Source organism: Stenotrophomonas sp. YJH_SMC_110, from assembly GCF_059369255.1.
The window spans coordinates 278631-391014 of record NZ_JCAFSM010000004.1 but is presented as its reverse complement, the minus strand read 5'-3'; the positions used below and the strand labels follow the sequence as shown (position 1 = coordinate 391014).

General features: G+C 64.1%; 101 protein-coding genes (2 of these 101 only partly in view). 48 read left to right on the top strand and 53 right to left on the bottom strand.

Going from position 1 to position 112384, the window contains the following annotated elements:
* The 3 genes in view from cyoB to cyoD are tightly spaced (each overlapping or abutting the next) and all read left to right on the top strand, a layout consistent with a single transcriptional unit that may run on beyond the window.
* On the top strand, nt 1-1774 hold the 3' portion of the coding sequence (gene cyoB / locus AC5P6H_RS10880; RefSeq protein ID WP_032956371.1) for a cytochrome o ubiquinol oxidase subunit I. Its footprint begins 224 nt before the window's first position; only the last 1774 of its 1998 coding nucleotides appear in the window; the start codon falls outside the window, past its left edge; it ends in the stop codon at nt 1772-1774.
* Nucleotides 1771-2409: a cytochrome o ubiquinol oxidase subunit III gene (gene cyoC / locus AC5P6H_RS10875; protein ID WP_014646393.1), complete on the top strand. Its 639-nt coding sequence runs from the start codon at nt 1771-1773 to the stop codon at nt 2407-2409. The genes cyoB and cyoC overlap by 4 nt, the downstream gene beginning before the upstream one ends.
* On the top strand, nt 2409-2750 hold the full coding sequence (gene cyoD, locus AC5P6H_RS10870) for a cytochrome o ubiquinol oxidase subunit IV (protein WP_005415725.1): 342 nt from the start codon (nt 2409-2411) through the stop codon (nt 2748-2750). Before cyoC ends, cyoD begins: the two co-directional genes overlap by 1 nt.
* Before the next feature lie 357 nt (nt 2751-3107).
* Here the strand turns inward: cyoD and AC5P6H_RS10865 are convergent, their stop codons facing one another.
* Nucleotides 3108-5165, bottom strand: coding sequence for a bifunctional diguanylate cyclase/phosphodiesterase (locus tag AC5P6H_RS10865; protein ID WP_241886612.1), 2058 nt, complete (start codon nt 5163-5165; stop codon nt 3108-3110).
* 149 nt (nt 5166-5314) lie between these two features.
* Between AC5P6H_RS10865 and radA the strand changes: the two genes are divergently transcribed.
* The 4 genes from radA (at nt 5315) to AC5P6H_RS10845 (ending at nt 11613) form a co-directional block, all read left to right on the top strand.
* On the top strand, nt 5315-6691 hold the full coding sequence (radA, locus tag AC5P6H_RS10860; protein ID WP_014646395.1) for a DNA repair protein RadA: 1377 nt from the start codon (nt 5315-5317) through the stop codon (nt 6689-6691).
* Between the two features lie 135 nt (nt 6692-6826).
* Nucleotides 6827-8686, top strand: coding sequence for an ATP-binding protein (locus AC5P6H_RS10855; protein ID WP_014646396.1), 1860 nt, complete (start codon nt 6827-6829; stop codon nt 8684-8686).
* Between the two features lie 48 nt (nt 8687-8734).
* Complete coding sequence (locus AC5P6H_RS10850) at nt 8735-11041, top strand: tetratricopeptide repeat protein (RefSeq protein ID WP_495202594.1); 2307 nt, start codon at nt 8735-8737, stop codon at nt 11039-11041.
* A 107-nt stretch (nt 11042-11148) separates the two neighbouring features.
* Nucleotides 11149-11613, top strand: a complete 465-nt coding sequence (locus AC5P6H_RS10845; RefSeq protein ID WP_049441566.1) for a YqhG/Tai3 family protein — start codon at nt 11149-11151, stop codon at nt 11611-11613.
* Nucleotides 11614-11712: 99 nt separating this feature from the next.
* Here the strand turns inward: AC5P6H_RS10845 and AC5P6H_RS10840 are convergent, their stop codons facing one another.
* Nucleotides 11713-12507 carry a cytochrome C assembly family protein gene (locus AC5P6H_RS10840; RefSeq protein ID WP_049441480.1) on the bottom strand — a complete coding sequence of 265 codons (795 nt, stop codon included), beginning with the start codon at nt 12505-12507 and terminating at the stop codon, nt 11713-11715.
* Nucleotides 12508-12629: 122 nt separating this feature from the next.
* Here AC5P6H_RS10840 and ffh point away from each other — a divergent pair, with 122 nt between their 5' ends.
* The 10 genes from ffh (at nt 12630) to AC5P6H_RS10790 (ending at nt 19681) form a co-directional block, all read left to right on the top strand.
* Nucleotides 12630-14006: a signal recognition particle protein gene (gene ffh / locus AC5P6H_RS10835; RefSeq protein ID WP_014036403.1), complete on the top strand. Its 1377-nt coding sequence runs from the start codon at nt 12630-12632 to the stop codon at nt 14004-14006.
* A 127-nt stretch (nt 14007-14133) separates the two neighbouring features.
* The gene (locus tag AC5P6H_RS10830) at nt 14134-15210 is read left to right on the top strand and encodes an NAD(P)H-dependent flavin oxidoreductase (protein WP_046429548.1); all 1077 of its coding nucleotides are present in this window, start codon (nt 14134-14136) and stop codon (nt 15208-15210) included.
* Nucleotides 15207-16019 carry an aminotransferase class IV family protein gene (locus AC5P6H_RS10825; RefSeq protein WP_495202593.1) on the top strand — a complete coding sequence of 271 codons (813 nt, stop codon included), beginning with the start codon at nt 15207-15209 and terminating at the stop codon, nt 16017-16019. Before AC5P6H_RS10830 ends, AC5P6H_RS10825 begins: the two co-directional genes overlap by 4 nt.
* A 98-nt stretch (nt 16020-16117) precedes the next feature.
* Entirely contained in the window at nt 16118-16378 is a 261-nt protein-coding gene (gene rpsP / locus AC5P6H_RS10820) for a 30S ribosomal protein S16 (RefSeq protein WP_005415733.1), read from the top strand.
* A gap of 44 nt (nt 16379-16422) precedes the next feature.
* Nucleotides 16423-16935, top strand: coding sequence for a ribosome maturation factor RimM (rimM, locus tag AC5P6H_RS10815; RefSeq protein WP_010483256.1), 513 nt, complete (start codon nt 16423-16425; stop codon nt 16933-16935).
* Between the two features lie 8 nt (nt 16936-16943).
* Nucleotides 16944-17702 carry a tRNA (guanosine(37)-N1)-methyltransferase TrmD gene (gene trmD, locus AC5P6H_RS10810; RefSeq protein WP_046429552.1) on the top strand — a complete coding sequence of 253 codons (759 nt, stop codon included), beginning with the start codon at nt 16944-16946 and terminating at the stop codon, nt 17700-17702.
* 154 nt (nt 17703-17856) lie between these two features.
* Nucleotides 17857-18258 carry a 50S ribosomal protein L19 gene (rplS, locus tag AC5P6H_RS10805; protein ID WP_005415736.1) on the top strand — a complete coding sequence of 134 codons (402 nt, stop codon included), beginning with the start codon at nt 17857-17859 and terminating at the stop codon, nt 18256-18258.
* 82 nt (nt 18259-18340) lie between these two features.
* A complete protein-coding gene (locus AC5P6H_RS10800; RefSeq protein WP_032956354.1) occupies nt 18341-18721 on the top strand; it encodes a DUF6404 family protein in 381 nt (126 codons plus the stop codon).
* Nucleotides 18722-18800: 79 nt separating this feature from the next.
* Entirely contained in the window at nt 18801-19235 is a 435-nt protein-coding gene (locus AC5P6H_RS10795; protein ID WP_032956352.1) for a DUF1801 domain-containing protein, read from the top strand.
* Between the two features lie 38 nt (nt 19236-19273).
* The gene (locus AC5P6H_RS10790) at nt 19274-19681 is read left to right on the top strand and encodes a DUF1801 domain-containing protein (RefSeq protein ID WP_100449630.1); all 408 of its coding nucleotides are present in this window, start codon (nt 19274-19276) and stop codon (nt 19679-19681) included.
* Between the two features lie 117 nt (nt 19682-19798).
* Here AC5P6H_RS10790 and AC5P6H_RS10785 read toward each other — a convergent pair whose 3' ends face one another.
* On the bottom strand, nt 19799-21259 hold the full coding sequence (locus tag AC5P6H_RS10785) for an MATE family efflux transporter (RefSeq protein WP_134808642.1): 1461 nt from the start codon (nt 21257-21259) through the stop codon (nt 19799-19801).
* Nucleotides 21260-21321: 62 nt separating this feature from the next.
* Between AC5P6H_RS10785 and AC5P6H_RS10780 the strand changes: the two genes are divergently transcribed.
* A complete protein-coding gene (locus AC5P6H_RS10780; protein WP_495202592.1) occupies nt 21322-21561 on the top strand; it encodes a hypothetical protein in 240 nt (79 codons plus the stop codon).
* Nucleotides 21562-21570: 9 nt separating this feature from the next.
* Nucleotides 21571-21978, top strand: a complete 408-nt coding sequence (locus tag AC5P6H_RS10775) for an RNA-binding S4 domain-containing protein (RefSeq protein ID WP_014646408.1) — start codon at nt 21571-21573, stop codon at nt 21976-21978.
* Nucleotides 21979-22016: 38 nt separating this feature from the next.
* On the opposite strand, the gene AC5P6H_RS10770 is transcribed toward AC5P6H_RS10775, so the two are convergent.
* The 3 genes from AC5P6H_RS10770 to mutS form a co-directional block, all read right to left on the bottom strand.
* Nucleotides 22017-22619 carry a DUF937 domain-containing protein gene (locus AC5P6H_RS10770; RefSeq protein WP_014646409.1) on the bottom strand — a complete coding sequence of 201 codons (603 nt, stop codon included), beginning with the start codon at nt 22617-22619 and terminating at the stop codon, nt 22017-22019.
* Between the two features lie 108 nt (nt 22620-22727).
* A complete protein-coding gene (locus AC5P6H_RS10765; protein WP_126411849.1) occupies nt 22728-24371 on the bottom strand; it encodes a catalase in 1644 nt (547 codons plus the stop codon).
* Nucleotides 24372-24560: 189 nt separating this feature from the next.
* The gene (gene mutS, locus AC5P6H_RS10760) at nt 24561-27116 is read right to left on the bottom strand and encodes a DNA mismatch repair protein MutS (protein ID WP_235650275.1); all 2556 of its coding nucleotides are present in this window, start codon (nt 27114-27116) and stop codon (nt 24561-24563) included.
* A gap of 202 nt (nt 27117-27318) precedes the next feature.
* Here mutS and AC5P6H_RS10755 point away from each other — a divergent pair, with 202 nt between their 5' ends.
* The 4 genes from AC5P6H_RS10755 to AC5P6H_RS10740 all read left to right on the top strand — a co-directional run bounded on the left by AC5P6H_RS10755 (nt 27319) and on the right by AC5P6H_RS10740 (nt 32023).
* Nucleotides 27319-29214, top strand: a complete 1896-nt coding sequence (locus AC5P6H_RS10755; protein ID WP_053443799.1) for a site-specific integrase — start codon at nt 27319-27321, stop codon at nt 29212-29214.
* 11 nt (nt 29215-29225) lie between these two features.
* Nucleotides 29226-29999 carry a hypothetical protein gene (locus tag AC5P6H_RS10750; RefSeq protein WP_053442689.1) on the top strand — a complete coding sequence of 258 codons (774 nt, stop codon included), beginning with the start codon at nt 29226-29228 and terminating at the stop codon, nt 29997-29999.
* Complete coding sequence (locus AC5P6H_RS10745; RefSeq protein WP_146200789.1) at nt 29996-30604, top strand: hypothetical protein; 609 nt, start codon at nt 29996-29998, stop codon at nt 30602-30604. The genes AC5P6H_RS10750 and AC5P6H_RS10745 overlap by 4 nt, the downstream gene beginning before the upstream one ends.
* 1059 nt (nt 30605-31663) lie before the next feature.
* Nucleotides 31664-32023 carry an ankyrin repeat domain-containing protein gene (locus AC5P6H_RS10740; RefSeq protein ID WP_053442690.1) on the top strand — a complete coding sequence of 120 codons (360 nt, stop codon included), beginning with the start codon at nt 31664-31666 and terminating at the stop codon, nt 32021-32023.
* Here AC5P6H_RS10740 and AC5P6H_RS10735 read toward each other — a convergent pair.
* Nucleotides 32020-32835 (bottom strand): hypothetical protein, encoded by an 816-nt coding sequence (locus AC5P6H_RS10735; protein WP_053442691.1) that lies wholly within the window; start codon nt 32833-32835, stop codon nt 32020-32022. The genes AC5P6H_RS10740 and AC5P6H_RS10735 overlap by 4 nt on opposite strands.
* Before the next feature lie 80 nt (nt 32836-32915).
* A complete protein-coding gene (locus AC5P6H_RS10730; protein WP_265349071.1) occupies nt 32916-33257 on the bottom strand; it encodes a helix-turn-helix domain-containing protein in 342 nt (113 codons plus the stop codon).
* Between the two features lie 159 nt (nt 33258-33416).
* On the opposite strand from AC5P6H_RS10730, the gene AC5P6H_RS10725 reads away from it, so the two are divergent.
* The 3 genes from AC5P6H_RS10725 to AC5P6H_RS10715 are packed head-to-tail and all read left to right on the top strand — an operon-like array spanning nt 33417 to nt 35179.
* Nucleotides 33417-34280 (top strand): hypothetical protein, encoded by an 864-nt coding sequence (locus AC5P6H_RS10725; RefSeq protein WP_478412308.1) that lies wholly within the window; start codon nt 33417-33419, stop codon nt 34278-34280.
* A complete protein-coding gene (locus tag AC5P6H_RS10720) occupies nt 34277-34639 on the top strand; it encodes a hypothetical protein (RefSeq protein WP_053442693.1) in 363 nt (120 codons plus the stop codon). The genes AC5P6H_RS10725 and AC5P6H_RS10720 overlap by 4 nt, the downstream gene beginning before the upstream one ends.
* A gap of 45 nt (nt 34640-34684) precedes the next feature.
* Entirely contained in the window at nt 34685-35179 is a 495-nt protein-coding gene (locus AC5P6H_RS10715; RefSeq protein WP_234026130.1) for an ABC transporter permease, read from the top strand.
* A gap of 84 nt (nt 35180-35263) precedes the next feature.
* Here the strand turns inward: AC5P6H_RS10715 and AC5P6H_RS10710 are convergent, their stop codons facing one another.
* Complete coding sequence (locus tag AC5P6H_RS10710) at nt 35264-35467, bottom strand: hypothetical protein (protein WP_053442695.1); 204 nt, start codon at nt 35465-35467, stop codon at nt 35264-35266.
* Between the two features lie 173 nt (nt 35468-35640).
* Nucleotides 35641-36006 (bottom strand): hypothetical protein, encoded by a 366-nt coding sequence (locus AC5P6H_RS10705; RefSeq protein WP_053442696.1) that lies wholly within the window; start codon nt 36004-36006, stop codon nt 35641-35643.
* A gap of 218 nt (nt 36007-36224) precedes the next feature.
* Between AC5P6H_RS10705 and AC5P6H_RS10700 the strand changes: the two genes are divergently transcribed.
* A complete protein-coding gene (locus AC5P6H_RS10700; protein WP_005416069.1) occupies nt 36225-36659 on the top strand; it encodes a BLUF domain-containing protein in 435 nt (144 codons plus the stop codon).
* A gap of 439 nt (nt 36660-37098) precedes the next feature.
* On the opposite strand, the gene AC5P6H_RS10695 is transcribed toward AC5P6H_RS10700, so the two are convergent.
* Nucleotides 37099-37398 carry a hypothetical protein gene (locus tag AC5P6H_RS10695; RefSeq protein WP_053442697.1) on the bottom strand — a complete coding sequence of 100 codons (300 nt, stop codon included), beginning with the start codon at nt 37396-37398 and terminating at the stop codon, nt 37099-37101.
* 61 nt (nt 37399-37459) lie between these two features.
* On the opposite strand from AC5P6H_RS10695, the gene AC5P6H_RS10690 reads away from it, so the two are divergent.
* A complete protein-coding gene (locus AC5P6H_RS10690) occupies nt 37460-38074 on the top strand; it encodes a hypothetical protein (RefSeq protein ID WP_053442698.1) in 615 nt (204 codons plus the stop codon).
* 653 nt (nt 38075-38727) lie between these two features.
* On the opposite strand, the gene hxsA is transcribed toward AC5P6H_RS10690, so the two are convergent.
* The 5 genes from hxsA to AC5P6H_RS10665 form a co-directional block, all read right to left on the bottom strand.
* Entirely contained in the window at nt 38728-39390 is a 663-nt protein-coding gene (gene hxsA, locus AC5P6H_RS10685; protein WP_148563077.1) for a His-Xaa-Ser repeat protein HxsA, read from the bottom strand.
* Nucleotides 39391-39392: 2 nt separating this feature from the next.
* Nucleotides 39393-40562, bottom strand: a complete 1170-nt coding sequence (gene hxsC, locus AC5P6H_RS10680; RefSeq protein WP_053442699.1) for a His-Xaa-Ser system radical SAM maturase HxsC — start codon at nt 40560-40562, stop codon at nt 39393-39395.
* Nucleotides 40549-42045 (bottom strand): His-Xaa-Ser system radical SAM maturase HxsB, encoded by a 1497-nt coding sequence (gene hxsB / locus AC5P6H_RS10675; RefSeq protein WP_053442700.1) that lies wholly within the window; start codon nt 42043-42045, stop codon nt 40549-40551. Before hxsB ends, hxsC begins: the two co-directional genes overlap by 14 nt.
* Entirely contained in the window at nt 42032-42469 is a 438-nt protein-coding gene (locus AC5P6H_RS10670) for a hypothetical protein (RefSeq protein ID WP_238582453.1), read from the bottom strand. The genes hxsB and AC5P6H_RS10670 overlap by 14 nt, the downstream gene beginning before the upstream one ends.
* Before the next feature lie 469 nt (nt 42470-42938).
* On the bottom strand, nt 42939-43385 hold the full coding sequence (locus tag AC5P6H_RS10665; protein ID WP_080112492.1) for a winged helix-turn-helix transcriptional regulator: 447 nt from the start codon (nt 43383-43385) through the stop codon (nt 42939-42941).
* Nucleotides 43386-43446: 61 nt separating this feature from the next.
* On the opposite strand from AC5P6H_RS10665, the gene AC5P6H_RS10660 reads away from it, so the two are divergent.
* Nucleotides 43447-44394: an aromatic alcohol reductase gene (locus tag AC5P6H_RS10660; RefSeq protein ID WP_053442702.1), complete on the top strand. Its 948-nt coding sequence runs from the start codon at nt 43447-43449 to the stop codon at nt 44392-44394.
* 778 nt (nt 44395-45172) lie between these two features.
* Here the strand turns inward: AC5P6H_RS10660 and AC5P6H_RS10655 are convergent.
* On the bottom strand, nt 45173-45421 hold the full coding sequence (locus tag AC5P6H_RS10655) for a winged helix-turn-helix transcriptional regulator (protein WP_367141463.1): 249 nt from the start codon (nt 45419-45421) through the stop codon (nt 45173-45175).
* Nucleotides 45422-45703: 282 nt separating this feature from the next.
* Here AC5P6H_RS10655 and AC5P6H_RS10650 point away from each other — a divergent pair, with 282 nt between their 5' ends.
* The 4 genes from AC5P6H_RS10650 (at nt 45704) to AC5P6H_RS10635 (ending at nt 51476) form a co-directional block, all read left to right on the top strand.
* Nucleotides 45704-47842, top strand: coding sequence for a methyl-accepting chemotaxis protein (locus AC5P6H_RS10650; RefSeq protein ID WP_274600463.1), 2139 nt, complete (start codon nt 45704-45706; stop codon nt 47840-47842).
* Between the two features lie 55 nt (nt 47843-47897).
* Complete coding sequence (locus AC5P6H_RS10645; RefSeq protein ID WP_478412309.1) at nt 47898-49475, top strand: EAL domain-containing protein; 1578 nt, start codon at nt 47898-47900, stop codon at nt 49473-49475.
* 80 nt (nt 49476-49555) lie between these two features.
* Nucleotides 49556-50326, top strand: coding sequence for a GntR family transcriptional regulator (locus tag AC5P6H_RS10640; protein ID WP_019659231.1), 771 nt, complete (start codon nt 49556-49558; stop codon nt 50324-50326).
* 421 nt (nt 50327-50747) lie between these two features.
* Nucleotides 50748-51476, top strand: a complete 729-nt coding sequence (locus tag AC5P6H_RS10635) for a response regulator transcription factor (protein ID WP_019659230.1) — start codon at nt 50748-50750, stop codon at nt 51474-51476.
* Between the two features lie 297 nt (nt 51477-51773).
* On the opposite strand, the gene AC5P6H_RS10630 is transcribed toward AC5P6H_RS10635, so the two are convergent.
* Both AC5P6H_RS10630 and AC5P6H_RS10625 read right to left on the bottom strand, forming a co-directional pair.
* Nucleotides 51774-52142, bottom strand: coding sequence for an H-NS histone family protein (locus AC5P6H_RS10630; protein ID WP_019659229.1), 369 nt, complete (start codon nt 52140-52142; stop codon nt 51774-51776).
* A 119-nt stretch (nt 52143-52261) separates the two neighbouring features.
* The gene (locus tag AC5P6H_RS10625; protein ID WP_019659228.1) at nt 52262-53659 is read right to left on the bottom strand and encodes a site-specific integrase; all 1398 of its coding nucleotides are present in this window, start codon (nt 53657-53659) and stop codon (nt 52262-52264) included.
* 357 nt (nt 53660-54016) lie between these two features.
* Here AC5P6H_RS10625 and AC5P6H_RS10620 point away from each other — a divergent pair, with 357 nt between their 5' ends.
* From AC5P6H_RS10620 to AC5P6H_RS10600, 5 genes are all read left to right on the top strand, one after another.
* Nucleotides 54017-54382, top strand: a complete 366-nt coding sequence (locus AC5P6H_RS10620; RefSeq protein WP_019659227.1) for a DUF6624 domain-containing protein — start codon at nt 54017-54019, stop codon at nt 54380-54382.
* Between the two features lie 420 nt (nt 54383-54802).
* On the top strand, nt 54803-55123 hold the full coding sequence (locus tag AC5P6H_RS10615; RefSeq protein ID WP_143568718.1) for a type II toxin-antitoxin system RelE/ParE family toxin: 321 nt from the start codon (nt 54803-54805) through the stop codon (nt 55121-55123).
* Nucleotides 55124-55679: 556 nt separating this feature from the next.
* Complete coding sequence (locus tag AC5P6H_RS10610) at nt 55680-58562, top strand: M16 family metallopeptidase (protein WP_053442704.1); 2883 nt, start codon at nt 55680-55682, stop codon at nt 58560-58562.
* Nucleotides 58563-58732: 170 nt separating this feature from the next.
* On the top strand, nt 58733-60376 hold the full coding sequence (locus AC5P6H_RS10605; protein WP_053442705.1) for a DUF6119 family protein: 1644 nt from the start codon (nt 58733-58735) through the stop codon (nt 60374-60376).
* Nucleotides 60377-60441: 65 nt separating this feature from the next.
* Complete coding sequence (locus tag AC5P6H_RS10600; RefSeq protein WP_053442706.1) at nt 60442-61176, top strand: uracil-DNA glycosylase family protein; 735 nt, start codon at nt 60442-60444, stop codon at nt 61174-61176.
* A gap of 730 nt (nt 61177-61906) precedes the next feature.
* Here the strand turns inward: AC5P6H_RS10600 and AC5P6H_RS10595 are convergent.
* The 5 genes from AC5P6H_RS10595 to AC5P6H_RS10575 form a co-directional block, all read right to left on the bottom strand.
* Nucleotides 61907-62467, bottom strand: coding sequence for a hypothetical protein (locus AC5P6H_RS10595; RefSeq protein WP_049433920.1), 561 nt, complete (start codon nt 62465-62467; stop codon nt 61907-61909).
* A gap of 182 nt (nt 62468-62649) precedes the next feature.
* Nucleotides 62650-64830 (bottom strand): DEAD/DEAH box helicase, encoded by a 2181-nt coding sequence (locus AC5P6H_RS10590; RefSeq protein WP_019659222.1) that lies wholly within the window; start codon nt 64828-64830, stop codon nt 62650-62652.
* A gap of 2 nt (nt 64831-64832) precedes the next feature.
* On the bottom strand, nt 64833-66131 hold the full coding sequence (locus AC5P6H_RS10585; RefSeq protein WP_053442707.1) for an ATP-binding protein: 1299 nt from the start codon (nt 66129-66131) through the stop codon (nt 64833-64835).
* Nucleotides 66128-69088 carry a TerB N-terminal domain-containing protein gene (locus AC5P6H_RS10580; protein WP_279208551.1) on the bottom strand — a complete coding sequence of 987 codons (2961 nt, stop codon included), beginning with the start codon at nt 69086-69088 and terminating at the stop codon, nt 66128-66130. The genes AC5P6H_RS10585 and AC5P6H_RS10580 overlap by 4 nt, the downstream gene beginning before the upstream one ends.
* A gap of 190 nt (nt 69089-69278) precedes the next feature.
* A complete protein-coding gene (locus tag AC5P6H_RS10575) occupies nt 69279-69545 on the bottom strand; it encodes a hypothetical protein (protein ID WP_053442709.1) in 267 nt (88 codons plus the stop codon).
* A gap of 260 nt (nt 69546-69805) precedes the next feature.
* Here AC5P6H_RS10575 and mobQ point away from each other — a divergent pair, with 260 nt between their 5' ends.
* The gene (mobQ, locus tag AC5P6H_RS10570) at nt 69806-71329 is read left to right on the top strand and encodes a MobQ family relaxase (RefSeq protein WP_053442710.1); all 1524 of its coding nucleotides are present in this window, start codon (nt 69806-69808) and stop codon (nt 71327-71329) included.
* 743 nt (nt 71330-72072) lie between these two features.
* Here mobQ and AC5P6H_RS10565 read toward each other — a convergent pair.
* From AC5P6H_RS10565 to AC5P6H_RS10555, 3 genes are read right to left on the bottom strand one after another with little or no spacing between them, the layout of a single operon-like run.
* Entirely contained in the window at nt 72073-73014 is a 942-nt protein-coding gene (locus AC5P6H_RS10565; RefSeq protein ID WP_053442712.1) for a plasmid partitioning protein RepB C-terminal domain-containing protein, read from the bottom strand.
* Nucleotides 73011-73907 carry a plasmid partitioning protein RepB C-terminal domain-containing protein gene (locus AC5P6H_RS10560; protein ID WP_053442713.1) on the bottom strand — a complete coding sequence of 299 codons (897 nt, stop codon included), beginning with the start codon at nt 73905-73907 and terminating at the stop codon, nt 73011-73013. The genes AC5P6H_RS10565 and AC5P6H_RS10560 overlap by 4 nt, the downstream gene beginning before the upstream one ends.
* Nucleotides 73904-75403 carry a recombinase family protein gene (locus tag AC5P6H_RS10555; protein WP_265349072.1) on the bottom strand — a complete coding sequence of 500 codons (1500 nt, stop codon included), beginning with the start codon at nt 75401-75403 and terminating at the stop codon, nt 73904-73906. The genes AC5P6H_RS10560 and AC5P6H_RS10555 overlap by 4 nt, the downstream gene beginning before the upstream one ends.
* A 249-nt stretch (nt 75404-75652) precedes the next feature.
* Here AC5P6H_RS10555 and AC5P6H_RS10550 point away from each other — a divergent pair, with 249 nt between their 5' ends.
* On the top strand, nt 75653-76417 hold the full coding sequence (locus tag AC5P6H_RS10550; RefSeq protein ID WP_143025182.1) for a hypothetical protein: 765 nt from the start codon (nt 75653-75655) through the stop codon (nt 76415-76417).
* Between the two features lie 430 nt (nt 76418-76847).
* On the opposite strand, the gene AC5P6H_RS10545 is transcribed toward AC5P6H_RS10550, so the two are convergent.
* The gene (locus AC5P6H_RS10545) at nt 76848-77240 is read right to left on the bottom strand and encodes a barstar family protein (RefSeq protein ID WP_111205787.1); all 393 of its coding nucleotides are present in this window, start codon (nt 77238-77240) and stop codon (nt 76848-76850) included.
* 1169 nt (nt 77241-78409) lie between these two features.
* Here AC5P6H_RS10545 and AC5P6H_RS10540 point away from each other — a divergent pair.
* Nucleotides 78410-80632 carry a methyl-accepting chemotaxis protein gene (locus AC5P6H_RS10540; RefSeq protein ID WP_495202591.1) on the top strand — a complete coding sequence of 741 codons (2223 nt, stop codon included), beginning with the start codon at nt 78410-78412 and terminating at the stop codon, nt 80630-80632.
* 166 nt (nt 80633-80798) lie between these two features.
* On the top strand, nt 80799-81167 hold the full coding sequence (locus AC5P6H_RS10535; protein ID WP_014646414.1) for a glycine zipper 2TM domain-containing protein: 369 nt from the start codon (nt 80799-80801) through the stop codon (nt 81165-81167).
* 129 nt (nt 81168-81296) lie between these two features.
* Here AC5P6H_RS10535 and AC5P6H_RS10530 read toward each other — a convergent pair whose 3' ends face one another.
* The 5 genes from AC5P6H_RS10530 to AC5P6H_RS10510 all read right to left on the bottom strand — a co-directional run bounded on the left by AC5P6H_RS10530 (nt 81297) and on the right by AC5P6H_RS10510 (nt 86971).
* Entirely contained in the window at nt 81297-82424 is a 1128-nt protein-coding gene (locus tag AC5P6H_RS10530; RefSeq protein ID WP_014646415.1) for an ABC transporter permease, read from the bottom strand.
* On the bottom strand, nt 82421-83608 hold the full coding sequence (locus AC5P6H_RS10525; protein ID WP_495202590.1) for an ABC transporter permease: 1188 nt from the start codon (nt 83606-83608) through the stop codon (nt 82421-82423). The genes AC5P6H_RS10530 and AC5P6H_RS10525 overlap by 4 nt, the downstream gene beginning before the upstream one ends.
* Nucleotides 83593-84606, bottom strand: a complete 1014-nt coding sequence (locus AC5P6H_RS10520; RefSeq protein WP_197604509.1) for an HlyD family secretion protein — start codon at nt 84604-84606, stop codon at nt 83593-83595. Before AC5P6H_RS10520 ends, AC5P6H_RS10525 begins: the two co-directional genes overlap by 16 nt.
* Nucleotides 84599-85999, bottom strand: coding sequence for a TolC family protein (locus tag AC5P6H_RS10515; RefSeq protein WP_014646418.1), 1401 nt, complete (start codon nt 85997-85999; stop codon nt 84599-84601). The genes AC5P6H_RS10520 and AC5P6H_RS10515 overlap by 8 nt, the downstream gene beginning before the upstream one ends.
* Nucleotides 86000-86077: 78 nt before the next feature.
* The gene (locus AC5P6H_RS10510; RefSeq protein ID WP_046429615.1) at nt 86078-86971 is read right to left on the bottom strand and encodes a LysR family transcriptional regulator ArgP; all 894 of its coding nucleotides are present in this window, start codon (nt 86969-86971) and stop codon (nt 86078-86080) included.
* 106 nt (nt 86972-87077) lie between these two features.
* On the opposite strand from AC5P6H_RS10510, the gene AC5P6H_RS10505 reads away from it, so the two are divergent.
* Nucleotides 87078-87692 (top strand): LysE/ArgO family amino acid transporter, encoded by a 615-nt coding sequence (locus tag AC5P6H_RS10505; RefSeq protein ID WP_014646420.1) that lies wholly within the window; start codon nt 87078-87080, stop codon nt 87690-87692.
* Here the strand turns inward: AC5P6H_RS10505 and map are convergent.
* The 15 genes from map to AC5P6H_RS10430 form a co-directional block, all read right to left on the bottom strand.
* A complete protein-coding gene (map, locus tag AC5P6H_RS10500; RefSeq protein ID WP_014646421.1) occupies nt 87689-88471 on the bottom strand; it encodes a type I methionyl aminopeptidase in 783 nt (260 codons plus the stop codon). The genes AC5P6H_RS10505 and map overlap by 4 nt on opposite strands.
* Nucleotides 88472-88478: 7 nt before the next feature.
* Entirely contained in the window at nt 88479-88691 is a 213-nt protein-coding gene (locus AC5P6H_RS10495; protein WP_014646422.1) for a ParD-like family protein, read from the bottom strand.
* Nucleotides 88692-88759: 68 nt separating this feature from the next.
* Nucleotides 88760-89119 carry a bleomycin resistance protein gene (locus AC5P6H_RS10490; protein ID WP_481442117.1) on the bottom strand — a complete coding sequence of 120 codons (360 nt, stop codon included), beginning with the start codon at nt 89117-89119 and terminating at the stop codon, nt 88760-88762.
* Between the two features lie 139 nt (nt 89120-89258).
* Complete coding sequence (locus AC5P6H_RS10485; protein ID WP_046429619.1) at nt 89259-90143, bottom strand: arginase family protein; 885 nt, start codon at nt 90141-90143, stop codon at nt 89259-89261.
* Nucleotides 90144-90146: 3 nt separating this feature from the next.
* On the bottom strand, nt 90147-91211 hold the full coding sequence (locus AC5P6H_RS10480; protein WP_053494653.1) for a GNAT family N-acetyltransferase: 1065 nt from the start codon (nt 91209-91211) through the stop codon (nt 90147-90149).
* Nucleotides 91212-91239: 28 nt separating this feature from the next.
* Nucleotides 91240-92640, bottom strand: coding sequence for an aspartate aminotransferase family protein (locus tag AC5P6H_RS10475; protein WP_495202589.1), 1401 nt, complete (start codon nt 92638-92640; stop codon nt 91240-91242).
* Nucleotides 92641-92703: 63 nt separating this feature from the next.
* Nucleotides 92704-93420 (bottom strand): MtnX-like HAD-IB family phosphatase, encoded by a 717-nt coding sequence (locus AC5P6H_RS10470; protein WP_495202588.1) that lies wholly within the window; start codon nt 93418-93420, stop codon nt 92704-92706.
* Nucleotides 93421-93588: 168 nt separating this feature from the next.
* On the bottom strand, nt 93589-94797 hold the full coding sequence (locus AC5P6H_RS10465; protein WP_014646428.1) for a DegT/DnrJ/EryC1/StrS family aminotransferase: 1209 nt from the start codon (nt 94795-94797) through the stop codon (nt 93589-93591).
* A 10-nt stretch (nt 94798-94807) separates the two neighbouring features.
* Nucleotides 94808-95206: a DMT family transporter gene (locus AC5P6H_RS10460; protein WP_032958031.1), complete on the bottom strand. Its 399-nt coding sequence runs from the start codon at nt 95204-95206 to the stop codon at nt 94808-94810.
* Nucleotides 95203-95562: an EamA family transporter gene (locus AC5P6H_RS10455; RefSeq protein ID WP_014646430.1), complete on the bottom strand. Its 360-nt coding sequence runs from the start codon at nt 95560-95562 to the stop codon at nt 95203-95205. Before AC5P6H_RS10455 ends, AC5P6H_RS10460 begins: the two co-directional genes overlap by 4 nt.
* Nucleotide 95563: 1 nt before the next feature.
* The gene (locus AC5P6H_RS10450; RefSeq protein ID WP_014646431.1) at nt 95564-96400 is read right to left on the bottom strand and encodes an alpha/beta hydrolase; all 837 of its coding nucleotides are present in this window, start codon (nt 96398-96400) and stop codon (nt 95564-95566) included.
* Between the two features lie 80 nt (nt 96401-96480).
* Nucleotides 96481-97860: a sensor histidine kinase gene (locus tag AC5P6H_RS10445; protein ID WP_049441505.1), complete on the bottom strand. Its 1380-nt coding sequence runs from the start codon at nt 97858-97860 to the stop codon at nt 96481-96483.
* Nucleotides 97857-98540, bottom strand: coding sequence for a response regulator (locus AC5P6H_RS10440; RefSeq protein WP_014646433.1), 684 nt, complete (start codon nt 98538-98540; stop codon nt 97857-97859). Before AC5P6H_RS10440 ends, AC5P6H_RS10445 begins: the two co-directional genes overlap by 4 nt.
* Before the next feature lie 133 nt (nt 98541-98673).
* On the bottom strand, nt 98674-99801 hold the full coding sequence (locus AC5P6H_RS10435; RefSeq protein ID WP_495202587.1) for a metallophosphoesterase: 1128 nt from the start codon (nt 99799-99801) through the stop codon (nt 98674-98676).
* 73 nt (nt 99802-99874) lie between these two features.
* A complete protein-coding gene (locus tag AC5P6H_RS10430; protein ID WP_126411857.1) occupies nt 99875-100324 on the bottom strand; it encodes a winged helix-turn-helix transcriptional regulator in 450 nt (149 codons plus the stop codon).
* An 89-nt stretch (nt 100325-100413) separates the two neighbouring features.
* Here AC5P6H_RS10430 and AC5P6H_RS10425 point away from each other — a divergent pair, with 89 nt between their 5' ends.
* Nucleotides 100414-101616, top strand: a complete 1203-nt coding sequence (locus AC5P6H_RS10425; RefSeq protein ID WP_495202586.1) for an MFS transporter — start codon at nt 100414-100416, stop codon at nt 101614-101616.
* Between the two features lie 95 nt (nt 101617-101711).
* Here the strand turns inward: AC5P6H_RS10425 and AC5P6H_RS10420 are convergent, their stop codons facing one another.
* A complete protein-coding gene (locus tag AC5P6H_RS10420) occupies nt 101712-103127 on the bottom strand; it encodes a GGDEF domain-containing protein (RefSeq protein WP_495202585.1) in 1416 nt (471 codons plus the stop codon).
* Between the two features lie 286 nt (nt 103128-103413).
* Between AC5P6H_RS10420 and AC5P6H_RS10415 the strand changes: the two genes are divergently transcribed.
* Nucleotides 103414-105663, top strand: coding sequence for a TonB-dependent siderophore receptor (locus AC5P6H_RS10415; protein WP_481452678.1), 2250 nt, complete (start codon nt 103414-103416; stop codon nt 105661-105663).
* A gap of 180 nt (nt 105664-105843) precedes the next feature.
* Complete coding sequence (locus tag AC5P6H_RS10410) at nt 105844-106824, top strand: cation diffusion facilitator family transporter (protein ID WP_032958024.1); 981 nt, start codon at nt 105844-105846, stop codon at nt 106822-106824.
* A 38-nt stretch (nt 106825-106862) separates the two neighbouring features.
* Here the strand turns inward: AC5P6H_RS10410 and nfi are convergent, their stop codons facing one another.
* Nucleotides 106863-107537 (bottom strand): deoxyribonuclease V, encoded by a 675-nt coding sequence (nfi, locus tag AC5P6H_RS10405; protein ID WP_014646440.1) that lies wholly within the window; start codon nt 107535-107537, stop codon nt 106863-106865.
* A gap of 93 nt (nt 107538-107630) precedes the next feature.
* On the opposite strand from nfi, the gene gpmA reads away from it, so the two are divergent.
* Complete coding sequence (gpmA, locus tag AC5P6H_RS10400; RefSeq protein ID WP_495202584.1) at nt 107631-108380, top strand: 2,3-diphosphoglycerate-dependent phosphoglycerate mutase; 750 nt, start codon at nt 107631-107633, stop codon at nt 108378-108380.
* Nucleotides 108381-108490: 110 nt separating this feature from the next.
* Here the strand turns inward: gpmA and AC5P6H_RS10395 are convergent, their stop codons facing one another.
* A complete protein-coding gene (locus AC5P6H_RS10395; protein ID WP_288494675.1) occupies nt 108491-108952 on the bottom strand; it encodes a hypothetical protein in 462 nt (153 codons plus the stop codon).
* A gap of 137 nt (nt 108953-109089) precedes the next feature.
* On the opposite strand from AC5P6H_RS10395, the gene AC5P6H_RS10390 reads away from it, so the two are divergent.
* Nucleotides 109090-111183, top strand: coding sequence for a M13 family metallopeptidase (locus AC5P6H_RS10390; protein ID WP_126411861.1), 2094 nt, complete (start codon nt 109090-109092; stop codon nt 111181-111183).
* 200 nt (nt 111184-111383) lie between these two features.
* Here the strand turns inward: AC5P6H_RS10390 and AC5P6H_RS10385 are convergent, their stop codons facing one another.
* Together AC5P6H_RS10385 and mfd are read right to left on the bottom strand one after the other, a co-directional pair.
* Nucleotides 111384-112001, bottom strand: coding sequence for an HD-GYP domain-containing protein (locus tag AC5P6H_RS10385; protein ID WP_053494648.1), 618 nt, complete (start codon nt 111999-112001; stop codon nt 111384-111386).
* A 45-nt stretch (nt 112002-112046) separates the two neighbouring features.
* Nucleotides 112047-112384, bottom strand: the end of a protein-coding gene (gene mfd / locus AC5P6H_RS10380; RefSeq protein ID WP_049441517.1) for a transcription-repair coupling factor. 3127 nt of this gene lie beyond the right edge of the window; only the last 338 of its 3465 coding nucleotides appear in the window; its start codon lies off the right edge, out of view; its stop codon occupies nt 112047-112049.

Here is a 112384-nt window from a genome sequence, read left to right as displayed (position 1 = left end):
CATCATGATGCGTACCCAGCAGGCCATCGCCGTCGGTGGCTCCGAGGGCTACCTGCCGCCGCACCACTACGACCAGATCTTCACCGCCCACGGCGTGATCATGATCTTCTTCGTGGCGATGCCGCTGATCACCGGCCTGATGAACCTGGCCGTGCCGCTGCAGATCGGTGCGCGCGACGTCGCGTTCCCGTTCGTCAACTCGCTCAGCTTCTGGCTGTTCGTGTCCGGTGCGGTGCTGATCATGCTGTCGCTGTGGATCGGTGAGTTCGCTGCCACCGGCTGGCTGGCATTCCCGCCACTGTCGGGCATCGAATACAGTCCAAGCGTCGGCATGGACTACTACATCTGGGGTCTACAGGTCGCAGGCCTGGGTACCACGCTGAGCGGTATCAACTTCTTCATCACCATCCTGAAGATGCGTACCCCCAGCATGAAGCTGATGCAGATGCCGGTGTTCACCTGGACCGCCCTGGTGACCAACGTGCTGATCGTCGCTGCGTTCCCGGTGCTGACCATCACCCTGGTGCTGCTGACCCTGGACCGTTACCTGGGTACGCACTTCTTCACCAATGACGGTGGCGGCAACGCCATGCTGTACATCAACCTGATCTGGATCTGGGGTCACCCGGAGGTGTACATCCTGGTCCTGCCGGCGTTCGGTGTGTTCTCCGAAGTCATCGCGACCTTCTCGCGCAAGGCGCTGTTCGGCTACAAGGGCATGGTCTACGCCACCGCCTGCATCGGCGTGCTGTCGTTCATCGTGTGGCTGCACCACTTCTTCACCATGGGCTCCGGTGCCAACGTCAATGCCTTCTTCGGCATCACGACGATGATCATCTCGATCCCGACCGGCGTGAAGATCTTCAACTGGCTGTTCACCATGTTCCGCGGCCGCGTGCACTTCACCACCCCGGTGCTGTGGACCATCGGCTTCATGGTCACCTTCGTCATCGGCGGCATGACCGGCGTGATGCTGGCGATCCCGGCCATCGACTTCGTGCTGCACAACAGCCTGTTCCTGATCGCCCACTTCCACAACGTCATCATCGGCGGCGTGGTGTTCGGCATGTTCGCCGGCATCACCTACTGGTGGCCGAAGATGTTCGGCTTCCGCCTCAATGAGTTCTGGGGCAAGTGCGCGTTCTGGTGCTGGTTCATCGGCTTCTACGTGACCTTCATGCCGATGTACGTGCTGGGCTTCATGGGCATGACCCGTCGCCTGCAGAGCACGGTCAACCCGGCCTATGAGCCGCTGCTGCTGATCGCCGCCGCAGGTGCCTTCATCGTTGGCGCCGGCATCCTGTGCCAGATCATCCAGGTGGCCGTCTCGATCCGCGACCGCAAGAAGACCGTCGACCTGACCGGCGACCCGTGGGATGCCCGTACGCTGGAGTGGGAAACCTCTTCGCCGCCGGCCTTCTACAACTTCGGCACGCTGCCGGAAGTCACCGAGCTGGACGATTTCTGGGAGCGCAAGCAGCGCGGTGAAGCCTGGCCGAAGCCGGCCAAGTACACCGACATCCACATGCCGCGCAACACCGGCACGGGCGTTGTCATCGGTGCCTTCAGCCTGGTGTTCGGCTTCGCGATGATCTGGCACATCTGGTGGCTGGCCATCGTCGGCTTCGTCGGCATGATCGCCACGTTCATCTACCGCACCTTCGACCAGGACGTGGACTACTGGGTCCCGGCCGCCGAGGTGGAACGCATCGAGAACGAACACCGCAAGCACCTGGAAGCCCAGGGCCTGGTGAAGTCGGAGCTGAAGGCATGAGCACCAATACCTCGACCCTGAGCCACGGGCACGCCGCGCACGCGGCGGCCCATGGCCATGACGACCACGAGCACCACGACACCGGCGGCAACACCGTCTTCGGTTTCTGGGTGTACCTGATGAGCGACTGCCTCATCTTCGCCTCGCTGTTCGCCACCTACGTGGTGCTGGCAGGCGGTACCGATGGTGGCCCGACCGCGAAGGACCTGTTTGAACTGCCGTTCGTGGCGTGGGAAACCGCGCTGCTGCTGACCTCGTCGCTGACCTTCGGCCTGGGCATGATCGCCATGCACCGCAAGCAGGTTGGCCAGATGTTCCTGTGGCTGGCGGTTACCTGGCTGCTGGGCTTCGGCTTCATGTGCATGGAAGTCTATGAGTTCCAGCACCTGATCCATCAGGGCTACGGTCCGGACCGCAGTGCCTTCCTGTCGGCGTTCTTCGCCCTGGTCGGTACCCACGGCCTGCACGTCAGCGCCGGCCTGCTGTGGCTGCTGGTGATGTTCGTGCAGCTGAAGAAGTACGGCCTGACCCCGACCAACAAGACCCGCATGGCGTGCCTGAGCCTGTTCTGGCACTTCCTGGACCTGATCTGGATCGGCGTGTTCTCCGTCGTCTACCTCAATGGAGCGCTGTAATGGCACATGACAACCACGCACACGACCACGGCACCGGCGGCGAAAGCCACGGCAGCGTGAAGTCGTACCTGATCGGCTTCGTGCTGGCGGTGGTGCTGACCGTCATCCCGTTCTGGATGGTGATGTCGGGTGATTTCTCGCGCACCGTCAACGGTGTGGTGATCGCGGTCACCGCGGTGCTGCAGATGCTGGTCCACCTGGTGTTCTTCCTGCACCTGGACCGCTCTTCGGAAAGCCGCTGGAACGTCAACGCTGCGGCCTTCACCGTTGTGGTGATCGGCATCATCGTGATCGGCACCCTGTGGGTCATGCACAACATGAACGTGCACATGATGCACTGACGTCCTCGCGACGTTGCCACGCAGAAAGGCCGCCCTCGGGCGGCCTTTCTGTTTGCTGTGGTTGCGCGTTTCGTGCACCCACCAGGCTGGTAGTGCCGGCCGCTGGCCGGCAATTACGCGAAGCCGGCCAGCGGCCGGCTCTACCAGGAGATCCACGCCATGCGTGGATGGGGTCAGAGCCCTTGCCTGTGCAAGAGATCCCACCCGGCATGGCCGGCACAGGGTGGTAGTGCCGGCCGCTGGCCGGCAATTACGCGAAGCCGGCCAGCGGCCGGCTCTACCAGGAGATCCACGCCATGCGTGGATGGGGTCAGAGCCCTTGCCTGCGGCAAGGGATCCGACCCCGGACCTGGCGCCTCACCCCACCCGGCGCAGGAATTCCTCGGCGTCCATCGGTCGGCCCAGGTGGTAACCCTGCAACTGATCACACCCCAGTTCGCTCAGGTACTCGCGCTGCGCCTGCGTCTCCACGCCCTCGGCCACCACCTGCAGCTGCAGGGTGCGGCCCAGCGCGATGATCGACGAGACGATGGCGGCGTCCTCGTCATTGCGCTCCAGGTCGTGCACGAACGCACGGTCGATCTTCAGTTCGGTGGCCGGCATGCGCTTGAGGTACAGCAGGCTGGAATAGCCGGTGCCGAAATCATCGATGGCGATGTGCACGCCCATCGCGGTCAGGTCGTTGAGAATCGCGAGGCTGGCATCGACGTCCTTCATCGCCGTGGTCTCGGTGATCTCCAGGGTCAGCCGCGCCGGTTCGATCCGATGCCGGTGCAGCACCTCGCGCACGCTGTCCAGCAGTGCCGGCGAGGCGAACTGCAGCGGCGAGAGGTTCACCGCCATCGACCATTCCGTATGCCCGGCCTGGTGCCATGCCCGCAGCTGCGCACAGGCGCGGTCCAATACCCAGTCACCGATCGGCAGGATCAGGCCGCTGCGCTCGGCAATGGGGATGAACACGTCCGGCGCCAGCAGTCCCAGCTCCGGGTGCTGCCAGCGCAGCAGCGCTTCGGCCCCGGTGGCCGGTGCGCCGGCGGCAGGGAACTTGGGCTGGTAATGCAGGATCAGTTCGTCGCGGGCGATGGCCTTGCGCAGGTCCTGCAGCAGGCGCAGCTGGCGGTTGGCACTGAGCTGCATCGAGGGGGTGAAGAAGGTGTAGCCGTTCCGCCCGGTTTCCTTGGTGTGGTACATCGCCGCATCGGCGTGGGCCATCAGCTCGCGCTCGTTGCCGGCGTCATCCGGGTACAGGGCAATGCCCAGGCTGGCGCTGACCTGCAGTTCGGCCGCATCCAGCAGGAACGGTTCGCCGGCCGCGGCGATGATGCGCTCGGCCACCACCACCGCATCGTCGGGAATGTCGATGGCCAGCACGATCACGAACTCATCGCCGCCGAGGCGGGCCAACGTATCCTGCGGTCGCAGCTGGCCGCCGATGCGCTGTGCCACCGCCACCAGCAGGCGGTCGCCGAGCTGGTGGCCGTACGCATCATTGACCGCCTTGAAGCCGTCCAGGTCGCAGAACATCACCGCCACTGCATGGTTGCGGCGCCGCGCCTTCTCGATCGCCTGCTCGATGCGGTCCTGCAGCAGCATGCGGTTGGGCAGCTGGGTCAACGGGTCGTGCAGCGCGGCCTGGATCAGCTTGTCGTTGGCGTGCGCCAGCGAATCGGCCAGCAGACCGGTGCGCACGCGCATCTGCCGGTCGAACAGCGAGGCGACCAGGGCGATGCCCAGCGTGGCCACGGTGGTGACGATCACCAGCACCGCCAGCCAGCGCGTGTCGATGCCGCCACTGCCGACGGCGCCACAGATGCTGCCTTCGGGGAAGCGCGCCGCCGCCATGCCGGTGTAATGCATGCCGACGATGGCCAGGCCCATCACCAGCGAAGCAAGCGCGCGCAGCAGCAGGGTGTTGCGCCGCTCGGCGCGCAGGCGGAAGGCGATCCACAGTGCGGCGCCGGCGGCACCGATGGCCACCGCGATGGAGGCGGCAAACCAGCCCGGGTGGTAGTCGATGCCCGGCTGCATGCGCATCGCCGCCATGCCCAGGTAGTGCATGGTGGCGATGCCCAGGCCCATCAGCACGGCCCCGGCCAGCAGCCGGCGCCACGGCAGGCTGGGCCGCGACACCAGCCACAGCGCATAGGCCGAGGCGCCGATCGAGACCGCCAGCGAGTACAGGGTGATGCCAAGGTCGTAACCCACCGGAATCGGCAGGTCGAAGGCGAGCATGCCGATGAAGTGCATCGACCAGATGCCCAGGCCCATGGCCGCCGCGCCGCCGGCCAGCCACCAGCGGGCCACGCGACCCTCGGCCGTGGCCAGGCGCCCGGCCATGTCCAGCGCCGTGTACGAAGCAAGAATGGCCACCAGCACGGAGATGATGACCAGGCTCTGACTGTAGCTGCCAGTCATGATGAATCCAGTGGGGGAGGGAGGGGCGCCCGCAAGGCGCACGCCCGCGACCCCTATCGGCGCAGGTGGGCAGGACTTGAGTGGTCGCAGCACCTGCGACCCGGCTCGGCTATCCTGCCACGCCTGTTCCCGTAGCTGGAAATCATCCGATGGCAAAAGCCCGCACCGCCTACGTCTGCAATGAATGCGGCGCCGAATTCAGCAAGTGGCAGGGCCAATGCACCGAGTGCAACGCCTGGAACTCGCTGTCGGAGATCGTGCTGGAAAGCGCGGCGGCGGCCAAGGCGCCGGCTTCGCGCCGGGCCGGCTGGGCCGGCAAGATCGACCCGCCGAAGATCACCGCCCTGAAGGACGTGGAGCAGACCGAGCATCGCCGGGTCTCCACCGGCATCGGCGAGTTCGACCGGGTGCTGGGCGGTGGCCTGGTCGAGGGCGCGGTGGTGCTGGTCGGTGGCGATCCGGGCATCGGCAAGTCGACCCTGCTGCTGCAGGCGGTGGCGAAGATGGCGGCCGAACTGCCGGTGCTGTACGTCACCGGCGAGGAATCGCTGGCGCAGGTCGCCGGCCGCGCGCACCGCCTGGAGCTGCCGCTGGACGGGGTCAACGCACTGGCCGAGACCGGGGTCGAATCGATCCTGCAGCATGCGTCCAAGGCCGGCCCGCGGCTGATCGTGGCCGACTCCGTGCAGACCCTGTGGACCGAGAGCCTGACCGCCGCGCCCGGTTCGGTCAGCCAGGTGCGCGAGAGCGCGGCGCGGCTGGTCCGGTTTGCCAAGGAGACCGGCACGGCCGTGTTCCTGGTCGGCCATGTGACCAAGGAGGGCGGCATCGCCGGCCCGCGCGTGCTCGAGCACATGGTCGATGCAGTGCTGTATTTCGAGGGCGAGAGCGGCAGCCGCTTCCGCCTGCTGCGCGCGTTCAAGAACCGCTTCGGTGCGGTCAACGAACTGGGCGTGTTCGCGATGGGCGACAAGGGCCTGAAGGAGGTCTCCAATCCATCGGCGATCTTCCTGTCCGGCGGCAGCACCCATCAGCCGGGCAGCTGCGTGATGGTCACCCGCGAGGGCACCCGGCCGCTGCTGGTGGAGGTGCAGGCGCTGGTCGATGCGTCGCCGCTGTCGAATCCGCGCCGTGTCGCGGTCGGCCTGGAGCAGAACCGCCTGGCCATGCTGCTGGCGGTACTGCACCGCCACGGTGGCGTGCTGGTCGGCGACCAGGACGTGTTCGTCAACGTGGTCGGTGGCATCCGCGTGCAGGAAACCGCCGCCGACCTGCCGGTGCTGCTGGCCGTATTGTCCTCGCTGCAGGACCGGCCGCTGGCGGAAAAGACGATTGCGTTCGGCGAGGTGGGCCTGTCCGGTGAGATCCGGCCGGTGCCCAATGGCGAAGACCGCCTGCGCGAGGCCGCCACCCATGGCTTCAAGCGCGCCATCGTGCCCAAGGCCAATGCGCCCAAGGGCGGATCGGTGAAAGGCATGGAAGTGATCGCGGTGGAGCGCCTGTCCGAGGCCATCGACGCGGCGTGAGGCACTGGGGGGACTGCTGCGGGGCCTGCCTCCACATACGTCATATACGGCAACGGTCAGGCTGGCTGTGCTAGTTTTTCCCGCTCGACGAAGGCGCCCTCTGGCGCCTTTCCGTGCCCAGGAGTAAACGATTACATGCAGGACACCGCGCTCACCGCCCCCAACGCCGAGATCCGTCGTGCCGGGGTCGATCTCAATGGACTGATGACGGTGCTGGGCAAGCATCTGTATTCCACCCCGGTGGTGGCGCTGCGCGAACTGGTGCAGAACGCGCACGACTCGATCATCCGCCGCCGCATCGAGCAGCCCGGCGTCCAGGTGCCTTCGCGCATTTCGGTGCAGGTCGATGCCGGTGCCGGCGTGCTGCGCATCACCGATACCGGTGCCGGCCTGACCCGCCAGGAGATCCACGACTACCTGGCCACCGTCGGCGTCGGCTATACCCGTGGCCTGCGCCAGGGCGGCGAGGATGATGAAGGCCTGATCGGCATGTTCGGCCTCGGCTTCCTGTCGGCCTTCGTGCTGGCGCGCCGGGTCAGCGTGCGTACCACCTCGTACCAGACGCCGGAGCTGGGCCATCTGTACGTGTCCAGCAATGCCGAGCAGTACACCGTCAGCGAAGTGCCGGCACGTGCGGTCGGCACCGAGGTGGAACTGGAGCTGCATCCGGACTTCCTGCCGCTGGCCAACGAGGCGCGCCTGCACGAGGTGCTGGGCCGCTACTGCGCGCTGCTGTCCGAACCGATCTTCATCGGTGCTGCGACCGAAGCGCTCAACCCCGAGCCGCCGCCGTGGCGGGGGCAGGGTGACGTGGCCGTGCACCCGGTGCAGGCACGCCGCCAGGCACTGCAGTTCGCCGCGCGCTTCGAGCACGATTTCGAGCCGATCGTCACCGTGCCGCTGCGTGCCGACGGCAACAGCGATGCCACCGGCCTGCTGTGGGTGCAGGATGGTGCCACCTATGGCACCAGCGACAACCGCAACCTGTCGGTGTTCGTGCGCGGCATGCTGCTGGATGACGATGCCCGTGACCTGCTGCCGCCGTGGGCTGGCTTCATCGGCGGGGTGATCGAATCCTCGCGGCTGACTCCCACCGCCAGCCGCGAAGACCTGCAGCGCGATGACCAGTACCGCGCTGTGCAACATGCCTTGCTGGAGGCGCTGATCGATGGTCTGGCCGACGTTGCGCGGCAGCAGCCGGAGGCGTGGCGACGCGTATTGAGCCGCCACAACGAGGCGCTGCTGGGCGCGGCGCTGTGCGATGACCGCCTGTTCGACCTGCTGATGGAGCATGTGCGCGTGCCGACCTCGCAGGGCGACCTGCCGGCCAGTGCCCTGCCGGCGCGCGGTGCCGTGCATGTCATCCTCGACAATGGCGGTGGCTTCGAAGAGATGCTGTTCCGCGCGATGGGGGTGCCGGTCGCGCATGGCCATCGTTACGCGGTGGTGCCGTTCCTGCGGCGCTGGGCCCAGGCCAAGGGCCTGCGCCTGGTTGAACTCGGCACCGAGCAGGGCAATCGCGCACTGTTCCGCAGCGATGACAGCCTCGACGACGCGCAGCTGGCCTGGCTGCGCGAACAGCTGGGTGATGGCGAGCAGCTGCTGCCGGCGCGTTTCAGCCCGGAAGCACTGCCGGTGGTGGTGGTGCCCGACCGCGAGGCCGAACTGAAGCAGCGCCTGGAAGACGACGAGAACGACAAGCGCGTTTCGATGGCGGCGCTGCGCCTGGCGCGCCAGTTCACCGCACGCATCGAATCGCGTGCACCCTCGCGGCTGTACCTCAACCTCGACAACCCGGCGGTGCAGGCGCTGCTGCGCGCCCAGCGCGAGGGCCACCCGCAGGCCGAAGCGGCGGCACGCCTGCTGCGCTCGCTGAAGATCATCGTCGCTGCGCAGGGCCGTCCCTTGGCCCGGGCAACGACCGCCACGCAGGGCCCGGATCTCAACGGCGCCTTTACCGATATCGCCGGTGCCCTGCAGCAGATGCTGCGCTGAGCACCGCGCCCTCTCATCCAGCCTTCGCTAGACAGGAGTACTTACCCCATGGACATCTGGAACTGGGTCGAAAAACTGCAGGGCGACCTGCGCCAGGCCGGCCAGGCGCAGAACGCGCACCTGCTGAACCGCCTCGCCGACGAGGTCAGTGAACTGCAGATCGACCGTGTCGATGCACTGCTGCCCGAAGCACGCGCACTGGGCAAGGCGCTCGACAACCCCTGGGTCGACGTCTACGTCGGCCACTGGGCGCTGCGCAACCGCGTCGGCAACCGTGTTGAAGGCGAGAGCGCACTTGGCGAAGCCGTTGCGCTGTTCGAGCGGGCACACCGCGAAGACACCCTGGAATGCCCGCAGTCGATCTGCGTGACCCAGGACCTGGCCGCCTGCTACGGCAACATCGATGGCCCGGGCTGGGTGCCCGAGCGCATCGAGGTGTGCGACGAGACCCTCGGCCGCATCGATCCCAGCTGGGCCTGCTTCCAGTGCCTGAGCTGCGAGAAAGCCGATGCGCTGCTCGACGATGGCCGTGGCCAGGAGGCGCTGGATTACCTGCAGGCGCAGGCCGACGCCGTGGAGGCCTGTGGCAAGGAAGTGTTCGACAGCTTCCCGGAGATGCAGATCAAGATCCTGCTCGCTGTCGGCCGCGCCGACGAGGCACTGGCGCTGATCGAGAAGCGCGAAGCCGAAGTGGCCGCCTCCGGGGAGTATGAGCCGGCCAACTGCACGGTGCCGCGCCGCTTGTCCAAGGCATGGGCGTTGGCCCAGCTGGGCCGCGACGAAGAAGCGCTGCAGCAGTTGGTGCCGTGGAGCGAGCTGACCCCGAACTACTGGCGGCTGTGGGCGAACACCGCCGCAGCGCTGTGCCAGCGTGACCCTGCGCGCAATACGTGGGACCTGGGCACGCGCTTCAACACGATCATCGAGCACTTCGCCCGGGTCGGATCGCATCGCCTGCTGATCGAAGTGGCAGCGCTGAGCCTGGAGCTTGCCCTGCAGCGTGGTGCGCGCTGGGTGGCACTGCGCCAGCTGGAACTGGCGCGTACCCATCTGGCGCAGCTGCGCCAGGACCGGGGGGCGGCAGCGCTGGTGGCCGGCCTGGCGGCACGCATCGATGCATTGCCGGATGTCGCACCGCTGCCGGTGCCGGCCGGCGAGCTGCTGGCATGGCTGGACGCGCAGGGTGAACAGAACCAGGCGCGCGACCCCGAGCGCGAGGCGCAGTGGTTGCTGCAGGCGCAGGCGCAGCTGCCCGATGACGAGGCCTTGGCCGAGATGGCCGCCTCGGCGCTGAGCGCCTGCGGCGCGCAGGCCGAGGCGCGAGCGCTGTTGTGGCGGTTCGTACGCAGCCATGCGCAGAACGATGGTCCCGCAGCCTACACGCTGATGCGCAGGCTGGCCGAGCAGGGGGACGACGACGGCCTGCGCCAGCTGGCCGAGGTCTACCGCAGCAGCGTGCCGGTGTTCGCGCACTGGTGCGACGTGCAGCGCGCACGCCGGGTGTCCGACTGGCCGGCGCTGGAGCAGGCGGCCCGATCGCTTCTGGAGCTGTCTCCGGGCTCGCACGGCGCGCGCGGCACGCTGGCGCGCATGTACATGGAAACCGGCCGCTTCAGCGAGGCCCAGGCCTGCTATGCGCAGTTGGTGGAGCTGCTGGACGAGCCGAACGCCGCGCATTGGGACCACATGAGTGCGGCCAGCGCGGCGCGCGACTGGGACGCGGTGCGCCGCTCGGCCGCGGCGATTGGCATGGAGCTGTCCAGCCACGAGGGCGTGGTCGAGGAACCGTGGGGCTGGGTGATCATCCGCAGCGAAGAGAACGGCGAGCCGATGGAGTACTACGCCCGCCGCAGCGGACCGGTGACCGCGCGCATCGTCGAGAATGCGCCGTCCAACCGCGCCCAGCAGGTGGGCGACTGGGTGGTGTTCGATGCCGCACTGGTGCATCCGGCACCCGAGGAGGAGGAAGCGCGCGAGCATTTCATCCCGACCTATGCGCAGGTGCATGTGCTGGAGCGCGGCGGCTTCGCCCGCAGCTGGATGATCGATGGCGCGCACCCGGGCGAAGAGGCGTGGAATGCCTTCGTCGAGGCGGCCGAAGCGCAGGGTTGGAAGGTGTGGTCGCACAGCCGCCCGGACTACACCGTCACCGACCCCGATAGGGAGGAGGGCACGCTGCCCGGCCTGCTGTTCACCGTCGCCCAGCCGCAGGACCATGCGCCGCTGGCGCTGCACCGCTTCCTCCAGCAGCACACCGCGACGTGGCCGCATCCGCATTGCTGGCTGCGCCTGGCTGAAGCCTGTGACCAGGATCGCCAGCCGCATCTGGACGTGATCGAGCGTTATGGGCTGTAAGCTGCACGCTCCTGTAGAGCCGAGCCTGCGCTCGGCCCACGCGGAAAGCAGCCGAGCATGGGCTCGGCTCTACAACGGATCATCATCACCCCCAGGGAATGGAATACATGCGAAAGACAGGGATGTTCGTGATCGCCGGGCTGCTGCTGGCCCCCACCGTGCAGGCCGCACCGGCCTGCCAAGAGCCCATGGCCGTTGCCCGTGCCTTCTTCGAAGCCACGACCGACAATGGTGACCTGCTGGAGCCACCGCCCGCGCTGGTCAGCCCGGCGTTCGGCAAGGCACTGCGTGGCGAGCGTGCCTGCCAGCAGCGCGAAGAGGGCATCTGCACGATCGATTCCGACCCGTGGCTGGATGCGCAGGACGGCGACATTGAAACCCCGGTGCGTTACCGCTGGAAAGAGGCCTCGGCCACTGCCGGCCAGGTCGAGATGCGCTATGCGGTATGGAAGAAGGCCTACGTGACCCGTCTGCCGATGGTGCGCCAGGGCCAGGGCTGCTGGCAGGTCGATGACATCCTCACCAACAGCGGCCGTTCGGTGCGGAAGATCCTGGCGCAGCCGGTGCCCTGACCGGCGGCAGCATCCACGCAGGGTGCGGTCCAGTTGCCGGCCAGCGGCCGGCACTACCAGGTGATGTTGGGTGGGTGCCGACCGTTGGTCGGCATGCCTTTATCGCGAATGCCCGAACACCAGTTCGATCACGAACTGGCTGCCGAAGAACGCCAGCAGCAGCAACAGCATTGCCGCCAGCGTCCAGTGCACCGCCTTCATGCCGCGCCAGCCGTAACGACGGCGTCCGACCAGCAGCACGCCGAACACGATCCACGACAGCACGCTCAGCACGGTCTTGTGCACCAGCTTCTGCGCCAGCAGGTCGTCGACGAACAGCACGCCGGTGACCAGGGTCAGGGTCAGCAGCGCGAAGCCGACCGTGATCACCCGGAACAGCAGCGATTCCAGGTCGGCCAGCGGTGGCAGCGCGCGCAGCCACGGGCGGAACTCACGGCGGCGCAGCGCGCGTTCCTGCAGCCACAGCATGATCGCCAGCAGCGCGGCGATGCTCAGCGTGGCGTAGGCCAGCAGCGCCAGCCAGGCATGGCTGGCCAGGCGCCAGCCCAGCACCTTGCTCGGCTCGTGGCCGTAGCCGTGATAGGCCAGAAGCAGTACCGCGGCCAGTGGGAACACCACCACGCCCAGTGCCGACATGCGGCCGCGCGCGCCCACCAGCGAGGTCAGCCAGGCCATGCCCAGGCCGACCAGCGACAGCGCGGCGAAGAAGTGCATGTCCGGCCCGCCGTTGGTGCGCATCGCCACCATCACGTGGTAACCGCCATGCAGCAGCATCGCTGGCAGGGCCGGCCACAGCCAGGTGGGGGAGCCGGTGCTTTCATCGCGGCCGAGCGCGCGCACCAGCAGGGCACTGGCAGCCAGGTAGAGCAGGACGGCGATGAGAACGATTGTCATCGTTGCAGTTTCGCATACCCCTGTGATGCTGGCGACGGCCCGGTGGTCGCAGTCCGGGCGGACAGCCGGACCCGTTATACTGTCTGCCTTATTGTCCCCCGCTTTCAGACAGGTTGCGCCGCATGTTCGAGTCCCTGACCCAGCGCCTTTCCGGCACCATCGAGCGCCTGCGTGGCCGCGGCCGCCTGACCGAGGAGAACATCCGCGAGGCGACCCGCGAAGTACGCATCGCGCTGCTCGAAGCCGACGTCGCGCTGCCGGTGGTGCAGGCCCTGATCGAGCGCATCAAGGTGCGCGCGGTTGGCCAGGAAGTGCTGAAGTCGCTGACCCCGGGCCAGGCCCTGATCAAGGTCGTGCGCGACGAGCTGACCGCGGTGATGGGTGCCGAGGCCAGCGACCTGAACCTCAATGTGCCCGCTCCGGCGATCATCCTGATGGCGGGCCTGCAGGGCGCCGGCAAGACCACCACGGTGGGCAAGCTGGCCAAGCACCTGAAGGAAAAGCGCAAGAAGAAGGTGATGGTGGTCTCGGCCGACGTCTACCGTCCGGCCGCGATCGAGCAGCTGAAGACCCTGGCCGAGCAGGTGGGCGTGCTGTTCTTCCCGTCCAGCGCCGACCAGAAGCCGGAAGCCATCGTCCGCGCCGCCATCGACGATGCCCGCAAGTCGTTCGTCGACGTACTGCTGGTCGATACCGCCGGCCGCCTGGCCATCGACGAAGCGATGATGGCCGAGATCAAGGCCCTGCACGCTGCCGTGAACCCGGCCGAAACCCTGTTCGTGGTCGACGCCATGACCGGCCAGGACGCGGCCAACACCGCCAAGGCCTTCGGTGATGCGCTGCCGCTGACCGGCGTGGTGCTGACCAAGACCGACGGTGACGCCCGTGGCGGTGCCGCGCTGAGCGTGCGCTACATCACCGGCAAGCCGATCAAGTTCGTCGGTGTCAGCGAAAAGCCGGAAGGCCTGGACGTGTTCCATCCGGACCGCATCGCCAGCCGCATCCTCGACATGGGCGACGTGCTGTCGCTGGTCGAGCAGGTGGAGCAGCAGGTCGACAAGGACAAGGCCGCCAAGCTGGCCGAGAAGGTCGCGAAGGGAAAGAAGTTCGACCTGAACGACATGCGCGACCAGCTCGAGCAGATGCAGAACATGGGCGGCATCGGCGGCCTGATGGACAAGCTGCCGGGCCTGGGCAACATCCCCGACCACCTGAAGCAGCAGGTCAGCCAGGGCAAGGAAGTGCCGCGCATGATCGCCATCATCGGCTCGATGACCAAGAAGGAACGGCGCAACCCGAACCTGCTCAACGGCTCGCGCCGCGCGCGCATCGCCAAGGGTTCGGGCGTGACCCCGGCCGACGTCAACAAGCTGATGAAGCAGTACATGCAGATGGAAAAGATGATGAGCAAGATGGCCGGCGGTGGCATGAAGGGCATGTTGCGCAGCATGAAGGGCATGATGGGCGCCATGGGCGGCCGCGGCATGCCGTTCCGTTGATGACGGCCCCGTCCGCAGTGTGATGTAGCGCCCGAGCTCACGCTCGGGCGGCGGCGCGCAGCAGCAGGCTCGACTCTTCCCCTGTCCCGCGCGCACCATGGGGGCCTGTCCGAAACGATGGGCCGTCATGCAGAGTTCCGCTGTAACTTCCCGCGTCGAGGCGTTCTGCCGGCGCTTTGGCATTTCCGTTCCGATCCTGCTGGCACCGATGGCCGGTGCCTGCCCCGTACCGTTGTCCGCCGCGCTGGCCAATGCCGGCAGCATGGGGGCGATGGGCGCGGTGCTGTCGTCGTCGGCCGATATCGGTCGCTGGATGGAGGACTTCCGCGCGACCTCCACCGGCCCGGCGCAGGTGAACCTGTGGCTGCCGGACCCCGCACCGAGCCGTGATGTCGCTGCCGAGGCCGCCAGCCGCGCTTTCCTCGCGCAGTGGGGCCCGGACGTGCCGGCCAGCGCCGCCGACGCCACGCCTGCCGATTTCGAAGAACAGTTCGCTGCGTTGCTTGCGGCACGCCCGGCGGTGGCGTCGACCATCATGGGCGTGCTGCTGCCGCGCCACGTGCAGCAGCTGAAGGACGCCGGCATTGCCTGGATCGCCTGCGCGACCACCTTGTCCGAAGCGCGTGCCGCACAGGACGCCGGTGCCGACGCCGTGGTGGCGCAGGGCATGGAGGCCGGTGGCCATCGCGGTGCGTTTGATCCGGCAATGGCCGAACGCCAGCTGGTCGGGCTGTTCGCGCTGTTGCCGCGCCTGGCCGATCACCTGCAGATTCCGGTGATCGCTGCCGGTGGCATCGCCGATGGCCGTGGCATTGCTGCCGCACTCACCCTGGGGGCCAGCGCCGTCCAGATCGGCACCGCCTTCCTGCGCACGCCCGAGGCGGCGATCGCGTCGGCGTGGGCCGATGGGCTGGCCGCCAGCGAACCGGAAGATACCTGGCCGACGCGCGCGTTCAGCGGCCGCCTTGGCCGTGGCCTGGCGACCGCGTATGTGCGCGCCGCTGCTGCCGAAGGCGCCCCTGCGCCGCGCCCGTACCCGGTGCAGCGTGGCCTGACCGCGCCGATGCGCAAGCAGGCCGTGCAGGAAAATCGCCTGGCGGCGATGCAGGCCTGGGCCGGGCAGTCGGCGTGGATGGCGCCTGCACAGCCGGCCGCCGACGTGCTGCGCGGCATGTGGGAACAGGCGCAGGCGCTGCTGCGATGAGGGTCACCTGCAATGGCCAGCCGGCGCAGGTGGCGGACCTGCTGCCGGCGCTGGTGAACTACGGCCACTTCACCTCGCTGCAGGTGCGTGGTGGTGCAGTGCAGGGGCTGGACCTGCATCTGGCGCGGCTGTCGCAGGCCACGCGCGAACTGTTCGGCAGCGAACTGGACACGGTGCAGGTGCAGGCGTGGATGGCGCAGGCGCTGCGGCAGGCCGGCCTGGCCGATGCCTCGCTGCGGGTGACGGTGTACTCGCGCCGCTTCGATTTCCGCAATCCGCTGGCGGCCGTGCCGGTGGACGTGCTGGTGGCAGTTTCAGCGCCGGTGGCCCTGGCCGCGCCCAAGCGCGTGCACAGCGTGGCCTGGCAGCGCGAAATGCCGCAGATCAAGCATGTGGGCACATTTGGCCTGTTTGCCGAGCGGCGCGCGGCGATGGCGCAAGGATTCGACGATGTGCTGTTCGTGACCGCCGATGGCGACGTGAGTGAAGGGAGCACCTGGAACCTGGCCGTGCACGATGGTGAGCGGCTGCTCTGGCCACAGGCGCCGGCCCTGCGCGGGACGGCCGAAGCGCTGCTGAAGCGGCATTGGCCGGGGGCACAGGCGACGCAGCCGTTGCGGCTGGCGGACCTGGCCGGTGTGAAGAGCGCGTTTGCCTGCAACGCCAGCGGTCTTTGGGCGCTGGACGCCATCGATGGGCACGTGCTGTCTGGCTCGCAGGCCTTGGCTGAACGGGGCAGGGCAGTGCTGGCGGCGGTGCCTTGGGACAGATTGGGGTCAGATCCCTTTTGCGGCGCAAAAGGGTTCTGACCCCGGGCGGGTTCCCCGGGGTTGGCTCGGCCGGGCTCTGCCGCTATAATCGCCCGCTTACCTCGCCATCCTGGCGACTGGGCAATAGGAAAAACACCATGGTCAAGATTCGACTGACCCGCGGCGGCGCCAAGAAGCGTCCGTTCTACCACATCATCGTCACCGACGTGCGCAGCGCGCGCGACGGCCGCAACATCGAGCGCGTTGGCTTCTACAACCCGGTTGCCCAGGGCGCCGAGAAGCGCATCGAGCTGGACCTGGCCCGCGTTGACCATTGGGTCAAGAACGGCGCCCAGCCGACCGACAAGGTCCGCAACCTGATCAAGGAAGCGACCAAGTCCCAGGCCGCTGCGGCCTGATCCTGACGGGCCACGCTTCGGCGTGGCCCTCTTGGTTGAAGCAGATGAAAGATATCGAGCGCCGCATCCTGCTGGGCAGGGTTGTCGGCGCTTTTGGTGTGCGCGGCGAAATCAAGCTCGAGTCCTGGACCGAGCCACGTTCCGCCATTTTCCGTTACCAGCCGTGGATCGTGCGCAGCCCGTCCGGCGTGGAAACCACGATTGAAGGTGTGCGTGGCCGCGACAGCGGCAAGCACCTGGTCGCCCGTTTCCCCGGCGTCGAGGACCGCGATACCGTCGAAGCGATGCACGGCACCGAGATCTACGTGGCCCGCAGTGCATTGCCGCCACCGAAGCCCGATGAGTACTACTGGGTGGACCTGGAAGGCCTGGACGTGAAGACCACCGAGGGCGTTGCCCTGGGCCAGGTCTCGCACCTGTTCAGCACCGGAGCCAACGACGTGGTGGTGGTCCGCGGTGACCGCGAGCGGATGATTCCGTTCGTGCAGCCGGACTTCGTCAAGTCGGTCGACTTCGAGGCCAACCTGGTCGTGGTCGACTGGGATCCCGAGTTCTGAGCGTGAGCATGCGTTTCGACGTCATCACCCTGTTCCCCGAGTTCCTCGCCCAGTCCGCCGGACTGGGCGTGGTCGGGCGCGCGCAGGAGAAGGGGCTGTTCAGCCTGCACGGCTGGAACCCCCGTGATTACGCCGAAGGCAACTACCGCCGCGTGGACGACCGTCCGTTCGGTGGTGGCCCGGGCATGGTGATGCTGATCGAGCCGTTGCAGGCCTGCCTGCAGGCGATCCGTGAGGCCGATCCGACCCCGGCGCGGGTGATCTACCTCAGCCCGCAGGGGGCGCCGCTGACCCAGGCCAAGGTGCGGGAACTGGCGGCGCTGCCGCGCGTGGTCCTGCTCTGCGGCCGCTACGAGGGCATCGACGAGCGTTTCCTGGAGGCCAATGTCGACGAGGAGATCTCCCTCGGCGACTACGTGCTGTCCGGGGGGGAACTGGGCGCGGCGGTGATCATCGACGCCGTGGCCCGCCTGCAGGACGGTGCCCTGAACGACGCCGAATCGGCGGCGCAGGACAGCTTCGAGGGCGACCTCGGCCTGCTCGACTGCCCGCATTACAGCCAGCCGGCCCAGCACCCGCTGGGTGACGTGCCGGACGTGCTGCGCTCGGGCAACCACGCGGCCATCGCCGCCTGGCGCCGCCAGCAGTCGCTGCTCCGGACCGCCGAGCGGCGCCCGGACCTGCTGGATGAACAGGCACTGGGCAAGGCCGACCGCAAACTGCTGGAGCAGGGCCGTCAGGCCCGGAACCAGAAGGCCAGCCCCTAGCGCAGGGTCGGCTTTATCGGCTATCATGGCCAATTCCCGTCGACCCTGGTCGGCGCGCGCAGTACCCAAAACAAACGTGCAGCACAGTCCGGTGACTGCATGAGCCTACGTTGTCGATACGACACGCCCACCCGAACAAGAATCGGTGTAACCCATGAGCAAGCTGAACAAGTCCATCGTCGCGGAATTCGAATCCGCCCAGATCACCCGTGAACTGCCGAAGTTCAGCCAGGGCGACACCGTTGTCGTCAACGTGAAGGTGAAGGAAGGCAGCCGCGAGCGCGTGCAGGCCTACGAAGGCGTCGTCATCGCCACCAAGAACGCCGGCCTGAACTCCTCGTTCACCGTCCGCAAGATCTCGCACGGCTACGGCGTCGAGCGCGTTTTCCAGACCCACAGCGCCATCATCGACTCGGTCGAAGTGAAGCGTCGTGGTAAGGTCCGCGCCGGCAAGCTGTACTACCTGCGTGGCCTGGAAGGCAAGGCTGCCCGCATCAAGGAAGACCTGGCTGCCGCTGCTGCCGCCAAGGCTGCCCGTCTGGCCGACAAGGCCTGATAAACAACTTCGGTTGTTGCCGCGACGGCCACCTTCGGGTGGCCGTTTGCGTTTCCGGCATCGCATCGGCCACGATCAGGTGATGAACGACATCAACCTTCGCTATCCGGCCGTGATCCAGTCGGCGTTGCGCTTTCTCGACGGCAAGGGGCTGGCACGCGTGCAATCGGCGCCGTTGCTGCATCGCCTGTTGTGGCGCCTGGGCATCGCACTGCCGCCACCGATCCTGGCCGGCTTTGGCACCAACGCGTTGGTGCAGGGCCTGCTGTTCGGGCTGTTCTGGACCGCGCTGATGTGGCTGATGCTGTGGCAGGGCAGCGAACGTCCGCTGGTGCTGTTGCTGGTGGCCGGTCTGGTGGCCGGCGCGCTGTTCGGCCTTGTGATGGCGGCGCTGATGCGCTCGCTGCGCCGCCACCGCAAGCTGCCGGATTGGCGCCAGTTCCGGGCGCGGCAGGCGGACTGAGCCGATGGCGCACTGCGCCGTGACCGCTGGCTACGGGCCGCGCTAGGCTGCGGTTTCATCCCGATAGACGTGCCGTGCGATGCCTGCCAAGCGAACCGCACCTTCCACCGCGCCCACGCTGTTGTCCGGCGGCAACCCCCGGATCGCCAAGGGCGAGGGCGATGCTCCGGTGCAGGCATACATCGCCGCCATGCCGGACTGGAAACGCCCGGTCGGCGCACAGCTGGATGCGTTGATCGAACGGGCCGTACCCGGCGTGCACAAGGCGGTGAAGTGGAACTCGCCGATGTATGCGGTGGCGCCGGGCGAAGGCTGGTTTCTCAGCTTCCATTGCTTCACCCGCTACATCAAGGTGGCGTTCTTTCGTGGCGCGGTGCTGAAGCCGATGCCGCCCGAGCCGTCCAGGAGTGCCGATACGCGCTACCTGCATATCGCACAGGATGGCGCGCTGGATGAGGCACAGTTCCTCGACTGGGTGCGCCAGGCCGCCGCGTTGCCCGGCGAGCGCATGTAACCCCGACTTTCTCATTCCTTTCCCGACGAGAGCTCCTGATGGCTACGCATGCCCCCAACCCGGCCGATGCCGGAACACCGGCGGCCGAACTGATCGATGCACGCATCGCCGAGCTGGCAGACTGGCGCGGTGAAACACTGGCACGCGTGCGTGCATTGATCCATGAAGCGCTGCCGGACGTGCAGGAAGCCTGGAAGTGGCGCGGTACACCGGTGTGGGAGCACAACGGCATCCTGTGCACCGGCGAAACCTACAAGCAGGCGGTGAAACTGACCTTCGCCAACGGTGCGGCGCTGGCCGATCCCAAAGGCCTGTTCAACGCCAGCCTCGAGGGCAATACGCGGCGTGCGATCGACATCCATGAAGGCGCGATGCCGGATGCCGCTGCGTTCAAGGCGCTGCTGCGCGCAGCGGCGGCGTTCAATGCGGCGAAGAAGAAACGGTAGAGCCGGCCGCTGGCCGGCTGTTGCGCGATGCTGCTGGAGAGGTGTGAGGTTGCCGGCCAGCGGCCGGCACTACCTTGTCATTGGCCGGTCCATGAGGTTGCCGGCCGGCGGCCGGCACTACCGTGGCGGTGCGGCATCCGGGTCGGCCACCGGCGACGGCGGACAGGCCGGAATCTCCGACGGCGTCGCCAGTTCTTCGGCATGCGAGGGCCTGCCCATCATCTTCGCCTTGCGCCAGCCGCCCCAGCGGTAATACGCCAGCGACAGCAGCATCGACACCAGCGAGCTGACCGGGAAGCTCCACCAGATTGCATCGGCGCCCCAGTACGGCTGCAGCAGTTCGGCGAACGGCACGCGCACGCCCCACAGCGAGCCGGCCAGGATCAGCAGTGGCGGAATCACCGCGCCGGTGGAGCGCACCACGCCGGAGATCACGAAGCTGACGCCGAAGAACAGGAACGAGCCGATCACCACATGGTTGAGGTGGCGGGCGATGTCCAGCGCCTGGCTGGCCGGCGGCAGGAACAGCGCCAGCAGCTGGCGATCGAACACAACCAACGGCAGGATCAGCGCGCCGGTCAGCAGGAAGTTGAACAGCACGCCCTGGCGTGCGGTACCGCGCACGCGGTCCCAGCGCTGCGCACCGACGTTCTGTGCGGCCATCGAAGAACACGCCGCACCGATCGCCATCGCCGGCATCTGCAGGTAGTTCCACAGCTGCAGGGCAGCACCGTAGCCGGCGCCGGTGTCGGTGCCGTACTGGTTGACCATGGTCATCAGCAGGATCACCGACAGCGAAATCAGCACCATCTGCAGGCCCATCGGCACGCCCTTGACCACCAGCGCCTTGAGGATGGTCATGTCGAGCTTGAACAAGCGCAGGTCGGCGCGGCCCAGCCACAGGGTGTGGCGCTTGTGCCGCATGTACAGCAGCAGGCCGGCCAGCGACAACGTCTGCGCGACCAGCGTGGCCCAGGCCGAGCCGGCGATGCCCAGCGCGGGGAAGGGCCCCATCCCGAAGATCAGTACCGGGTTCAGCACGATGTCCAGTGCCACCGATACCATCAGGAAGCGGAACGGCGTGCGCGAATCACCGGCACCGCGCAGGGCGGCGGTGAGGAAGGCGAACGCGTACAGCGTCGGCATCGCCAGGAAGATGATCTGCAGGTAGGCCTCGGCCAATGGCAGCGAGGCGGCCGGCGTGCCCATCGCCGCCAGCAGCGGATGGGCCATGAACCAGCCGGCGATGGCGATGATCACCGACAGGCCGATGAAGAAGGTGGCACTGGTGCCGACCACGCGCCGCGCCTGCGCGATGTCGCGCGCGCCGATCGCCTGTCCGATCAGGATGGTCGAAGCCATGCCGAAGCCGAACACCGAGCCGATAAGGAAGAACATGATGTTGTTGGCGTTCGCGGTGGCGGTCAGTGCCGCCTCACCGAGGAAGCGCCCGACCCAGACCGCATTCACCGAACCGTTCAGCGACTGCGCGATGTTGCCTGCCAGGATCGGCAGGGAAAACAGCAGGAGATTGCGGCCGATCGGGCCGGAGGTCAGGTCAAGCGGCGCTTTGGCCATGGAGTGGTGATCGAATCCCGGGAGGCGCACACTAGCACCAAGCCGGTTTGCGGGATGTGGCAATGCATCAACGACTGCAGGTGAAGTGGAGCCTGGCGCTGGCCTTGATCAGCGTCGTACTGGCCGCATGTTCGACAGGTGACCGGCTGGGCGATACCCAGGTGCGGCCCACCGACCGGCCCGAGTGCCTGGTCGGCAGCCAGCGCCAGGATCTTTCTGCCGGCGTACCCTCCCTGATCGGGGGCAGCGGCTGCCGCACCGACCCCGACAACCCGCGTCCCCTGAACAAGCGAACGGAGTAGTCCCTGCCGATGACCGAGCTTTCCCCGCTGCCGCCCAGTGTCCGCCTGGACATCTGGCTGTGGGCGGCCCGTTTCTTCAAGACCCGCAGCCTGGCCAAGCAGGCCATCGAGACCGGCAAGGTCAGCGTGGCTGGGCAGCGCCCGAAATCCTCACGCGCGGTGCGCGTCGGCGAGCAGCTGCAGGTGGATCGCGGCGAGGAGCATTTCGAGATCCAGGTGCTGGGGCTGAGCGATCAGCGCGGGCCGGCGCCGGCGGCGCAGCAGCTGTATGCCGAGAGTGAGGCCTCCAGGGCCCGCCGCGCCGAGCAGCGGGCGCTGCGCATCGCCGCACGCGATGGTTTCCAGCCGCCGGAGCACAAGCCGGACAAACGCGCACGGCGGTTGATCCGCGCGCTCGGCGATATCGACGCGTTGTAAGTTGCAGGGCGCCAGACCGGGTCCGGCGCCGCCTTGGCTCAGCGCTTGCCGCCCAGCAGGCTGCCGCCGATCTTCAGCAGATCGCCCACGCCGAGCTGGCCGTCACCGTCCTGGTCCAGCACGCTGCCAAGCAGGCCGCCGGCAAGGCCGCCCTGTTGCTGCACCTGCTGCTTCTCCTGGCCGAGGGCCTGGCTGAGCGAGCCGGCATCGGCCTGGCCACCACCGAGGCGCTGGGCGAGGAAGGCCATCACGATCGGTGCGAGGATCTGCAGCAGCTGGCTGGTACGGCCGCTGTCGAGCTGGGTGGCCTGGGCCAGGCCGGTTTCCACCTTCTGCTGGCTGCCGCCGAAGATGTGGCCGAGGATGCCGGCACCGTCGCTGGCGGCGCCACCGCCACCGCCGCCCAGTACCGAGCCGAGCACGCTGCCCAGGTCCAGGCCGCTGTGGTTGTTCTGCAGTGCACCGAGCAGCGCCTGTGCGCCCTGCGGCTGCGAGGCGTTGTTGCCCAGCGCGCCCATCAGCACCGGCAGCGCGGCACTGATCGCACCGGAGGCCTGGGTATCGCTGATGCCGAGCTGCTGCGATACCTGCTGCAGCGGGGCGCCCTGCAATTTGGCGAGAAGTTCGTCGGTCAGGCTCATCTGCGGAATCCTTGATTGGGGTTGGGCGTGCAGAAGGTACGACGCAGACCGTTAAAACGGCGACGCCGCCTCACGGGGAGGCGGCGTGGCGTTCACGGGGCAGGGCGATCAGAGCTCGATGTCTTCGGCACCCGGGGTCGCGGTGGGGAAGTCCGCTTCCGGCTGGGCCGGCTTGAACGGATCCGACGGCTGGCTGGCCAGCGCCTTCAGCGCCGCGGCAACACCAGCGCCATAGGCCGGGTCGGCCTTGCTGCAGTTGTCGATGTGGCGCTGCTTGATGAAGTCCGGCGCATCGCCCAGAGCACGGGCGGTGTTGGCGAACAGTCGCTCCTTCTGTGCCTGGTTGTAGCTGCGGAACAGCGCACCGGGCTGGCTGAAGTAGTCGGCGTCGTCCTCACGGAAGTTCCAGAAGTCGGCGTCGCCCCGGATCTTCATCGGCGGTTCGCGGTACTGCGGCTGCTCCTGCCACTGGCCGTAGCTGTTGGGTTCGTAGTGCGGCAGGCCGCCGTAGTTGCCGTCCACGCGCATCGCACCGTCGCGGTGGTTGCTGTGCACCGGGCAGCGCGCCGCGTTCACCGGAATCTGATGGTGGTTCACGCCCAGGCGGTAGCGCTGCGCATCGGAGTAGGCGAACAGGCGCGCCTGCAGCATCTTGTCCGGCGACGGGCCGATACCCGGCACCAGGTTGCTCGGCGCGAACGCTGACTGCTCCACGTCCTGGTACCAGTTGACCGGATTGCGGTTCAGTTCGAACTGGCCCACTTCGATCAGCGGGTAGTCGCTCTTCGGCCACACCTTGGTCAGGTCGAACGGATGGATGCGGTAGGTTTCCGCCTCCAGTTCCGGCATGACCTGGATGAACAGTTTCCACTTCGGGAAGTCGCCCTTCTCGATCGCGGCGAACAGGTCGCGGCCGTGGCTTTCGCGGTCATGGCCGACCAGGATCTGCGCCTGCGCGTCGGTCAGCGATTCGATGCCCTGCTGGCTGACGAAGTGGAACTTCACCCAGAAGCGCTCGCTGTCGGCGTTGGTGAAGCTGTAGGTGTGCGAGCCGAAACCGTGCATGTGGCGGAAGCTGCGCGGAATGCCGCGGTCGCTCATCACCACGGTCACCTGCAGCAGGGCTTCGGGCAGCAGCGTCCAGAAATCCCAGTTGTTGCGTGCGCTGCGCAGGTTGGTATGCGGGTCGCGCTTGACGGCCTTGTTGAGGTCGGCGAACTTGCGCGGGTCGCGCAGGAAGAACACCGGCGTGTTGTTGCCGACCAGGTCCCAATTGCCTTCTTCGGTGTAGAACTTCAGGGCGAAGCCGCGGATGTCACGCTCGGCGTCGGCGGCGCCACGCTCGCCGGCCACCGTGGTGAAGCGGGCGAACATCTCGGTCTGCTTGCCGACCTTCTCGAACAGCTTGGCGCGGGTGTACTTGCTGATGTCGTGAGTGACGGTGAAGGTGCCGAATGCGCCCGAGCCCTTGGCGTGCATGCGGCGCTCGGGAATGATCTCGCGGTTGAGGTTGGCCAGCTTTTCCAGCAGCCACACGTCTTCCATCAGCAGCGGGCCACGCGGGCCGGCGGTCTTGCTGTTCTGGTTGTCCACCACCGGCGCGCCGAAGGCCGTGGTCATCGGCGTGACCGGTTCATCGCCGTGCTTCTGCTTCGGGGTAGTGCTCAGCTCGCGCTGCTGCTGGGCGCCTTCCGCAGGCGACGGCGCGGTGTGATACGGACATTTCGGGCTGTTGTTATCGGACTGGCTCATGGCTGGCTCCTGCGGGTGAAGACGGGATGGAACATCTTCACTCGACTTTAGCTAGGGCCAGATGAAATGAATAATCGAATGATCCGTTCAGTTTGATAGGTTCTGTCAATTGAAACGAAGAATAAGATTTGCCGGATCTTTCGACAGGCCTCCCGCGTGGCGGCGGGAAGCCATGGGTGCGTGCTGCGGTTACAGCAGTGCTTTCAGTCGGTACAGCGCTTCCAGTGCCTGCTTCGGCGTCAGTTCGTCCGGATCGATGGCGGCCAGTGCTTCCTGTGCCTTGTTCGACGGCGCCGCGAACAGGCCGAACTGCTGCGGTGCATCCAATGCCTGCGGCGCCAGCTCGGCGGCATGGCTCTCACCGCCGCGCTGTTCCAGCTCGGCCAGTCGACGGCGCGCCTGCGCCACGGTGGCGCGCGGCAGGCCGGCCAGTGCGGCCACCTGCAGGCCGAAGCTGCGGTTGGCCGGGCCGTCCTTAACGGCGTGCATGAACACCAGCGCTTCACCGTGCTCGACGGCATCCAGGTGCACGTTGGCGATGCCGCTGCGGCCGCCCTCGTGCTGCTCGTCGGCCAGCGCGGTCAGCTCGAAGTAGTGGGTGGCGAACAGCGTGTAGCAGCGGTTCTGGTAGGCCAGGTGGCGGGCCACCGCGTCGGCCAGCGCCAGGCCGTCGTAGGTGGACGTGCCACGGCCGATCTCGTCCATCAGCACCAGCGAATGCGCGGTGGCGTGGTGCAGGATGTAGCTGGTCTCGGCCATCTCGACCATGAAGGTCGACTGCCCGCGGGCGAGGTCGTCACCGGCGCCGATGCGGGTCAGGATGCGGTCGATCGGGCCGATCAGCGCCCGGCTGGCCGGCACGAAGCTGCCGATGTGGGCCAGCAGCACGATCAGCGCGTTCTGCCGCATGTAGGTCGATTTACCACCCATGTTCGGACCGGTGATGACCAGCATGCGGCGGTCCGGATGCAGATCCAGATCGTTGGGTTCGAACGGCTGCTCGCGCACCGCCTCGACCACCGGATGGCGGCCACGCTCGATCTTCAGGCACGGTGCCGTTTCAAGTTCCGGCCGCGACCAGTCCAGCGCCTGCGCGCGTTCGGCGAAGGCGGCCAGCACGTCCAGTTCGCTCAGCGCGGCGGCGCACTGCTTCAACGGTTCCAGCTGTTCGCCGAGGGTGTCCAGCAGCTGCTCGTACAGGTACTTCTCGCGCGACAGCGAACGGTCGCGCGCGGACAGCACCTTGTCCTCGAATGCCTTCAGTTCTTCGGTGATGTAACGCTCGGCATTGGTCAGCGTCTGGCGGCGGGTGTAGTGCACCGGCGCGCGATCGGACTGGCCCTTGCTGATTTCGATGTAGTAGCCGTGCACGCGGTTGTAGCCCACCTTCAGGGTGGGAATGCCGCTGCTCTCGCGCTCGCGCAGTTCCAGGTCAACCAGGAACTGGTCGGCATGGGTGGACAGGCGGCGCAGCTCGTCCAGCTCTTCATCGAAGCCATCGGCCAGCACGCCGCCGTCGCTCAGCTTCAGTGGCGGCATTTCGGCGATGGCGCTGGCCAGCAGTTGTGCGCACGCGTCGTGCTCGCCCAAGGCGGCATGCAGTGCCTGCAGGCGCGGTGAATCCAGCGGCGCCAGCACTTCGCGCACCGCCGGCAGCAGGCCCAGGCCATCGCGCAGGGTGGAGAAATCACGCGGGCGCGCCGAACGCAGTGCGACGCGGGTCAGGATGCGTTCCAGGTCGCCGAGGCGGCGGAACTGTTCGCGGATGTCGGCATCGCTGCCGCGATCGATCAGGGTTTCCACCGCATGGTGGCGCTGCACCAGCACCTCGCGCAGGCGCAGCGGGCGGTGCAGCCACCGGCGCAGCAGGCGCCCGCCCATTGGCGTCACCGTGCTGTCGAGCACGCCCAGCAGGGTATTGCGGGTATCGCCGTCGACGCGCGTATCCAGTTCCAGGTGGCGGCGGGTGGCGGCGTTCATCGCGATCGCCTCGGCGGCGGTTTCCATCGCGATCGAGGTCAGGTGCGGCAGGCGCTGCTTCTGGGTTTCCTCGACATAACCGAGCAGGGCGCCGGCGGCGGCGGTGGCACGTGGCTTGTCATCGATACCGAAGCCGCTCAGATCGTGCAGCTTGAAGAAGTTCAGCAGCTGGCGGCGGCCGCTGTCCGCGTCGAACAGCCACGGCGCACGGCGGCGCACGCCGGTGCGGTGGCGCAGGAAGTCGGGCCAGTTCTCCTCGTCGGGCACCAGCAGCTCGGCCGGCTCCAGCCGGGCCAGTTCGGCTTCCAGCGCGTCGTCGGTCTCGACTTCATTGACCAGGAAGCGGCCACCGGCCAGGTCGGCCCAGGCCAGGCCGTAGCCCTGCTTCGTGCGCGACAGCGCCATCAGCAGGGTGTCACGGCGTTCGTCCAGCAGCGCTTCGTCGGTCACGGTGCCGGGGGTGACGATGCGCACCACCTTGCGTTCGACCAGGCCCTTGGCCAGCGCCGGGTCGCCGATCTGCTCGCAGATCGCCACCGACTCGCCCAGCGCCACCAACCGCGCCAGGTAGCCTTCATAGGCATGTACCGGCACGCCGGCCATCGGAATCGGCGCGCCGCCGGAGCTGCCACGCTGGGTCAGGGTGATGTCGAGCAGGCGCGCGGCCTTGCGCGCATCGTCGTAGAACAGCTCGTAGAAGTCGCCCATGCGGAAGAACAGCAGCAGGTCCGGATACTCGGACTTGGCTGCGAAGAACTGCTTCATGAGGGGCGTGTGCTCTGCACTGGCCTTCGATGTAGACGGTTTCGCTTTTGAATCAGTGGTTTGCAAGAGAACTTCCTACGGTTTGTAGCGGTCGATCCCGGCAGCTGACGGCAAGTAACGGGGTTCTTCGTTGCGCCGCAGTTGCGGTGATCACTCAAAGAGGATCAAATCGATGTTGCGACGGACAGACGGCGGATCGACCATGGATACGGTTCTTGCGACGCAGGCAGAGGCCCCGCGTCGCCGAGGCACCAAGTTTAAGCTGACCTACCGCCAAATCTGCGAACTGAGCGTGGCCAAAGGCCCGGTCGAAGGCAAGCAGGGAAGGGTGGTCATCGCCCCTCGACTGCCCGGAGACGCCGGAAAGCCTTACCGCGTCCTGGACGGCAATCAGGGCGCGCCAACGGGCTTTGGCTTCTACGTGGGCACGACCCGCACCACTTACGAAGTCGTGGTCCGAGGCCCGGCCGGGGTTCGTCGGTTCTCCTTGGGCAGCGTCACCGACATTGGCCCCGAGCAAGCCTACGAGCTCGCTCGGCGGAAGTTGGCCGTGGTCCGAGAAACGGGCGAGCATCCTTCGAAGGAAGAGGCCCGAGCCGAGCAGCTGGTGGAGCTAAAGGGGCTCACGCTGGCGGACTGCTTTGCGGCCTACGTTGAGGACCTGCAGAAGCGCGTTCGCAACAAGAAAGCCAAGCCCGCCAGCATCCGGGCGATCCAGGACAGCTTGGCGCGGTTCGCTCGCCCGGAAGTCGGGCTGGCGGACAAGCCGATCCTTCAGCTGTTGGACAAGGACATCCACCGTGCGTTCGACAGCTTGCGGCGATCGTCCATGGTGCGCTCCAACCGGATCCCCACCCCGATGCGCCAAGCACTGGCAGATCAGCCGGATTGGGCCGAGCTTTCCACGCAACAGCTCGAAGCGTTGGGCGTGACCGGGAAGTACATCCAGCGAGTCAAAGCGGCCGGTTTGGCGTCGACCGAGCACGCGTTCACAGACGCGAAGAGGGCGGTCGACCTGGTGCTGAAGCGGGAACGCAAGGCGGCGGCCCAGCAGCAGCGGGACCCGGTGCTGCGTTACAACCCGTTCCAGGTCATCCACGACGACGACATGCTGCGGGACTCGCAAGCGCTGCGCCGGCACTACGAGCGTGCCGAGGTGCGCAACCCGCTGGGGAACGAAACGCTGCCCACGGTCTTGAAGGTGATCTTGGCCAGGCGGGACGAGCAGGGCGGCTTGAACGCCACCGGCGCGGATTACTTGCTGCTGACCTTGCTCTGGGGCACCCGCCGCGGCGAGGCCGCTCCCCTGCGCTGGTTTGACCGGTGCTCCCCAGGCGAGTTGCGCCAGTCGGAGGTGTCCTGGGTCTGGTTGGCCGGTCCGGAGGAGGTCAACCCTTACACGCGGCGGGCGGGCTCTCAGGTCTACTTGTTTGACACGAAGAATGGCGAGGAGCGCTACCTGCCGGTGGCCTACTTTGCTGAAAAGATTTTGCAGCGGCGTTTCGACGAGCGCGCGCACGAAGCCAGGCTCAAGCAAGACTTGGCGGACGCGGAAGAAGTGTTGGCCGCCGCCCGAGCCAGGCGTGCTCGCCGGGATCTGCTGGACCGGCTGGAAAAGGAGGTGGAGAGGGCGCGCCGCGCGCTGGCCAAAACCATGTTCGTGTTCCCCGCCCGATCGGACCGAAGCACCACGGGGCACTACTCGGACAGCAAGAGCATCGTGGCAAACGTGCGCCGGGACGCGGGGTTGCTCGATTTGCGGGCAGAGGTGGACATTGGGCTGACCCTCCACGATCTGCGCCGGACGCTCGGCCGTTACGCCGCCCTCCTGTTCGGCGAAAGTCGAATCGTGTCCCAACTGCTCCACCACAGAACGTTGGGGCGAGGCGAGGATCGCATGGCCGTTGTCTCCGAACGCTACACCGAGCAGGAATGGTCAAAGCTTCGCGAGGCTATGGGCCGCGTGGAGGAGCACATGGTCGCGACCAGTCCTCGTGTCTGGAATCGCTTGAAGGGGACGGATAAGCCTCGGCTGGACGAGTCCGGCGATGCCCCAGTCTCCATTTTCTCAGCAAGAAACCGACGCGACGCCCAGTAAGGAGCGACCCAATGGAATGCCAGCGTAAAGAAGAGGACTACCTGGAGCAGCGCTCTGCGGCACTGGATGCTGAGCTGACCAAAGCCGCCGCAGGCTTGCCGCCTCCGACGATCAGCACCAAAGCAGCGGCGCGTTACCTCGGGGTCCACTTCGACACGCTTGGCGAGTGGCGCCGCCGAACGCCTCCTGCAGGGCCGCCCTTCGTGAAAGGCGCCGGCCGCGCTGTTGGAGGGGCCAACGAGCACGTCCGTTACCCTTACACCGAACTCGTTGCTTGGCAGGCCTCACGCGTGGGCCGCAGCGTCAAAGAGCGTCGCTTGATCGACGAACTGGACGCAGCCCAGCAACGGGTCCGTGAGCTGGAAATCGAATTGGCCTTGCGGCAGGCGCGCGACGACGCAAGCCGGCTTCAGAAGAAGTTGGGGCGCATTGCCACGCTGGCCACGCTCGATGACATTGCCGTGGTTCCCCATGAGTGGGCGTTGGTGGATGGCCGGGTGGCCGGCCATGTCTTGGTGGTGAGCGACCAAGTGCTAAGCGATGCACTTGAACGGGGTGACGTGTGGGATGCCACGGTCGAAGTTGCCTTACAGGCGGCTTGGATCGACGGTGAGACGCGTGAGCCCTACCACTGTGCTTACGCAAACGTGCTTCAGACGGTGATACAAGAACTCCGCGAAGCCAAGGCTGCCCAGCAGGCAAGCGATTTGGAGGCGCGTTGGGCGCCGGGGACAGTGTCTGGCAATTCGGCGAGGCCTTTCGCCCGGCATACGGAGGCGTCATGACGGCTGGAACTGAACTGGATAAGGAGGTGATGGGCCTGCGCCCAGGACGGCGTCCAGCCCAGCCCAAGCCAATCGAACTGACCCAAGCAGAAGAGCTGGAGTTGGCTAAAGCGAAGGCCGGGCGAGTGGAGTGGGTCGGTCCTGGCGTCGCCGCGTACATCCTTGGGATTTCAAAGGAAGCTCTCAAGAAGCGTCGACTCCGTGGCGAAGGCGTTGTTCCCGAGCATCGGGCGGCAAGAAGTAACAAGCACGGAGTGCGTTACCGCTGGTCATCGGTTGTTCGCTGCGGTGGGGCGGAGCGCTTTCAGAGCGAAGTTCTTGCCGAGCGTTTGGAAGATGTCGTGAAGGTTTTGAAGAAGCTCGGGCTTGCCGGGTTGGAGCGCGACCTTCCATGGGCGTTCACTGAAGAGCAGCGCATCAGGGGGTTATCAGGCTTCTATCCCAAGCTTCCAGCGGCACCTCTTTCACTCAACGAGGCGCTACGCCGATCTTGGGTTAGCGTGGAAGATCGAGCGCCATTTCACGATTTGGTCGTTCAGTCGTTGTCCCAATGCCCTGCAACGGCTTTGCGGGCTGTTGATTGGAAAAGTTCAGTTGAGGGCTAATACGGCACCAACTTCGCCACTTGTCGCGTTTTGCGCTCGCGGAGTGGCCCCTGCCGAGAACTACGTCCTTTGCGAGCTGCATGAGGGACGTCACTGCTCTTGTCTGTCCAGACCAGCCATCACGCGTGGCTCGCGCTTGTCGATGAATAATTGGAGCTCGGGTCGCGAAGGGAGCTGCTCACTGTTTTACTTATGAGTTTTTAAATCCTGCCGGAGGTCTGAATGAATTTCCCAAGTCGTTCAACGGGCGTGCCGCCCGAGCGTAACAAGAAGTACGTGGTTGTCGACAGGCGGCGCTATCTCCCGGATGGCAGTATTAGCCCCTCGTCGCCAAGTAATCCATGGGCCGTGTATGAGGACACAATGCCACTCATAGAGCCCCCGCTGGCGGAGTTTGAATCGATGGCTGAGGCGCTTGCTCATGCCACGATGCTAGGGGCTACATCAGAGCCCAACTAAATTTGAGGGGACTGTAGCTTATTGGTCCGGTCCTTCGAGAGGTGAGCGTCGGCTGACAATTTGGCGGTATTCATCCCCCGACAACGGCACCCACGTAATGTCCTGATCTTTCCAAAGAGGAGCGCTAGTAGGGAGGCCTCTGCGCTCCATATTGGATTGCCAGAATTCGATGCAGCGGTTTGTTGCCTCGGTGGCCTGTTTCTCCGCATCCTCGGGCGGGACGCGTGCTAGGCACGCCAAATAGGCGTTGTTCCAGAAATCTTGAATTTTCATGATGTTGGCCTTCTTCTCTACTGGTGGGCCTTATTATCAGGTGGGGCAGGGTTGTCAATGGCTGCCGGGGTCTTCGTGAATCGCGCCTGCAATGTCCCTATGTCGACCGGGCGTTGTCGGGACAGATGTCCCGATAAAGCGCCACAGCGCCTAGTGAGCCCTACAGCTCCCCTTCGCCAACATTACGGTGTTCCAACCGGGAACGTCTTTGGTTGAGCGTCGATGAGCAAAGAGACGGACAATGATATGAGCGCTGAAGGGCATCGTAGCGCCAGAGATCCGCATTGGAGTCTGCCAATTCAGTGTGAAGAGGAAACCCGGGCTGTCATGGACGAGATGGACAATCTCATCAGCCGGCTGCCGTTGGAACTCAAAGTGCGCGCCCGAGCCTTGCCGTTCCCGCAGTTCCACCACGCGTGCGCCCATGGCGATATCGAGATGGTTGCCGCGATGTTGGAAGTCGGGGTAGATCCGGACGGCTACCCCTACACCTACGACGAGATGGACCAGCCTCCTCTGGTGTGGCTTGCATGGGCAAGCGATCTAGATAGCAAAACCAAGCAGGAAGTGGCCCTGATGCTTATCAAGGCCGGTGCGTGCATAGAGGAGGGCGAGCCTCGGCTCGAAGCACTGGCCTGTCAAGACGAGGAATTCGCCGATTTTCTGGAAACGTATTCCCCTGTCTAGAGGTTGGGGTGAGGGCCAAGGAGAGGCAGCTCAGGCGCCTCCGCTTCGGCCTGTAAGGGGCAACTGCGGCGAACATAGCGTGGACCGTCGGGTGTGATCCTCCCCAAGATCACGATGTCATCGTTGATGCGGTGAAACCGATCACTCGGATGTACGGCGCACGAAGCATCGCTATAAAGGTCGAGCGCAAATGCGGTGTGGCGGGCCACTGATCTCATCCAGGACGGCGCTACTGGTGAGTCTCCTATCGCGAACGCAGCTACGATGGACACCACTGCTGCGGCAAAAATGCGTGAGCAAAGCATCAAATAGTCAAAGTCGCTCCTCTTCGTTTTCCCCCAAGGGGAAGTTCCTGCAGCCCAAATGAGAATGCCTATGGCTGAAAGGCCGCTTGAAACCGTAATCACGAAGGCGATGATCGGCACGAAAGCGAAAGGCACAAGTAGGGCTACTGCAGTTGGAAAATGAGAAGGATCCTGTCCGGTGCCATCGTTGACTGCCAGGCGGCTGATCCCTGTTGCGGCGGCAAGCGCCATAACGCTCATTGCTGTGACAGCCAACTTGGCCAGTGGCAGCTGGAGCTTCGGATAGAGCCAGAGAAATGCTTCACGTAGGAACCCAACTGCAAAGAAGAAACTGGCCGCGTAAGTGATGACGTCGGTGGCCAAAGCCTTCGGAGCAAAGCGGAACAGAAGAAGGGCGATGCCCATGAGGGCCGCCCCACTGCAGTAAGCCCTAACGGTCAATGGTTGGATGAACCACCACAGTTTGAACCGTTGAAAGCGATCGCTGATCGTAGATGAAAACAACATCCCGTATCCCCCGTGTCCATACCGGGCGGATTATCACCTGTTGCCGTCGCAATCGCTGAGACCGGCTCGCTGGAAGGAGCCTATGAAGGTTCGAGGTCTGCCAAGAGGCGGTCAATGGCCTGCTTTCGCTTTCCAGGGGGGAGTGCGGTCAGCTCTTCCAGGGCTTGAGAAAGCTTGGCCTGCTGGGCCTCGCTTTGAACGCCCAGCGCCAAAATGGCGTCGGCCATCGCCGGCGTCGTCGCCAGCAGGTAGGCCGGCGGCACGTCCAGTGCCTGCGCAAGCTCAAATAGTGCTTCCAGGCTCACCGTCATCGACTCGCTTTCATAGCGACTGATGCGAGCCGATGCGGTGTCTTTGTCCAGGCCCATCCTGACCCCCACTTCGCGCTGGCTGAAGCCTCGAAGGATCCTGGCTTGGCGCAAGCGCGCGGCCACGATCGCTCGCGGAGTTGTCGGCGTAGTCACAGGCTGAACGGATGCAGTGCAAGCATGCACCGATCATGACGCAAGGCCTACGCCCCGGGTAGACTCTACGTGCCACGTAAGTATGTGGCAAGTCCATCCAAAGGAACGAGGGGCTGTATGAAGAACGGGGCAGTTCTGGCTGGCGCGCTCGCGCTGGCCGTATCGACGGGCGTCAGCGCCGAACCCACGACCGCATCGGGCCTGCTTCGGCAGGTCGGTGGGGCCATTTCTGGGAAATCCGCGTCACAGGCCAAGGTGTCCCATCCCCTGTACGCCGAGCCGCTCGGCATCTACTGGGACCTGGACGAGGACACCCTTGAGGGTGCTCAGCACCTGCGCGAAGGGCTGTCCTCCACCGGGGCACAAGGGATCGACATGTGCGACATGGGCCTGTTGGCCATGGCCCATTCCGCCTACCAGTTGCGGCCTGACAAACGGCAGTGGTGCTTGCGGCAGGCGTGGGTGGCCGCAAAGAGGACGACCGGCAGCAAAGAGGCAGAGCCGCCTGCGGCGGTGATCGAGCAGCGCTTCGGGCCTGCTTTCGACGCCCGGCTGGAGCGGTTCAAAGGGATTCGGCGGTATGCCGTTCGCCCGAACTTCAAAGCGCTGGGTGGGGTCAGCTACAACGCGAATCGGGGCGTCATGGAAGTGTTCGTGCCGATGCCGCAGATCTCGGTTGCCGGCTTGAGTGTCACGGGAAAGAACTTCGTCCCCTGGATCCGCAAGACGCCCACCGGCGTGTCCAGCCCTCCGAACGCGGGGCGCTACCGGTTGCTGATTCGGATGGACCCCGCCGAAGCGGCCAATCTCGCGCGGCAAGGCCGCTCGTTCCAAGACGACCGCGTGGTCTTCTCGGTCAATCGGGTTTGGGTCGACGGCACCGAACCCAAGATGGACGTGACCGTCGAGAAGGTGAGCCTGGGCTATCGGAACGAAACGATCGAAGTGGACATCACCAAGAGCCGAGGAGAAGGTGCATGAAGCGTGGAATGGTGGTCGCCGCGGTAGCAGCTGTTGCCTTGATTGCTTGCGGTAAGGCGGAACAGGGACCGTCGGTAGAGCAGGTTGCAAAGGGGTACGAGCAGTATTTGAACGCGAACCTGGTGGCCGAGCTAGGGCAGCGCGTGGAAGTGCGTGGCTGGGATGACTTGAACGTCGACTGCAACCAGAGCGGGCCCGAGCGAACGACGTGCGTCACCGGCGGCACCCTCGATGTGATTGGTTTCCAGGGTGGACGCCAGCTGAAGGAAGAGCCTGCGCCCGTGCCAGCCCAGGCAGACCTGGTGTTTGAAAAGCAGGCCGGGCAGTGGGTGCTCATCGACGCACAAAAGAAGCCCTGATCGGTCCTTGTAACCCGCCCTCGTTCTCGCCCATTTGGAGGTTCCATGAATGCCCATGTCCGCTCTCACTCGACCGCGTCCCATATGCAGTGGGGCCTGCTCGCACCCGCAACGGTCCTCTTGGGCGGCGCTGGCCTGCTCGCCTTCGCAGGCGGTGCAGAAATTTCTGGAGAGCTGGGGCTTGCTTGGCAGGCTGTGGCGGCGTTCTCGGCTGGTGTTAGCGTGCTGGCGCTCCTCCTGCTGCTTTACGTGCTGAACTGGCGGGCGGCGCGCGTTCGGGCAGCCAGGGCGGTCAATCCCTTCTTGGAACCAAGGCGCGGGGGCTTTTGGAAGGGGGCACTGATGGGCACGCTGGTCGTGGTGGTCGTCCAGCTGGCGAGCATCGGTGTAGGGATCTTCTACCCTGGCCTGATCGAGGCGGAACGCAACTTCTTCGTGTCGGTCCCGCCCTTGGCGTTGGCCGCCCTCTACACCGTCTTTCCTATCGCGCCACTGGTGGGCGGGTTGATCGGGCGCGTGTGGCGCGCCACCAGCCTATAGGGCGGGCAGGGGGCTTCTGACAACCATAAAAGGGGGCCCCCCCCCTTTCAGCGGTTCGCGAAAGATGCCGGCGACGATGGCCGCTTACGCCCTTCGATGCTCGATCAAAGCCGTCCGGTAGTTCTCGCAGGCGTTCCTGAGGCCCGTTTTGGCTGCAGCGATCAACGCGTCGGTGCCCATCACGGAAGCTTCGTTCCGTTCGACGATCAAGATTGGTATGGCCTCGGTGGCCTGGCGCCAATCGTTAGCTAAGCGTGGTTCTTTCTTATTGCTGCGAACGTTGCCCATCGTTCCTGCCTCCATTGAAGATGGAAGCATCTAACCATGCGTCTGAAGCTTGGCAAGGTATACGGAGGAGTGGATCTGAAAATGTGTCAAGCCGTTTGCGATCTGAGGCTTAACTGCTACCGAAGTCTCACTATCCCGTAAAATGATTCATCTCCCACTGCTAGTTTCCTGCTTCAAGCCGGTCTGTCATCCACGTTGAGTGTCGCCATGATCTCCCCGGCAACCTCAACAGTTGCGCAGAGGAAGAAGACCGCATCCCTTTCCGCCGCCTGGGACAGGAAATGGTGGACGGTGATCAATGCGGCAGTCGTGTTCCTGACGAACACCTCGTGGCACTGCGAGAGCCGAACGTGCGCAAGCTGGGCTGCGAGCGCCTGCTTGGTTGCGTGGACTTCGGCAAGGTGATCGCTGTCAATTCGCCCGGGAAGACCCACTCCGCATCCGGTGTAGACACATTTGTCCTTGAACCTGGTTTTCCAGACGAATTGAGGCGAGTTTGGTTCAAAGGGCGGGGCGTGTAGGGGCTTGCTCTTGATCATGCAGTGGCGATGACTCTGGGCTGATCGCTTCCTGCGAGTTGCGCAAGAAGAGTCCGATGCCGTTCTTGACCGCTCAGCATTGAGCGGCGTCGGCGAGAATAGTTGCGCGAGCGTGAAGGTCCCGCGACTGACTGACCTCTCGCTTTCGCCTTTCCTTCCTGCACGCCCAGAGCACAAAGCGCGGCGTAGGCTGACGCCTTAACTCGAGGTTGTTAGGCATGCTCAATTGCTCGGTTGTCTTTGTAAGCTCAGCAGTAGAGGAGCTGACTGAAGTGCGGATTGCCGAGCTGATGGCAGCCGGCGCTGAGTTCAATGAGGCATGTGGTTCGCGCGCAGTTGTGTGCTTCGATGGAAGCCGATTTTTCACCTACCTAGAAGGGACTGCCAGCGCAGTAGGTGCGACGCTGGTCTATGTGGAGTCGCTGGACATCCACTCAGAGCTTGTGCAGCTCGCTAGAGGTGCTGTCCAAAAGCTTCGCTTCTCCGATCAGCCTCTGCTGTTCATGCGGGTGTCCACTCCCTGTTTGAAGACCTTGGTTCGAGCGGACTGGACCAACTTCTCACAGCGTTTGAAGGGCAGGTTTGAGCCCGTGACGGGCATGGAGCAGCTCGCCGAGCTCGTTGCCCGACACCGCGAGCCAGCCGAGGCCTAGTGCGCGCCGTGGGCACGTAGGAGGGCGCAACTGGGGTTCGTTTCAGGATGAGGGCTTGCTTTCAATGCGGGAGCGCTTGATGGCACCTGCGGCGAAGATCCCCGCGATAACGAGGGTGCGGTGCGGGATCTTGAGACGCGAACAAGGACGACAACGCCGCGATTGGGCGCATAACAGGGGGCGGCTTGTCGAGCCGGGTGGCCCTAGAGCCGGTTGGTGCAGGTTATTCTGCACAACCCAGCTTCGAGCATAGAAATGCACGCCTTCCAGGATTGGACGTTCAACGCCAATGGCAGAATCATTACCGCCAGAGTGGAGGTGGACGGAAGCGGAGGTGGAACCATCACTCGGTTTGAGACTCGTCCTGGTCCCGCTCAAAGCGGCCTTTCGATCAAGGTCAACTCTCAGCAGGAGGCGGCCACCAAGCTGGAGCAGATCCTTACTGATCTATTGGGCGCTGGCTGGTAGGGCCTGGGTCCATCAGGGATATCTGTTCGGTGAGCATCCGAAGAGACTGCTGAAAGGCAGCGGTGAAGATCGGGCTATCGAGGCCGGCATGAGTGTCCGCCGCTTCCACCAACATCAGGTCCCAGATCCGGCGCAATGATGGCGGATCACTGTGGGTGGCGATGGTCGCGCCGAGTGCGTACTCCATCGCTTTGAGGTATCCCCGATGCGCTTCTAAGTCGACCTCGCATGCGTGCAGGCGTTCAGCAAGTTGCTCCAGGGTGTATGTCATAGCGGACTCGACTTGAGGATGAATACGAGAGATAGTCCATCTAGGTCATTAGGCAGACACAATGAGCATTCTCAACGTCTTGCTGAGCCCTAGCCAGCTCCTCGTTGCTGTTGACACCCTGGCAGAGGATGCCCGGACCGGCGCCCACTCCTCGGGCGCCAAAATGCTCCTGATTCCGCAGCACAATCTCGTGATGGCCGCACGCGGGTCTACGCAGTTTTTTCTTCGTGTCTACGAGCTGGCGCTTCAGGCGAGCTTCCGCGCAGATTTCACGATGGAACAGCTTTCTGCGGAGCTGGGCTTGGTGCTGGACCAACTTTGGCCGAACTACGTGAGGGCGGCTGCTGAAGCGCGCCTACCGATTGACCATCTCGGGACTGAGCTGGTTCTTGGGGGCTGGTCGCCCAGGAATGGTCGGATGATGGCCACTGCGTACGCCAAGAACGACAGCACCAGACCTACCATTGTTCAGTGCCTTGATGGCGGCTTGGCCTCGCCGGGAGAACCCTTGGCTGGCAGGCCTGAGAGCTTTGCCCCAGGCGATGTCCTTGCAGCCGGCAAAATCCAGGCCACTTGGCTTAACGCGCGGGTAGGGCGGCAGGTGGCTGGTGGTCGGCTTCTGGTGACGTTGCTGCGCGACGGGCAGGCGGTGACGCAAGATCTAGGTGCGATCTAGATCTTCGGGCACCAGCCCTGCTAGCGCCAGGATCCTATCCTTTCTCATCTGCTCTCCCCAGAGAGACCACGCTTGGTCTACGGTCAAAATCCCCGTAACCGCGCATGCGGGACAGGTGAGCTCCACCCCCCCCACAGCATCGGTAAGGCCTTGGCCATGCGACATACGCGATTCGTCCCCACACGAGCCACACTTGGCCTGTAGGGATTCCACTCGCTCGATCGTTCCATTCAGGCGCAGCAAAGGGCGAATCCGAAGGATCCGGAAAGCGGTCGAGGGTGTCATGTGTCATACCTGAGAGGGGCTAGACACAGGGGCGAAGGATTTCGCGCCAGAGAGGAGCCAGTTGGGTCAACCTTACACCATGAACCGTTAAGAGTTTCATTCCGGCCGAAGCTCTGCGCCCCAGAGGAAGGCTCTAGAGCCTGCTCACCGGATCGATGCGCGCGGATGCCATGAGAGTGTGCCCCCAAGCGAAGCGCTCCACCGTGTGCCTTTACGCCATGGCCTGGGTAATGCGCAATCCAATCCTGGTCTCGACCTCACGGGGTGTCAGGCAAGGCTCCTCGGGGAAGGGGGGGGCTTCACGAACGCTGGTGTGTGGTCAGCTTTTGGCATTAGGCGGAAGCCACGGCATGGTGCCGGCGTGCTGATTAGAGCCGCACCCCGAGTGCGTCGAGCGTCGGAGTTGTCATCGTTCCTGTCGCTCGAATGCCGTGGGCCAATTGGAACATGCGCAGCGCCGATTGGGTCTCAGGGGTAAGCGCCCCGTCGATGGCGCCCGGATCGTAGCCCTTGGAATAGAGCGCTGCTTGGACGCGCATGATGAGCAGCTTGAGCGCATCGGCGTCCCGTCCCTCCGTGACTGGCTTTTCGTAAGTGCCAGGTTCCAAGGTCAGGTTGTTCGTAGACCTCGAGTTTGCTCGGGTGGCTGGATCCAGATTCTGGGTCGGGTAGCTGTTCAAATGGCTGGCGCCTCTCCCGGTGGTTCGGGAAGTTGCGGGCGCCGCCGGTTTCGCTGGCGTGGTGTAGCGGGTGGGCGGTGGGGTATAGGTCGCCGGTGGCGGGGTGTAGGAGCGATACGAGCTTCCCGACCCGGACGAATGGGAGCGATGGGAACTGTGTGATCGATGGGAGCTGTGGCTGCGGTGCCCTGCATACAGGTTGTGCCGGCCTGCATTCAACGAGGTGCTCAGGACGGTCGCGTATTTCCCGTCCAACTCGGAGAGCCTGGAAAGTTCGGACTGGCCCTTGGGCGGCTCCGTGCCCAGGGTTCCCAAGGTGGCGGCGCCGACGATCATCAGTGCGTTGGACATGATCAGGTTTCCAAGACAGGAGAGATGGACCGGCTGGTCCAAGCCGGTGTGACCCACGAGAAGAAGCCGCCGCACCGCTGTCGAACCGAGCAGGTTTCGCAGGCGGGTAGGTAGTCGTTCTTCCAAGGCGAAATGCTCTGCACGGCGTAGGGCCAAAGCGATCGGTCCAACGCGCACAAGGGCAGGTTGTAGAGCGAGACCGGGATTCCGCCCTCGGCCAGCAGCCCTACCGCTTCGGACAGGACGTCACCGTAGTCCGCTGGATCGGCCCAAAGCTCACGCTGATGGGCTTTGGCAAAGCCGATGGGCTCGATGCCCATCAGTGCGACGTGTTCGACGAAGGGCAGGTTGCGCCAGATGTAGCGGGCCAGCTGTATCAGCCGCTCGACCGTGGGTTTAACCAACACGACCCGTATCTCCACCCGCTGCTGGGCAGCTTCCAATGCGTAAAGCCCACGAAGGGTCTGAGCGAACGCCCCCTCGCTTTGCACGACGTAGTCGTGCAAGGCATAGCGGTCTCCGTAGAGCGGAATGCCCCAGCTCAGGTTAGGATGGAGGCCCGCAAATTTCGCGTGCAGGCCGGGCTCACGCATTCGGCCGTTGGACAGGATGTGCAGGTGGGTGTTGGGCAGCACGTGCGCGCATTTGGCCACCACGTCGACCAACCCGTCACCTAGCAGGGTCGGTTCCCCGCCGCTGATCGCCAGCGAAGGTTCCTCCGGATCGATGAGGTCGATCAGGTCCAGGAGGTGCCTCACCCGCCAATCGTCTTGAACGTCTCGGGGCGGCTGAGAGCACATCAGGCAGTAGCTGTTGCAGCGCTCGGTGGCGAACAACACATTGCCGGTGTCTCCGCGCCGGTAGCGAATCGCCACCTTCTTCTGCAGGGGATTGAGCTCCAACACATCCCCAGGCTTGCAAACACCCGGCGGACCTTCCAAGTGAACGAGAGGAGCCTCACTGGGTGAGCGCAACCCGCTCGAGGGCAAGACTGCACCCCAAGGCAGGTTTAGCAGCTCATTGCTGGAGTGGTCCGCTGGGACGTCCCTCAGATCCAGTGCCAGGCGCTCCAAGGGAAGCGCTGATCGGGCAAACTCTGCCAGAGACACGACCTTCAGCAGACTGGCTTTCGCCGACGGCGCCAGCTCGGCTCTGGTTTCAAGCGGCAGCATGGACGGCGTCCTCCACCGATGGCTTCGGATTGGCCCAGGAGCGCATCAATCCTTGGATGTTCCGGTCAGCCTTCTCGTAGCGCTCCAGCAGGAAATCAAAGAGCCCCATGTTCCGCCGGCAGAAGTCGCTGCTGGGCCGATGGCCGATGGGATCCCCCTGGCGGGCGTAGTGCTCGATCGGATCAGCGCCGCACATAGGCACAAACGCGCAATCGGAGCACGTGGGTAGGGCCTCGGCGACGCCGGCGTCCAGCAAGCGGCCCATGGCGGGCGAGGACAGCCATTGGCCGACCGGTTGGCTGACGTGGCCCAAGGCAAAGGCATCGTCCCCCATGGCGGCCAGCATGCGTGCCTCATCCGACGGATAGACCCGCCCATCATGGTCATAAATGACGGCGCCCAACCCGGCTCCGGAGGGTGATCGGAGATCGACGTAACCGTGCCCGAACGAAGTGAAGAGCTGGGAGAGAAGGAGAGACGCGTAGGACTCTTCCATGGCGTAGCCGGCCAGGTTCACCGACAGCAAGTGGTCGAATGCGCGTCGGTAGAAGGCCAGGAAGTCTTCCGTGGGGTAGCCGGTGCGGCGGGCCGTCTTGGTGGCGAATCCGTAGGGGCTCAGGGGACGCAGGGAGATGCTGTGGAATCCCAGCGTCCGGTATTCGTCGATGATGGCCTCAGGGACCTCGAGGCTCTGGCGGGTCAGGGTCGTCAGCGCCGAGACGGCATCGTCTCCCAGCCAACGGCGTCCGCGTTCAATCCCCTCAACAGTCCGCCGGTAGCTGTCGCGACCGGGTCTGGGGCGATTGGCGTTGTGAAGCCATTCGGGACCGTCCAGTGACGTAGAGAGCTTGAAGCGATGTTCGGTCAGAAACGCCAGCTGGTCGTCGGTGAGGTCATGCAGGGTGGATGCCAGCACGAACCGCAGCGAGCGTCGGGCGGTCCGATTGCGCTCGACGATCTGCCGGGTGATGGCCTTCACTTGCTCAAAATTGAGCAGGGGTTCACCCCCTTGGAATTCGATCGTCAGTTCTTGGCTCGGCCATTCGAACAACCGTTCCACCGCCTGTCCGGCGTGCGCGCTTTCCATGTCGAACGCAGTGGCGCTCGTTTCCTGCCGCGACACTTGGCAATAGTTGCAGGTGTGGTGGCAACGCAGGGAAACCACGAAGATGTGGAGAGCAGGTCCACCCATCAGGTAGGACTTTCGGCTGCGGATTTGACTAAGCAGAGGCGCCAAGCTGCTTCGGTAGGTGCCGGCAACGGCCAGGTGCCGGGCTTCCAAATCCGCAAAGAGGGCGGACTCGGTCGGCAACTGGTGGGTCACCAGACGCTGAACGTCCTCCATCTTCATCAGGAGCCAGTCGCCTGCCATCGACGAGACGAAGGCCCGATCGTGATCCCACGGCAGACGCCGGAACCGTAGAGGCAACAGTTGGTAGTCCGATGGCGCGGCGAAAGCCTCAGCGAGCCTAAACCTCGACATGGGGCACCGCCGGCTGTGCCTGGTTCAGTGCTGCACGAAGCAGCTCCTGCTGAAGTCCGCTCGTCTCCGCTCGCACGGCCGCTCGCAGGCGTTCGTCAAGCAAATCTCGAGAAAACCGGGCCCAGATGTCCTCTGGCACCATACAGCCGTCCGGAGACCAAATGCCAACGATGAGGTTGGCGCCTTGGCAGCGCACCTCTATACCAAGCTGGCCGGTATAGCGATGCGCGGCCCGAGCCGCCACGTCGTCTGAATACAGTGCGCGATCAATAATGAATTGCGAGCGTTCCATTGCCCATCCCCCTTTGATGCACGAACTGTGCTCCTGACCGGGCGCTGTTGCAAGTTCGGCAGTCGGAAGTCCCACTTGCTGCAGATTCCCTGTCTCCACAAAGAGCAGCGGTAGCTTGGGGCCTTCTTTCAAGCGCTGGACGCCCGCAGCCTATGCTCCGGAATGAAGCCAAACAAGCTTCTTTGCAGAGGATGGGCGGCCATGAGAGACATTGTCTTTCGGTCTTAATGGCGCCGATCGTGGAAGCGCGATATGCGGGCTTGACCGAGCCGATAGTGCTTACTCGCAACTACTTGGGGCAGCGACCTGCTCCTTGATGCGCAGGCAGTGATCTTTCAACGTTGGATTGAGCGCAAGTGCCGGCATTGCCGCCGCATCAGCGTGGAGTGCGAGCAGCTGGCTTTATCGGGCGAATCTGACACCCAAGTGCGGAGCCTGGTCGATATTAATCAACAATCTCCATGCCAGCCCAGCTGAGCGAATAGCCCGGGGCAGGAATGCCGCAGCGGCACAAAAGAAGGCGCCGCGCTCGTGACAGATAATCAAGAGCTCTCCAGCAATCGTGCTGAAGCGATAACTGAGCTTAGTTAGGTCGTTCTGTTCAGGCCTCGTCGCGTGGCAGCTTTCTATCGAACCTTTCTCGTGCGGATCGAAAGCTGCTGACGTTCTCTACAATCCAAGTCCAAAGAGGGACCATTCGAACCAGGAGCTCATATCCAGAGTCGGAGAGTGCATATTCGACATGGGGCACCACTTCATCGAACTCGCGACGCACTACCAGCCCATCGCGCTCCAAATGGCGAAGCGTACGGGTCAGCATGCGTTGCGTGATTCCGTGCATCCGACGGCCGATCTCTGCATGTCGAAGCTGACCATAAACGCCTAGTGTATGAATGACACCTAGCGACCAACGGCTGCCTGCATGGGCAAGGACCTCTCGACGAAGCCCATCGTCATCATCTCGAAGTCCATCGCAGACCGTCTGGGAGTACTGAAGGATGTCTTCTCTACGGAGATTGTCTGACGGCAGTATCACGCGTGTGCCCATCTTTCGCGCCAGTTCACGGGCTGGCAGTATACCGGAAAGACAAGCTGAAGTGAGTGCAGTGATGAATAATGTGAATTATGACGTTAAGTCGAGAAATATTCTTGTATTGGGAGCGGGTGAGCTCGGTATGCCGGTGCTGCGCAGTCTGGCGCGTCGTGCGAAGGAAGTTGATGGAGCAAAAATAAGTGTCCTGCTTCGCGAAAGTGCCGTCAAATCGGGCAATCCGTCCAAGCAGAAGGATATTTCAGATATTCGTAATGCGGGTATCGAAATTGTGCTGGGGGATTTGGTGGATGACTCGATCGATGAGTTGGCTTCTCTCTTCTCCCGCTACGATACTGTGATCGGCTGTGCTGGCTACGCTGCGGGCATCAACACGCCTATGAAGCTTGCCAAGGCCGCGCTCCAGTCTGGCATTCCGCGCTACTTCCCATGGCAGTTCGGGGTGGACTTCGAGGCGATCGGTCGTGGTGGTCCGCAGGATATCTTCGATGCGCAGCTGGACGTTCGCGAGTTGCTGCGGTCGCAAGACAGGACCGATTGGGTCATCATCTCGACAGGTATGTTCATGAGCTACTTGTTTGAGCCCGAGTTTGGCGTGGTTGATCTCGAGAACAGTGAGGTCCACGCGCTGGGTAGTCTTGATAATGCTGTTACGCTAACAACACCCGATGATATTGGCCGCCTAACTGCGGAGATCGTGTTCTTTGATCCAACGATTCGTAATGAGATTGTCTTCTTGGCTGGCGACACCGTCACCTATGGTGAAGTTGCGGATAAATTGGAGGCTGGTCTTGGTCGATCCTTCAAGCGTTCCGTCTGGACGGTGCCTTTCCTCTTGGAAGAGCTGAAGAACGATCCCAAGAACATGATGCGCAAATACCGGGCTGCATTCGCCATCGGCCGCGGCATGTCTTGGTCGAAGGCCGGGACATTTAATGAGCGCGAAGGCATTCCGGTCACGGACGTGTCAGCGCTGATCGCCGCTGAGCTGGGAGGTGTTAAATAGCTTGCCTGGGCTAGTCGTCGTCCTCGCTGGGCAACTGGCGGTAGAGAGGTAGTCCTTGCTAGATCTGCGGCGAGTTACTTGAGGTGCTGATCACAGCGTCTGTTTAGTAATGCCAAGTGGTTCCACAGATTAGGTGGGAGTCATGTGTGTCCCTGAGGTCCGCTACTTGCGCTGATTCAGGAGCCGCTCAGCGCCGGATAGCCCACCTGCGATGAGCGAGCGATGCCGCTTGGCGGTTGATTTTGATAGGCGGTCGGCCTGAAGTTCACTTCATGTTGCCTCCAACACCGAGGTATCACGCCAACGCGGCCGCCCTCCGGGGCGGACCGCGGCTTTGATGACACCAGGAGAGAGCTTGTGCGTACCGAGCTCCAGTTGTAGACGGAGCTAGATTCTCCGCCACGGGCATCGAGGAGGCCGTCAAGTAGCTGGGAGTGCCGAAGGGCTCGTTCTGCTACTACTTCGACAGCAAGGAAGCCTACGACCTTGTCCATCTGAGCGATCAGCCCAAGGGGGCTTGACTGCCCCAGCGGCACTCAAAGGCGCTCTGGTCGAGCCAGGCATCCATGAACTCTCCAGCAAGCACGCTCAGTCAATAGTTGAGCCCAGAGAGATCGCTCTGTTCAAACCTCTTCGCGTGACAGCTTGCTGGCGAACGGCTCTCGTACGAATCGAAGGCTGTTGAGGATTCTCTCCAATCCAAGTCCAAAGAGGAAATAATTGAGCCAAGATTTCGTCTCTCGGGTCAGCAAGTGCATATTCGACTCGGGGTGCCAGCTCATCTAAGTAGTGACGCACTTACCAGCCCATCGCGCTCCAAATGGCGAAACCTACGGGTCAGCATGCGTTGTGTAATCCCGTGCATCCGACGTCCGATCTCTGCAGGACGAAGCCAACCATTGAAGCCGAGTTGGTTATGCGTGTGTATCCCTGCCTCCGTCCGGGAATATCCATTCAATGGGAGATGGTCAGGGGCAATGTGGACCTCTCCCCTGACAGGAGGCGCCGCCTGCCTCGAGGGGGGCATGTCCTTGCCTTCGCTGGCAACTATGGACAAGTCATGGACAAACGAAAGATACATGTTCCTGCTGATTTCGATGGCGCGCAGCTGTAAACGGGCAGGACCGACTCTTTGGATACGCAGCGCCTGTCAAGAAAGGTGGTGAACGTCGCGCAATGTCGCTTATATGGTGGTCATTGCGAAAAGTCCAGGTGGGGTGCTACTCCGCTGTGGGAGGGCTAAGGTTGTGCCGGATGGGGCCGATCACTGGCCCGCTGACGTTGTCGGCCAGGAGCCAACTCCTCCCCCATGAAAGGTGTGAATGTGAAGAATTTCTTGATGCGGTTCAGGGTCGGTACCCGCTTGAGTGCCGCCTTCGCTATCTTGATCGCGGTTGCGATGTCCATCGTTGCGTCCGGTCTTTGGACGCTGTCCCGTGCTGAGCGAAGCATGGACTCGATAGTCAAAGAGAGCATGGAGCGCATTCGACTCTCCAAATCCATGGCAAGCGCGAACATGCAGATCAGTATCTCGTTGCGTGAACTGATCATGCTGCAGGACAAGGATGTCCAGGCATCCTTGATGCGAAAGATCGCCGAGCAGCGGAAGGTGTACGACGAGGCTCGTGATGCCCTCTACGCAACCCCTGCCGACGAGGAAGGGAAGAGGATTCGTGCCGTCATCACCGAAAAGCGACTCGCAGCGCGTCGGGTCAATGACTCAGTTGTCGAGGCGGCCTCGCAGGGTGACGTAGTTCAGGCTACTAAGCTTCTCGCAGAAGGAGATGTGCTCCTCAATGAGTGGCAAGCTGCCATCTTTGCCAACGCGGAGCTTCAGGAGCGCTTGGCGGACGCAAGCTATCGTGAGGCACAAGCCGCGAGCGCCAGCGGTCGCACGATGCTTATCACAGCCGGGCTTCTCGCGATCGTGCTCAGCATCGCGTTGGCAATTGCGATCACGCGCAGTTTGACCGTTCCTTTGGAGCAAGCCACAAGAACTGCCAATGCCATTGCATTGGGGGGCATCGAGAACTTAATCAAGGTGGAGGGACGAGACGAGACAGCAGCACTGTTGAGAAGCATGAGCGCGATGCAGGATCGCATCAAGGCTCTCATCGCTGATCAGGAGGAAATGGCCTCTGCTCAGGCCGAAGGGCGGACGTCCCATCGTATTGATAGCTCCCGTCATCCGGGTGCCTTTGGCCAGCTCGCAATTGACACCAACGCCATGGTTGAGCGCTCCAACATGCTGATCGAACAGATCGTCGACATCGCTCAGCATTACGCGATAGGGGACATGAGCGTACGGATGGAGGCTCTGCCCGGAGATCAGACCGCTATCACAGAAGCTATGGAGACCACACGAAGCAATTTGTTGGCGATCAACGAGGAGATTCGTCGTCTTGTTCAAGCCGCGGCATTGGGGGACTTTTCACAACGCGGAACTTCAGATGGCTTTAGTCACAGCTTCCGAGAGATGATCGATAACCTTAACCAGATGTTCGACGTCAGCGACCGAAGCCTTTCGAGTATCGCGAGTCTGCTGGGGGCGGTGGCTCAAGGCGATCTGACCTACCGTGTAGCCGGCCAGTTCAGTGGCGTTTTCGCCAAAATGCGTGATGCCGCGAACTCCTCCTCGGAGCAGCTTGGCAGCATCGTACGAGGCATCCAGGACGGAGCCGGAGTCATTCGGGTGTCCGCCGCGGAAGTGAGCAAGGGAAGCTCGGACCTGTCACGTCGCACGGAGCAGCAGGCGGCGAACCTGGAGGAGACGGCTGCGTCGATGGAGGAGTTGACTTCCACGGTGCGCCAGAACGCGGATCATGCCTTGCAGGCTAGCAAACTCGCTTCGGACGCTGGTGAACTTGCCCTTCAGGGGGGCCGCGCCGTTGATCGGGCAATGGAAAGGATGGAAAAGGTTGAGGGGTCGTCTCAGCGCATCGCAGACATCACCACGGTGATCGATGGGATTGCCTTCCAAACCAACATACTAGCGCTGAACGCGGCCGTGGAGGCTGCTAGGGCAGGGGACCAAGGTCGGGGGTTTGCAGTGGTTGCAAGCGAGGTCCGGACGCTGGCCCAGCGCAGCGCTGAGGCAGCGAAGGAGATCAAGCAACTCATTGATCGCTCGGTCCAGGATGTGGTCGACAGCTCGAACGAGGTCCGGCAGACGGGGGCCACCATCCATCAGGTCGTTGAGAGCGTCCAGCGCGTACGCGACATGATCACGGAGATATCCGCAGCCTCCCAAGAACAGACTGCGGGCATTGAACAGGTTAACCAGGCGGTGATGCAGATGGACGAGGTGACACAGCAGAATGCTGCATTGGTGGAAGAGGCCTCAGCAGCAGCCGGTGCCGTCGAAGACCAGGCCGATGGGCTTGCTCAGGCAGTCGCATTCTTTAAGGTAAATACTGAGTTCCGCCCCCGTTTGGTTCACGCCAGTTGAGTCCGATCCCGCCGGATAGCAATCTGTCCGGCGGGTCCTAACCCCGGAGTCAGGAATGCGCAAGTCATCCGCTAAGCGGCGATCTTTGCGATGGGCACTTCTCCGTTCAGCGCCTTTTCTTCTGGGGATAGCCGTGGTCGCGAGCACTCTGGCGGCGGCCCAGTTGGCAGTCACGCAGCGGGCTAAAGTTGAACTTGCCGACTATACGGTCGTTCTCTTGGAACACGCTCAAGATGTTGCCCGTGCCGGCGTTGATGGGTTGAACAAGGCGCTGTTGATAGATGCCGCGCCCTGTGGAGATGAGGACTTAGCCGAGCTGCGTCTCATAGCGTTTCACTCCCGCTACATTAAGGATGTTGGGAGATTGAGCAACGGGCGATTGATATGTACAGCAATATGGGGGCGCCTTCCTACGCCTGTAAAGCTTGTCGCTCCGAATCGCCTCGTTCGAGGCTATTCGCTCTGGCGGAGCGTGGCCGCCCCTGGCGATGGGCGCATCAAAGTGGACCTCGCGTCGTACGGAAACGCCATTGTGACCACGGCTCCAACGGCGTTTGAGCGAGTGGCAGTGCCCATGGAGGGGGGCGGAGCATTGGTGGTCACGCGAGACGGCAGACACCGGTTTCAATCCTTTGGCGCAGTGCAGGAAATGTCGCGGGGCACGAACGGGGCGTTGACTCCATCTGCCGGGCACGTCGCCACACGCGCCTGCAGCAGTGAGTTCGATATCTGCGTCGTTGCCCAAGCCGCATCCGGCAGCCTATGGAACGAACCTTCTTGGACAGTTACGTCCATCCTTGCGCTGGCTCTGGCTGGAGGAGCAGGGTCAGGGGCTCTACTGAAGGTCTTCCAAGGGCGGCGGGAAGCTCTGGACCTAATGCTGACTCGCGCAATCAGGCACGGAGACATCGACTTGGTCTACCAACCACTGCGACGCTTGTCTGACCGTCAGATGATCGGTGTCGAGGTCTTGGCTCGTTGGCGGACACTGACTGGATCCGATGTTTCGCCCGACACCTTCGTACCCATGGCGGAACACCTGAAACTCGGCACTGAGCTGGCGAAGGTGGTGGTCGCGAAAAGCCTAGATGAGATTGGATGGCGCCTACGATGTGGGGACGGCTTCTACGCAAGCATCAACCTGTCTGCCCAGGACATTCTGAGCATCGGACTAAGACAGTTTCTGCTTGCGCAGACAAAGATTTATGGAGTTTCGGCATCCGCCATAGTCCTAGAGCTGACAGAGCGATCCACTGCCTCTCAGCAGCTGCTGATAGAGGCGCTGCGCGAGCTGGAGCAGGCGGGCTTCAGGGTGTACCTGGACGATTTTGGAACTGGCTACTCGAACTTCGCCTATCTGGCTGACCTTCCTCTCGCAGGGCTGAAGATGGACCGCCGGCTCACCAGAGCTGCAGGCACTCATTCTCCGGCGAGCCATGCCGTTGAAGCCATCTGCGCAATGGCTAAGGCGCTGAAGCTGCCGCTTGTAGCCGAAGGCGTTGAAACCGAGCAGCAGGCGATTGCAATGTGCCGGCTCGTTCCCGACGCCGTTGGTCAAGGCTGGTTCTTAGGAAAGCCATGCAAGGCCGGCGCATTGCCCGCAGGTGAGAAGTTTGAAGGGCGACATCTGTGAAAGTTGGGCCCAGGACAACACAGAGCGGCGCTCCTCAGAAGGCCAGCGCGCAATGGAAAGGAAAGAGTAACGAAGTGACAATGTCCGATCGACGCCAGCCCTACAAAGGCCAACCGAAGCCTCTCTATCATGCGCTCGCGCAGTCAATCACCATTGACATTGAGCGCGGGGCTCATCCAGTGGGGAGTACTTTGCCGTCCGAGAAGAATCTCATGTCAGTTCACGGCGTGAGCCGCCAAACCGTGCGCCGGGCGTTGGCATTGCTCAGGTTCCAAGGCTTGATCGCGTCTCGCCCAGGGGTTGGCTCGATGGTGCTTCCGGCGCCACAGGAGGTGGAGGCATTTCCCCCGATCATTTCTGTAGATGGCCTTCGCGAGCTTCTCCGAAGGACAGAGCTTCACCACGTATCTTTGGGCTTGATCACCGTCAATGAGCGCCTCTCGGACGTTCTGGAGTGCCGGCGTGGTATCCAGTTGTCTGAGGCTTGTTTTCTAAGAAGGCGGTCAGCTGCTTCACTGCCGGCGGGCGTTGTGCGAGTTTACCTCCATCCGGAGTATGCGGCGGCCCAGATCACCTCGCGGATAGCACGTGGGCCGATCTATCAGAATCTGGAGCGGATGTACGGCATAGCCGTGACGGAAGTTCGGCAGGACATGACGGCTACGGTTCTCGACAAGGAGACCGCCGATCTGCTTCAAGTGGCGCCAGGTGATCCCGCACTTCAAGTTGTTCGCTTCTACTACTCCACAGCCGGCAACCCTGTCGAAGTGGCTGTCAGTCACTACCCAAGCTCACGCTTTCGACAGAGTATTAGGTATCCGCTGCCCCCGGCAAGTTGGCAGGCAGGGTGAATCAAGTGTGGCGTTACGCTGCGGCCGCGGGGCGCGAGAGCGGCTCGGCCTGGAGGTCCATCCTAAGCCGCTGTCGCGATCCATGACTACTTCGTCTGATGTCGATGAGCCGGCTCAAATCCTTCTCTCGCTGGCATCTGTCCGCGGATCCTCACGAGGGCGCGGTGGTGCCTGCAAGTACTGCTCTTTTCGGTCTGACGGCAGGGCAATTTGCGGCTTCATCCATAAGTGGATGGCGCTGCTTCGAGCAACCCGCAAAGGTGGGGGAAAATTCTCCATGCGACGTCTGGAGCACTCCCTGCATGTGCGGACATGCGGCGCAGGCTGACCGTCGTCATCGGCCAGTTGGCGACGCCCCGGCGTGGTGATAAGAAGGGCTCGCCGCCTCGACGGCTCCTGGACAAACATCAATAGTTGATCAATGACTCTTTCGAACTCTGTGTACTCGGTGTCGTCTCCTTACAGCGTGAGAAGAGTGCTGTTGGTTGAGGGTGACATTGAAAGCGCCGGCATACTTGAGGCTCAACTTCGAAAGGAGGGGTTCCTCGTAGCGGTTGCTGATGACGGAGAGCATGCCTTGGAGTTGTTCGCCCATTGGCACCCTCACATAGTGCTTCTAGAGACGATGTCTTCCAGGATGGCTGGTACCGATGTGCTCGCTATGATCCGCGGAAGGGCGAGCACACCTGTGATCATGATTTCTGCGATCGACGATGAGCGGGATAGGCTCGGTGCGCTGCATTGCGGCGCAGATGATTACATCGTCAAGCCATACAGTCCGCGGGAACTCGTCGCTCGTGTTCATGTGGTGTTGCGTCGCGTTTCGCTTGGATGGGGAATGGATAGCATCCTCCGGCAGGGAAGGCTGATTGCAGATGGAGTGGCGATGAGGGCACTGGTTGAATCAGAGGCGTCTGGACCGCCGGCTGTCGTCGACTTGACCCTGACCGAGTTCAACATCGTTTATGCGCTACTGCGGTCCCCTTCCAGAGCATTCACGCGTGGAGAGCTGCTCCAAGGCGTCGCTGCCGATGATTCGTCCAGTCGGGTTGTCGACACGCATGTCCACAATATCAGGAGGAAGCTCAAGCATCATGGCATCACCGGAGTGCTGGTGACGGTTAGAGGTGTGGGATACCGCTTCAAATGACGGCCGAACAGTCGCATGGCTAGTAGAGACTCTTGTAGATATGAGTTCGCCTCTGACCGAGTGGGCCGGTCGTTGGCCTAAGCAATGCATGATGCTCAGCATGTTGCGCCAATGTCGCTCGGCCAGGCGGTGGGTTAGCCTGAGTGAAGAAGGTCCAGCGAAGACTTTGAAGCTGCTGTGCTAGAGGTGGATTCGCAATGACGCGAATCCACGGAATTTCGATTTCTGGCGAGGGCCACAAGATGGTGGTTGGTAAGCGTTACAGCGTGAAGTCACGTGGAATCATGACGTGCGGACTCATTTGATCAAGAAGTCGCTCGGCGACTTCCCGTTCTGAACCAAAGCAGCGAGCCACTTCGGTTGGCGCCCACGGCCGGACCAAGTCTCACCAGGGTTGGCCGGATTGCGGTACTTAGGGGCGACCTTGCTGCCGGCCGTCTTCTTCGGATTCCGGACTACTCGCTTGCCGGCCTTTTCCGTGGATGGACTTGAAAGCGCCCCATAGAGCTCCTCAATCGTGTAACCGTGGTCTTTAACATACTTGTTGATCTTGGCTCGCATGGCGGCAGCCTTGGGGCGAGTCAGTACTCTGGTTTGCTGTTTCTCTGCTTGAGCGATCAGCGTCTTGAGTTCTTTTGCCGAGAGGTGGCTGACATCGATTGTCATCTGTTCTATCCGAGGTGCAGAAGGGATAGCGTAGTTCGAAATCCGCCTCGATGCGAATGACGACAGCCTATGGCAACGGCACCGCGTCATTCCGCAGCGGCTTGGCCATTGGCAATAGCTTACGGGTAGAACTTTCCCGGGTCGCTCAGCTGTTTCGCGAACTGCCCCCTCTGGTAGGGCGGCAGCTCCACCGGCGGCGCGTAGCGGCTCAGAAGGTCGATTTGCTTCCTTCGGGCGAGTTCCGGCTTCTTATGGAAGTAGGCCTCATGCAGCACCGGCACTCTCTTGCTGATGCTGTGGCCCGTCAGCAAGGCAATGTCCTCGTCGGGAATTCCCTTGTGATGGAGCTCCGTGGCGATGGTGTGCCGAAAGGCGTGCAGCCCAATCCCCTTCCCGAAACCCAAGCTCTTCAGGTAGGTGCTGAACTGGTTGAGCGCCGCTTGGCTGTAGCGCTGGTTCGACTCACCCGTTTTGCGGTTCACGCCGGCGGTCAGGTGGGGGAACAATCGAGGATGGCCACACGCGCGGATATCCTCCACGAAGTCCAGAAAGCCCGCATCAAGCACTTGGGGAGGGATGGGGAGGGTTCGAATGGCAGACTTTCCTTTCAGGCGCTGACGGCTTCGGTTGCGGGTCTTGTGCGCCAAGTCGGGATCGACGGTCTTCTGGATCCGTATGCACCAGACGCCAGCCTCTTGCACTACGTCCGCTAGTTTCAGCTGAGCGATTTCGTTGATGCGCGCCCCTGTGCACAGGCCAAGGATTGGAAGCCACCAGCGGTGGGGGTACTTGCTAGCCCATGGGACATATGTCTCCAGGTCGAAGATGCGCTTGAGTTCTGCATCGTCAAAAAGGCGCTCGGGCTTGTTCGGATCCACGACCAAGTCTTTCTTGATTTCGTCGAAGGCGACCATCGGCGAGGCACCAATGGCCTTGGATTTCTCTAGCTTTTTGAAGAAGGTCGATAGGAAGCGCCGGTGTTTCTCGAGCGTGGCGGGGGCGGGCGGAGCAACGTTGAGTTGCTTTCCACGCGCGACCGCCTGGTCGTAGGTAAACCTTCGGTACTCGGGGTCGGACAGCAGACGGTCTGGGGCCCAGCGAATGAGGTCCCACAGCTTGTAGATGTGAGCGTGGTCGATGCGGGTGACTGGTATGTCCCCGCAGGTCATTAGAAGCAGCCGTAGGGTGCGAGAGGTCGCCTCGACGGTCTCTCTGGCCAGGCAGCTGTAGTCGCCGCGATTGCGGATGTAGTCGTCAATTTCTACGGAGAGCGAGCGCCCGGGTGTGCCCGCCGGCAGCGGCTCGGGATACCGGGTGCCGTTCTTCGTTGAGCGTGCGCGGCGGGTGCGCTCATAGGCGGCATTGAGAATCTCTTGGGCCTGGATCGCGGCCTCTCGGCTGGTGACGACCAGCTTTCCGATCCGAAACCTGCCGATGCGGATGTCGGACATCTCCAGCGAGCCGTTGGGGTCGTCCAGGTAGATTTGGAGGGGGCTTGGTGGGGGAGTCAACGGCATTGCGGGCTTCCATCGTTTCGATGGAGGTACAGATAAACCAGCTTCAGCAATCGTCAATGGAAATGGGTCGTTCGCGTACCGACCGTAGGCATCTATTGTGAGCGCCCATTACTGCTTCTTCAGGAAAAGAAAATTACGCAGGAACTGGATGAATTTAATGTATTAAAATCAAAGACTTGACTGGATAAAAATTATGTCGAATCGCAGTCATTACGGTACTGTTTAATTTCTACAAGCTAACAACTCCCTCTGAGATGCTAGTTTAGTTCTGTACGGCTGCTAAACGGTGCGGCCAGTTGATGGCTGAGAGATCACTTGGGAGGTGGAGCTGTGGCGCAACGACTCGGTCCATTGTTAGTGATCGCGATCCTCTTCGCGCCGCTGGGAGTCAGCGGTGGGACGCCCACTGACCCCGAGCTGCGCGGTGAGCTCCTGCGGATGAAGAATGCCGATCAGGCGGTGCGGGACCTCCCGCTGACCACCGAGGGCGAGGAGAGGGTGCTCAGTGCCGTCGATGCGGTGCACACCGCTCGGCTGAAGGCGATCGTTGCGGCCCATGGCTGGCCGACCGTGGCGCAGGTGGGCCAGGACGGGGCGGACGCGGCTTGGTTGCTTGCCCAGCATGCCGACAAGGACCCGGCGTTCCAGCGCTCTGTTGCGGAAGCCATGGAGCCCTTGGTAGCCACGGGGCGGGTCAGAGCGTTCAGTTACGTCTATCTGTGATGCATACACGATCCTGGGCGGCACCATTGGATGTTGGCTCCACGATGCGCGAGTGGCATACCTGACAATGCTGCCAGTTCCATCGCCCGCATGATCTCTTATCGGTTCCGATAGCGGCCAGATAGAACTAATGGGCAAGTTGACCCGTGTTTGTGGTCTGATAGCCTAGAGTCGCAATGCGTGCTTGAACAAGGAACTCATTTTTGGAGGGCGTGATATGAAAGAAAGTGATCAGGATTGGCTGGCGCGGGTTGCTGAAGTGCGGGAACGACTACGTGATGGAACGGAGCCTGTGATCCTATTGGAAGAGTATGAAGAGCTCCGGGCTGCGAGGAAGAAGAAGCGAGAGCTGGGAAGGCAGATTGGTGCCCCCCCGAAGCCCCTCTATTAGGTGGCCTAAATCCTTCTGGCTTTAACTGAATGATTCATGATTTCGCCTATGGAGTGGGTGTGAAAATTTATCAGGTCAGGATTACTGCGAGTGCCCAGGGGCAGCTGGATGCATGGGAGTTTGAGCATTCCCAAAAATTTGATTGGTCCGCAGCTGACGCTTACATCGATGATTTCGTCGAGGATGCTCGCACGCTATCGGACAACCCCCTGCGTGGGACGCTTGTGACGGTTGGGGGAAATGTTTTTCGACAAATTACTGGTTCGAGGACTCTGTGCCGCATCTCATATGATGTGGATGAAGATTGTGCGTATGTGGATGTTCTTGATTTTCGCCGTGCCAGTAAGTAGAAAGTATCAGTCAGTTTGAGGGTCTATTGCTGGAGTGATCTTAAGGCTGGCATTTGTCTCGTACGGATCGCCGTAGTTCCAGTCCCGGCATGTACGGATTGGTCTGATTCCTGCTTGCCCACCATTCGGTGCGAATCCATCCTTCCAGTGTTCCCTGACAGAAGCAGCGACCCCCTTAATGACCTCGAGGCAGAATGCCGCGTCAAATTGGGTCTGAGATTCAATAGCATGCACAATTCTCCAGCGCTATGGAACGCAGGGGCGTTGTGCAGACCCGGGGCGTTGGGAACCGCGCGCGGTTGAAGCCCCTGGGACGCTTGACGAGCGTCGCGCTCGAATGGGCCTGGCGCCCATGGCGGAGTATCAAGCGATGGTCTCCAGGCATTGCGAGCAGTTTGGGCGTTAAGATCGGATCAGCAGCTGCGGCGCTGCACGGGAACAGGCTGGGGTGAGGCCGGTTCTCCGGCATGGGGAGTTGAGAGCCCCGAGCAGTTCCGGTGCCCCGTCGCGGTGTTGCAGGGCGTGCGGGTCGGCAACTACGTAGCGAGGGAGATGCATGGGGGCTTTCGTGGGTCGCGCGAAGAGGTGGCTTGGGACGGCGCTCGCACTTGGCGCTTTCAGCCTGCCCGTGGGGGCGAGCAACCCGGAAGCGGCGTCGCACGCCTCGGCTGCAGCTCCGCAAGCGGTGGACATCCCCTTCGAGCGCTTCACGCTGCCCAATGGGCTGCGTGTCATTGTGCACACCGACCGGAAGGCGCCCATCGTGGCGGTCCACCTGTGGTATCAGGTGGGCTCCGGAGATGAGCCTGCCGGCCGCACCGGTTTTGCGCACCTCTTCGAGCATTTGATGTTCCGCGGCACCGAGCATTACCGCGACGCCTACTACGGGCCGCTGCAACGCGTCGGCGCCACCGACGTCAATGCCACGGTTACGCCGGAGCGCACCAACTACATGCAGGTGGTTCCATCCACGGCGCTGGACCTGGCGCTCTGGATGGAGTCCGATCGCATGGGTCATCTGCTGGGTGCCATCGATCAGAAGGCGCTGGATACCGAACGGGGCATTGTAGAGAACGAGAAGCTGCAGCGGCGTGGCGTGCCTTACGGACTCGTATGGGAGCAGCTCTCCCGGTCAAGCTACCCGCCGGGGCACCCGTACCATCATTCGACCTTCGGATCCGCACGCGATCTGCAGGCGGCCACGCTTGCCGACGTCCAGGATTGGTTCCGGACCTGGTACGGCCCAAACAACGCGGTGCTGGTGCTGTCAGGCGATGTTGGCGTTGAAGAGGCCAGGAAGAAGGTTGAGTCCTACTTCGGGCACATCCCATCGGCGCCCGACGTAGCCAGGTCTTCCGTGGACGTCGCCAACCGGGCTTCCACCACCCGGGAAACCTTGTCCGATCAGGTCCCTCAAGCGCGTGTTCACCGGACATGGAACATCGCAGCTCGTGGGACGCCGGACTTTGATCAGCTGCGGGTGTTGGCTTACATCCTGGGAGGAGGCAATGCCTCCCGGCTGGGCAAGCGCCTGGTGCACTCCGATCAACTTGCCACTGACGTGACGGCAGAGGCAGGGGGGCAGCTCGGATCTCGACTCATGATCGTCGCCAACGTGCGCGATGGTGTCGACCCGTCGGCCGTGGAAACCGCCATCGAGGTGGAGCTTCAGCGTCTGCTGAAGGAAGGTCCCACCCTCGATGAGGTGCAACGTGCCCGGGCCGCGATGCGGGCCGAGTTCGTGAAGAGCATCGAGCGTAACGGTGGGATGGACGGAAAGGCAGAAGTGCTCGCCGCCTGTGAGGTATTTGAAGGCGATGCAGGCTGTTATCGGCGGTCCGCCGACGTGGTGGCATCGGCCACGCCCGACCAGCTGGTCCGCGTCGCTCGCCGCTGGCTGGGGCAGGGGGATCACATCCTGACGGTCATTCCGGGCGCCCGCGCTGCGTTCGCTGAGGAGGCCGAGCCGGCTGACGCGGTGTCCCACGCGCAAAGCCCAGGCAAAACCCATCGCGCTGCGGCACCGGGCGTGGATCGCAGCGCAGGGCCACCGTTTCCTGAAAGCTATCCGGAGTTGAGATTCCCTGCGATCGAGCGGGCGGCGCTGTCGAACGGCACCCACGTGATCCTGGCTCGACGGGAGGACGTCCCGCTTGTTCGCATGTCGTATCAATTCCCGGTGGATCCCGCGGCAACTGCGGGTCTGGCAGACATGGCGTTCAGCATGCTGGCGGAGGGGGCAGGGGATTACGATGCCTTGACGTTCGCGGCGCGCGCTGAATCGCTGGGGGCGGAGCTGGGTTCAAGTGTCGACGTGGGCAGCGGCGCGGTGACCCTGGTCGGTCTCAGAGACACGCTTGACGATTCGGTTGCGCTGTACGCGGACATGCTGCGCCGACCGCGCTTTGAGCCGGCAGCGATGGATCGCATGCGTGCCGCCAAGGTGGGGGCGCTTCGGGAGGAGGCGGCTAACCCACAGCGCTTGGCCACGAGCCTGTTTCCTGCGCTGCTGTACGGGCTCGATCATCCGTACGCCCAGGCCTTCAATGCACCGGGCACAGTGGCCTCCGTTGAGGCTTTGCGCCGCGATGACCTGGTGGAGTTCCACCGTGCCTGGATCCGGCCGGAGCGGGGCACGCTTGTCGTGGTCGGGGATACGACGCTCCACGAACTGATCCCGGTCCTTGAGAGGCATCTGGGCGACTGGCGCGGGTCGGGTGGGATCCCTGAGGTGCGCATCGACGACCGCCTGCCCGCGCAGGCGAGGCCACGGGTGTATCTGGTCGACAGCCCTGGCGCCCTGCAGGCTACCCTGGTGGCCGGGCAACTGGTCGCGCCGAGTTCAGACCCCCGGACGTTGGCCTTCGAGGTCGCCAATTCCGTCCTGGGAGGATCGCCAAGCGCGCGCCTCAACATGAATCTGCGAGAGGCCAAGGGCTGGTCCTACGGCGTGATCTCCAGTGCTGCCAATGCCCCGATAGCGCGACCCTGGCGAGTGGTGGCGCCGGTGCAGTCCGACCGCGTGGCGGAGGCCATGGCGGAGATTCACCGCGAGATTGCGGAGTACGCGTCCGGACCGGCGCCTGCCAGGCAGGACGAGGTTGCACGCTTCCGGGAGAGCCAGGTGCGGCGTCTGGCGGGTGGTTTCGAGACGCGGGAGGCCGTCGCGTCGGAGATCGCAGACATCGTGCGGTTCGACCGGCCAGAGGATTGGACCACACAGCGCAGCAGCGCCCTCCGACAACTCGATCTCAACGAGGTCCGGGCCGCTGCCGCCGCGCTGGACGCCAGCAAGTTGACTTGGGTCGTGGTGGGTGACTTGTCCCGTGTCGAGGCACCCGTGCGTGCCATGGGGCTGGGCGAGGTGATCGTGATTGATTCGCAAGGCGCGCCGCTGCAACCCGGGAAAGCCCGGTCGGGCGGGAGTGGAGTGAACTAGGCTCGGCAATCGGGTCTAGATTGCTTTCAAAGACCTCAGGTAAGAAGATTTGTGTGCAATGCGTCTTAGGCGTTCCGGCAGGCGAATGGGCAGCTCTGAGGAATCAGTGGCATAGGACGCCCGGCCGGGGTGGTAGCACCACAGTTGAATTGTTTGTCCAAGGGAGGGGTATGAACAATTACTCGGTCTACTTGCTGCGTGAGGACATCAAGACGGACTACGACGCGATCGCCGTCCAAGTTGCTGGCATTCCCGTAGTCGATGGTGCGTCGCACTACGGGACACTGTTCGTGAAGCCGACGGCACCACGGGAGCCGAAGTGGTCTCCCTTGTTTACGCCCTTTGTGGATAAGAAAAAGCTTGGAAATGTCCAGTCCTCCGCAGCCGTCCTCATCGTTCCTGTGGACAAGCGCCTTTTCGCCGTTACGTTTGGCCAAGGAAGGCATCTACTAAAGCCCGAGGCTTTTGAGGAGCGGTTTGGGCTGCTCGTAACACTGAACTCCGTGCGGCAGGATGCTCTACGTAGTGTGGATAAGCGCGCCTTCGTGGATGACCAGAACAGCCGTGTGCAAACCAGTCAGGCATCTGCTGCCTTGGAATTCGGCATCGATATCGAGCGCGACCTTATTCGGGGCATCGTTGGCTATCCCGATGCGCCTGAGATGGGGCGCCGGTTGTCCGGATCGGATGCCCTCAACTTCACCAGCAAAGCGGATATACCGGAGCTGAGAAGGCAGCTGCGCCGCTATCTTCGGGCCTACTCTTCCACCGATTACAAGGAGAAGTTTCCTTGGGTTGATCAGGTTCGCCAGCTAAGGCCCAAGGGTCAACGTGCAGTCGAGCTAGATGCCCTGATGGTGGAGAAGCTAAAGATCGCTTGGAAGCAAGGTGGGCGGGTAGAGGGTTGTTGGCTTGCTATTCCGGATGTGGTGGACTGGGCCCGCATCGCAGGCTTCAAGTTCACCCGCAAGAAGAACGAAGGCATGTCTTCGGATCTCCACCTGCCTGGCCTCGTACAAGCATATCCGGATGCAGAGCCGAACATTGAGTTCTTGCGATCCCGGCAGGCATTCGCAGTGGATGAGGAGCAGTGGACCATAGAGGACTGGCAAGTCTACCGCTGCATCCACTGTGAGCTGGAGGATGGTGGGAAATCTTACGTGCTCTCCGCAGGGAACTGGTTTGAGGTCCATGATGATTTTGCCGCAAGCATCGAAGAATTCTATGCGAACATCGCCAAGTTCCCTTTAGAGCTACCGATCTACAACCACGACGATGAGGCGGCTTACAACCAGGCCCTTGTGGACGAGAGCAATGGGGCGTGGTGTTTGATGGATCGCAAGCTTCTCAACGTGGGCGGTGTGCACGACAAAGTTGAGTTCTGCGATGTCTATGGGGCTAAGACTCTCTTGCACATAAAGCACTACGGCAGTTCCAGCGTGCTCGGTCACCTGTTCAATCAGGGATTGGTGTCAGCCGAGCTGCTTAAGTCAGACAAGAGCTTCGTGCAACTCGCCAACGAGAAGATCGATCCGGCTCATGCGCTTGATCTTCCCGTTGACGTCCCGCGTGATGTCAAGGATTACAAGGTGGTGTTCGGTGTGATAAGCCAGTCTGAAGCGCCAGGACTACATCTGCCATTTTTCGCCAAGGTTGTGCTCAAGTCTGTATGCGCGCGCATCCTCGAGCGTGGCTTTGGAGAGGTCATGCTTGCCAAGATCTCTGTCGATCAAGACAAAGTTAAGGTGAAGAAACTGCCGCCAGGTAAGAAGCCAGCGAAGCGCGGGCAAAGGATGGCACGGGGCGGCCACTGAGTCGTTTCAGCTGACAGTGTTGTCCTGTTCGGGTCTATTCGGAGTGCATTGTTGGAGGAGTGAGTATGACCAAGGGAAATCAAGCTGTGCGGAAGTCTGCCATCCCACCTGAAACGGATCTGGAGGGCCATCCATGGCCCAATGAAGTTCGTTTCACCCCGTATTGGGGTGACCTCTACTGGGGCGGGACGGAGGGGCGGCGGGTGCTCTTGCTTGGCGAGTCGCACTATCGGAGGGAGGGGACGAGCGATTCGCTAGAAGTGACCCGTCCTTTCACTCAAGACCATTTCCGAGAGATGGCCTTGCCGGTCCGGAACGGCCGTGACGGACCCTTCTTCAAGGCGCTCGATCTGATCCTCACCGGGCGGCAGGACTACCAACTCCAAGACGCCGCCGAGGCTTGGAGACGCGTGGCATTCCTGAACCTATCGCAGGCGTTCGCAGGTTCCCAAGCAAATCACCGGCCGCGAAATCAGGCGCTGCGCGACGGCGGGGACGTATTGGTTCGAGACATTCTGCCGGTGCTTCGGCCGGATGTGGTGCTGGTGCTCGGTCGCACAGCTTGGCGGTTCTTTAGTCATGGTGAACCGCGACCGGGCTTGGAGCCCTTCATCGCCCAGCAGGTGAATCGAGGGGCTGGCAAGCGACGCTACATTAAATCTCGGGAAGTCTGGTCGCTGGACTACACGGGAGGGTCCGCCCTGATGACGTGGGTCTACCATCCATCGTGGAACGTAGACACATGGCAGGATCGGGCGGGAGCGCTCCGGCACCTCATCTCATTTGCGAAACAGCGCTGATACTGTCAAGCCTCCCTGGGCAGAATGGAGGGAGGGCGGGCAACGGCAATGTCGAACGAATTAGTTTATATCGTTAGGGTATATTGACAGTCGTGGCGCGATGTTGCAGCTTTGTATGGCCGTTCCCTCTCAATGAAGGAGTCAAGTTATGTCGATTAAGCCTGGCCCGAAGCCGATAGCTCCCTCCACCGGGCAGCCGGATAAGCGTCGGCGGGATAACAAGGATACCCCCGGGAATACCCCTGGCTTGAAGCCTCACAAGCATAAGCCCGGCAAGTGACTTAAAGCGGATTGGTTGTCGGCGGCAGGGATCAAAAGAGCAGAAGTGCGACACTGGCCGACACCACTATGGCGCCGGCCTTCGTAGCTGTTGCCTGTTGTTGAAGTAATCGGTTTGGATATGCGCGGAAGCAATTGGCACTCTTGTCGTGTGGCGGCAAGCGGAGGGGCGATGTCTTCACCTGCCCTGAGAGTGCACAGCCGAGTGTTATGGTGAGGATGAAATCGCCGAAGTCCTGACAAAAGACTGCTGGTTTCTAGTTGGAATGCTCGGCGTATTGGATAGCCAAGACGATCCTGGAGTTCCAGACACCAGGGCGGCGTGCCCTGGAGTGTGGGGCATTCTGTTGGAAAGTGAAGAGCGGCATACTGCGCGCTCAGCTAACGCTCAACCCCATTGGCGGAAAAGAGGTCTTGCCGACGGGGTTGAGCAGCCTGCGTAAACGACTACTTACATCCTGCGCAGACGAGATGGCGCCATAGGCTTGAGTCCTTCAACCCACCTGTCGAAAATGAGCGCAGCAAGAACTTTATGGTTAAGCCTCTCGGATTCGCTGGGGGCGCGAACCTTGACGCTGATGTCTAGGTTGGCGCTGAGTTGCTGTTCCAGCTCAGGCAGCCGTGACGCATGCTTGCTGAGCTGCTTTTGATGAGTAGCGAGCAACACTGCTATATCAAGGTATAGCTGTTGCAGATAGATCAATCGGTCTTGCGTCGCTGCTGCCTTAATGGCGGACTTCGGCGTGGTCGCCTCGCCCCAGAAGAGGCCGCCGCCATTGATGACTTTGCTGATGTGGTCAATGAGCCATCCGCCTCCAGCGACTGCGCCCGTCGCCAGAAGGCCTCCGACAACGTCGATTATAGCTTTCTCCAGAACTTTCTTTGCCCAGGCTTTCCGTGTCTGAGCTGCATTGGCCGGGGACCCGCTGCCGGTTGCTTCGGTTGGCTTCTTAGTCTGCTTCTTCGCGGAGGTCTTGTTACTCGAAGATCTATTTTGGCCTTCTTCCGTCATTTTGCTCGTCCTTTTAATGGAAACTCTATATCGGTGGGTGGGGTTCAATAAATAATATACGAAGCAAGGCGCGATAGCCGATGCCGGCCATCTTCAGTAATCCGGTTAATTTGAATGAGACAACGAGGCTATAGCCTCATTCTGAGATGGCATCAGCCCTGGACTGGTCACAACGTGGTGGACTACCCGAACGCGCGCGCGAGCCAATCGGTAGCCCCTTCCAAGTCTAGCTTCATTGACGCGTAGGAGCGTCTCAAAAGGCGTGGAGGGAGGAGGCCGTCCCACTTCTGCGTGACCAGGTTGTTCGCAGAGTGAAGAAGCGCCTCTGGCGATGGCAATGGCATCTTTGCAACCCGCCCGAGCACCTTGATCACATCATCGAGACTCCTTGCTCCCATGGAAATTTCCACGCCCAGCCTACCTGCCTGAGAAGTGAATCCCTGAGCGTTCAAAAGGCAGGCGATGGCTTCATTTGCGGAGTCTCCCAGCCACGTCAGCAGCAAGGCGTCGCTGCCCTGGTCGAGAAGAATCTTCCCGTCGAGCCCCAATTGACGGTAGGCGTTCTGCGCCTCCTGCAGGAAGCGAGCGGCAGTTGGGTCCAGGAAGTCTGGTTTGATCTCTTGCTGATACAGCCCGCGCATCTTCTGGCGAACCTGCGTGTGGACCTGACCGCCCGTTCCATTGAATAGAGGCGGGGTCCCGCCCTTCGCAGCGGTCACGTAGATCGTCTTTTGGGCTTCGTCGATCTGCTCTACTAGCCAAGTGCGACCGCCAAATAGAATTCGTTGGCCGACGGTCACCAGTTGGGATACGGGGAGCGTGCCCAGTGCCTTGCCGGCGGCCACGATCCGGAACTCTTCGTCGACGCTGAAAGCGGCGTAGAAGGTGTAGTGGTTGACCAACTTGTCGCCGACCGGGCCGTGGAGCAGCAAGCCGGAGCCGTCTTGAATCAGGACCTGTTCTTGGCCAAGGTGGCGAAGCAACTCTGCGAACGCGTCTTGGGACAGCCCGTGGAACGGTCCCTGATCTGCGCAGAGCAGCTGATAGGCTTGGGCTGCCTTGAGTCCGCCGTACTGGGCAATGGAGGAGAGCAACTGCTGAACCAGCGTCGATAGGTGTAGCCCGTTGACCGAAGGCGGTTCAAACCACCTCTCCAGCAGTAGCAGTACGCAAGCAGTGGACTGAACTGTGTCCAGTCGAAGCCTTGTTTTCAACGTCGACTCAGCATCGATTGCATCTTCGATAACGTAGCCTCGCAACACCGCTGGCTCTCCAGGGCGGCGTCCGGAGCGACCAAGGCGCTGGCGAAGGCTGGCCACGGAAGGTGGTGGGCCAATTTGCGCGATGCTTTTCACCGCTCCGATATCGATGCCTAGTTCCAGGGTGTTCGTGCAAATTGCGCTTGCTGGACGACCCCTTTGCTTCAGAGCCGCTTCCGTGTCCGTGCGTATCTCTTTGGACAGACTCCCATGGTGTGGCCAGAACTCTCTCGGCCGGCCGTCCCGTTCGCTCAGCAGGTTGAGGAGGTGGGTGTAGCGTTCAACCTCCCTTCGGCTATTGGGGAAGATCAGGTTGTTCGTCCCTGAAAGGACCCGGTAGAGGTGCTCGGCCAGTGCAGCGGGAGCCGCCGGATTCTCGTCGGACCCGGCGTCAGGTGCGGGTTGTTCGTAGCCCTTGATGATCAGTTGGAGATCATTTCCGGTTGATGAGGCGTTGACCAGCGCGGGGGCAGCCCCAACACCCGGGCGTAGGAAAGCCCCAGCGCTCGAAAAGTCACCCAAGGTTGCCGACAGGCCCAGGCGGGGAGTCTGCCGCCGTAACAGCACGTCGATCCGGTGCATCAACGATTGGAGCTGCTTCCCGCGCTCGCTTCCAATGAACGCATGGAGTTCGTCCACGACAACGTAGAGGAGCTTGGAGAACGCGGCGCCTACGGAGGTTCCGCGGTTGCAGAGCATCGCCTCCAAGGACTCCGGCGTGATCAGGAGCACGCCACGGGGGTGCTTAAAGAACCGCTGCTTGGTGGAGCCCGATACGTCCCCGTGCCAAGGCCACACGGGGACTTCAAGGTCCTCGCAAAGCCGCTGCAGCCGTTCAAACTGGTCGTTGATGAGCGCCTTTAGAGGGCTGATGTAGACAATCAGGCCCTCCTCGTCGGTGTTCAGAAGGTGCGTGAGCGCAGGAAGAAAAGCGGCCTCGGTTTTTCCCGAGGCGGTGCTGGCGGCGATGATCACGTCCCGGTCGGCGCTCAGGACGAGAGGAATCGCCAATTCCTGGACCTCACGCAGCGCCTCCCATTGTTCGGTCCAGAGGTAGCGCTGGATTCGAGGGTGCAGCGATTGGAAGGCGCTGGAGGCAGTCATCGTTAGAGCCTGAACGACGCCAGCTCGTCGTCCTCTTGCACGACCAATTCGCCGTCGCCCCCGTGGTCAGCTGCCACCTCGACCGATCCGATCAGGTCCTGCCAGTCCACGCCCGGGTTCTGCTCCAAGACGGCCAAGAGGTTGATAAAGGCGGTGATCGTTGTGCGCGGGGTGCGGAAGAAGTTATCGCCGATTCGATTGGCGCAATGGGTCATGAACTGGTGAATGGCTTCATCGGGCAAGAGATACTTGCCCGCGTCGCCGGCAGCGTAGACATGGCGAATCTTGGTGAGCAGGACGTAGAAGTCTTCGGCTGTCAGGCTCGACAGTCGAACGACAGGGCCGCTGAAATCCACCAACCCGTTGGTGGCAAAGGTATTCTGGGCCAGGCGGCTCTGAAGAGCTTCATAGCTGTAGACGCCGCGGCGGGTATCCATCAGGAAATCCGGGGTGCCGCCCAGAACAAAACCAAGGCCAACCGCAGTGCCCTGCAGGGAGTCGTTGAGCATGCGCAGGAGCTGTTCGTAGTTTGCATTCCGAGCCTGGGCGTTGGCCAACTTGTAGAGGTTGACCAGTTCGTCCAGGCACACCAGCAGGCCGCTATAGCCCGCCAGCCGAACAAAGCGGCCCATGAGCTTGAGCTGGTCGTAGACCGATGCGTCGTCCACGATGGTTCGGACGCCCAGCGCTGCACGCGCGTCCGTCCGGGTGGCAAATTCGCCACGCAACCAACGAATGGCATCGGACTTGAGCTGCTCGTTGCCTTGTTCGAAACCTCTCCAATAAGCGGCGATCACGTCGGCAAAGTCATAGCCGTTCACCAGTTCGCTCAGCTGCTCGAGCTTCGCGCGAATGACCTGCTCGGTGGATACGCCTTGCGACTTGGATTCGGCCACTGCGGTCGAAATGAACTTCTCTACCACCCCGGGCAGGGCGCCTCCGTCGGGCTTGGTCCGAGTGGCCAAGTTCCGCATGAGCTCCGCGTAGAGCGACCGGGCCTGCCCCCCTGAAGCATGCAACCGCCTGTCGGGATTCAGATCCGCGCTGGCCACGACGAGCTTCCGCTCCATTGCAATGGCGCGAACGAGGTTCAAGAAAAAGGTCTTGCCTGCGCCGTACTCACCCACTACCAGGCGGAAGGACGAGCCGCCATCGGCGAGCCGATCGATGTCACTGACCAGGGTTTGCACTTCACGGACGCGCCCGACCTGGATCAAATGCTGACCGGCGCGTGGAACGACGCCGGCGCGCAGCGACTGGATCACCGCGTCGCGGTCCCTGGAACGGATTGGGCTGCTCATTGCTCGATCTTCTCAATGAATTCGGGGTTGATCTCCAACGGGTCGTCGCCGTCGGAAAATGGGATGTCGTAAGCGTCGAACGACGCATCGTTGATTTGTTCAAGCGCGCCGTCGAGCATCAGCTCCATGTCTGCCGCGCCATCTTCCAGTTCCGCACGGGTCCAGACGGGGCGCGACAGCATTAGCCTCAGCAACGCGCTGTGTGCCTGATCAAGCCCGAGCAACTGACCAGGACTCTCCTCCTCGGCACTCACCGCTTCCGCCGGCGCAAGATCAGGGGGAGTCGCTTCCTCGTCGGTGAAAATGTTGGCGAGCAACGCGGAGACTTGGGCCGTGTCCCGCTGAAGAGCAGCGATCCGGTCGGGATCGAGTTGGAATGCGCCAGACGCAGCCTTGGGCAATGCGCTGGGGGCTTTGGACGGGCGTGGGGCATGGACGTCGCTGAACACACGAGCGGGATCCACGCCCAGCGCTTTGTAGACGCGCTCCAAGAACCGGACCTCCTCTGGGGAGACCATCCCGTCGACTTGGGCGAGCGTGGCCATGGACCCGGCGATGGCGTCCTTTATGTCCCCGCTGAGCGGATCCAGCTTCTTGCGCAACGTAGGCAAGGAAAGCGGTGCCCTCGCCAAGAGATCAAGGTGCGCGCGCAAACGCCGTCGGTCACCCTCGCTCAGATGCGTCCAGCTTTCGATTTCGCGTGAAAGGTGCTCAAGTTCGTGGGCGCTGAACGTGCCATCAGACTGAGCGACCGTCGAGGCGAGTTGCAGGGTCAACTGGGCCGTTTGATAGGCCTGAGCGTCGGTTCGATGGGTTTGGTCGGGAAGCAGGGGGAAGAGAACGATCGGGTCGTTATCGCCAGGCACCCGCGCGCCTTCGAGCACATTGGGTTCGATGCCGACCTTAGACTGCTCCAGTGCTCGTGCGAGTTCCCGAATTTTGTCCTTGCCCAAGGTGGTTCCGACTGCCCCAAGCCTTCCCAATAGGTCAGTCAGCTTGATCGACAAATTGGCGGCTTGAACATCCGAAGCGACTTCGGCCAATGCTGTCCGCGTGGCCAGCGGCCAAATCTCTGACGGAAGCAGCAAGGTGCCCTCAATGGATTGGCGGGCCTCGGGGTTCTTGCCCACGAGCCGGCTGAAGGCTCCGAGGTCCTCCGAGCACTGAGAAACAAGTTCCTGCAGCGCCTTTAGGGGCGCTCGCAATGCGGTGACATCGGGAATATCACCGAAAGTCTTGGTGCCAGCGTCGGTTCGGTCCAGGGCCGGGTTAAAGGGGCGGCGTGTGAACTTCAGCTTGGTGCGGTTTTTTGGCAGCACCATTCCAGGGCCGAACGTCTCTTGATACCGCAGAGCGAAAAGGCGATCGAACTCTTCCGCGCAACGCGTTGCGGCGGTTCGCAGCGGAATCTCTGGATTGAGTCGCACCCACGCCGTGGCCAGCGCGGGGGGCACGGGGACTCGATCCAAGGAGCATTGCCCCAGGGCCAAGCGGATGTAGAAAGGCAGTTCGTAAGTTCGTTCGAACGCTGGAAGAGGCGCGTTGTAGAGCTGTTCGCCTGCTTCGGTCAGAGCCATCCAGTCGAGCAGGCTGTTGACATGACCGTGGACGTTCGGAAGCACGGCAGCATAAGCAGACGACAAACGGAGGAGCATCGCCTTGATAGCGGGCCAGTCTTGCTTGGAATCCGGATCGTTCACCGAATCCAGCAAGATGCGACGCTCCAATCCAAACAGGAACAATCGAACATACTGGATTGCGCAGCCGGGATCGGTACGGTCCGAAGCGAGCCACTTCAGATAGGCGTGGCGTTCAGCGGGTTCAAAATCTGCGTAGCCTCCCCAGTAGCGCGTCGTGGACCGGTAATCCCCGTATCGCCCAACGGCAAGAACGCCATTGACCAAGCTGGGCTCGTTCTCACGCGTGCCAGGGGTGGCCAGCCGCGGACCTGTGTAGAACAGGCCGCCCCGGATAACGATGCCCGCGATCTCGATCTCGTCCTGGGCGCCGAGCCAGCGGGTCTTGTCCCAGCCCTCGGGGGGGCGGGGTACTGTGAATTGCTTTGCCGGCGTTCCGGCGTCGATGGCCACCCGCCGGAGCTCATCGGGCAGCGAGGGAGGTCCCCGTGATGGAAGCGGGGGCGGCGGCGTCATTGCACCTGCGTCGCGGGTTCCGTTCGTGCGGGGAGGGTTAGTCTGCTCCGCGGCTCTTGAGTCCGAGTGCGCTCGCCCATCTATGGTGCCCGTCAAGGTTTCTCCCGAGGCTGTATCCGCGTTTGTGGCGGACTGGATCAGCGGCTCGACCAGCTCATCTTGCGAAGTCGCGGCCAAGCGCTGGGTCACGGCAAGTTTCGCCGCAGCGAGGTTGCCCGGGCGCGCGCGCTCAATGCGTTGCTCGTCAGGTTGGTAGGGGTAGGGGGTAGAAGGGTTTGCGGAGCCAACGGCCGTCAGCACCCGTGCGGCGGACTCGATGGCAAGGCGCATGCTCACCGCGGCTTTGGCGTCTTCCAAATTGCCAGGACGGGGCGGCGAAAGAGTCTCTGGGGGCGCTCTGCTCGGGGCCTGCGCCGAGGGCAGGGCCGAGCGACCCTCAGAGCCGACCGGCCGCGCATCTTCTGACACGGCAGCGCCGACCGATCCCGAGGAGGTACCCGATTCAATACTCGCGGGTCTCGCCGGTTGGGCAGCTTCTGCGCGGGGCTGTCTCTGTGCCGCCTGCCCAGATCGAAGAGCGGATGCCTTGATCAACTCAGCCAAGGTCGGCTCTGGAGCGGGGACCGGCTTGGCGGGAGAGGGTGTCCTTTTCGGGCGCATCGCCTGCCACTTAGCCCAGAGCCAAACGGCAGTGGCCACCGCAAGGACGATACCCAATCCGATCCAGACTTCCTTTGGCACCAATGCTATAACGACCAGGATTGCGACGATCCAGCCGCCTGCGGTTTGCTTCCTTCTCGCCATGTGGCCCCCTGCCTTTGGCGCTTCCTTTGGGGCATTGTAGCTCGCCCACTCCACGTGAGACGCGCATAGCGAGGACAGGGCGGGGCACCGGGATGGCCAGGGTTTCGCCCATTCAGCATTGGCGTCCAGGGCGCTGGGAGTGCATGCCCGAGGCCTTGACGTTGATGGCCGTGCGATTGCGCTGGGATAATCAGTGGGACGGTGAGGGGCGTGTTTCGTTCACCGCAAGCAGGTGCCGCTGCAGGGCTGCGACGATCTCGTTGTCTGGCAGGTTCTGGGCCCCGGCCAGGAAAACGAGTTCGGCCACTTGCCGTCTGCGCTTGGCGTCGTCGCGGCGCTTGATGGCCTTCTCCCTGGCATCCTGCCGCTGATGCGCCAGAAGCTCCCTGGCTTGAAGCTGGGCCAGCCGATGGGTCGCCCTTTGGATCTGATCGCGGTAGTGATTGGTGGATGACATGATCTTCTCCTAGTGAAGTCTCCCTCAGTGAAGCAATGATTTCTCATCCGTCAACCTATTGATGGCGACATCGCATTCGCACTTGAAGAAATCCAGAAAATCAGAAAAGGAAGATGCAAAAGCAAGGAGCGAAAAGCGCACTTAGGCATCACAAGTGATGCGTGCGCAAAGGGCTTCGCCCCTTGAACCCCAAGCCGCTTTGCGACTTGCCAACGGCAAATTCAAAGGCATAAAGAGCTCAAAGAAATGGAGCTCTCTGCATGGCGATCTACCACACCCGCGTCAAAACCTTCTCCCGTGCCAAAGGCCATTCGGCCGTTGCCGCCGCGGCCTACCGCGCGGGCCTGTCGCTTGTAGATGAGCGCACGGGATCGCGGCACGACTACTCTCGCAGAGGCGGAGTGGTCGAGAGCCGCTGGGTGGTGCCTTTGAAGGCGCCCGACTGGTCGCTCGACGCGGCCAGGCTCTGGCAAGCGGCGGAGGCGGCAGAGAAGCGAAAAGACGCGACCGTGGCCCGCGAGTTTGAGATCGCACTTCCGCATGAGCTCGACGGGCAGCAGCGCTCGGCCCTGACGGCGGACATCGCCCGCGCCTTGGTTGATCGCTACGGCTTTGCAGTCCAAGCGAGCATCCACTCGCCGGGCAGCAACGATGGACTGAATTGGCACGTGCACATCCTCGCCACCACCCGGCGCTTGGATGCCGAAGGCCTTGCGGACAAAACGCGCGAGCTCGACGGTGGCCCCTCGGGACGCAGCGAAGTGGAGTGGCTTCGGGCGATGGTGGCCCAGCTGACAAACCAGCACCTGGCCGCTGCCGAGATCCCAGTGTCCGTCGATCATCGAAGTTTGGAAGCGCAAGCGGAGGACGCGCTCGAGCGCGGCGACATCGTCGAAGCTGCGGTTCTCGGGCGGCGCCCAACGATTCACTTGGGCCAGCAGGCCTCAGCGCTGGAACGGCGGGGAGTGGAGACCGATGTCGGGAAGGTTCTGGCCAACATCGTTGCGGACAATGAGAGAGCCGTGCATCAGGCAGCAATTAGGTTTGAGAGAGCGGCCACGGACGCAGATCATGCGCATGGACATGCATTGATACCGCCGAACCGTATCGAGCTGGGGCCGAAATCGGGTGAAAGCTACATCGAGGACGTAAAGGGATTCGGTCGGCGAGGAGTTTTGGCCATTCGCACTCTTCCCAATGCGCCCGAACCATCGCTGCAGTCGCTGATGGAAAGAGCATGGGGACTTTGGCGTGACGTGGCGGCGGCGGGCCTTGAAGGGGCGCTTCGCTCCACACTCGTGCTTCTACGTCGCTTGGACTCTGCCATTGGCAACGGGAGCGTGGGAACAAGGGTGCGCAAGGATGTCCAGCGGACGCTGAGGGGCTTGGCCGCAGTGAGGCGACGAGCGACGGAGTGGATGCGGCGGGTGGAGGCTGAACGTCGGGCAGCATCGCTTCTGACGCGCGCCGAGAGGTCGTTAGAGGACTTCGTCGAGCAGCAGCCCCGACCAACAGGCGCTGGACTGGTGGCCTGGGCCCGGCGTCGGGGACGGCGCTTGGCCGCAGTTGAGCAGCGCTTGGATGCCTTGAGGGCTGCCCGCATGAAGATCGCGGGTGGTCAGGAGGAGGCTTGTGAGAATCAACTGACAGCCGCCGTCGCAGAGCTGGAAGCTACCAGCAAGGCCGCCCTGGATCGGTTGGAGGATCCGCTCCACGAAACGGGAGACCCCGCAAAGCTGACTGCATCCACTCAGCAGGCCACGCCTCGGCCAAGGCTTCACTGATAGGAACGAAAAGCCCCCGCCGTGGCGGGGGCTTGGGACGTTCAATGAAGCGTTGGCCGCTTGGTCGTTGGTGGCTTGGCCGGGGGCCTGATTCCCCGCCGATCAGCGAGCAGCTGGTCCAAGGGAGCCAGATCCCCTTTCACCTCCACGCGTTCCTTAGTTGTAGGAGTGGGCTGTGGCTGAAGGCGAGGCCTGTCATGAATGAGGTCGACTGGGTTTCCGCCTGCGCGCTGGCGCAAAACCTCGGCGGCGACCTCCAAGGCCACTCGAACATCTTCTGAGCGCTCTTGCTGAGTACGCTGGGCCGCTCGTTCGATGGTGCCGCTTAAAACCAGCGCGGCGATTCGGGTTTGTGGATCAGTCATGGCTCCTCCGCTGTCGATGCGTGCCCGTCGTCAGTCGACTGAGCTGTAATGTTGGCCGGTTCGATCGGACTTCTCCTTTCGGACCTGCCCAGAATGCGCTCCGCGAGATCAAGGGCGTCTTGAACATCCCCCAAGCGCTCCTCGCGAGTTCGATGGGCGGTGGGATTGAGGGTGCCGCTCAGAAGTAGCGCGGCGATTTGGGTTCGTGGGTCTAGCAATGTGCGTCCTCGGTTGGTGTGTGCTCGTAGCCAACCAGCTAAGTGAAAATTAGCAAGGCCACTCAGCAGGGAATTGCGCACAGAATTGCTAGTTAGTCGGAAAAGCTCTGCTGTCGCGGTGCTTTCCCTTGAAAGTCAGCCCGCGCGGCAACGTGGCGGTCTAATAGCTTGGGAGCTTGCAGTTGAGAGAAGAAGGTGGCTGCCCCGCTCTAAGCAGCTTGATGTCGGCTATGCGCTGAAGCTGTTGAAGATGATCCGGCTTGTTCTTGGCAAGCCATCGCACAACCGCTGCATTGTCCAAGAGGGTCGACCCAATGTGGGTTTTGACGATTTCGAGCTGGAGGCTGGCTGGGCCATAATTCTCCTCCAGCAGCTTCGTATCGGCTTGCAGCGCTGCCAGCTCCCGTTCCAAGCGTTGGAGCGCCTCGATAGGTGCACCGTTGACCGTCTTTGCTGCCAACGGCTCTATCAACTGTTCGACCGGCGTGTTTTGGAGAAGCGCGGTTGCAAGCTTGATCGAGTAATCTCCCAAATTCACCATGGTCTGGGCAGCATCGATCTGTCGGAAGGGCTTCATTTTCCGCAGCAACCGAAAGACGCCTGCGGCGGCGGGTTTGTCGGCCAGGATGGCGGTCGCTTCGTCGCAAACGCCATCCAGAAGCCGGAATTTGTCCCGGATGGAGCTGGCCGAGATGCTAAGCACCTGCGACAACTGTTCCACGGAAACCCCGCGCTCTGCTGCCCTGAGGATCATTCGGTGCTCTTGGACAACCGAAAGGCGGTTCACCTGCTTGTTGTAAGTGTAGCCCTCGTCGTCTGTTGAGATGAGGCAGGGGGCCACGGTTGCTCCCAGTTCCTTCAGAGCCTCCAAGCGCATTCGCCCATCCAGGACCAAGAACCGCCCGGCGGCGCCCCGGTCCAGGGTAACCACGATGGGTTCGACCAATCCCACCGTCCTGACCGAGCTCACGATCTGCTGATACTTGACGGAGGCTTTGGTTCCCGTGGGCATGGCCACGCTGTAATGGAGCTGCGCCACCTGGATGTCCACGCAATCCTTCTCAAAGCCCAGGCGTACGCCCGAAGGTTGCTTTTTGCTCATCGGGCCAACCCTCTGCGGGGCAGCAGGTCAGCCAGTGGTTGCGGGACGCTGGTCAGCCCTTCTGATTGGAGAACTCCGCAGAACTCTTTCGAGGCAAACAGCTCTTTGAAGATCTGGCGGGCCAGGAGGAGCGATTGCTGCGTGAACTCGGCCTTCTTCTGGATGCGTTGATGCATCTCCACGTCCCGTTTGTAGAGCTTGGCAAGGTCCTCGGGAGTCAGCTTCTTTCGCGGTGTGCCGTGAGCATAGGAGTTTGTTCCCTTCTTTCCGCTTCTAGCTCGATGAGCCAAGATATTTCGGACGACGGTCACCTTCTTTCCCTTAAGCTCACCGGCCTCGTAGGCGTCCATCAGCAACTGTTGCGCATCGCGATCATTTGCCCGGGAGATGTTGACTGCAAGGGCCAAGGAAATGTGGCCGGCCTCTGCGGCAGCGAGCAGACGTCGCTCTCCGCGCTCCATGAGGTTGGCCACGCTGTTCACCCAGGACGGAGTGCAGCCCAGCTTGGTGGCTATCTCCGGATCTGAGTAACCGCGCTCTCTGAGCACCTGGACCTGTTCCATGGTCTCGGCCGCCCTGGGCGTGCGGCGGGCGACGTTCTCCACGATGCTCATGACGTGGCCGGTATGCTCATCCACGTCCAAGATCAGGGCGGGGATCTCGCGGTGGCCCAACAACTTGCAGGCCTCAAGGCGGCCTTGGCCGCAGATCAGTGCATAGGGGAGGGACGTTTCATCAGGAGAAGCCTTGCGAACGCTAACCGGGCGCTTAAGTCCCACCGTTTCGATGCTTCGAGTGATGCCACGGTGGATGCGTTGGTTTCTGACACGCGGATTGGCGACGTGGATGTCGGCAATGGGGATCATCTGAACGCTTGTGCTTTTGTTCGTCATGCGGCCTCCAGCAATGCGGCCCGACCGGCCAAGGCGAAGAACTCCTCCAGCGTGTCCATGCGGTAGGCGTCCAAGGAAAAGCCGTTGTCCTCCATGGAGGGCATGCCATCGGGAGTGAAGTCGATGGAGGGAAGCACGTAGAAGTCATGGGCATGACGGTTACCGGGATCCATCCGGATCACTACAGTCAGATGCGGCGTCAGGCTTGCATCCAGTCGGATGCGCCAGCGGTTAGAGCCAGCGGGTGTGGGCTTGCACCGTGCGATGACGACGGACGTGAGGAGCTCACCGTTCACCCGCAGCAGATCAGTATCCCGGCATGGCTCGACCCACCCACCGTGTTGGGCGATGCCATCCACCACCAGCTGGACCATCTCGGGATGCCGCTGCCGAAGGGCGCGGTTGATCTCCAAGTAGGCGTAGTCGCGTTTGGGGGAGTAGCCAACCAAGCTATAGGCCCGGAGCAGGCTACCAAACCGATGGCGGAAGGCGCTGCTGGAGGGGGCGCCCTCTTCTTCGTCGATCAGCATCCCTGACAGCGCACCATGCCGCTCGAGCAGCGACCGCAGGGCGTCCAGCATCTGGTCGTCGTCCAAGTGGACCGAACGTGCCGCTATGACTGCTTGAACGCGCTCGAACAGATCAAGCGGAACAATGGCTTCAAACGCATGTTCCTTTCGCACCCACGCTTCCGGCGGGTTCTGAACGTGTTGCAGCTTCAGCTTGAACGAGGTCCGGTTGTAGACGTTGTGCCCGACGTATTTCTCATTCGTCAGTATTTGATGGATCGTCCCTCTGCTCCAGGGGCCACCCACTTCATTGGGGATGCCTTCTCGGTTCAGAACGGAGGCGATGACCCGTTCGGGCATAGCGTCCTTTAGAAACAGCCGATAGATCCGCAAGACGGTGGCGACTTCATGCGAAGGGCCGGGCACCAGGATCACACGATCGGTCTGGATGCTCTTTTGCTCTCCTCGAGCAAGCAGCGCCTTAGGCTGGAGGTGCTCATCCACGAGTTGGCGGCGCAAGCCATACCCCGGGGTGCCTCCTTGTCGGAACCCGTGCCGCACAATGTTGCATGCCCCTTTGAATACCTTGTCAGATAACTCGCGGCTGTATTCGGCGGCCATGCTGCGCTTGAGGCCAATCATGATGGTGGATGGCAACGAGCCATCGTTCTTGAACGCTTCCGCGCAATAGACGACCGGCACACCATGGCTCTTACAGGCGTGAACGTAAGCGGCGGCCTCGTCGGGGTCGGGGAAGCGCCCCCAACGGCTCACGTCGTAGACCAAAATAGCGTTGAAGCCAGGGGAGGGGAGCTTCACATCCCGGAGAAGGGCTTGAAGAGCGCTCCGACCTTTCAGGTTTAGTCCACTCTTGCCTGAGTCCTCGTAGGTCTGGACGATCTCCATGCCGTGCGCCTTGGCATATTCGGCAATTGCCGCGGCTTGGTTCTCCGTGGAGTAGCGCTGATGCTCGGTAGACATGCGCACATACTGGGCAACCGGAATGAGCCGATCGGGGGGCTGAGTAGCATCGGACACTGCGTGGTGCGAAAACACGGTCAGCGCTTCCCATGTAAGACTATGTATTCAGCGACCGTAGGCGGGTAGATTGACGGTCTTGTGACCGTTTGAGTTCTTGGCTGAACCCGTCCGGTTAGTGACGGATCAGAAGAAGGCCAGGTTCTAGGGCGCAGACCATGTATCGTGGACAAACAGATGGTCATTCCGAGAGAGCGGATGGACGACATCGAAGATGAGAACGGCGGGGATTACCCCCGCTATCATGAAGAGATCGAAGCCAGTGAGTTGGTGGCCGGCCTGATGAGTCTGGCTCTGCTCAGCGACGATTTGGCAATGGTTAGCCAAGCCTACAACGTGGCTGCTGTGGACAAATTCATCATGGGGTTGGAGATGCAATTCCTGCGCAGCCGCTATGATGAAGAGACTCCGCGCGAAAATAGGGGTGGCATGTTCTTATCTGCCCAAACCGAGATGTGGATCTTCGCCGCCTACGAGCTTGTCCGGTCCTGGCGGGAGCGGGCGAAGCTGGCGATTAAGCTTGCCGAGAATGGTGGGTTGGACGTCAAGATCTCTCACCTCGTTGGGAAGCCAGATTGGGATTACGGAAGCCAGATGGTGGCCCGCCAACTCAGTCAGGTCCGTGATGAGCCTGCGCTCGTTGCAAGACTTAAGGACGATCTGCGCCGGAGCCATATCCCATTCCACTTGATCGAGTGGGTGAGGGTTCAGCTGGCAAAGCATCAAGAGCCCGGTAACGCTAAGTCTTTTGTTCGCTCGCATCCGATGATGGATCGAAACACGGGGTCGCTTAATTATCAACTGACTCAGGGGCCTTTGATCTTGGCCACCATGAGCAGACGCGAATTGGCAGACGCGCTTCGGGACCTCAACGATCCGTCGGTCCCTTCAGAAGAGGACATCGCGTCTTTCAATAATTTCCGAAAGGCAAGAGCGGTGAGCATTGATACACCAGGAGAGTGACTCCGCCGCAGGTCCACGGGGGAACATCTGGCGACGGCAATGAGAGGATTACGCTGAGAGTGCTGGACCCGAAGGCGGACGGGTGTGACCTGGATGGTGTAAGTCTCGCGGGGCTGGGTGGGATCGCACGCCAAAAGGCCTCGCAGCCCCCTGTTGCGACAGCGTTGCGACGGACCAGTGATCTCGTGGCTGGCGTCGAAGATCCTTGCTGCACAAGGCTCTTGATGACTAAGATCTTCTTTTAGTCGTTTTGCTTCATCAGCGGGGTGTGTTCGGCGGACTTTTCTTTGGACATGGGGCTCGTGAATCCGGGGCGTCCGTTCGCGCCGGAGGGCAGCGGCAACGGAGTGGGTACAGGGCCGTCCATGGTAACTGCTGGGGCACAGGGCTGCCGCCACCGGTGGCAGGCGGGTACCGCACAGCAACGAGGTCAGGCCGGGACCAGGGTGATCTGCCGGTGGCTGGCGAAGATATCCATCACGATCTCGAAGTAGGTTGGGCCCTCCCCCCGTTGCAGGGCGTCCAGCTGGCGCGCAATGGTCCGCGTGTTGAAGGTGCCCGGGGCTTCCAGCTTGGACTGCAGCCACTGGCGGGTGGTAGTTCGTCCCAGTGCGGCGCGGCTGTGCTCGATATCACTCCAGATCACCGTGGCCCGCTCATGGCCGGCCAACACGCCATGGACGCCATGCAGCAGATCATCCAGGGCGTCCAGGCTTGGCCCGAGCTGCCAGTCCTCGCCGGCCATGAACACGCGGTTGATCTCCGCGTACAGGCTGGGGATGTCGTGAATGGCACAGCCCTCGATCTGCAGGATGAGCGTCATATGTCGACTGTAGCGTTGTTCCCTGTGCGTTGGACATGGCTGAGCGCCGGATGCTTTGGGGACCCATGCTGGGGTTTGGCAAACTTCTTTGCTGAGTCAAGTGCTCGGCACTCCCGTCGTGGCGCGCGCCGGTTTGCAGGGAAGAAAACGACGTGACCCATCGCCAATAGCAGGGCCATCAGCTGGTAGAGAGTTCGCCCGAAGTCTTCTTCTTCATTGATTGGTGCCATCGGCAGCAGGACCCCCTCGGGCGCGTTCAACTTCCACTGTCAGTGATGACTGGCTGGGTGATGGAAATAGATTCTCCTCCTGTATCATCGGCAATAAAGGTCTGGAAAATTGTTTCTGGGATGGTCAGTAACGTTGTATCTGCGTCTCCGGTGAGGTGGGGGGTAGTTTGATCTGTCCCCGTTGTGAGCAGGGTGAGGTGTTGAAAGCTCAAGTAAAGGATCGCGGCGTTCAGATATTTGTCTGCGACGAGTGCGATGCCGTGTGGTTCTCCTTCGCTGCTATAGGGGTCTCTCCGTTCAGAGACCTTGAGCGGTATCTTGAGGAAATTTCCGTCGCCCCGTCCTGGGAGTCAATTTCCGTGGACAGGCATGAGTAGAAAGTACGCAGTTTCCATGCACTCCTCGATCGTATTGCCTCAGCGCAGCGCGTGGGTCCGTGCAGCATGGGGTGACCTTCCCGTCTCCTACTTCCAGAGCGACGAGAATCTCAATGACTGCGGTTTTATTGACTTGAAGGTCAATAAGTGGGAGATCAGTGGCAGTCGATTGTAATGGGGTCTGGACCCCTTCATCAGGGTTGAAATACTCAAGGGTCGGGGCCCTGCGATGGCAGATGCCAGATTGCAGCCCTGACGGTAGTCGCGAAGCAGCGCGTTGTTCCTCTGGACAGAAGGGTGCCGGGATCGATGGGCTTCATCCTCCCCCTCCGTGCATCAAGTGACGGTTTCCGCGGTCACGACTCGCGAGCGCTGCGTGATGACTGCGATTGATGTGCTCGTACATTGATATGCCCGGCAGGAATAACCACCTCCATTAAGTGTGTCCTTCACACCTGTCTACATAGTTCCAGAGATTTGGATCGATACAATAATATCGACCCATAAAGTTTCCCCGCGCTGCGCCGCCATCGATCGTACGGCCATGATCAAGGGAATTGAGATGCTCGCCTTACGCAACCTCCGAGTGGGATCCCGGCTGGGTGCCGGGTTTGGATTGCTGCTGCTGTTCATCGTGGCCATCGTTGGCCTGGCGCTGTACGGAAATCACCTGAAGTCCGCCCAGTTCGAGAAAGTGGTGGACGTCAACATGGTGAAGATGCGGCTGTTGAACGACATGCTGGATACCAACAACGCGGTGTTGATGCACCGCCGCCTGATGGTGATCAAGCGCGGCGAGGATTTCGACAAGGATTATCAGAAGGCGCAGGAGCTGTCGCAGACCTACGACGGCATCTGGGCCAGGTACATCAGGATTCCGCGCGACGCGACCGGCGATACCCTGGTGGCGAAAATCGACGCGGCACGCAAGGCCACCGAAGCCTCCACCCGGCATCTTCACGAGCGCATGAAGGCCGGGGATTTCGACGGCGCGGCCAAGGAACTGCTTGCCGAGCAGGGGCTGGCAACCGCGTGGAACGAAGCGATCTCGACCCTGCTGCGGCATCAGGAGACACTGACCGAGCGCAGCCGCGAGGAATACCGTTCAACTGAATCCTGGACCGGCACGCTGTCGATCGTGTTCGGCGTGTTGAGCCTGGTACTGGGCTCGCTGGCCGCCTGGGCCATCACCCGCAGCCTGACCCGCCCGCTGGAAGGCGCGGTGAAGCTGGCCGACGGCATCGCCAATGGGCGGCTGGACAACAGCATTGACGCCTCCGGCAACGATGAGGTCACGCAGCTGCTCAGGTCGATGCAGCGCATGCAGGCGCAGTTGCAGTCGGTGATGGCGGCGCAGGGCGAGTTGGCCCGCCAGCACGATGCCGGCAGCCTCAGCTATCGCATGGACGAGAGTGCCTTCCCTGGTGACTACGGGCGCATGGTGCACGAGACCAACGCGCTGGTCGGCTCACACGTGCAGGTACAGAGCCGGCTGATCGAAGTGATGAAGCATTACGCCCGTGGCGACCTGTCGGTGGACATGGATCCGCTGCCGGGCGAGAAGGCGGCGATCACCCAGGCAATGGACGAGACCAAGACCAGCCTGTCGGCGATCAACAGCGAGATCCGCCGGCTGGCGACGGCCGCGGCGGCGGGCGACTTCAGCCTGCGCGGCGATGAAGATCGCTTCGCCTACGATTTCCGCGACATGGTGGCCGGGCTCAATCGCCTGATGCAGACCACCGACCAGAACCTGGTGCAGGTGTCGAGCCTGCTGCAGGCGATCTCGCGCGGTGACCTCACCGTACGCATGCAGGGCGACTTCCACGGCGTGTTCGCCCGCATGCGCGATGACTGCAATGCCACCGTCGATCAGCTCAAGCAGATCGTCGGGCGCATCCAGGCCAGCGCGTCCAGCATCAATCTGGCGGCAGGCGAAATCGCCTCGGGCAACACCGATCTGTCGCGGCGCACCGAGCAGCAGGCGGCGAACCTGGAAGAGACGGCGGCGTCGATGGAGGAACTGACCTCCACCGTGAAGCAGAACGCCGAGCACGCCCGCCAGGCCAACCAGCTCGCCATCGGTGCGCACGGTGTCGCCTCGCAGGGCGGCGAGGTGGTCGGCCAGGTGGTCACCACGATGTCGGCCATCGAGGCCTCGTCGAAGAAGATCGCCGAGATCATCTCGGTCATCGATGGCATTGCCTTCCAGACCAACATCCTGGCGTTGAACGCGGCGGTGGAAGCCGCGCGTGCCGGCGAGCAGGGCAGGGGCTTTGCGGTGGTGGCCAGTGAGGTGCGCACGCTGGCACAGCGCTCGGCCGGTGCGGCCAAGGAGATCAAGGGCCTGATCGAGGATTCGGTTGGCAAGGTCGCCGATGGATCGGCGCTGGTCCGACAGGCAGGCACCACGATGGGCGAGATCGTTGCTTCCGTGCAGCGCGTGACCGACATCATGGCCGATATCTCTGCTGCCTCGCAGGAGCAGAGTTCGGGCATCGAACAGGTGAACCAGGCGGTGGTGCAGATGGACGAGACCACGCAGCAGAATGCGGCACTGGTGGAAGAGGCCAGTGCTGCGGCGCGTTCCATGGAGGAGCAGGCGAACCTGCTGGCCGAGGCGGTTTCGGTGTTCCGCACCGGCGCGGCAACGGCGGCTGCAGCCGTGCGTCCGGCCCTGGCTGCGGTGGCCGCGAAGGTCACCCCGGTGCGCAGGGCGGCAACGCTGTCGCCGCGCATCGAGCCGACACTAGCGGCCAATGCCGGGGGGTGGGAAGAGTTCTAGCAGAGGGCAATGCCGGCAGGGAGACGGCGCCCATCACGCTGGCTGATCGTGATGGGCGCGGATTTTCTTCCTGAACGCGCGATGGCCGATGAGGCCGCGGACACGCGCATTTCACTTCCGGTTGCCAGCCGCGGGAGGACACTTGCGCCATACCGGAACCTAGGAGATGGCCATGAAGACCTCGACCCGATTGCTTGTGCTGGGCACCCTGCTGGCGGCTTCGTCGGTGGCCGGCGCGCAGACCTATGGTCCGCGTGATGAAGGACGCCGATTCAACGATGGCAGCCGCGTGGTCTGCAAGAACGTGGAAGTGCAGCGCAACTCGCGCGATCCGAACCGCATCGCCGGTACGGCCACTGGCGCGGTGATCGGCGGCCTGCTGGGCAACCAGGTGGGCGGCGGCAATGGCAAGAAGCTCGCTACCGTGGCCGGTGCTGTTGCCGGTGGTGCGGCGGGCCGCCAGATCCAGGGCAACAGCCAGCAGAAGAATGGCGACCGCGTGGTCGAGCGCCGCTGCGAACGCGTCTATCGCTGATCAATCGCCGACGGCCCCCGTTTTTCCCCTTCCACATCGCAGTACTCGAACGCCGGCCTCGCGCCGGCGTTCTTCATTGCAGGAAAAGGGGACGGAGGGGATTAAGTCGCAATCCCCCCAACCGGCCGCTTACGACTTAATCCCCTCCGTCCCCTTTTTTGCGAGGAGGCGCCAGGTGGCGAGGCTGCCGTAGAGCAGCAGCAGGACGGTGAGGGTGATCAGTTCGTGGCTGACTTCGGCCAGGCTGGCGTCCATCTGGTTCAGGCGCACCATCAGGTTGATGCCGGAGGTGGTCGGCAGCAGCTGCGCCAGCCAGACCAGCGGTTGTGGCGTCATCACCGAGGGCCACGACAGGTTGGCGAGGAAGAACAGCGGGATCGAGGTGGCGATGATGTACTGGAAGGCGCGTTCGCGGGTGCGGAAGAAGCTGCCGACGAACAGGCCGAAGGCCACCGTCGCCGCGATGAACAGCGTGCCACCCAGCAGCTGGCCCAGCGGGTTGCCTCCGCGTGGATAGTCCTGCACCCAGGCAGTGAACCCGGCATACCAGAACAGACCGAACAGGCCGATCAGGCCGAAGCCCAGTGCCATGCCGGCCAGGGTCGGCAGGTCGAAGCGCAGGCGCCGGCCGAGCGCGAGGCGGCGGCCGCCGAGCAGGACGCCGATGCCCATCAGCAGCGTCTGGTGCACGATCAGCTCGGCCACGCCGGGAACGATGGCGCTGCCATAGCCTTCCTGCGTGTTGTACAGGGGGCGCTGCACAAGCGTGACCGGTGGTGCCTGCGGTGCGCCCATGAAGGCGGCCTGGCCGACCACGGCATCACGCCCGAACGCACCCAGCGCGTCAGCCACGCTGCCCAGCACCCAGCTGGCGCGTCCCAGGTAGGCACCGTTGCCAAGCAGTACTAGCTTGGCCGGGTGGCCGCGCAGGATGTCGCGCTCCAGATTGGCCGGGATCACGACGATCCCCTCGGCATGGCCGGCTTCCAGCTGCCGGCGTGCGCTGTCGACGTCCGCGGGTTGACCGACCACGCGCGCAACGCGCAGTGCGTCGAGCTTGCGCAGCAGCTCGCGGCTGGTCGCGCTGTGGTCTTCGTCCACCACCAGCACCGGCAGGTTGCCGGCCACCTGGTGCCGGTAGGCGGCTGGATAGAAGAACGAGTACAGGATCACCGCCCCGACCATCACCACGATCGCGTAGCGGTCGCAGAGCACTGCCATCAGGGTCTGCCGCAGGCTGCGCCAGAGTGCGCTCATGCGTCGGCCCCTGCGGGCTGTGCGGCGGCAGGTGTGCGCGCAAAGGCGATCAGGCGCAGGCCGCCGACGCCTCCTGCCACCACCGCCATCAACAACAGCGTGGCCAGCGGCCACACCGAAACCTGCAGCGGCGAACCGATGAACTGCTGCTGGGTCTGCAGCTTGATGTAGGCGCTGAGTGGCAGCAGCTGATGCCAGACGCGGGTGAACAAGGGACCGTCGAGGACCGGGAAGGTGGCGCTGGAGAAGGCCAACGCGGTGCCGATGCTGAGGCCGACTGCGGACAGCGCGGTACCCATGTCGCGGGTGACGCCGACGAAGAACAACGCGTAGGCGGCCGTGGCAAGGTAGAACAGTGGCTGTGCGAGCAGCAGCAGGAGCACGCTGCCGGCCACGCCGTCACCGCGCAGCCAGGCCAGGTAACCGATGCCGAGCGCGCCATACAGCGAGAACAGCAGGATGTATGGCGCGACCTTGCCGGCAATCGCCGGCCATGGCGCGCGGCCCAACGAGGCGGGCAGGGTGCCGTCGCGGATCTCGCGGCCAAGGCTGCCGGCCACTGCAAGTGCCAGCACCAGCGACAATACCGCCGGGAAGATCAACGGCAGCAGGAAAAGCTCGTAGCTGCGTGCCGGGTTGTAGAGGATGTCCGACTGCACCGCGATGGGTGCCGCGCGCAGCTTGCCCGGGCCGACCTGCAGGCCGATGCGCTCGCGCAGCAGGCGCGCGTTCCAGGCCGAGACCGCGTCGCCGATATCGCGCGACGCGGACTGGCCGGTGGTCATGTAGGTGGCGTTGTAATAGGCGAACACCGTGCCCTGGCGTCCACGCAACGCCTGCCGGGTGACATCGCGCGGCACCAGTACGATGGCGAACACATCCAGCCGACGCAGCTGCGAACGTGCGTCTTCCAGGTCCATCGGCTGGCTGGCGACGCGCACGCCGGGGCTGGCATCGAGCATGCGCAGCAGCAGGCGGCTGTCACTGCTGTGGTCGAGGTCGACCACCGCGATCGGGATGTCGCGCATCACCGAAGGCGTGAACATCCACGCCATCACCACCAGCATCAGCAGCGGCAGCACGGTGACCAGCAGCAGGTCGGCGCGGTTGCCGCGCAGCGACTGCAGCTCGCGCCGCCAGCTGGCGGCGAAGCCGCCGCGGCCGGGGCTCAGTGCTGGGGCCATGCGAACAGCACGCTCATGCCGGGGCGGAAGCCCTCGATGCGGCGTACCGGGCGCACCCGCACCTCGAAGCTGCGGACGTCGTAGCCGGACGACTGGCGGGTGGTACGCCAGGTTGCATAGTCGCCGGCCGGATTGATGAAGTAGACCTCGAATTCGCCGTCCAGGCCGAGCGCCGGCACGCTGCCCTGCAGCTTGCTGCCGACCTTCAGGCCCTGCATCTGCGATTCGCGCAGGTTCATGGCGACCCACATGCGGTCGATGTCGACCAGGGTGAACACCGGGTAGCCGGCCGGCACCAGCTCGCCCGGGTCGGCCATGCGCTTGTTGATTTCGCCGGCCACCGGCGCGCGCCCTTCCACTTCGACACGCGCGGCGTTGACTTCGGCCACCGCGCCCTGTGCCTGTTGCACCTGGCCCTGCGCGGCACGCTTGTCCTGCTCGCGCGCGCCGGCCAGGGCCATGTCGTACTGCGCGCGCGCGGCACGGGCCAGTTCACGCGAACTGGTGGCCTGGGCATGCGCTTCATCACGCTTCTGCCGGGTCATCACCCCTTCGTTGAACAGGTTCTGCACGCGCTGGTAAGTGGCTTCAGCCAGCGCCGCACCGGCTTCGGCCCGCTTCCAGTTCGCTTCGGCGGCGCGGATGTCTTCGCTGCGCGCGCCTTCGTCGGCCTTGTCGGCCACTGCCTGTGCGGCGGCCAAAGCGCCGTGCGCCTGCTGTTCCTTGGCGGCCACTTCGGGGCTGTCGAGCAGGAACAGCACCTGCCCGGCCTGCACGCGGTCGCCCTCGCGCACCTTCAGTTCGGCCACGCGCGCGGTGATCTTGGCGGCCACGTTGATCGTGTCCGCATCGGCCATGCCCTGGATCTGGTCGGCCGGGCTGCGCCAGGCCAGCCACAGGCCGAGCACCACCACGACCAGCAGCACCACTGCCAGGATCGGTCCCAACCGGCGCTTGCCCGGGGGCGTCGTCGCATCGTCGTGCAGCACATCACTCATGGTCGATCACCTCGTCCGCCCGCCGCCGGAACTCTTCGAAACGGTCCATCTGTCCACTGATCTCCAGCAACTGTGCCAGCGCAATATCGTATTGGTAGGCGGCCTGTGCGCGCTCGACGCGGGCGCCGCCCAGGCCGAGCCGCGCGTCGATCACATCCAGCGAAGTCGCCTGGCCTTCGCGGAACGCCAGCTCCTGCAGGCGCAGGTTTTCCTGTGCCTGGGCGATGCTGCTGTCGAGCAGCACGTACTGCTGGCGTGCGGTTTCCAGCTCGTTCCAGGCCTTGCGCACACCCAGCGCGACCTGGTTCTCGGCCTCGCGCAGGCCCGCTTCGGCCTGGTCCTGCTGCGCACGCGCGGCGCTGATCTGCGCCGGCCGCGAGTTCGGCGACAGGAAGGTGTACTTCAGGCCGATGCCGAACGCCCAGTCCGGATCGGTCAGCATCTCGTCGCGGCGACGGAAGTCGTACTGGCCGAAGGCGAAGATCTGTGGTTTCAGCTTGGCCTGCTGCACGCGCACGCCCTGTTCGGCCTGCGCCACCATCGCCCGCAGGCGCGCGATCTGCGGCTGCCGCGCCTGCGCGGTGCGTTCGAAGCTGGCCACCGGTTCCAGTGGCACGCGCTGCACGAACAGCGGCGACACCGGCTGCACCTCGCCGCCACTGCGCAGCAGCGTGGCCAGTGCGGCCTTCAGCGTGGCCAGGTCGTTCACCGTCTTCTGGTATTCGCGCTCGGCCTTGTCGCGGGCCACGGTGGCCTGCAGGCGCTGCGCGCGGGTGGCGAAGCCCTCGCGTTCCAGCTTCTCTGCGTCGGACAGGTGGCGGTTGAGGCCATCGCGCACATCGCGGCGCACGTCCACCGCCTGCTCGGCCAGGCGCTGGCCGAAATAGGCCTGGGCCAGCTGCACGGTCAGCGATTGGCGTTGTGCTTCGCGCTCGGCGCTGGCCTGTTCGTGGGCGGCACTGGCCGCACGTTGCGCGGCCGGAATCACGCCGCCGGTGTACAGCGGCAGCACTGCAGTCACCACCGGGCGGGTACGCCAGTCGCGTTCGGTGAACGACAGCGGCGAGTCGATGCCAAAGGCCTCGGCCACCGGAGCCAGCGAACCCAGGGGCAGGGTGAGCGTCTTCTGGAACTGCAGCCGGCGCACTTCGCCGGTGATCTCCGGCAGGCGCAGCAGGCGGGTCGCGTCCTGCAGGTCCTGCTTGTTGCGCACGGCGGCGTCGGCAGCGGCCAACGCATCGGAGACCTGCTCCAGGCGTTGCCGTGCCTGTTCCCAGTCCAATGCCGGTGCGTTGCTGGTGGGCTGCGCGGCGGCAGCGAATGGCAGGCAGGCTGCCAGCGCCAGCGCGGCCTTCGCGCGGTGCATCCTTGTACGTCGGCCGATCACGCCCATGCCGTCCCAGTAGTGAAGAAGTGCGCAAACGGTAGTGCGTGCAGCGTGAAGCCCGGGTCTGCGATCATCGGTTTGTCCTCAACGAAGGGTGCCTCTGGCCGCAGTGCGCAGCGCCTGGGTGATGTGCTGCAGCGTGCTTGAGCGCACGGCGGCATGCTGCCAGTACAGCGGCACATCGAGCCAGCGGCGGGGTTCCAGTACCACCACGCGGCCGGCGCGCACGGCGGGCGCGACCAGGGTTTCCGGAGCCATGCCCCAGCCGAGTCCGCACGCGGCGGCTTCGACGAAACCGGTGGAGGAGGGCAGGTAGTGTAGCGGCGGCTGCAGCCGCGCGCGGGTCAGGCGCCGCACGAAGCGCCACTGCAGTTCATCTTTGCGGTTGAACACCAGCATCGGTGCGTGCGCCAGGGTTGCGGCCTGCATGCCATCGCGGAAGTACTGGCGGGCGAAGCCGGGCGAGGCGATGGCGTGGTAGCGCATCGCGCCGAGCGGGTGCACGTTGCATCCCTTCACCGGTTGGCTTTCGGCGGTGACCGCGCCGAGCACGCTGCCATCGCGCAGCAGCTGCAGGGTGTGGTCCTGGTCGTCCATGCGCAGGTCGAACAGATAGCCGTGGCGCTGGTGCAGGTCGGCGATGGCCGGTACGAACCAGGTATCAAGCGAGTCATCGTTGACCGCCAGCGGGATCGGCGTGCGCGCAGCGTCGCTGCCACGCTCGGGTAGCAGCTCGGCCAATGCCTCGGCCTCCAGCGCCTGCATCGGTCGCACCCGGCGCAGCAGCGCTTCACCCGCGGCGGTCGGCCGGCAGGGTGCCTGGCGCACCACCAGTACCTGCCCGAGCCTGTCCTCCAGGGCCTTGATCCGCTGCGACAGTGCTGACGGGCTGATCGACAGGCGGCGTGCCGCAGCCTCGAAGCTGCCTTCCTCCAGCACCGCGGCAAACGCGGCCAGTTGCGGGTGTACCAGGTCCATGCCGGTGCCTCTTCAGTTTTCCTGCACAGGATAAAGAAAAATCAGTTTGTCTAATCAAGGCGGTTGGCGGCACCCTGCGCGTCCCCTCGCTGCCTGGCCTGTCCCGATGTGGATTGCCGCTACCGCCGCCGGCCTGTTCGCAGGTGCCGGCCTGATCATCGCCATCGGCGCGCAGAATGCCTTCGTGCTGCGCCAGGGCCTGCAGCAGCGCAATGTGGGGACGGTAGTGCTGGCCTGCGCCGGCGCGGATATCGCGCTGATCCTTGCTGGCGTTGGCGGCATGGGCGCGCTGGTGCTGCAGTGGCCGCTGCTGCTGCAGGTGCTGCGCTTCGGTGGTGCGGCCTTCCTGTTCTGGTATGGCCTGCGGGCGGGGCTGCGCGCGTGGCGCGGTGGCAGTGCCCTGGCCGCCGCCGAGGCGCAGGGCGGCAGCGGACGGCAGGTACTGCTGACCTGCCTGGCGTTCACGCTGCTCAACCCGCACGTCTATCTGGATACGGTGGTGCTGCTGGGCAGTCTGTCCACGCGCTACCCCGGTGACCTGCGCTGGGCGTTCGCCGCCGGTGCCTGCGCCGCCAGCGTGGCCTGGTTCTGCACGCTGGGCTATGGCGCGCGCCTGTTGCAGCCGGTGTTCCGCAGGCCGGGCGCCTGGCGGGTGCTGGATGCCGCCGTGGCGGTCTTCATGTCCTGCCTCGCCACGCTGCTGCTGTTGCGCCCGCTCTAGGCCGCGTCCACCGCGCACTGCGGGGTTTCGCCGGGGCGCAGGGTCAGCACGCGCACGCCGCTGCGGGTGACCGCCACGGTGTGCTCGAACTGCGCCGACAGCTTGCCGTCGCGGGTGTAGACCGGCCATTGGTCCGGCTGCTGACGGATGGCCGGCTTGCCCTGGTTGAGCATCGGCTCGATGGTGAACACCATGCCTTCTTCCAGCACCATGCCGGTGTTGGGATGGCCGTAATGCAGGATCTGCGGTTCCTCGTGCATCTGCTGGCCGATGCCATGGCCGCAGTATTCCTTCACCACGCTGTAGCCGTGGCTGCGCGCGTGGCGGGCGATGGCGTGGCCGATATCGCCCAGGCGCGCTCCCGGGCGCACCGCAGCGATGCCTTTCCACATCGCCTGGTAGGTGGCCTGCACCAGCCTGCGCGCGGCGTAGTCGACCTCACCGACCAGGTAGGTGGTGCTGGAGTCGGCGATGTAGCCGTTCTTCTCCAGGGTGATGTCGAGGTTGACGATCTGGCCGTTGCGCAGCACGTCGGTGGTGCTGGGAACGCCGTGGCAGACCACGTTGTCGATCGAGGTGTTGAGCACATACGGGAAGCCGTACTGGCCCTTGCTGGCCGGCCGCGCCTGCAGCTCATCGACGATCATGCGCTCGACGAAGTCGTTGATCTCCATCGTGCTGCGTCCCTGCAGCGGCAGCTGGTCGAGCGCGGCGAATACCTGCGCCAGCAGGCGCCCGGATTCGGCCAGCAACGCGATTTCGTGCGGCTGCTTGATCATCGTCATGTCAGGCCCGCCCGGGCGCCAGCGCCTGCGGCTGCACCCCGGCTGCCCGCAGTTCGCTGGCGACGATGTCCTGGAAGCTCAGCGTGGGGTTCATCTCGCACAGCATGCCGACCCGGATCCAGAAGGTGGCCTGGGCGTTGATCGAACGGCTGGAGACGGTGCAGGCACGGCGCAGCTGGTCGTGCAGGGTGTCATCGATGTTGACGATGCCCATGGGCGGTCCTGGCGGAATGGATATATGAAGCATATATGTTCCGTATATCCGCCTCAAGCCCGCATCGTTCAGTCCACGTGGGTGGCAAAGCGCAGTCGGTTGTCGTCCGGGTCACGCAGGAGCATCTCGCGGCTGCCCCATCCGGTGTCGTGCGGTGGCTGCTCGATCGGTACGTTGGCGGCACTGAAGGCGCGGTGCAGGGCGTCGACGTCTTCAACGATGAAGTACACCGCGCCGCCGACCTCGCAGTCGCCGCTGTGTTCGGTGAGGAAGATCGTCTGGCCGTCGCGGGTGAGCTGGGCGAACAGCGGGAAGCCGGGTTCGAAGCGGTGTTCCCAGTCGACCACGAAACCCAGCCCCTGCACGTAGAACGGCAGGGTGGTGTCGGCATGGCGCATGCGCAGTTGCGGGATGACGGTCTGGGGCATCGCGAGGCTCCGGGGCGGGAGTCCAGTGTAGTGCCGGCCGCTGGCCGGCATCCCGGCGAGCCTGGGAACGATGAGGTTGCCGGCCAGCGGCCGGCACTACCGAAGCCACGCCGGCCAGCGGCCGGCACGACCGGCGCGGTCAGCAGGCGGTCGGCACGGCGGCCATCGCCGCCAGCAGTTCGCGATTCACCTGCTGGTGCCGTGCCTGCCACATCGGCAGATCCTCGGCGCTGACGTCAGGTTGACCATCCAGCGACGACAGCCAGCGCTTGAAGCGGCTCTGGTAGTTGGCCAGCGACACTTCGCCGGTGATGTCGCTGCCGACCAGGCCGCCGGCGCGCAGCGCTTCGATCACCACCAGTGCGTGTTCCAGCTGGAAGCGGCCCTGGTCCCAGTTGCTGCGGGCGACGTCCTCGGCGAACACATCCTTGTCGATCGACAGGTAGGTCGGTTGCGGCGACTTGGCCTGCTCGGCGGCGAATGCGGCAACCAGTGCCTCCGGGTGCTCGAACCGTCGGAATGCACGGCCGCTGCCGAGGCGGTGGCCCCAGCCCACGTCCACATCCATGCACCAGTAAGTCAGGCGCCCGCCCATCAGGGGGCGCCAATGGTTCTCCCAGGCGTGGCCCAGGCCGATGTCACTGGAGGTGATGCCGAGCACATGGATGTGCGAGATCTGCGGCAGCTTGCTGGCCGCGTTCACCCACGACCCGCAGTGCATGCCGAACGGGAAACGCATGTTGTCCGGATGGTTGTCCAGCACCACCAGCTGGAACGGCTGGTGCGCGCGCATGCGACGCAGCAGCGGCAGGCTGAGGTGGTGGAAGTCGCCACTGCCGAGCATCACCGTGCCGAGCTGGGCCGGCAGCGGTGCCAGCACTTCAGCGGCGAAACGGTCCAGGGTTGAAGTGCTGCAGGCGAAGCGCAGCGGATCGTGCCACTGCGGCAGCGCCAGGGTCTGCGCCTGTGGCAGCGGCAGTACGCCACCGTCCAGGTCCAGGATCAGCGGAAAACGCGACGACATCGTTCAACCGCCTCCATCAGGTTCGCCCTGCAGGTACGGGGCCAGCTTGCGCAGGGCAGCGCGCAGCAGCGGGGAGCGGGCGTGGATCGCGTGCCGGGTGGAGGTGAAGCGGGCGCCCAGCTCGGCCTTGATCCGCGAGTCGGTCCAGCCGGCCACGTAGTGGCTCAGGCCGTGCTGCAGCGCGTACTCGAGGTTGTGCATCCAGCTGACCGCGTACAGGTTGTGCTCGCGTGATTGCGGGTAGGCCAGGCCGATGTACTTGTCCACCAGCTTTCCGGCGTGGATGTAGCACAGGTTCCAGCCGATCAGCAGACCCTGGTGGCGGTACAGGAACATCCGTCCCTGGCCCTGGCTGTCGGCCAGCAGGTGTTGGAAGTAGGGCAGGTCGAGCTGGTCGAAATGCACCGCGCTCTGCGCGAACACGCCCAGGTACAGCGCGTACAGTTCGGCCTGCAGTCGCGGGTCGGCGAGGGCCGGATCGCCGGTGGCGATGCAGTCGATCTGCAGGCCATCGCGCGAGCGCAGCTTGCGCCGGATGTTCTTGCGGCGCGAGGACGACAGGCGTCCGAGATAGCCATCGATCGAATCGAAATCGATCGCCACCCAGGCCAGCGGCATGCCTTCCAGTTCGACGAAGCCGCGTGCCAGCAGCGCCTGCAGGAAGGCGCTGCTGTGTGCATTGGCCGCGTCGTCCAGCAGCGGCGAATCGATTGCCAGGTCCTTGACCACCAGCAGCCGGGAATCGCCGATCGCGTGACGCGTCACGTCCTCGGCCAATGCCTCTGGTGCGACGTGCGCGGGCAACGGGGTGTACTCGGTGCTGGTGGCACCGACGAAGCGGGTCTTCCAGGTGATCCAGGGCCGCCACAGGCGCGACAGCGGCAAGCCAAGCAGCTTGCCGCGCAGGTCGTCGTCCATCGTGGTGGTCAGGTCGAGCGGCGCACGGAAGGTCGGCAGGCCGCTGGGAAGCAGGCCTGCCTCGAATCCAAGCGGCGGGTGGGCCAGGAAGCCCTCCAGCAGCGCGGCCGGTTCCAGCGCGGTGCTGGATGCGCGTGACGTCATCTCCATCGGCACGGGAACCGGCAGCGCATCGACCTCAGCCCTTGGCCTTGGTCAGCGCCTGGTCGAGCAGGGTGATCGCCAGGTCGATCTCTTCGTAGCTGATGTCCAGCGACGGCGCGAAGGTGATCACGTTCTTGTACCAGCCACCCACGTCGAGCACGAGGCCCATGCGCTTGCCGTCGTGCAGGAGGTCACCGGCCAGGCCGATGTCGACCATGCGGTCCAGCAGTTCCTTGTTGGGGGTGTAGCCGTCGGTCTGGCAGATCTCGGCGCGCAGGGCCAGGCCCAGGCCGTCGACGTCGCCGATCTCCGGGTGACGCTTCTGCAGGCCACGCAGGCCGTCCAGGAAGTACGCGCCCTTCTCCGGCACGGTGCGCTCGTAATCCATTTCCTTGCCCAGCTTCAGCACTTCCAGGCCGAGGCGGGTGCCCAGCGGATTGGAGTTGAAGGTGGAGTGGGTGGAGCCCGGCGGGAACACGGTCGGGTTGATCAGTTCTTCGCGCGCCCACAGGCCCGACAGCGGGTTCAGGCCGTTGGTCAGCGCCTTGCCGAACACCAGCACGTCCGGGGTAACGCCGAAGTGCTCGATCGACCACAGCTTGCCGGTGCGCCAGAAACCCATCTGGATTTCATCGACGACCATCAGGATGCCGTACCTGTCCAGCACGCGCTTGAGGCCAGTGAAGAAGTTGCGCGGCGGGATGACGTAGCCACCGGTGCCCTGGATCGGCTCGACGTAGAACGCGGCGTACTCGGCCTGGCCGACCTTGGGATCCCACACGCCGTTGTACTCGCTTTCGAACAGGCGCTCGAACTGCCACACGCAGTGGTCGGAATACTCGTCCGGGGTCATGCCCTTCGGGCGACGGAACGGGTACGGGAACGGGATGAACATCGCGCGCTCGCCGAAGTGGCCGTAGCGGCGGCGGTAGCGGTAGCTGGAGGTGATCGACGAGGCACCCAGGGTGCGGCCGTGGTAGCCGCCCTCGAAGGCGAACATCAGGCTCTTGCCGCCGCGCGCGTTGCGCACGATCTTCAGCGAATCTTCAATGGCCTGCGCGCCGCCGACGTTGAAGTGCACGCGGCCGTCGAGGCCGAACTTCTGGTGCATGTCCACGCCAATGGTCTTGGCCAGCTGCACGCGGGTCGGGTGCAGGTACTGGCTGGCGACCTGCGGCAGGGTGTCGATCTGGTCCTTCAGCGCGTCGTTCAGGCGCTTGTTGCTGTAGCCGAAGTTGCAGGCCGAGTACCACATCTGCAGGTCGAGGTAGGGCACGCCCGCACCATCGAACATGTAGCTTCCTTCGCCGCGCTGGAAGATCTTCGGCGGGTCGACGTAGTGGACGGTGTCGCCGAAGGAGCTGTAGCGGGCTTCGTCGGCCAGCAGCTGCGCGTCGGAGGCAGCCGCGTCGGCGTTCTTGTCAAAAATGTTCATGCAGTTCGGTTCCGTGAAGGACGTTCGAAAGGGGTGACGGGGAGCGCGCCTGGAAGGGAGTGCTCAGGCGGTGGCCAGCAGCAGGGGCAGTGCGGTGGGCTGCGGGCTGGCGTCGAGGCGACGTGGCTGCAGCAGGCTGCCATCGAGCAAGCGCGGCAACAGTGCGATTGCATCGTGGAAGGTATCGATGGCGGCATGCTCGATGCCGGCCTTCGTGCAATGGGTGATCAGGCGGCGCTTGGCGAACACGAAGTCGGCATCTTCGGAGACGCAGAAATCCGAGCTGCCATCGCCGATCATCAGCACGCGTGGTGCTTCGTCGACACGCGCCTGCGCGGCGCAGGTGCACTTGCAGGTACCACTGCGGCATCCTTCGGCCTGGTAGGGCGACTCCAGTTCCCAATGGTCTTCGCACCAGCGCAGGTGGTTGGCCACCACCGGCAGTCGCGACAGGCCGTGGTTGGCGAGGATGCGGTGGATCGCATAGTCCAGCCCGTCGCTGACGATGCGCAGCGGCACGCCCAGCTGTTCGGCGCGGCTGACAAAGGCGGCGAAGCCCGGATCGATCTGCACCTGGTCCAGGTGCGCGTCGAGCGTGGCCGGGTCCAGCTTCAGCAGCCGCACCTGGCCCTGCATGCATTCACGCGAGCCGATCTTTCCCGCCTTCCACTGGTCTTCCAGTTGCTGCCAGCCCGGCTGGCCGTACTTCTCCAGCAGCGAGTCGATGACATCTTCGAGGCTGATGGTGCCATCGAAGTCACACAGGATGCTCCAGTGCATGGGCAGGTCCGTCGGTGAAAGAAACGTCCGGCACGATGCCGGGGCAGGCTCAATGTAGGCAGGCAGCCTTTCTCGTTCCTTTCCTGTTGAAAGCCTGCACCGCCGGGTGGGGAAAGTGTTCAGGAATCGAGCGTGCTGAATGGGCGTGATGCCGTGAAAACCGCGCTTTCAGGGCTGCGCAGCGGCCAGCGCCCGCAGGATCTGCGCGGTCTCTTCCCGGGTCTGCCAGGCGCTGTTGCCGAGGGTCAGCATGCGTGCGGCGAAGTCGCGCGCGTTCGGCATGTCGTCCTGCGGCACGATGCCACGCAGGTAGGCGTAGTCGGGCAGGGCATGGATGAACATGCGGCTGGCACCGAGACCGCGCGGCCACAGTTCGTCCAGTGCGGCATCGCGCGCGCGCTGGCTGGGCAGCAGCAGCATCAGCATCGGCCAGGTGCCGCCGGTGCCGGCCAGGCCATCGACCACCTCCACCGCCGGCAGCTGTGCCAGCTGCACACGCAGCTGCAGTGCGCGCAGGCGCCCGGCCTGCAGGAACGCAGGCAGCCGCCGTGCAGCGTGGGCGCCCACGTTCTGCCGCCACTGGCTGACCCGGTGCTGGGGGATGTCCAGCGGGAAAATGTCTCCGACCGCGTCTTCCAGATCGCCGCGTTGCAGGGCGCTGCGCAGCGGATTGCCGTACACCAGCGACAGCAGCGAGGGGCGGTAACAGGCGGCAAGACCCAGCAGCTGCACGCTGCGAAGCAGCTCCCAGCGCAGGCTGAAACGTACCTGTTCGGCGGCATGTTCGGCCAGCGCGGCGCGCAGCTCGTCATCGCGGCTGACCAGCAGGCCGCCTTCATGCAGGCTCAACCCCTTGCCGGCGGCCAGGCTGAAGAATCCGATGTCGCCACGCAGGCCCACGCTGCTGTTGCCGACCCGTGCACCCAGCGCTTGTGCGGCATCTTCGATCACCCAGGCGCCGGCGCCGCGTGCGACCTCGCAGGCCCGTTCGACATCGGCGATGCGCCCGCCGAGGTGGGTGGGCAGGATCGCCAGCGTCCGCGCGTCGGCCAGGCGCGAGAGCTGTGCCGGATCAAAGTCGAAATGGCCACGCCGGGTATCGCACAGCTGCACGCGCAGGCCGAGGCTGTGTACCGCGATCGGCACCAGCGGACAGGTATAGGCCGGCAGGATCACGGTATCGCGCTTGGGCGCGCGCTTGCGCAGGGTGCGCAGTGCGATCAGCAGCGCGTGGGTGCCGGAACAGGTCAGCTGCAGCGGCGGTGTGCCGAGCTGGGTGGCCAGGATGTCGCGCAGGTCGCCGCCGCCGGGAAGGAAGTCGCTGGCCTGCATCGGCAGGCCAGCGGTCGGCGGCAGTTCGCGCGCGAACAGGCTCATCGCAGCCCGCTCACGAAGTGCTGTCGGCGGGGCTGTGCGGATCATCCGCTTCGGCGCGGCCGAGGCAGACGATGCCAGCCACGATCAGTACCGCACCGACAAGGTGGTGCAGGGTGAGCGGCTCTTTCAGCAGCCAGGCCGACAGCAGCAGCACACTGATCACCTCCAGGTGCGAGGCCGCGAACGCCGGGCCGATCGGCGCATGGCGCAGCAGGCTCATCCAGGTGAAGAACGCGCCGATGTAGCCGAGGACCGCGCCGTACACCCACGGCTGCGACAGCACGCGCAACAGCCACGCGGTGTTGGCCTCGACCGGCAGCGCGGCGTCACCGGCGTACTTGAAGCACAGCTGGGCCAGCGTGTCGAAGGCCATCAGCAGGGGAAAGCCGATCACATACAGGCGCCTCATGAGCCGGCCCCCACCACCGCCACGCCCGCCGTGACCAGCAGCATGCCGGTCACCCGCAATGGCGTGAGCTTTTCGCGGAACAGGATGCGGCCGGCGATCATCAGCGCAACGATGTTGATCGAGCCCAACAGCACGCCCTTGGACAACGGCACCAGCGACAGGAACGCGATCCAGGCAACGAACTCAAGCACGTAGCAGGCGATGCCGATCCACAGCCAGGGACGGCTGAGCATGTGTTTCCAGCGTTGCAGTCCTTCGCCATCCTGCGGGTCGCTGGCGGCGGCCTTGAAGGCGAGCTGGCCACCGGTATCGAGCACCACATTGGCCAGCCACAGCAGCGTGGCGAGTGCCCCCATCTCAGGCCACCGCCTTGAGCACGCCGCTGCGTTCACCGATTTCGGTGAAGAAACGCGCGCTGCGGCGGATCACCTCGCGGCGTTCGCGGTCGATCGTGATCATGTGGTAGCTGTCTTCCAGCACCACCAGTTCCTTTGGGCCGCTGACCCTCGACATCACCAGTTCGGCGTTGCCCATGCTGGCCACGTCGTCTTCGCGGGCGTGCATCACCAGGCACGGTGCGGTGACCTGGTGCAGGTGGCGGCGGGTCCAGTTGCTCAGGGCGCGCATCTCGGCCAGCGCGTGCCAGGGGTTGCCCGGCAGGCCGGCCGCGGCGCTGTCGCCGGACAGCATGGCGGCACTGACCTGCGCACGCAGGCGCTCGTCACGCAGGCCATAGGGCGGTTCTTCCATGAACATGCGGTCGCGGCCGATGTTGAAGCGCTTGAACCACGGCAGCAGGAACGACAGGCGGGCCACGGCGGGAATGTTCCAGCCGTCGTAGCGGAAGGTGGCGCCATACACGCCGACGCCGGACACCCATTCGGGGCGGCGTGCAGCCAGCGCCAGCGCCAGTACCGCGCCCATCGACAGGCCGCCGACGAACAACTGGTCGACCTTGCCACGCAGGCTCGCCGCTGCATCTTCCACGCCCTGGTACCACTGTTCCCAGGTGGTCGCCAGCAGGTCATCCACGGTGCCGCAATGGCCGGGCAACTGCACGCCGTGTACGGTGAAGCCGGCGTTGTTCAGGCCCTTGCCCAGCATGCGCATTTCCGCCGGGGTGCCGGTCAGGCCGTGGACCAGCAGCACGCCCTGCGGGCCACCGGGGAGGAAGAAGTCGTGCGATTCGGTCACCTGGCGGCTCCGGGACGGCAGTGGGGATGGTCAGGATCGCAAGCGCGATTTTCGCCAGCCTTTCAGCGCCCCGGTACGGGTCAGGGGGCCTTCAGCAGCGGCAGTGTGATGGCGACCTTCAGGCCCCCACCGGCGCGGTTGAGGAAGGTCAGGCGGCCGCCGGAATGCTCCACCGCTTCGTGCGCGATGGCCAGGCCCAGGCCGGTGCCGCTGGCTGCGGTGCCAGGCGCACGGAAGAAGCGCTCGCCCAGCCGTGGCATCACGTCCTCGGGCACGCCGGGGCCGTTGTCCTCCACGTACAGTTCGACGTCATTGTCATCCAGCGCATGCACGCCGACCGTGACGGTCGCATCGCGGCCGGCATAGCGCAGCGCGTTGTCGATCAGGTTGTCCAGTGCTTCCTGCAGCTGGGCACCGTTGCCGAGCACGCGCAGCGGGTGGGGGCTGCCGCGGTAGCCCAGATCGATGCCATCGCGGATCGCTTCGGGCACGCGCATGCCGACCCACTGCGGCACCAGCTCGCACAGGTCCAGTGCCTCCACGGTATCGGGCACGGTCTGCGCCCGGCTCAGTGCGAGCAGCTGGGTGCTGACCCGGGCGGTGCGCTGGTTGAGCCGGCGGATGTGCTGCAATGCCTCGCGCACCGTGTCCGGGTCGCCATGTGCCAGTGCCTGGTCCACGTGCAGGGCCATGCCGGCCAACGGCGAGCGCAGCTGGTGCGCGGCGTCGGCGATGAAACGGTTCTGCAGCGTGATCATTTCCGCCTGGCGCGCGAACAGATCGTCGATGGTGCTGATCAGCGGCTGGATCTCTTCGGGCACGTCGGCATCGGAGATCGGTGCCAGTTCGCCGCGGCGCTGCGCCAGGCGGGTCCTCAGCGGGGTCAGGATGCGCAGGCCATGGGTCACCCCGAACCAGACCAGCGCGGCGGTGCCCAGCGCCAGCATGGTCATCAGCGGGATGATGATCATCAGGATCTCGCGCGCGCGCTGGCGTCGTTCGGCCATGCTTTCGGCCACCGTCACCGCCAGCTGGTCCTGCGGATCGTTCATCGCACGCGTGCAGACGGTGGCCATGCGCACCGGCTGGCCGTTGAGAATGCCATCGTACAGGGTGGGGTCCACGCCGGTGCATTCCTGCGAAGGCGCGTAGGCACTGAAATCCGCATTGCCGCTGAGTGTCCCCTGGCGGCTGCTGTCCACGTTGAAATAGCGATGGCCGTCGGGCTCGTATTCGATCAGGAAGCGCGCCTGCGGAGACAGGTCGCTGGTCACCGGCATGGTGCTCAGCATCTGCGCGAACGAGTGCGTGTCGTCGATCAGGTTACGGTCGTGGATGCGGTTGGAATAATCCAACGCAACGTAATAGGCCAGGATCGTATTGAAGGTAAGCAGGCCCAGCATCGGCAACGCCAGGAAGGCGAGCAGGCGCCGGCGCAGGCTGGGGGGGCCACTGATCACGGGGCGCTGTCGTCCTGCGCGTCTTCCAGCATGTAGCCCAGTCCGCGCACGGTGCGGATGCCCATGCCGCCGGGCTGCAGCTTGCGGCGCAGGCGGTGCAGGGCGATGTCCAGGCCGTTGTCGGTCAGGTCCTGGCCCCAGTCGCACAGCGCCTCCACCAGCTGTGCGCGCGAGACGATGCGCTCGGCGCGTACCGCCAGTGCCGACAGCAGGCCGAACTCGCGTGCGGTCAGTTCCAGCGACTGGTCGTCGATCCATACCCGATGCCCGGCCAGATCGATGCGCAGGCGGCCGATGCGCAGGTCCGGGTTGCCATTGCTGGTCACGCGGCGCAGCTGTGCGCGCACGCGGGCTTCGAATTCGTCCAGTGCGAATGGCTTGACCAGGTAGTCGTCGGCACCGAGGTCGAGCACGCGCACGCGTTCGGCCAGGCCGTCGCGGGCGGTCACCACCAGTACCGCCAGGCCATCGCCGCGCTGGCGCAGGCGCTGCAGCACGTCGCGGCCATCCAGCTGTGGCAGGCCCAGGTCCAGCACCAGCAGCGCGTATTGGGTCGAACCCAGCGCGGCGTCGGCGTGCGCGCCGTTGTCGACGTGGTCGACCACATGCCCCTGCCGGCGCAGCGAGGCGCACAGGCCGGAGGCGATGTCCGGGTCGTCTTCAGCAATCAGAACGCGCATGCGCGGGGAGCTCCTGTAACGGTCGGGCCCAGCGGGTGGACGGGGCGGGCCTCTCGGCTGCCGAGGGTAGCCGCAAACCGGGTGAAGGTGGAGCGCGCCGGCACCTCCCGGCACCGTCGCGCTGTCCCGCCATTCAGTCCTGCAGGCCCGGCTCACCCAGTGCCAGCGGCACCCGTGAGCCGTCCAGCAGGCCGCGGCTGAGCCTGCCATCCTCGATGAACAGCAGTTCGCCGTTCTCGCCGTTCTTGATGCTGCTGTCGATGGCGATCACGCGGTCGCCGTGGAAGCTGCTGACGTGTGGCATCGAGGTATGGCCAACCACGATGCGCGTGAGCTGCAGGCGGTCGAGCACGGCCTGTACCGCCGCGGTGTCGAGGCGGCCATCGAAGTAGCCGCGGTACCAGATCGGGCTGGTCTTGCCGTCATACAGCGGTGCGGTGGCCGGGTCGGCCTTCACTTCGGCCTTGGGCAGGCCCAGAGAGGCCTGATAGGCCGCATTGGTGCGTGCCGGGTCCAGCGCCAGCTGCACCGCTTCGGGCGAGATGCCGCCATGCAGGAACAGGGTATCGCCGATCTTCAGCAGCACCGGGCGGGTGCGCAGCCACTGCCCGATCACCGAGTCGGCGCCATACAGTTGCGGGTAGCTGCGGCCCAGCAGCTGGGCGCTGCGCAGGTACTTCGGGTTGACGTAGCGCAGGTCGTCGTACAGCACCATGGTTTCGTGGTTGCCTAGCACGAAGTGCACTGCGCCACCGGCGGCGGCGGCCTGCTGCTGCAGGCCGTACAGCAGCCAGAACGCCTCGGTCACCTGCGGGCCGCGGTCGAATACATCGCCAGCGATGACCAGCGTGTCCTTGCCCAGGGCCCAGCGATCCTGCGCGTCGATGACCTGGTGGGCGCGCAGCAGGCGCACCAGCAGCCCGTACTGGCCATGGATGTCCGACAGCGCGACGATGCGCGGCGCGGCCGGCAGCACGGAGACCGAGGCCGCATTCGGCGCGGCCACGTGCACAGTGTGTTCGTAGCCACAGCGCGGCGCGATATCGGTGCCCGTCGTGTTGATGGCCAGCGAGCGCGACTCGACCTTGTCGTCGCAGATCCACTTGGCCTGCAGCTGGTCGCCCTGGCGGAATACATAGGGGCCATCGGCCTGCACGTGGTCGGCGGGCGCGGCAACCTCGCGGGCCTGCGTGGTTGCTGTGGCGCAGGCCAGCAGCGGCAACAGCAGGGCGGTCAGCAGGAAAGGGCGATAGCGCGGCATCGGCGGCGTCCGGCGGCGGAAACCTCCGATGCTAACCGGCGCGGCCCGATCGTGGTGTGCGCGAATGGGCGGATCAGGCGCCGCGCCGGTCGTCCTTGAGCTTGCGCACGCGGGTGGCGGCGGCCTGCAGCGGCTGACCGTCGCGCCCGTGTGGCTGCATGTAGGGCAGTGGTCGCCGCGTGCTGGATTCGATCAACTGCGAATGGGCTTCACCGGCGCTGAAGCGATGGCGTTCTCCCCACTGGCGCAGCGCGACCAGCAGCGGGAACAGTTCCTGGCCGGCGCGGGTGAGCACGTATTCCTGGTAGGCCGAGCCATCGGAGGCCGGTTGCAGTTGCAGGATGCCGGCCTCGACCAGCCTGCGCAGGCGATCGCTGAGGATGTTGCGCGCCGCGCCGAGGCTGCGCTGGAAGTCGCCAAAGCGCGTGACGCCGTCGAAGGCATCGCGGATCACCAGCAGTGCCCAGCGATCACCGAGCAGGTCGGCGCTGCGGGCAACGGGGCAGGGACTGTTGGCGTGCATGCTGTGGCCTCCGAATGTGGTTGCAGTTTAAAACCAATGACGATAGCCTGCATCAAGTTTCAAATTGCAACTACATCATGAGCGCATCGATGTCCCGCCCATTGCTGACCCTGCTCGCGGTCGCGGCCGGCGCCAGCGTTGCCAACGTCTATTACGCGCAACCGCTGCTGGATCGGCTGGCACAGGCCTTCGCACTGGACCGTGCCGTGGCGGGCGCAGTGTTGGCGGCAACCCAGGCCGGCAGTGTGCTGGCATTGCTGGGCCTGCTGCCGCTCGCCGATCGCGGTGACCGGCGACGCCTGCTGCGGATGCAGTTGATCGCGCTGGTGCTGGCCCTGCTGTGGCTGGCAGCGGCACGCACGGCCGGTTGGCTGTTGTCGGGCATGCTGCTGGCCGGGCTGTTGGGCACCGCGCTGACCCAGGGCTTGATCGCCTATACCGCCACGCTTGCGCCGCCCGAGCAGCGCGGGCGCCTGGTGGGCGTGGTGCAGGGCGGCGTGTTCATCGGCCTGTTGCTGGCGCGCGTTGTATCGGGCGCGGTCACGGCCACCGTCGGCTGGCGGGCGGTCTATCTGCTGTCGGCAGCGCTGATGGCGGCCCTGGCCGTGCTGCTGTGGCGGCGCCTGCCGGCGGTGCCGGTGCCGGCGGTACCACCGCGCTGGCGCGAACTGCTGGGTTCGATGCTGGGCATGCTGCGCCGGGACCGCGCGCTGCGCGAGCGTGGGCCGCTGGCATTGCTGCTGTTTGCTGGCCTCAACGTGTTCTGGGCGGCGGTGCCGCTGCCGCTGTCGGCGCCGCCGTTGCAGTGGTCCACCGCGGCCATCGGCGCACTGGGCCTGGCCGGCGTAGTGGGCGCCTTGATGGCGGCGCGGGTCGGGCACTGGATGGACCGCGGTTTCGCCGGTCGGGTCAGTCTTGGCGCGCTGCTGCTGATGCTGGCCGCGTGGTGGCCGCTGCTGGGCCTGCCGCAGTCGCTGTCGTTGCTGCTGCTGGGCGTGATCGTGCTCGACCTCGGTGGGCAGGCACTGCACGTATCGAACCAGGCGCTGCTGCTGCGTGCACCGGCAGAACAGCATGGACGCCTGGTGGCGTTGTACATGCTGTTCTATGCAGTGGGCAGTGGTGCCGGTGCGGCTGCCGGGCCCTGGATGCAGGCCCGGCATGGCTGGCCTGCCGTGTGCCTGCTGGGTGCAGGCATCGCGGCACTGGCGCTGCTGTGGTGGGCAGCATGGCGGGTGGTGGCGTCCAATGCATCGGCTGGCGGGCGAACCGGTAGAGTCGATTATCGGTAGAGTCGACTGTCAGTCGACTGCTCTTCGCCCCGCGTGCGAAAAATCCCGCGCTGCGTGCGATAGTCGACCAGCGGTCGACTCTACCTGTCCTGTCGTCATCGCTGCAGTGCACGCCGTCCCGGTGCTTCCTCAAGGTCCGCGCTGGCCACTACCACGCGGTTGCGGCCGCTGCGCTTGGCCTCGTACATCGCCGCATCGGCCCGTGCCATCAGCCGCTCGTAGTCCGGGTGGCCGTCATGGCCGGCTACGCCGATGCTGGCGGTCAGTGCCAGTACCTGGCCGTTGGCCAATGCCACCGGTGACTGCGCGATCTGCCGCCGCAGGCTTTCGGCGATCACCGCGGCCTGTGATTCGCTGGCCGCGACCAGCACCACCACGAACTCCTCGCCGCCATAGCGGAACAGGTAGTCACTGCCGCGGGTCAGCTGGCCGAGCAGGCCGGCGACGTGCTGCAGCGCGCGGTCCCCGGCGTCGTGGCCGTGGCCGTCGTTGATCGCCTTGAAGTGATCCAGGTCGAGCAGCAGCAGCGAGAACGGCGTGCAGTTGCGCGTGGCCAGTTCGATCTCCCGGCGCAGCACGGTAGGCAGGAAGCGGCGGTTGAGCAGGTTGGTCAGCGCATCGCTGCCGGCATCCAGCTCACCGATGCGCTCGAACAGCAGCGTCATCAGGGTGCGGATGGCGGCCAGGTCCTCGCGGATGGCCGGCAGCACCGCCAGTCGTTGTGCCGGGGCATCGTTGCTCGCCCGCTGCAGGTTGCTGTCGATGCGGGCCATCAGCTGGCCGACCTGCCGGGTCTCGCTGCTCTCGCCGAAGCTGGGGATGCCCTTGTGGGTGAACCACAGGCCGAACTCGGAAGTGGCCAGGCTGGCGCTGTCGCTGGCCTGTACGTGGCCAGCGAGCGCGTAGAGCAGGGCGTTCTCCCAGTCCAGCAGCAGTGCGCGCTGGCGTTCGCGTTCGGTGCCGACGTTCTGCACCAGCGAGAACAGCCGGTACGCAGCATCGGCGCGGGTCGAGCGCTCGCGTGCATGGGTATAGGCCAGGGTCATGCCTTCCATGGCGATGTCCATGATCGCGCTGAGGCAGTCGATGGCGGCGAACGCAGTGGCACTGTCGGGCGCGTCGTCGTGCAGGCGCACGAACAGTTCGTGCTTGAGCACGCGCGCGCCGCGGGTGACCAGGTCGACCGGAATACCGACCCGGGCATGCACATCGCCGATCACCCGCTGCGAGGCAACGGCGCCGGCAATACCGTCGGCATTGGTGGTCAGCAACTGCACCAGCCAGCGCTGCATGGCCGGCTGCAGGCGCTGCTTGACCTGATCGTGGGACAGGAAGCGGCGTGCACGCCCGTCCTGCAGCAGTACCTCGTAGAAGCGTTGGGCCAGCGCCGGCGGGGCATCGGCGGCGGCGGCGTGCAGCAGCGCGGTGGCGGCAGGGCCGGCCTGTTGCAGGCAGTGCTGCCAGGCCTCGGCCAGCGGTTGGCTGGCATCGTCCAGTTGGGGTGGTTCCACGTCGATCTCTGACTGCGTACGGCAAACCACGGGTATCGGCCGCGGTGGCGCACGGTTGATGGCGGGTTGGCCGGTCAGTTTATGCGCGATGCAGGGTTGCACGGCGCGCAAAGCACGTCGGCGCCGCGGCGGCAATGAGTGAACGCATTTGAGAATCACTCGCATTGATGGGAGAATGCGCGCACGGATCGGCCCGCAGGCGACTGCAGCGACGCTCCGCCTCCCCCTCGTCGTTGCCTCAAGCCCTTTGCCAGAGGCCCCGTTGCCCTGCCAGAAGGTCCAGATCATGTCTCCTGCCGTTGTCCTTTCGCCGCGCCCGCTGGCGCTCGCCGTTGCCGCCCTGCTGGCGGGAAGCGCCCTGACCGCCCAGGCCGAAACCGATGCCACCGATATCGACACGGTGCATGTCACCGCCTCGCAGATTGCCCGCCAGGCACTGGGTACCTCGACCATCACCGCCGAGGACATCGCCAAGCGCCCGCCGGCCAACGACATCGCCGAGCTGCTGCGCACCATGCCGGGCGTCAACCTCACCGGCAACAGCGCCTCGGGCCAGTACGGCAACAACCGCCAGATCGACCTGCGTGGCATGGGCCCGGAAAACACCCTGATCCTGGTCGACGGCAAGCGCATCGGTGCGCGTGATGCCGTGCGCATGGGCCGTAGCGGTGAGCGCAATACCCGCGGTGATACCAACTGGGTGCCGGCGGAAATGATCGAGCGCATCGAAGTGCTGCGCGGCCCTGCGGCGGCACGCTATGGCTCCGGTGCGTCCGGTGGCGTGGTCAACATCATCACCAAGCGCCCGACCGGCGACCTGACCGGAGCGGTCGACCTGTATGGCCTGGTGCCCGAGCACAGCGCCGAAGGCGGCAGCGAGCGCGTCGGCCTGCAGCTGAGCGGGCCGATGACCGACACCCTGTCGTTCCGCCTGTACGGCAACCTCAACAAGACCGACGCCGACTCACTGGACCTCAACCGCCAGTACGCCACCAACCCGAACGCGGTGCCGCCGGCTGGCCGCGAGGGTGTCAAGAACCGCGACGTCAACGCGTTGCTGCGCTGGGACATCACCGCCGACCAGGTGGTGGAGTTCGAAGCCGGCACCAGCCGCCAGGGCAACATCTACGCCGGTGACCGCGCGGTCAGCACTACCGGTACCTCGACCGGCGTTGACCTGGCGGCGCTGGCCGACGGCGAAGCGGAAACCAACCGCATGTACCGCAACACCGGCGCGATCACCCATCGCGGCCGCTGGGGCGACGTGACCTCGCGGGTGACCGCCGCGGTGGAAGCGGTCAACAACTCGCGCATCAATGAAGGCCTGGCCGGTGGCCCGGAAGGCAGCTTCAACGGCACCGACTGGTCGACCTCGCGCCTGCGCAACTACCAGCTGGATGGCGAAGTGAGCTTCCCGACCTCGCTGGGCAGCGTCGAGAACATCTGGACGCTGGGCTTTGAATACCTGGACAGCCGCCTGACCGACCCGTACTCGATGAGCCAGTCCAGCAGCAGCGGCGGCGGCATCCCGGGGCTGTCGGCCGATCGCGCGCGGGGCAAGGCCGACGCGCAGACCACCGCAGTGTTCGTCGAAGACAACATCTACCTGGGTGAGCGCTGGATCGTCACCCCGGGCCTGCGCTTCGACCACCACAGCCAGTTCGGCAACAACACCAGCCCCAGCCTCAATGCGCAGTTCCGCATCAACAGCGACTGGGTGGTGAAGGGCGGCATCGCCCGCGCGTTCAAGGCGCCGAACCTGTACCAGTCCAATCCGGACTATCTGTACTACACCCGTGGCAACGGCTGCCCGAATGCACTGCCGAGCCTGGGTGCCGGTTGCTACATGCGCGGCAACGCGGACCTGAAGGCGGAAACCAGCCTGAACAAGGAACTGGGCATCGAGTGGGCACCGCAGAGCGGCTGGCAGGCCTCGTTGACCTACTTCCACAACGACTACAAGGACAAGATCCAGGCCGGCTACACCCAGGTTGGCCTGACCGCCGACACCAAGGGCCGCATCTTCCGCTGGGAGAACGCGCCCAAGGCGATCGTGCAGGGGCTTGAAGGCAACCTGGTGATCCCGCTGCTGGGCGAGCAGGGCAATCGCCTGAAATGGAGCAACAATTTCACCTACATGGTGGAAAACGAGAACAAGAGCACCGGCCAGCCGCTGTCGGTGATCCCGAAGTACACCGTCAACACGATGCTGGACTGGCAGGCCACCGACAAGCTGTCGGTGCTGCTGACCGGCACGTTCTACGGCAAGCAGAAGCCGGCCACCGCCAACATCAACAATGATCCGCGCTGCACCGGCAGCTGCGATCCCTCGATCGCGCTGCAGGACCGCGGTGCCTACAACATCTGGGGCGTGAGCGCGCGCTACAGGGTGACCGAGACGGTCAGCTTCGGCTTCGGCGTCAACAACCTGGCCGACAAGCGCCTGTTCCGCGAGGCCAACAGCAGCGATGCCGGTGCGGCGACCTACAACGAACCGGGCCGCGCCTACTGGGCCAGCCTGCGCTTCGGGTTCTGACCGCACGCGGACGCCGGTCCGCTGCGGTCGCCAGGCCAGGCCAGGCGCTGCCGGCCACGCTCCGGTAGCGCCGGGCCTTGCCCGGTGAGGGATCGCCTGGGCTGCAATGTTATAAACACCGTAATAGTCTCCCCCGCCAGCACGGCGTAGCCTGCACCGCATCGCAAAGGAGCTGTTGCCATGGGCCACGACCACGATCACCTGCCATCCCAGATCCGCCACGAGAAACCCTTGTGGTGGGCGCTCGGCCTGACCTCCACCTTCCTCGTCATCGAGGTGGTGGGCGCGTTCTGGACCAACAGCCTGGCGCTGCTGTCCGACGCGGCACACATGGCCACCGATGCACTGGCACTGATGATCGCGCTGGTCGCGGTGCGGTTGAGCCGACGCCCGCCGGACGCGCGCCGCACCTACGGCTATGCACGCCTGGAAGCGCTGGGCGCGATGATCAACGGCGCCATGCTGTTCGTGGTCGCCGCCTACATCCTGTGGGAGGCGATCGGTCGTTTCCGCGAACCGCAGGAGATCGCATCTTCGGGCATGCTGGTGATCGCCGCCGCAGGCCTGGTCATCAACCTGATCTCGATGCGCCTGCTGCAGGCCGGCAGCGGCGAGAGCCTGAACGTGAAGGGCGCCTACCTGGAAGTGTGGGCGGATATGCTTGGCTCGGTGGCGGTGATCGCCGGTGCGTTGTTGATCAAGTGGACCGGCTGGAAGCCGATCGACCCGATCCTGGCGGTGCTGATCGGCCTGTGGGTACTGCCGCGCACCTACGTGCTGATGCGCGAGGCGATCAACGTGCTGCTGGAAGGCGTGCCCAAGGGCATGGACGTGGCCAAGGTGCGCGACAGCCTGTCCGGTCATGCTGCGGTGCTGGACGTGCATGACCTGCATGTGTGGGCGCTGGCCTCCAGCACGCCGGCGCTGACCGCGCACATCGTGATGCGCGACGGCACCGACGCCGATGCGCTGCGCCGTGAGCTGGGCGGGCGCCTGCACGATGACTTCGGCATCGAGCACGTGACGCTGCAGATCGAAGCGGACCACTGTGGTGAAGCCTGCGCTGGACCGGCGTCGGCCAAGGGCGGCGCGCAGCAGGGCCATGAAGGCCACGACCACGGTGAGGACGCGCAGGGCCATCGCGGCCACGTGCATCATTGAATGAAAATGAAAGCCGCACCGGGGAATGCCCGGTGCGGTCATTCGTCGCGTCGCGAGGCCAGCCGATCCGCCAGCCGGGTCGGTTCCGGCAGCCGGTAACCGCGCAGCGTGCGCTGCACCCAGTCCAGCGCGGTATCGGCACTGACCCGATGGCCGCCGGCCACGAACAGCGGCTTGCAGCGCACCTTGCTGCGCAGCACCCAGCCCAGTTGTTCGTCGCCATCCTGCAGCGGCGCATGTGCACCGGCCTCGGCGCCCGGTTCGACGAACCGGCCCACCAGCTTCGACTTGGCCACGCCGATGCTGGGCAGGTCGGTGACCACGCCCAGATGCGCGGCCACGCCCAGCCGGCGCGGATGGCTGATGCCATGGCCATCGACGAACACCAGGTCCGGCGTGCGCGGCAGCAGCGCCAGCGCGGCCAGCAGTGCCGGCAGCTCGCGGAAGCTGAGCAGACCGGGGATGTAGGGCATCACCGTGGGGATGCGCGCGATCTCCTGCGCCACGGGCTTCAGCGTCTCCACGTCCAGCAGTACCGCCGCGGCGCGGGTGATGGCGCCGTCGTCTTCAAAGCCAACATCCAGCCCGGCCAGCCAACGGACGTCGCGTGGCAGGCGGTCCTGGCGCTCCACGCGGCCGGCCAGCTGGAGCTGCTGCGCGCGTGCCGCGGAGACGCTGCCTTCCCAACATCCGGGATCGATCACCGTATTCATCGGTCACAGCATCGCACGGGCGGCGCCACGGCCCGGTGAGCGGCGGCCGGGCTACAATGGCGGCCTGCCTTTCCTCGCGTTGGAGACCCTGCAGTGACCCGTAAACTCGTACTGTTGCGCCATGGCCAGAGCCAGTGGAACCTGGACAACCGCTTCACCGGCTGGGTCGATGTCGACCTGACCGAGCAGGGGCGCCGGGAAGCGGCCGCCGCCGGTCGCCTGATGCGCGAGGAAGGCCTGCAGTTCGACGTCGCCCACACCTCCGTGCTCAAGCGTGCCATCCACACCCTGCAGGGTGCGCTGGCCGAGCTGGAGCAGGACTGGCTGCCGGTGAACAAGTCCTGGCGCCTCAACGAGCGGCACTACGGCGGCCTGCAGGGGCTGGACAAGGCCGAGACCGCGGCCAAGCACGGCGAAGAGCAGGTCAAGGTCTGGCGTCGTTCGTACGACATCCCGCCGCCGCCGATGGTCCTGGAAGATCCGGGCCACCCGATCCATGACCGCCGCTACGCCGGTCTGGACCGCAACGCGCTGCCGGGCACCGAGTCGCTGGCCACCACCCTGGACCGCGTGCTGCCGTACTGGCACGACGCCATCGCGCCGCAGCTGAAGGACGGCAAGACCGTGCTGGTCACTGCCCACGGCAACTCGCTGCGCGCGCTGTACAAGTACCTCAACAATGTCTCGCGCGAGGAGATCCTCGAGCTGAACATCCCGACCGGCATCCCGCTGCTGTTCGAACTGAACGACGACCTGACCGTGCAGTCGTTCCGCTACCTGGGCGACCCGGAAGCAGCGCGCAAGGCCGCCGAAGCCGTGGCCAACCAGGGCAAGGCGAAGTAAGAAGCACAAGGCCGGCGCAAGCCGGCCTTCGCTTTTGTCGAGCCGAGCCCACGCTCGGCCGGCGCTGTCGCAACCCGGTAGAGCCAAGCCATGGGGGCTGCATCAGCCAGCTACGAGGGATCCATGCGGCGCACCTTCGGCGGCTGCAACGCGGCAATGTCGATGACGTGTTCCTGGCATATCACCTGATAGTGCGTGAATGGGCCCGGGTAACTGACATCGGCAAAGGTGCCATGGTCCAGATAATCGAGGAATTTCGAACGGCTGTAGCGGCGGAACAGGTTGCCGCTCCAGGTTTCGGCGTCGTCCCAGCTCTGGTAGGACTCGTTGTGCACGGCGTAGCTGATGTAGTGGTCCCAGATCAGCTCAAAACGCTGCGAGTGGGGCATCACCTCTATCGCACGCGCATCATCGATTGAACGTCCATGAGCGAGCTCCACACGGGAGGGCTTTCCGACCACCAGGCCTTCCTCGACGACCAGGCGCAGACGATTCGCTTCCGGCTCGCCGATGCCCGCCAGGAACAGACACTCACAAGCGTCGATGGCCTGCAGCAGCGCAGCTTCGTCCATGGTCATGAAGTCCAGTGATCGCGGAAGCCAGAGCATAGCGGCATGCAGACGGAGCCGCGCCATGCGCTCGTGACCTTTGGCCGGTCCCCAGCGTCGCTCCCGCGGCTACCCTGTGAAATTACCCGCAGGAGAGCCTCATGAACGTCCGCAACCTGGTCCCGCTGGGCCTGACCATCGCCATCGCTGCCTCACTGGCGGCCTGTGGCAAGAACGAAACCGCCCCGGCGGCCAGTGCCGACGCCAAGCCGGCCTTCGACCTGTCGCAGATCAAGACGCCGCTGATCTCGCTCAACAGCGCCGACCTCGATCCGGCCATTCCGGCCTGTACCGACCTCAATGGTTTCGTCAACAGCAAGTGGCTGAAGGCCAACCCGGTGCCGGGCGACCAGACCACCTGGGGCAGCTTCGAGATCCTGCGCGAGCGCTCGCTGGAAGTGCAGCACGCGCTGGTGCAGCAGGCCGCCGCCAGCCAGGCCAAGGCGGGCTCGGTGGAAGCGAAGATCGGTGACATCTGGAAGACCGGCAACGATGAAGCGAAGATCGAAGCTGCCGGCCTGGCGCCGCTGCAGCCGCAGCTGGACAAGATCACCGCGCTGAACGACACCGCCGCCATCACCCGGTACCTGCGCGACAGCCAGGCCGAGGGCAAGGGCGTGCTGTTCTCGCTGTTCGCCAATGCCGACTACAAGGATTCGGCCAACGTCATCGCCTACGTCGGCCAGGGTGGCCTGGGCCTGCCGGAGAAGGGCTACTACTTCGACGATGCGCAGGCCAAGATCCGCGACGCCTACGTGGCCTATATCGCACAGGTGCTGACCCTGTCCGGCGTGGACGCGGCGCAGGCCGCCGAGCAGGCGAAGGCCGTGATGGCCTTCGAAACCCGCCTGGCCAAGGCCTCGATGTCGCGCATCGAAATGCGTGACCCGGCCAAGCGCTACAACCCGCTCAGCGCGGCTGAGGCCGACAAGCTGACCCCGAACTTCAGCTGGACCGCGCTGTTCGAGACCCTCAAGGTGCCGGCCGCGCAGAAGTTCTCGCTGGCCCAGCCGGGCTTCTTCGGTGAAATGGACAAGATGCTGGCCGATGTGCCGGCCAGCACCTGGCAGGCCTACCTGCGCTTCCACACCATCGACGATGCCTCGCCGTACCTGAGCAGCCAGTTCGAGAAGGCCAACTTCGATTTCTACGGCACCACCCTGCGTGGCCAGAAGGAAATGCAGCCGCGCTGGAAGCGCGTGCTGGAGTCGGTCAACGGTGGCATGGGCGAAGCCCTGGGCCAGCTGTACGTCGACGCCGTGTTCCCGGCCGAGTCGAAGGTCGCCATGCAGCACCTGGTGGAAAACCTGTCGCAGGCGCTGAAGGCGCGCCTGGAGCAGCTGCCGTGGATGGGCGAAGAAACCAGGAAGAAGGCCCTGGAGAAGTGGGCCAGCTTCACCCCGAAGATCGGTTACCCCGACAAGTGGCGTGACTGGGCGGGCCTGCAGACCAACGGCGACAGCTACCTGGGCAACATGCAGGCGGCGCGTGCGTTCAACTACCGCTACATGCTGGACAAGATCGGCAAGCCGGTGGACAAGACCGAGTGGGGCATGACCCCGCAGACCGTCAACGCGTACTACAACGCCACCAAGAACGAGATCGTGTTCCCGGCGGCGATCCTGCAGGCACCGTTCTTCGACGCCAAGGCCGATCCGGCGCTGAACTACGGCGGCATCGGTGCGGTCATCGGCCACGAGATGATGCACGGCTACGACGACTCGGGCAGCCAGTTCGCCGCCAACGGCAACTTCGACAACTGGTGGACCGACGCCGACCGCAAGGCCTTCACCGAGCGTACCGACCAGCTGGTCGCGCAGTTCGACGGCTATGAATCGGTGCCGGGCGTGTTCGTGAAGGGCAAGCTGACCCTGGGCGAGAACATCGGCGACCTCGGCGGCCTGACCGTGGCCTACGACGCGTTGCAGATGGCGCTGAAGGAAGACCCGAAGGCGAATGTCGAAGTGGATGGCCACAGCCAGGACCAGCGCTTCTTCATGAACTGGGCCACCGTGTGGCGCCGCAACTTCACCGATGGTGAGCTGCGCGTCCGCCTGAACACCGATCCGCACGCCCCGGCCAACTTCCGTGCCAACGGCGCACCGTCGAACATGCCGTCCTATGCCGCTGCATTCCAGTGCAAGGCCGGCGACGCGATGGTGCGTGCCGACGACAAGCGCGTGGTGATCTGGTAATCGATCACCCGTGACTGCGTGATGCGAAAGGCCCGGCGAATGCCGGGCCTTTTGTCTTCCAGGCCGGTAGCGCAGCGCCGACTGGTAGAGTCGACTGTCAGTCGACTATCGCGCGCAGCGCGGGATTTTCGTGATCTGGACGAAGAGCAGTCGACTGACAGTCGACTCTACCGACGGGTCGTTTCACCTTCCGGAAGATCTCAGGCCAGCTCCGGCTCCCGCGCCAGCATGCGATGGAAGCGCTGCAGCACGTAGGGATCCACCAGCCCTCCAGACTGCGAATCGATGATCCGCAACGCGGTTTCGTGCTCCATCGCGTCGCGGTACGGGCGCACGCTGGTCATCGCATCGTAGGCATCGGCGATGGTGACGATGCGCGCGCCCAGCGGGATGGATTCGCCGCGCAGCCCATCGGGATAGCCGCTGCCATCGAAGGCTTCGTGATGGGCGCGGATCAGCCGCGCCACGGGCGCGGCGTCGCTGCGGCCGGTGGCCAGGAAGATGTGCTCGCCGCGCACCGGATGCTCGCGCATGATCGCGCGCTCCTCATCGGTATGCCGGCGCGGTGCCAGCAGTACGTCGTCGGGAATGCCGATCTTGCCGATGTCGTGGAAGCGCGCGGCCAGGCCGACCTGCGCACAGGCCTGGTCGTCGAGATCGCAGTGCGCGGCCAGCCGCTGCGCGAACAGGCCGACGCGGTCGCAGTGATGGCGGGTGTAGGCGTCGCGCATCTGCAGCGACATCGAGAGGGCATCGATCAGGCAGGCCTGCGCGTGCAGCAGGTCGGGGGCGGGTACGGCGTCAGGAAACATGGTCATCCGCCCGCACCGGGTGGGGACCGGTGCGGGGTGTTCGGGGGGCGATCAACCCGGGGCGAGGGTGGTCAGAAGGGCGCGGGCCGCGTTGAAGCGGTCTTCCGGCAACGGCAGCGGGTGCTTGATGCGCAGCTTGTCGGGCCCTTCCATGGCGTACAGGTTCGGTTGCTTCTGGATCAGCTGGATCACCGCCATCGGGTCGATGTTCGGCTTGGATTCGAACACGATGCGGCCACCATTTTCGCCCAGGTCCAGCTTGCGGATGCCCAGCGTGTTGGCCTTCAGCTTCAGCTCGGCGATGGCGAACAGGTGCTTGGCCGCATCCGGCAGCAGGCCGAAGCGATCGATCATCTCCACCTGCAGTTCGCGCAGCGCATCGCTGTCGC

Excerpts from the sequence above, each read along its gene's own strand:
- AC5P6H_RS10740 (WP_053442690.1), top strand. The coding sequence starts at position 31,664 with ATGGACGAGATGGACAATCTCATCAGCCGGCTGCCGTTGGAACTCAAA.
- AC5P6H_RS10510 (WP_046429615.1), bottom strand. The coding sequence starts at position 86,971 with ATGGACCTGGTACACCCGCAACTGGCCGCGTTTGCCGCGGTGCTGGAG.
- rplS (WP_005415736.1), top strand. The coding sequence starts at position 17,857 with ATGAGCAAGCTGAACAAGTCCATCGTCGCGGAATTCGAATCCGCCCAG.
- AC5P6H_RS10425 (WP_495202586.1), top strand. The coding sequence starts at position 100,414 with ATGTCCCGCCCATTGCTGACCCTGCTCGCGGTCGCGGCCGGCGCCAGC.
- mobQ (WP_053442710.1), top strand. The coding sequence starts at position 69,806 with ATGGCGATCTACCACACCCGCGTCAAAACCTTCTCCCGTGCCAAAGGC.
- AC5P6H_RS10695 (WP_053442697.1), bottom strand. The coding sequence starts at position 37,398 with ATGACATACACCCTGGAGCAACTTGCTGAACGCCTGCACGCATGCGAG.
- AC5P6H_RS10700 (WP_005416069.1), top strand. The coding sequence starts at position 36,225 with ATGCTCAATTGCTCGGTTGTCTTTGTAAGCTCAGCAGTAGAGGAGCTG.
- AC5P6H_RS10505 (WP_014646420.1), top strand. The coding sequence starts at position 87,078 with ATGTGGATTGCCGCTACCGCCGCCGGCCTGTTCGCAGGTGCCGGCCTG.
- AC5P6H_RS10865 (WP_241886612.1), bottom strand. The coding sequence starts at position 5,165 with ATGACTGGCAGCTACAGTCAGAGCCTGGTCATCATCTCCGTGCTGGTG.
- AC5P6H_RS10590 (WP_019659222.1), bottom strand. The coding sequence starts at position 64,830 with ATGACTGCCTCCAGCGCCTTCCAATCGCTGCACCCTCGAATCCAGCGC.
- AC5P6H_RS10550 (WP_143025182.1), top strand. The coding sequence starts at position 75,653 with ATGGACGACATCGAAGATGAGAACGGCGGGGATTACCCCCGCTATCAT.
- AC5P6H_RS10580 (WP_279208551.1), bottom strand. The coding sequence starts at position 69,088 with ATGGCGAGAAGGAAGCAAACCGCAGGCGGCTGGATCGTCGCAATCCTG.
- AC5P6H_RS10465 (WP_014646428.1), bottom strand. The coding sequence starts at position 94,797 with ATGAGCCTGTTCGCGCGCGAACTGCCGCCGACCGCTGGCCTGCCGATG.
- AC5P6H_RS10415 (WP_481452678.1), top strand. The coding sequence starts at position 103,414 with ATGTCTCCTGCCGTTGTCCTTTCGCCGCGCCCGCTGGCGCTCGCCGTT.
- AC5P6H_RS10765 (WP_126411849.1), bottom strand. The coding sequence starts at position 24,371 with ATGAGCCAGTCCGATAACAACAGCCCGAAATGTCCGTATCACACCGCG.
- AC5P6H_RS10495 (WP_014646422.1), bottom strand. The coding sequence starts at position 88,691 with ATGGGCATCGTCAACATCGATGACACCCTGCACGACCAGCTGCGCCGT.
- ffh (WP_014036403.1), top strand. The coding sequence starts at position 12,630 with ATGTTCGAGTCCCTGACCCAGCGCCTTTCCGGCACCATCGAGCGCCTG.
- AC5P6H_RS10770 (WP_014646409.1), bottom strand. The coding sequence starts at position 22,619 with ATGAGCCTGACCGACGAACTTCTCGCCAAATTGCAGGGCGCCCCGCTG.
- hxsB (WP_053442700.1), bottom strand. The coding sequence starts at position 42,045 with ATGTCGAGGTTTAGGCTCGCTGAGGCTTTCGCCGCGCCATCGGACTAC.
- AC5P6H_RS10690 (WP_053442698.1), top strand. The coding sequence starts at position 37,460 with ATGAGCATTCTCAACGTCTTGCTGAGCCCTAGCCAGCTCCTCGTTGCT.
- AC5P6H_RS10565 (WP_053442712.1), bottom strand. The coding sequence starts at position 73,014 with ATGAGCAAAAAGCAACCTTCGGGCGTACGCCTGGGCTTTGAGAAGGAT.
- AC5P6H_RS10525 (WP_495202590.1), bottom strand. The coding sequence starts at position 83,608 with ATGGCCCCAGCACTGAGCCCCGGCCGCGGCGGCTTCGCCGCCAGCTGG.
- AC5P6H_RS10600 (WP_053442706.1), top strand. The coding sequence starts at position 60,442 with ATGACCAAGGGAAATCAAGCTGTGCGGAAGTCTGCCATCCCACCTGAA.
- AC5P6H_RS10480 (WP_053494653.1), bottom strand. The coding sequence starts at position 91,211 with ATGGAGATGACGTCACGCGCATCCAGCACCGCGCTGGAACCGGCCGCG.
- AC5P6H_RS10625 (WP_019659228.1), bottom strand. The coding sequence starts at position 53,659 with ATGCCGTTGACTCCCCCACCAAGCCCCCTCCAAATCTACCTGGACGAC.
- AC5P6H_RS10755 (WP_053443799.1), top strand. The coding sequence starts at position 27,319 with ATGGATACGGTTCTTGCGACGCAGGCAGAGGCCCCGCGTCGCCGAGGC.
- AC5P6H_RS10655 (WP_367141463.1), bottom strand. The coding sequence starts at position 45,421 with ATGCCCCCCTCGAGGCAGGCGGCGCCTCCTGTCAGGGGAGAGGTCCAC.
- rpsP (WP_005415733.1), top strand. The coding sequence starts at position 16,118 with ATGGTCAAGATTCGACTGACCCGCGGCGGCGCCAAGAAGCGTCCGTTC.
- AC5P6H_RS10825 (WP_495202593.1), top strand. The coding sequence starts at position 15,207 with ATGAGGGTCACCTGCAATGGCCAGCCGGCGCAGGTGGCGGACCTGCTG.
- AC5P6H_RS10660 (WP_053442702.1), top strand. The coding sequence starts at position 43,447 with ATGAATAATGTGAATTATGACGTTAAGTCGAGAAATATTCTTGTATTG.
- AC5P6H_RS10460 (WP_032958031.1), bottom strand. The coding sequence starts at position 95,206 with ATGAGGCGCCTGTATGTGATCGGCTTTCCCCTGCTGATGGCCTTCGAC.
- AC5P6H_RS10650 (WP_274600463.1), top strand. The coding sequence starts at position 45,704 with ATGAAAGGTGTGAATGTGAAGAATTTCTTGATGCGGTTCAGGGTCGGT.
- trmD (WP_046429552.1), top strand. The coding sequence starts at position 16,944 with ATGCGTTTCGACGTCATCACCCTGTTCCCCGAGTTCCTCGCCCAGTCC.
- map (WP_014646421.1), bottom strand. The coding sequence starts at position 88,471 with ATGATCAAGCAGCCGCACGAAATCGCGTTGCTGGCCGAATCCGGGCGC.
- AC5P6H_RS10390 (WP_126411861.1), top strand. The coding sequence starts at position 109,090 with ATGAACGTCCGCAACCTGGTCCCGCTGGGCCTGACCATCGCCATCGCT.
- AC5P6H_RS10665 (WP_080112492.1), bottom strand. The coding sequence starts at position 43,385 with ATGGGCACACGCGTGATACTGCCGTCAGACAATCTCCGTAGAGAAGAC.
- AC5P6H_RS10455 (WP_014646430.1), bottom strand. The coding sequence starts at position 95,562 with ATGGGGGCACTCGCCACGCTGCTGTGGCTGGCCAATGTGGTGCTCGAT.
- AC5P6H_RS10430 (WP_126411857.1), bottom strand. The coding sequence starts at position 100,324 with ATGCACGCCAACAGTCCCTGCCCCGTTGCCCGCAGCGCCGACCTGCTC.
- AC5P6H_RS10725 (WP_478412308.1), top strand. The coding sequence starts at position 33,417 with ATGAAGAACGGGGCAGTTCTGGCTGGCGCGCTCGCGCTGGCCGTATCG.
- radA (WP_014646395.1), top strand. The coding sequence starts at position 5,315 with ATGGCAAAAGCCCGCACCGCCTACGTCTGCAATGAATGCGGCGCCGAA.
- AC5P6H_RS10435 (WP_495202587.1), bottom strand. The coding sequence starts at position 99,801 with ATGCCGCGCTATCGCCCTTTCCTGCTGACCGCCCTGCTGTTGCCGCTG.
- AC5P6H_RS10845 (WP_049441566.1), top strand. The coding sequence starts at position 11,149 with ATGCGAAAGACAGGGATGTTCGTGATCGCCGGGCTGCTGCTGGCCCCC.
- AC5P6H_RS10605 (WP_053442705.1), top strand. The coding sequence starts at position 58,733 with ATGAACAATTACTCGGTCTACTTGCTGCGTGAGGACATCAAGACGGAC.
- AC5P6H_RS10720 (WP_053442693.1), top strand. The coding sequence starts at position 34,277 with ATGAAGCGTGGAATGGTGGTCGCCGCGGTAGCAGCTGTTGCCTTGATT.
- hxsC (WP_053442699.1), bottom strand. The coding sequence starts at position 40,562 with ATGCTGCCGCTTGAAACCAGAGCCGAGCTGGCGCCGTCGGCGAAAGCC.
- AC5P6H_RS10440 (WP_014646433.1), bottom strand. The coding sequence starts at position 98,540 with ATGCGCGTTCTGATTGCTGAAGACGACCCGGACATCGCCTCCGGCCTG.
- AC5P6H_RS10595 (WP_049433920.1), bottom strand. The coding sequence starts at position 62,467 with ATGACGGAAGAAGGCCAAAATAGATCTTCGAGTAACAAGACCTCCGCG.
- AC5P6H_RS10395 (WP_288494675.1), bottom strand. The coding sequence starts at position 108,952 with ATGGACGAAGCTGCGCTGCTGCAGGCCATCGACGCTTGTGAGTGTCTG.
- AC5P6H_RS10745 (WP_146200789.1), top strand. The coding sequence starts at position 29,996 with ATGACGGCTGGAACTGAACTGGATAAGGAGGTGATGGGCCTGCGCCCA.
- AC5P6H_RS10545 (WP_111205787.1), bottom strand. The coding sequence starts at position 77,240 with ATGACGCTCATCCTGCAGATCGAGGGCTGTGCCATTCACGACATCCCC.
- AC5P6H_RS10540 (WP_495202591.1), top strand. The coding sequence starts at position 78,410 with ATGCTCGCCTTACGCAACCTCCGAGTGGGATCCCGGCTGGGTGCCGGG.
- AC5P6H_RS10735 (WP_053442691.1), bottom strand. The coding sequence starts at position 32,835 with ATGTTGTTTTCATCTACGATCAGCGATCGCTTTCAACGGTTCAAACTG.
- AC5P6H_RS10520 (WP_197604509.1), bottom strand. The coding sequence starts at position 84,606 with ATGAGTGATGTGCTGCACGACGATGCGACGACGCCCCCGGGCAAGCGC.
- AC5P6H_RS10490 (WP_481442117.1), bottom strand. The coding sequence starts at position 89,119 with ATGCCCCAGACCGTCATCCCGCAACTGCGCATGCGCCATGCCGACACC.
- AC5P6H_RS10615 (WP_143568718.1), top strand. The coding sequence starts at position 54,803 with ATGATTCATGATTTCGCCTATGGAGTGGGTGTGAAAATTTATCAGGTC.
- AC5P6H_RS10535 (WP_014646414.1), top strand. The coding sequence starts at position 80,799 with ATGGCCATGAAGACCTCGACCCGATTGCTTGTGCTGGGCACCCTGCTG.
- mutS (WP_235650275.1), bottom strand. The coding sequence starts at position 27,116 with ATGAAGCAGTTCTTCGCAGCCAAGTCCGAGTATCCGGACCTGCTGCTG.
- hxsA (WP_148563077.1), bottom strand. The coding sequence starts at position 39,390 with ATGTCCAACGCACTGATGATCGTCGGCGCCGCCACCTTGGGAACCCTG.
- AC5P6H_RS10795 (WP_032956352.1), top strand. The coding sequence starts at position 18,801 with ATGCCTGCCAAGCGAACCGCACCTTCCACCGCGCCCACGCTGTTGTCC.
- AC5P6H_RS10775 (WP_014646408.1), top strand. The coding sequence starts at position 21,571 with ATGACCGAGCTTTCCCCGCTGCCGCCCAGTGTCCGCCTGGACATCTGG.
- AC5P6H_RS10850 (WP_495202594.1), top strand. The coding sequence starts at position 8,735 with ATGGACATCTGGAACTGGGTCGAAAAACTGCAGGGCGACCTGCGCCAG.
- AC5P6H_RS10475 (WP_495202589.1), bottom strand. The coding sequence starts at position 92,640 with ATGAACATTTTTGACAAGAACGCCGACGCGGCTGCCTCCGACGCGCAG.
- AC5P6H_RS10830 (WP_046429548.1), top strand. The coding sequence starts at position 14,134 with ATGCAGAGTTCCGCTGTAACTTCCCGCGTCGAGGCGTTCTGCCGGCGC.
- AC5P6H_RS10645 (WP_478412309.1), top strand. The coding sequence starts at position 47,898 with ATGCGCAAGTCATCCGCTAAGCGGCGATCTTTGCGATGGGCACTTCTC.
- AC5P6H_RS10515 (WP_014646418.1), bottom strand. The coding sequence starts at position 85,999 with ATGGGCGTGATCGGCCGACGTACAAGGATGCACCGCGCGAAGGCCGCG.
- AC5P6H_RS10750 (WP_053442689.1), top strand. The coding sequence starts at position 29,226 with ATGGAATGCCAGCGTAAAGAAGAGGACTACCTGGAGCAGCGCTCTGCG.
- AC5P6H_RS10800 (WP_032956354.1), top strand. The coding sequence starts at position 18,341 with ATGAACGACATCAACCTTCGCTATCCGGCCGTGATCCAGTCGGCGTTG.
- AC5P6H_RS10585 (WP_053442707.1), bottom strand. The coding sequence starts at position 66,131 with ATGAGCAGCCCAATCCGTTCCAGGGACCGCGACGCGGTGATCCAGTCG.
- nfi (WP_014646440.1), bottom strand. The coding sequence starts at position 107,537 with ATGAATACGGTGATCGATCCCGGATGTTGGGAAGGCAGCGTCTCCGCG.
- AC5P6H_RS10710 (WP_053442695.1), bottom strand. The coding sequence starts at position 35,467 with ATGGGCAACGTTCGCAGCAATAAGAAAGAACCACGCTTAGCTAACGAT.
- AC5P6H_RS10635 (WP_019659230.1), top strand. The coding sequence starts at position 50,748 with ATGACTCTTTCGAACTCTGTGTACTCGGTGTCGTCTCCTTACAGCGTG.
- AC5P6H_RS10840 (WP_049441480.1), bottom strand. The coding sequence starts at position 12,507 with ATGACAATCGTTCTCATCGCCGTCCTGCTCTACCTGGCTGCCAGTGCC.
- AC5P6H_RS10575 (WP_053442709.1), bottom strand. The coding sequence starts at position 69,545 with ATGTCATCCACCAATCACTACCGCGATCAGATCCAAAGGGCGACCCAT.
- AC5P6H_RS10610 (WP_053442704.1), top strand. The coding sequence starts at position 55,680 with ATGGGGGCTTTCGTGGGTCGCGCGAAGAGGTGGCTTGGGACGGCGCTC.
- AC5P6H_RS10385 (WP_053494648.1), bottom strand. The coding sequence starts at position 112,001 with ATGACCATGTTTCCTGACGCCGTACCCGCCCCCGACCTGCTGCACGCG.
- AC5P6H_RS10640 (WP_019659231.1), top strand. The coding sequence starts at position 49,556 with ATGTCCGATCGACGCCAGCCCTACAAAGGCCAACCGAAGCCTCTCTAT.
- cyoC (WP_014646393.1), top strand. The coding sequence starts at position 1,771 with ATGAGCACCAATACCTCGACCCTGAGCCACGGGCACGCCGCGCACGCG.
- AC5P6H_RS10780 (WP_495202592.1), top strand. The coding sequence starts at position 21,322 with ATGCATCAACGACTGCAGGTGAAGTGGAGCCTGGCGCTGGCCTTGATC.
- AC5P6H_RS10410 (WP_032958024.1), top strand. The coding sequence starts at position 105,844 with ATGGGCCACGACCACGATCACCTGCCATCCCAGATCCGCCACGAGAAA.
- AC5P6H_RS10785 (WP_134808642.1), bottom strand. The coding sequence starts at position 21,259 with ATGGCCAAAGCGCCGCTTGACCTGACCTCCGGCCCGATCGGCCGCAAT.
- AC5P6H_RS10560 (WP_053442713.1), bottom strand. The coding sequence starts at position 73,907 with ATGACGAACAAAAGCACAAGCGTTCAGATGATCCCCATTGCCGACATC.
- cyoD (WP_005415725.1), top strand. The coding sequence starts at position 2,409 with ATGGCACATGACAACCACGCACACGACCACGGCACCGGCGGCGAAAGC.
- AC5P6H_RS10485 (WP_046429619.1), bottom strand. The coding sequence starts at position 90,143 with ATGTCGTCGCGTTTTCCGCTGATCCTGGACCTGGACGGTGGCGTACTG.
- AC5P6H_RS10855 (WP_014646396.1), top strand. The coding sequence starts at position 6,827 with ATGCAGGACACCGCGCTCACCGCCCCCAACGCCGAGATCCGTCGTGCC.
- AC5P6H_RS10630 (WP_019659229.1), bottom strand. The coding sequence starts at position 52,142 with ATGACAATCGATGTCAGCCACCTCTCGGCAAAAGAACTCAAGACGCTG.
- AC5P6H_RS10470 (WP_495202588.1), bottom strand. The coding sequence starts at position 93,420 with ATGCACTGGAGCATCCTGTGTGACTTCGATGGCACCATCAGCCTCGAA.
- AC5P6H_RS10530 (WP_014646415.1), bottom strand. The coding sequence starts at position 82,424 with ATGAGCGCACTCTGGCGCAGCCTGCGGCAGACCCTGATGGCAGTGCTC.
- rimM (WP_010483256.1), top strand. The coding sequence starts at position 16,423 with ATGAAAGATATCGAGCGCCGCATCCTGCTGGGCAGGGTTGTCGGCGCT.
- AC5P6H_RS10705 (WP_053442696.1), bottom strand. The coding sequence starts at position 36,006 with ATGATCAAGAGCAAGCCCCTACACGCCCCGCCCTTTGAACCAAACTCG.
- AC5P6H_RS10790 (WP_100449630.1), top strand. The coding sequence starts at position 19,274 with ATGGCTACGCATGCCCCCAACCCGGCCGATGCCGGAACACCGGCGGCC.
- AC5P6H_RS10715 (WP_234026130.1), top strand. The coding sequence starts at position 34,685 with ATGAATGCCCATGTCCGCTCTCACTCGACCGCGTCCCATATGCAGTGG.